This window comes from Micromonospora sp. NPDC053740, from assembly GCF_040677775.1.
Taxonomy (GTDB): domain Bacteria; phylum Actinomycetota; class Actinomycetes; order Mycobacteriales; family Micromonosporaceae; genus Micromonospora; species Micromonospora alfalfae.
The window spans coordinates 57,672-173,014 of sequence record NZ_JBFASO010000011.1 but is presented as its reverse complement, the minus strand read 5'-3'; the positions used below and the strand labels follow the sequence as shown (position 1 = coordinate 173,014).

Genomic DNA, 115,343 nt, shown 5'->3' with positions numbered 1-115,343 from the left:
GAGGCCGACCTGCTTCGCCACGTAGTACAGCGGGTAGATCAGCGCCTCCTGCGGCAGCATGTTGGCCAGCAGGAAGAGACCGACGATCCACAGCCGGCCCCGGACCCGGCCGATGCCCAGCGCGTACGCATTGAGCAGCGACACGGCGACGCCGAGCACTGCCACCGAGCCGGCGATGACCGCCGAGTTCCAGAACTTCAGCGGGAAGTTCACCTCGGTCCAGTACGTGCGCAGACCCTTGGTGTAGAACTCCGTCGGCCAGCTCAGCGGGCCGCCCGACGAGTAGTCGCCGGGCGACTTGAACGCGTTGAGCAGCATGAACGCGAACGGCACCAGCATGACGAGCGCGCCGAGGGTGACCAGGGCGAGCACCACCCAGCGGCTGACGCCACGGTGGTGTCGATCGCGTACGGGCCGGGCCGGCGTCACCGGCACCGTGCTCGGTGTGAGCGTGACGGCCATGTCAGAACCCCCGGTCCCGGCGCTCGCTGCGGGCCTGCATCCAGATGAAGACCCCGGCCACCACCACGATGATCAGTGTCAGCACCATGGAGATCGCGGAGCCGTAGCCGACCTGCAGCTTCTTGAAGAACGTGTAGTAGGCGAAGTACGACGGCACGTTCGTGGCATTGTCCGGGCCGCCCCGGGTCAGGGCGAAGATCGGCCCGAACACCTTCAACGCGGCGATGGTGCAGGTCAGGGCCACCACGAAAGTCTCCGGGCGGATCTGCGGAAGGGTGATCGCCCGGAACCGGTGCAGCCAGTTCGCGCCGTCGACCTCGGCCGCCTCGTACAGCTCGGGGTCGACCCGTTGCAACGCCGCCATGAAGACGACCACCGGGTAGCCGATCTGCACCCAGATCATCACGGCCATCACGGCCGGCAGGGCGGTGCCGGGGTCGCCGAGCCAGTCGTGGCGTAACGCACCGAGACCGACAGCGTCGAGGAGGCTGTTGAACGCGCCGTCGGGGCGCAGGATCCAGCCCCAGACGATGCCGGCCACCACGACGGGCAGCACCTGCGGGAGGTAGAACGCGGCCCGCAGCGCGGCGGCGGTGCGGGGCTTGAACCGGCGGCCGATGACGTCGAAGAGCACCGCGGCGAGCAGCAGCCCGAGCACTGTGGGCACCACCACCATCGCGACGAGCATCCAGACGGTGTTGCGGAACGACGCCCAGAACACGTCGTCCTGCAGCAACGCCTGGTAGTTGTCCAGGCCGACCCACCGGGGGTCGCCGATGCCGGACCACTTGGTCAGTGACAGGTAGAGGGTGCCGACCAGCGGCGCGCCGATGACCAGGAGAAAGAGCACCGCTCCGGGGAGCAGGTAGAGCCAGTACGCCGCGTTGCGGCCGCGGCGTCTGCGGCTGGGCGCGGGCGGGGTGGGGGTCGCGGCCGGCGGTGTGGCGGCGACCGTCTCGGAGACTGCCATGGAAGATCCTTCCCGGCGGGGCGGGCGGGCGCGCCGTCGTGCCGGTCGCGCCCGCCGCTCGCCGTGTCACTTGCCGGTGATCTCCTTGACGCCATCGGCGTACGGCTTGGCGATCGTGTCGAGAACCTGGTCGGGCGACTTCGAGCCGTTGATCAGACCCTGGAAGCCGGAGACCAGCACGTCGTAGTAGCCGGGGACCGGCCAGTCCGGGTAGAAGGCGAGCCCGTCGGACTTGCTGACCGTGTTGAAGTCCTCGATCAGCTTGCGGTCCTTCGGGTCGCTGATCTTCGACGCGTCAGCGGCGACCGGAACACCACCGTTGTTGCCGATCAGGTCCTGGATCTCCGGACGCAGGGTGATGTCGATGAAGTCGTACGCCAGGCTCTTGGCCTTGCTGTTCTCCGGGACGACCCAGAGGTTGCCGGAGGAGCCGGCCTGCAGGGTGTTGCCGGGGAAGAGGAAGGTGTCCCAGTTGGCCTTCATCTCGGTCTTGAACCGGCCGTACCACCAGCTACCCGAGACGATCATCGGAACCTTGCCGCCGATGAAGGCCGTGCCCATGTCCTCGGCCTTGAGGCTGGCCGAGTTCTTCGCGACGTAGCCCTTCTGCACCCACTGGGCGAAGGTGTCCGCGCCGTACTTGAGCGGGTCGGCCTTGAAGTCGACAGGGTTCTTGTAGAGCTGGTAGTTGTCGACGAACTGCCTGTCGCCCTTGGAGAGGGCGAGCTGGTAGAAGAGCTGCCCGGCCGGGTACTCGGCGCCGGCCATGCCCAGCGGGGTGATGCCCTTGCCGACGAAGGTGTCCATCGCGGCGGTCATCTCGGCCATCGTGGTCGGGACCTTGACGCCGTTGCTCTGGAACAGGTCCTTGTTGTAGTAGACGGTGACGTACTCGCCGTAGTTCGGCACGCCGAACCACTTGCCGGAGCCCATCACGCCCTTGTCGCTGTACCGGGCGGTGGTCTGCAGGCTGGGGCTGAGCTTGCCGGCCCAGCCGCGCTTGTCGGCCTCGCTGCTCAGGTCGGCCAGCAGGCCCTGGGAGGAGAGCAGCCCGGCGGTCGCGTTGCCCTTGTTGTACTCCATGATGTCCGGGCCTTCGGACGAGTTGATGATCATGCCCGCGTTCTGCTGGATCTGCTCGAACGCCTTGCGCTCGAAGCGCACCTCGACGCCCGGGTGCTCGGACTTGAAGATCTCGATCGCCCGGTTCCAGCCGACCCCCATGGCGCTGTTCTCGCTCTCGTAGTGCCAGAGCTTGAGGGTCTTGGCGTCGCTGTTGTCCCCGTTGTCACCACCGCCGCAGGCGGCCACTGTGGTTGTCGCGGTCGCTGCCAGGGCGATCGCGGCGACGAGCCGGCGGAATCGCTGCATTAGCATCCTCCTCGTTGAGTATCTAGCCGGTACTTCACGGGGCCCGTCGTCGCGTTGCAGCGCGGCGGCGGGCCATTTACTGATCGGCCCCTACCGGTTGGTGGCGTCGGGGCGCGGCGGTCGACCCCCGGATCTCCAACGTGCACGGCAGCAGTTGCTGGTGACGAAGGTCAGCGGGGCCATCAAGGTGGCGCGTGAGCGCCTCGATCGCGATCCGGCCGAGCGCCGAACCGGGTGACGTCATGGCGGTCAGCGCCGGGGTGGCCAGTTCGGCGACCTGCGGCGAGGTGACCATCGAGACGACGGAGACGTCGTCGGGCACTGACAACCCGCGGCCGGTCAGCTCGCCGAGGATGCCGAAGATCGCCGTCTCGTTCATGGCCAACACCGCGGTCAGTTCCGGGGCCTGCGCGAACGCGGCGGCCAGGGCGGCCCGCCCGCCGGCGGCGCTGTCCTCGGCCGCGATCATGACCGGCTCCAGGCCGTGCCCGGTCATCGCCGCGGTGAAGGCGTCACGGGTACGCAGCGCGGGCCCGTAACCGCTGGCCAACGTGGCGGCCGAGTGGTTGACGTAGACGATGCGCCGATGCCCGAGGCTGACCAGGTGCGCGACGGCCTCCCGGACGGTCTGGTCGAAGTCGATGTCGACGTAGGAGAGCGTGCTGGTGTCGCCGGTGCGGCCGATCAGCACCAGCGGCACCCCCGCCTCCTGGAGCACTGTGACCCGCTCGTCGGCCAGTTGGACCTCCATCAGCACGACCCCGTCGAGCATCCGCTGACTGGCCAGCCGACGCAGGTCGTCGAGGTTGCCTCCGCCGACCGGCGAGAGCACCAGGTGGTAGCCGGCGACGCTGGCCGCGGCAGCGGCACCTGTGACGAAGGCGGTCTCGGTGGCGCCGAGGCCGCGTTCGTCCATCGGCATCAGCAGGCCGAGGATCCGGCTACGGCGACTGGCCAGCCCACGGGCCATCGCGTTGGGTTGGTAGTCGAGCTGCGCCATCGCGGCGAGAACCTTGTTGCGGGTGGCCTGCGAGATCGGGCGGGTGCCGGTGAGCACGTACGAGACTGTGCTGACCGAGACCTGCGCGAGGCGGGCGACGTCATGCATGGTGGCCACCGCGCACCTCCTCCGGCCTGGGGTGGGACCGCTCCCGAACTTCGTCGAAGCGTTTCGACGAAGCGGTTCGACAGGACGCTAGGCCACCTGTTACGGCGACGTCAATAGCCGATGTCGAAAAGAATTCAGGAGGACGCTCGGCCCTCGTCCAGCCCGCGCTGCGCCTTTGTCGGTCGGTGAGGGGCGCGGCCAAGATCCGCGCAACGTCGGGGGTGGTGCCGCCTCCAACCCGCCAGGGGCGGCGCCATCCGGGACGTTGCGCGGATCTTGGCCGCCGGTGAGGGGGGCGACAGCAAGATCGTGCTCGATCCTGGATGTAGTCCCCTCGGGTCGACGCAGAGGCCACTACATCCAGGATCGAGCACGATCTTGGGCGTCGGGCGTCGGGCGTCGGGCGTCGGGCGTCGGGCGTCGGGCGTCGGGCGTCGGGCATGGGGACGGGGGGCGCAGGCGCGGGGCGCGGGGGCGTGGGGGCGTGGGGCGGAGGTGAGTGCGCGGGGCGCGGCGGTCGCGGGTCAGGGCAGGTCGAAGAGGGTGGCGGCGCTGTTCCAGCAGACCGCGCGTAGCCAGTCGTCGCCCAGGTCCAGTCGGGCCAGCCCGCTCACCTGGTCGGCGTACGGGTACGGGATGTTCGGAAAGTCGCTGCCCAGCAGCACCTTGCCGGCCAGCCCCAGGTCGCGCAACCGGGGCAGCTCCTCGGCGGGGAAGGCGACGAACTGGTCGAAGAAGGGCGTGAACGCCATTGTGGTATCCAGTCGGACCCGCTCGTACGTCTCGGCGAGGTCCAGGAAGGCCAGGTAGTCCGGGGCGCCCATGTGTGCCACCACGGCGGTCAGCCGAGGGTGGCGGGCGAGCAGGGCGGCGAACGGTTCCGGCCCGGTGTGGGAGGTCCCCACCGGTGCGTGCCCGGCGTGCACCACCACCGGCACACCCGCGTCGGACAGCATCCCCCACACCGGGTCCAGCGCCGGGTCGGTTGGCGCGAAGCCGCCGACCTGTAGATGCAGCTTGAACACCTGGGCACCTTCGGCGAGGGCCGCCTCGACGTACCCGGGGGCCTCCGGCTCCGGATAGAACGTGGCCGAGGCCAGGCATCCGGGGGTGTCGCGGGCGAAGTCCAGCGTCCAGCGGTTGAGTTCCGCCGCCATGCCCGGTCGGTGCGCGTACGCCAGGGCGCTGAACGCCCGCACCCCGATCCGCCGCAGGTGCGCGACCCGGTCGGCGTCGCTCCACCGGTAGCGGATCGGCCACTCGGTGCCGACCAGCGGCCCGGCGGCGTCGAAGTAGGCCCACACCCGACGCAGCAGGCGCGGCGGCAGAAAGTGCACGTGCACGTCGGCGAGGCCGGGCAACCCGAGGGCGCGGCAGAACTCCGGTACGCGTTCGTCCTCGACCGGCGGGATCGCCGACGCCGGATCGGTCATATGTCGATGTCGAAACGGCTCAGCACCGAGGGCGCGATCAGGCCGACGGTGGCGAGCGCGGAGACGACGGTCAGTGCGATGCGCATCCCGACCACTTCGGCCTTGCTGCCGACGCGCAGGGCGATGCTGTTCGGCAGGCCGATCATCATCCACATGCGCCGCTTGATCGGGATCGGCCAGAGGATCGGCACACCCGCTCTGGTGATCATGTCGCCGAGGATGTGCACGAAGCAGCCCACGCCCAGCGCGGTGCCGATCAGCGGATAGCCGCGCCCGCCCGGCAGGTTGGCGAAGGTGAACCAGGCCGCGCCGGCCGACGCGAGGGTGATGATCACCCACCCGGCCCGCTCGGCCCACTCGTCGAACAGCCCACGCAACGCCAGGCCGAACATGAAGAACAGGATGGTGATGACCGCCCACTTGCCGTACGCGGCGCAGAGCGCTGTGGTGCCCCAGCCGACCAGCACGGTGAACGGCAGCGTGTGGGTCAGCGTCCGGTGCCCGTTGTTGCGGCGTGGGTCCTTGCTGAGCTTGGTGGCGTAGTAGACCCCGAGGGAGATCTTCTCCATCACCTCGGCGGCGAAGAGCGAGAAGACTCCGAAGGTGCGGGCCACGGTGGCCCCACCCTGGTTCTTGGTCACCTTGCCCGACATGTCGAGGTCGGGAAAGAGCGCGCCACCGGCGCACACCGCGGTGCCCACCGCCAACGCGAGCGGCGACTGGTGGTAGTCGGCGAACTGCTCCAGTGCCCAGGAGCCAGCCAGCCACACCGCCGCGCCGGACAGCGCGTGTTGCGGTCCCATCATCTCGGCTCACCCTCCCCAGGGATCTTGAGCGCCCAAAACTACGCCACTGTAGTCAGCGTCGGCGCCGCAGGGGCATCACCCGGAAGGTCCACATCGGACCGCGTCACAGGGTGGGGGTGAAGCTCTGCCGGATCATCGGCAAGTATGCCGCGTTGACCTGCCAGTCGAACTCTTCTGTCAACCACGAGACGGTGTAGGAACGGTCGGTCGCGGTGTTGGCCAACAGCCTCAAGCTGTGCACCGGAACGCCGACGGCGTTCTGCCAGCCGCACTCCCACACCGCGCCGCCCTCGAAGATGTCCATCGCGGAGATGTCCACCTTGCGATAGCCCGGCAGCGCGGCACTCCCGGTCAGCCGGGCCTCCTCGGCCTTCCAGTACGCCACCGGATCCGGGCGGGCCGGCCCCGCTTCGACGCTGAGCACCCGGGACCCGCCGGATTTCCGGAAGCAGGTCACCGGGCCCTCGGCCCAGCGTTCCCACCCCACCGGCGCGGCGATCCGGAACCCGGTCGGGTCGTCGTACCAGGTCCAGCCTTCGCGCAGCCCGTACTTCACGTCGGGTGGTGGTGACACCGCCACCACCGGGGTCGCCGACGGGGGCGGGGACGACGTGCAGGCGAACGCCGCCGGCCGGGAGGTTGTCGCGCCACCGCCCGAGCCGGACGGTGGGGTTCGATCATCGTGCCGGTTGACCAGCGCCAGCGTGACGCCACCGGCGACGAGCACGGCGGTGGCCACACCACCCAGGGCGAGCAGCCGCCCTCGCCGGCCAGGTGGACGCCGCGGGCGCGGGGTCGGAGTCGGCGTGGCCGGCTCGTCCGACGGGGCCACCGGTTCGACAGGGTGCGGCGTGATGGCCCGCCCGGCGCTGCGGATCGCCGCGACCGCCGAGGAGCGGACCGACCCGGCGGGCTCGTCGACGCTCGCCGCGGCGCTGCGCAACAGCGGCTCCGCCTCGGCGGCGGTCAACCGCCGCCAGGGGTCGCGCTGCAACAGGCCGGTGAGGGCGGGACGCAACGGGCCGGCTCGACGCATCGGATCCGGTGGTTCGGTGGCCAGCGCGCTGAGTGTCGCCATCGCGCTCGACCGCGCGTACGGTGACTTGCCCTCGACCGTCGCGTAGAGCGTCGCGCCCAGCGACCACATGTCGGTGCGGGCGTCGGAAACCCCTTCGCGGGCCCGTTCGGGGGCGACGAACTGCGGCGAGCCGAGCACCGTTCCGGGCCCGGTCATCACACCCTCGCCGCCGTCGAAGGTGGCCAGCCCGAAGTCGGTGAGCACCACCCGCCCGTCGTCGGCCACCAGCACGTTGTGCGGCTTCACGTCGCGGTGCAGCACCCCGGCGGCGTGCGCGGCCCGCAACGCGGCGAGCACCGCCAGCCCGATCCGGGCGGTGCGCTGCGGGCTCAGCGGCCCCTCGGCGCTGATGATCTGCTGCACCGATCGCGACGGCACGTACTCCATCACGATCCAGGGGCTCTCCCGGTCGTGGACCACGTCGTAGAGGCGGACCACGTTGGGATGGTTGAGCCGGGCGGCGGCGCGTGCCTCACGCAGGGTTCGGAGCCGCAGCTCCTCGCGCTCGGTCTCGGCCAGCCAGGACGGCGGCACGATCTCCTTCACCGCCACGTCGCGATGCAACATCTCGTCGCGAGCAAGCCACACCCGGCCCATTCCGCCGGTGCCGACCAGGTCGAGCAGCCGGTACCGACCCGCGATCAGCAACTGATGCACGGTCGCTCCCCCTCGGTCACCCCGGGATCCACGATAGCCACCAATGCCGGCTTTCTCATCCACTGAGCGGCCTCGATCCACGACGGACGGTGGTCCGGATCATGGCCATACGGTGCAGGTCAGCGGGGTGGTCGGAAACTCTTTCGCACCAGTTGCCAGTCGGCGGCGGCCCCGGCCCAGTCCTCGTCCCGGGTGATCCAACCCAGCGTCCACCGGTCGCCGCCGAGGACCTGTTGTCGGGCGTGCAGCCACGTGCCGTGCGGCGTCTGCCAGCGGAGCTCCCACTCGGCGCCGTCGTCGCCCGTGGCGAGCCGGATCTCGTCGTACCCCGGCAGGGCGCCCTCCCCGGCCGCCGTCTCGCGGGCGGTCCGCAGACGCTTCAGGGGATCGGCGGCGCCGCCCTCCGTGACGCTGAAGGCCCGGCCGGTCGCCGGGTCCTGGAAGCACGCCACGGTGCCGTCGCGGGAGAACACCCACGTCGCCGGTACGGAGACCCGGAAGCCGGCGGTGTCGGCGTACCAGACCCAGCCGGGCGGCGGCCGGAGTTCGTCGCCCGCGTTCGGCGTGCCGGCCTCCACCGGCGTACCGATGATGTCCGGGCGGACACAGGCGAACGGGGGCGGCGGGACGTTCCGCCTGTCCGGTGGCGGGCCGGGGCCGAGTGGCCCGCCGTCGGGCGGGCGGTTCGGCCCCGGGGAGGACCAGCCGGTGGTGTCGCGGGGCTTGTCGTCGGCGACTGTCAGCGCTGTGGCGACGCCGGCCACGACGGCCACCAGCAGCGCCACCGCGACCACCGCCACCCGGCGCGCGGTACGCCCGACGGCCGCCGGGTCCGGGACCGGCCCGGGGGAGGCGTCACCGGGTGCGGCCGGGTCGGGCAGCGGAACCGTGGGGTCCAGGTCGTCGGGGTCGTCAGTGGCGGGCTGGCCAACCGGCAGTGGCACCGGCCCGTCGGCCGAGGGTCTGTCGCTCGCCGACGGCGGGTCGGCGCGGCCGGCCGCGGCGGTCCTGAGCAGCCGACGGGCCGTCTCGTGGTCGAGGCGCTCGCGCGGGTCGCGGCGCAGCAACCCGTCAAGCACCGGCGCGAGCGCCCCGGCGTGCGGGGCAGGGTCCGGCGGACCGGCGGCCAGCGCGCTCAGGGTGGCCATCGCGGTGCTGCGCGCGTACGGGGACTGCCCCTCCACAGCGGCGTGCAGGGTCGCCCCGAGCGACCACAGATCGGCGGCCACCGTTGACACCCCTTCGGCGGCCCGCTCCGGGGCTACGTACTGCGGGGAGCCGAAGACCATGCCGGGGCGGGTCATCGCGCCGTCGCCGCCGTCGAAGGTGGCCAGCCCGAAGTCGGTGAGCATCACCCGTCCGTCGTGCGCCACCAGCACGTTCTGCGGTTTGATGTCGCGGTGCAGCACCCCGGCGGTGTGCGCGGCCTCCAGCGCGTCGAGCACGGCCAGCCCGATCCGGGCCGCGCGGGACGGCTCCAGTGGCCCTTCGGCGTCCACGACATCCTGCAGGGTGCGGGACGGGACGTACTCCATGACGATCCATGGGCTGCCCTCGACCGCGACGACGTCGTAGAGCCGGACCACGGCGGGGTGGTTGAGTCGGGCCGCGGCGCGTGCCTCCCGCATGGTGCGCGAGCGCACCTCGGCCCGTTCCGGATCGGCCAGCCAACTCGGTGGAACGATCTCCTTGACCGCTACCTCGCGGTGCAGCATCTCGTCGCGGGCGCGCCACACCCGACCCATGCCCCCGCGACCCACCAGGTCGAGCAGCCGGTACCGACCGGCGATCAGCACCTGTGCACGCTCCTCCTCAGCCGCTGTCCGGGCTACACCCTAACCAGCGGATCGGAAGTCACCTATCGGTCGTCCGACTCGGCTCAGCAGGCGGCGTGGTGGGCGGCGGTGAGCAGGTTCCCTTCCGGGATGGCGATCCGGGCCCGCCCGCCGCTCAACCTGGCGGCCGCACGTCGGGCCTGCACGGGGCCGTGTTCGCGGCGAGCGGCGGCGTAGCTGGCGGCGGTGCGGGCCGCGATGGTGGCCCAGCCGTACCGCTCGCCGACCATCGTGCGGGCCCGGCGGGCCAGCCGCCTGGCGAAGACCTCGTCGCCGAGCAGTTGACCGACCGCGCCGGCGAGCGCGTCCGGGTCGCTGTGCGGGAACGTCACCCCGGTCACCCCGGGTTCGACGATCTCGGCGAGGCCGCCGGTACGGGCCACGGCGAGGGGCGCTCCGGCGGCCGCCGCCTCCAGCGCCACCATGCCGAACGGCTCGTAGAGGCTGGGAACCACAGTCGCGTCGGTGGCGCCGAGCATCGCCGGTAGTTGGGTGGAGTCGAGGAAACCGGTGAACCGGACGGTCGAGCTGAGCGCCAGTCGCCGGGCCTGCGCCTCCAACTCGGTGCGGTACGGGCCGTCGCCGGCGATCACCACGCGCAGCCCCGGGTGTCGTTCGCGGAGCCGGGGTACGGCGTGCACCAGGTGCTGGACGCCCTTCTCGTAGACCAGCCGTCCGGCGTACCCGACCAACGGGCCGTCTCCGGCGAAGCGTGCTCGGGCCGACGCGACCGCTCTGGGTCGGGCCCGCCAGGCCCTGTCGTCGACCCCGTTGGGCACCACGTCGACCTGGGCGGCCGGTACGTCGAACAGCGCGGTCACCTGGTCGCGCATGTACCCGGAGCAGGCAATCACCCGAATGGATGAGCCGCTGAGCCAGTGCTCGACGCCGTGGATGGTGCGGTTCATCTCCTCCGGCAGCCAGCCCTGGTGCCGGCCGGCCTCGGTGGCGTGCATGGTGGTGACCAGGGGCAGGTCCAGGTGCTCGGCGAGCGTGACGGCCGTGTGGGCGACGAGCCAGTCGTGGGCGTGAATGACGTCGTAGGAGCCGGCCTCGGTGGCGCGCAGGGCGGTGCGGGTGAGGGTGTGGTTGAAGGCCATCGTCCAGGCCAGCAGCGAGTTGGTGGCGAGGGGGAAGGTGACCGGGTCCTCGGGGGCGCGCAGGATGCGTACGCCGTCGGCGTACTCCTCCAGGGGTGCGCCGTCGCTGTGGCGGGTGACGACTGTGACCTCGTGGCCGGCGGCGGCGAGGGCGACGGAGAGGGCGTGCACGTGTCGACCGAGACCGCCGACGAGCACCGGCGGGTACTCCCAGGAGAGCATCAGCACCCGCAGCTGTCGGGCGGGGTTGATGTCGATCACGTGGGCATCGAGTGACATGCGGCCCCCTTTGAGTTGTCCCCGGGCGCGCGCCGACCGACACCGAATCGATGTCGCCGTCGCGTCTGGATCGAGGCCAATCCTGCCGGGATCGCGATAACCAGCGGCGACACCACCGTTGCGGTCGTGTAAAGCGCTACTGGCTCTTTCGCCGCACCCGCAGCAGCTCGGCCACCGACCATACCTGGAACGGGCACCCGGTAGCGGTGTGCGGCGCGAGGCCATCGGCCGTCTCGCTCACCGAGCCTAACCCAAATTCCATCAGATGGGACTCAATGCCAACGAATACGTCATCGACGGACATCTTCCCCCGGCGGGCGGCGTCCACGTACGGGCCGAGCAACCACGGCCAGACCGTGCCCTGGTGGTAGCCCCCGTCCCGGTCGGCCGGGCCGCCCCGGTGCCGGCCCACGAACTCCGTGGAATCCGGGGCCAGACTGCGCGGCCCGAGCGGGGTGAGCAGCCCGCCCCCGACCCGTCGCAGCGTCGCCTCGTCCGGCTCCATCGGCGCGTACGGCAGCGACCAGGCCAGCAGCTGGTTGGGGCGCAACGCGTCGTCGTCGTGCAGGGCGGCGCCACCCAACGGGTACGCCGGAGCGGGCGCGTCCAGCACGTCGTGCAGCCAGCCGGTCGGGGCCGGGAACCGCTCCCGGAACGAGACGACGGCCTGCCGGTGGAGTCGCCACAGCTCGTCGGCGTCCTGCCCGGCCAGCTCGGTCAGCTCCGCGAGCCCGGCCAGCCCGTTGATCCACAACGCGTTGACCTCGACCGGCTTGCCGGTCCGCGGGGTGACCGGCACCCCGTACACCCGGGCGTCCATCCAGGTCAGCGCGGTGCCGGCGGCGCCCTGGGTGAGCAGCCCGTCGGCCGGATCGACCCGGATCCCGTACCGGGTGCCGGCGGTGTGAGCGTCGATCACCGCGCGCAGCGCCGGCAGCAGCTCGTCGCCGAGGTCGGTGTCGCCGGTGACTGTGACGTGCCGGCTCACCGCGTGCAGGAACCAGAGCGTGCCGTCGACGGTGTTGTACTCCACCCGACCGGTGTCGGCCGTGTTGGCGAGCATCCCCTCGGACAGCGTCGCCGCGTACGCCCGCAGCAGCTCGCGGCCCTCGTCGGCGCGACCCGTGCAGAGGAACAACCCCTCATACGAGATCATCGTGTCCCGCGACCACGCCCCGAACCACGGGTAGCCGGCCACCACGTCCACCGCCGCCTGGTCGGTGCGCACCACGAACGCGTCGGCGGCCAGCGCCAGTGTGGCGTCCACGTCGTCGGCTGGCTTCGCCGTGGCCACCACCCGCCGGTTGCGCCGCCTCGCGGTCGCCACTATCTCAGTGGCCGGCGGCGGCTCCTCGTCGAGCCGACCGGCCCAGGCCCGCACCGACAGGGTGTCGCCGGGGCGTTCCAGCTCACCGGAGAAGCGGCCCGCGTACCAGAGGTCCTCGTCCGGGTGCAGCCCCCGGTTGGCCTCCTCGCGGTGGTGCACGCCCAGCCACCACTGCCCCTCGGGCGACCAGCCCGGTCCGGCGAGCCGGTACGCGCCCTCGACCACCGCGCCGTCGGCCACCGCCTCGACCTGCGGGGTCGGGCCGTCGGCCCGTCGTTCTCCGTGCGCGTCCCGCCAGGTGCAGGCGGCCGACAGCTCCAGCCGGACCGGACCTCCGGCGACCAGCCGGTGCACCACAGCGACGCAGGAGCGGCCGGGCAGCATGGCCAGCTCCCGTTCGATCACCACCGCGCCGATCCGCCACCGCCACCGGGGTAGCCCGTCGACCAGGTCGAAGCGCTCCAACAGCTCGAAGCCGCGCGGGTCCACGTCGCCGGAGGCCCACTCGTGCGCGCCGAGGCGCACCCGCGCGCCGGACGGCACTGTGACCGCCGGATCGAGGCTGACCAGTCCCACCTGGCGGGAGGCCGGCGTTTCGCCGGGAACCACCAACAGACCGTGGTAGCGACGTGTCCGGAGCCCGCCGACGGTGCCCATCGCATAGCCGCCGAGGCCGTCGGGGACCAGCCACTCCCGGCTGGCGGCGCTGGTCAGGTCGCCGCAGATCTGCGGGCCGAAGTGAATGTCGATCAACTTTCCTCCACCGGCGGCGGGGTGTAACACGCCACGACGAGAATGGCCGCTGTGGTCAAGTACCGCGGCGACGTCAAAGATGTGCACGTGATCACTGACCGATCGTCCTCCGACGCCTCGCCACCCGACGCTGAGCGGCTCCGGCTCGCCCAGGCTGACTCGGGGGAGCAGGACTGGCGTGCATGGGGTCCCTATCTGTCCGAACGGGCGTGGGGGACGGTACGGGAGGACTACAGCGAGCACGGTACGGCCTGGGACTACTTCCCGCACGACCACGCGCGGTCCAGAGCCTACCGGTGGAATGAAGACGGGATGGCCGGCGTCTGCGACGAACGACAGACCTTCGCGTTCGCCCTGGCCCTCTGGAACGGCAAGGACCCGATCCTCAAGGAGCGGATGTTCGGCCTCGGCGGCGACGGCGGGAACCACGGCGAGGACGCCAAGGAGTACTGGTGGTACGAGGACTCCACACCCACCCACTCCTGGATGCGCTGGCGCTACCACTACCCGCAGGCCGCCTTTCCGTACGACGAACTCGTCGCGGTGAACGCGTTGCGCGGCCGCGACGACACCGAGTACGAGCTGGTGGACACCGGGATCTTCGACGACGACCGGTACTGGGCGGTGACCGTCGACTACGCCAAGGCGTCCCCGACCGACCTCTGCATGGTGGTGACCGTCGCCAACCGGGGCGACCAGGCGGCGACCCTGCACGTCCTGCCCACCCTGTGGTTCCGTAACACCTGGTCCTGGGGCCTGCCCGGCGGCGACCGGATCCCCCGGCTGACCGGCCAGGGCACCCGGCTCGTCGGCGAGCACCGGGTGCTCGGCCAACTGCTGCTGGAAGGCGACGGCGGCCCGGTGCCGCTGCTCTGCGACAACGACACCAACGCCGAGCGGCTCTGGGGCCTGCCCGGCCGCTCCCCGTATCCGAAGGACGGCATCAACGACCACGTCGTCAACGGCGCGGCCACCGTCAACCCGGCCCGGGAGGGCACCAAGGGCGCGCTGCACTACGTGCTCGACGTGCCGGCCGGCGGGCAGCGCCAGATCCGGCTGCGGCTGACCCGTACCGCGTCGCCGCCGGCCGCCGCGCCGCCGCCCCCGGCCGACCTCAGCGACGGCTTCGAGGCAGTGGTGTGGGCGCGGCGGGCAGAGGCGAACCGGTTCTTCGCCGCAGTGATCCCGCCGGCTGCCACACCCGACGAGGCGCTGGTCGCCCGGCAGGCCATCGCCGGGCTGATGTGGGGCAAGCAGTTCTACCACTTCGACGTCAAACGCTGGCTCGAAGGCGACCCGGGCTCGACACCGCCGCCGGCCGGGCGTCGACACGGGCGCAACAGCGCCTGGTGGCACATGACCAGCTTCGACGTCATCTCCATGCCTGACCCGTGGGAATACCCCTGGTACGCGGCCTGGGACCTGGCCTTCCACTGCGTGAGCATCGCCCGGGTCGACCCGGGCTTCGCCAAGGAGCAGATCCTGCTCCTGCTCCGCGAGTGGTACCTGCACCCCAACGGGCAGATCCCGGCGTACGAGTGGGCGTTCGGTGACGTGAACCCGCCGGTGCACGCGTGGGCGGCGCTGAAGGTGTTCGAGATCGACGGCGGCCGGGACTACGAGTTCCTGGCCCGGGTGATGCACAAGCTGCTGCTCAACTTCACCTGGTGGGTCAACCGCAAGGACACCGGCGGCAACAACGTCTTCGAGGGCGGCTTCCTCGGGCTGGACAACGTCGGGCCGTTCGACCGCTCGGCGGCGCTGCCGGTCGCCGGTGTGCTGGAGCAGTCCGACGGCACCGGCTGGATGGGCATGTACGCGCTCAACCTGCTGGACATGGCGATCGTGCTCGCCGAACACGACCGGACCTGGGTGGACACCGCCACCAAGTTCTTCGAGCACTTCGCCTACATCGCCGCCGCCGCGTACGAGCAGGGATTGTGGGACGACGAGGACGCGTTCTTCTACGACGTGCTGCGCCTCGCCGACGGCACGAAGGTGCCGCTGAAGGTCCGCTCCGTCGTCGGGCTGCTGCCGTTGGCCGCCACCACCCGGCTCACCGCTCGGACCCTGCACCACCTACCGGAGCTGGGCGCCCGGCTGCGCTGGTTCCTCACCAACCGCCCGGAGTACGCCCAGGTGATCGGCACCCGTCGCCTCGGCCCCGATGGCCGGCAGCAGCGGCTGCTGTCCATGGTCGGCCCGGAACAGGTGGTCCGCCTGCTCGCCCGGATGCTCGACCCCGACGAGTTCCTCTCCGACTTCGGCCTCCGTACGCTGTCCCGCGCGCACCTGGACAAGCCGTTCTCGGTCACCCTGGGCGGGCAGGAGTTCTCCGTCGGCTACGAGCCGGCCGAGTCGACGAGCGGGCTGTTCGGGGGCAACTCGAACTGGCGTGGTCCGATCTGGATGCCGACGAACTTCCTGCTGATCAGCGCGCTGCGCGACTACGCGGCGTTCTTCGGCGACGACCTTCAGGTGGAGTACCCGACCCGCTCCGGGGTGAAGCACACCCTGGACGAGATCGCCGACGACCTCTCCGCCCGGCTGATCTCGCTCTTCACCCAGGACGACTGGGGTCGACGGCCGATCTACGGTGCCGCTCAGATGTTCCAGACCCACCCGGACTGGCGCGACCTGATCGCCTTCCCCGAGTACTTCCACGGCGACAACGGGGCCGGCCTGGGCGCCTGGCACCAGACCGGCTGGACGGCCCTCGTCGCTGACCTCATCCTCACCCTGCGCCGCTGACGTTCCTGGTCGACAACCCCGCGTTCTCGACAACTTGAGGGTCGCCGAGACCTGGGCTGCCGCGCGTTGCGGAACACGACGGCTGTGTGGCAGTACGAGGTCATGCCGTGACGACGTGTCGAGGGGTCGCCACTATTCGGTGAGTACCTTCACGGAGTCGGCGAGCCCGTCGTTGCGGTTGATGCCCACGAAGAATTCGCTGCCGACATGGGTGACGTCTTCGATCTCGTCGGTCAGGTTGTTTCCCGGAATGCCGATGTCGCTCTCCACGTCGCCGCCGGACCAGTTGTACTGGTACACCCAGTTCCACCCGGTGGTCGGCGTTGAGGTGTTGATCGACTTGGTGTTCCAGATGTAGTTCTCGGAGCAGTCGATGCCCTGGTCCGAACGATTGTCGTGACTGGTCAGGTTGCTCTTGACCAGCGTCCATCCACTGGTCAGGGCGCCAGCGCCGGGATGGGTCCACAGGCTGCCCAACCGGCGGGCCGCGTATTTGCCGGCTCCGCCGGCAGCCGTCGCGCTGTAGCAGAGGCCGCTGATGTTGCCGATCGGCAGCCGCACCTCCCCGGTCGTGCCGACAGATCCGTCGGCGTTCAGGCGCACGATCGTCACCTTGTCGCTGAGAAACGCGGACTGGCTTCCCTGGGTGGCAATCAGTGCCGGGCCCTGGCCCAGATAGTTCGCGTTGTAGGCGAGGTCGTTGCCGTGGCCGAGCGTCGGTATGGAGGTGGGGGCCCCGGCGCAGACCCAGCTGGCGCCGTCCCAGGTCGAGCCGTCGCGCAGCCACCGGGACAGGACCGGCTCCGCGCCGGCCGCCTTCGTGAAGATGATGTAGAGCTGGCCGCCCGGCCCCGCCACCATGCCCTGCATGACAGTGCGGCCGTCCTTGCACGCACTGCTGTTCGGGATGCTCAGCCGTTCCGCGCCGCTCCGATCGGTGGCGGCGGAGGCAGCGGCCGCCGGGGCGACGGCGATACCAACGGAGAGGGCGAGTACGGACGCGACGCTCGACAGTTTCTTCACGTGGCTGTTCTCCTCGATGGGTGAGGCGAGGCAGCGTATCAGTCAGTGTCGACGTGTCTATCTCGCAGCGGCGCGGCGGAAGACTGGCGCAAGCGCCCGGGGCTGGCGTCGGTTCGTCCCCAGGAACGTAAAGGAGTGGCTCTGTCGCCCACCGCCGGCACCGACCAGTGCGTGCGTCACCGGGGGTCGCTCGCCCACAACTGCGGCCCCTGCCGCTCCGCAGCTGTTCTTACCGCTAAGCGATTTCACCACCGCTGCGCCGAGTGGGGATTACCGCCGTTGAACTCACTTGTCGTCCACGTCGCGGGCATCCGCGAAGACTTTCCATGCATCGGCTACTTCCGGGTCAATCGAATGGCGACCCGCTCGCCGAGCGGACGAAGCCGGAGCAGCAGGTCGCGGCCATGAGCTTGTGGGAGTCGCAGCAGAAGGAGTGCCGGCAGTGGGGAGACCGTAGCCGGCGAGGGCATGTATGACACAACTGGAGTCCGTCGCGACGCCACCCTCGCTCCACCTCGACCGCCAAGGACCGGGCAACGGCCTGCGGCGGCATGGGTATCGACTGAAGGGAGTGCCCTCGACGCCCAGATCAGTGCGTCATGGGTCCGTGATTGGCATCTGCATCACCTCGGATGGCTGGTTGGGCTGCAGGCGAACCAACGTACCGCGGTTACGGTCGTCTTCATCCGGCTGAACGGTCCATCCAGGTGGCCATTCCCGGTCGACGTCGCGGCCGCTTTCGAGGTACTCGTCGCTCGGCGGCAGTACCCGCGCGTCGTTGAACATGGCATCCAGGAGGGCATCGGATTGGAATGAGACTCCACCGCTGAAGGTGGCCCCTTCGAATGTTGCGCTATCACTGAAGTGGGCCATATCAAACCAGGCACCGCCGTTGAAGGCGACCTCTCTGAACACGGCATAGCCGCCGTAGCAGCTGTAGGCAAGGTTGACGTCGACCTTGAAAACTGCTTTGTCGAACCAGACACCGTCATGGAAGTTTGCACTGACGAAGCCAGCTTCCACGAAGGTCGCTCCACGGAAGTCGGTGTGGCCGGCGAAGGTCGCCTTGTCGAACACGGCTTCCTCCTCGAAGCTTGCACCGCGGAACCCCGCGAAGCCGAAGAAGGTGGCGTCGTTGAAGATCGTGGATGCTGTAAATCTTGCCCGGTCGAAGACTGCCCCGAGGACCGACAACCCGGCGAAGTCACAGTCGACGAGAGATGCGCCGGTCAAGTCCAGACTGATGCCAGGCCAGAAGACGTCGTCCTCAGATGGAGCCCGATGCTGCGCGCGTCTGGCGTCCGCAGCAGATACATCCCGGGGGAGACAGAGGTGGTCCACGAGGAGGCGTTGCGCAGTCAGACGCACTTGAAGTTGCTGCGCGTGCTCCTCGGTGGCGGCCGGCGTAGCTGGACCCGCGACCGAGTAGGGCATGCGCAAGTAGGCGCACATCACGTCGACCACGGTCTGCCGCTGTCCCGGGTTGGCCTGAGCGAGCTGCGCCAAGGAGTAAAGGGCACCGAGCCGAACCGGCGCTTGGGCATGACCGAGCTGCTCGATCGCCTTCATGTAGAGGTCGTTGACATGCCTGGCGACGCTGAGCCCATGTGATCGGTCTTGCTCAATCCGCCGGTCCGCTTGATCACGCTGGTTCTGGCGATAGGTGCTGTATGTGACAACGAGACCGCCGGCCACGGCAAGTCCGGCTAAAGCCTGCACAAGCGTAGTCCGTACGTCATTCCTGGCCTTGAGCTTCTGCTCGGCGGTCAGTCCCTGATGAGGGTATCGGGTGAGTAGCCACGGACCCACCACAAGCGCGAACGCGAGCAGGAGCCCACCCACGAAGCCGCCAACTGCCCATACCCAGGGACGCACGCCGCGTATCCGTTGCTCTGCCATGGCCCTCCGCATCTGCCCGAGGGGCCACTTTCCCACGCAGTGTTCGGCGGCAATGACCTCGGCCCAACCACTGGGCAGCGTGAAGTGCTGCGGCTGTCGCGGGTGGACGGTCAGCTCGTGTGGCGTTGGCGATGCCGATAACGGTCGTCGGCCCGCCGCATGTTGACTGTCGTCAGGTCCGTAGCCGCGCACCGCCAGTTGACCGCGCAGTACGGCTACACCAACCGGGATCACTAATTGGTTGCCCGGTCGGCGCGGGACTGCCTAGCGTGTCACCGTGCAGATCACTGGTACTGGTGCATGTGGGCGCATCAGGTGAGTGGCAATCTTCGCGAGATTGCTCGACAGACGGTCGCGATCGCCGAGTCGGGAAGCTATCGCAACAGCGCCGGAGATGAGGTTGTCATCGGCGGAGTCGTCGGTGCCGCGGTCGCTGGCACGCGTCATCACCTGCCAGACGAGGTGCTTCCCGTGGGAGAACCGGGGTCTGGCGCGGGCAAGGTGAAGGTGACGGACGAGTCGACGTTGCAGGCGGCCCACCGGCTTGGGCCGGGTGCGGCATGCCTGGTGTTCGCGTCGGCGAAGAACCCGGGCGGCGGGTTCCTGAGTGGGGCGAAGGCGCAGGAGGAGAGCATCGCTCGCTCATCGGCGCTGTACCCGTGTCTACTTTCCGCACCGGAGTTCTACGCGTTCCATCGGCGACAGTTGGATCTGCGATACAGCGACCGGATCATCTACTCCCCGAGCGTGCCGGTGTTTCGCGACGATAGCGGCAACCTGCTTGACCAGCCGTACTCGACGTCCTTCCTGACGGCTGCGGCACCGAACCTGGGCGCGATCCTCCGCAACCAGCCCGAGCATGCCGCCGATGTGCCGACGATACTGGCCCGTCGCGCCCGGCGGGTGCTGGAGGTCGCCGCCGCGCACGGGCATCGGACTCTTGTGTTGGGCGCGTGGGGGTGCGGGGTGTTCCGCAACGATCCCGTCACCGTGGCGGGCGCATTCGCCGACGCACTGCAGATGATCGACCGATTCGACCACGTGGTGTTCGCCATCCACGATGGCCTGCCCGGCGCACCCGTCTATCGCACGTTCGCTGCACGTTTCCCAGGATCTGCAGGGGAATCGGCGGGAGACCACGTCTGATCGAACGGCCCCTGGACCGGCCGTACGCTCCGACCTGAGGATTGCGGGCAGGCAAGAGCGGCAGGCCACCGCCACCGAGTTCGGTGCGTCGCCGGCTGATCTCAGCCGACGAGTCGGTGTGAGGATCCGCGAGTTCGGCAAGCTTTCCGCGATCGCGGTCTTGGAGGGCGGTGACGTGGGCGGCCACGGCCGCCGCGCGAGTTGGCGCCACCCGGGAGCCGCGAACCGAAGAAATGCGACCGTCACGATCACCACACATGCGGCGAAGATGCCACCGACAATGATCCATCTATGCCGCCTCGTGTCCGGTGAGCATACGTCGGTAGTCGTGGTCGGAGCCTCCGCGATCCTTTCCACGGAGGCTCCGACCACTGCCGGGTGATGCGGTGTGGCTAGCTCACAGGCGCGGGTCCTGTTGGACCTTCAGGGCGTTGAGGATCGGGTCGCCCTCGCCCTTCTCCCGGAGCAGTTCGATCGTCAGGTCGCCACCGGTGTGCTCGACGGTGACAGTGTTGAGGTCCGCGGTCAGCGCACCCACCTTCGCCTGCACGTCGTGGTCGTGGAGCACGGGCTTGCCGTCGACCAGGACATCGAAGGCACGCTTGCCGGCCTTGACCTTCTCGATCTCGGCGAAGTCGAGACCGATCCGGTACTTTCCGGCGGGGGCGTTCTTGAACACGTAGCTGAACGTCTCGCCGGTCCGTTGGGTGCGCAACAGCGCGTCGTCCTCCGTGCCGGCGATGTCGGCCTTGGTGTTACGCGCCTTGCCGCCGACGTAGCCCCACGACCGCTTGCCGAGTTCCTGGTCGGGCGACCAGACGAAGCCGTCGGCACCGACGTGCCCGGACCCGCCCACGTCGACGCCCTGCCAGTAGGCCGAGGTCGCCAGGCGGACCGACTTGAGCTGGGTCTCACCCTTGCCGGCGTTCGACGCCACGAGCACGTCCCCGAGGAGCAGACCGGGCTCGACGCCGGCGTTGTCGGCCGTCGCCCTGACCGTGGTGGACTCCCCGGCCGCGAGCGTGACAGTGCCGGTTGCGGCCGCACCCGCGAGGGTCAGCCACGGAAGGTCCGCGGCCTCGTGCCCGCCGTCGCTGGTGCGCTTCTGCTCGCTGAGCCGCACCTCGAGCGGGGCGGAGCCGGTGTTGGCCACTGTCACGTCGGCCGTCGCCTTCTGGCCCTTGTCGAGGAGCCAGTCGAAGTCGGCTCCGGTGACGGTGGCGATGCCAGTGGTCAACGCCGTGTCGACCACCTCGGCCTGGTCCTTCCTGGTGATGGTCACGGGGCGGCTGGCGGTGACGTAGTTCGGCGACTCGACCTGCACGGTGTTCTCGCCGACCAGCGCCTGGGCCTTCCACCGGCCCTTCACGTCGGTCGTGATGACCCGGTCACCGGCCGGTCCCTTGAGCGTGACGATCGCGCCCTCGATCGGCTTGCCGTCGTTCTTGTCGGTGACCGTGCCCTCGATCGTGCCCGCGGCCGGAAGGGTGTACTCCAGCCCCAGACCGGCCTTCAGGACCGGTTGGTTGAAGGAGTGCTGGCCCGCGGGGTTGCGCGTCAGACTCTCCACACCGACCGTCGCCGACGACCCCCGGGTCAGGGGGTTGTCGCCGCCGACGCCGTCGCCGTACCCGATCTGGATTCGTCCGTCGGCGATCAGGGTGACCGAGAAGCTCACGCGAGCCGTCGCGTCGTTGTAGAAGGCGACGTTGCGCCACTCGATGACCTCGGCCGCCAGGCCGTCCACCTCGGTCCTGCCGAAGTAGATGCCGGCCTCGTCGTCGACGATGAGGTCGTCCCAGAACGGATAGATCGCGTCGATCGGACTGGACGTGGGCAGTGCCGTGTTGCCTCCCGACGTGTTGGCGCGGTCGAAGGTCAGCGTGCCGTTCGTCGTCACGCACACCCCGTCCCAGGCGGTGTCGTAGAACGGGAACAGGAAGCTGGTGTCGAACCACAGCACGCCGCAGAGGTCATCGCCGTGCCACCCGGACTCCTCCGTGCCCTGACGGTAGAGCCCGTCAGTCACCTTCATCGCGTACGAGCGACCGGCGGGGGCCACCGGCACGGGGCCCGGCTCCGGCTGCTCGGGCTGGGGCTCCGGCTCCGCCGCGTCTGCGCGCGGGTCGAGCGTCACGCGCAGCGCGGCGATGGTCGGGGCCTTCAGACCCTTCGAGCCCCGCAGCTCCACGGTCAGCGGTCCGCCCTCGTGCTGCACCGCGGCGGTGCGCCAGTCGGCGGTGTTCGGCCCCACGGCCGCTGCCGGGTCGTACGCGTACTCGGTCAGTGCTCCGTTCACGAGGACGTCGAACACCCGCTTGCCCTTGGCCACCTTGTCGATCTCGGCGAACCCGAAGTCGATCGCGTAGGTGCCCTTGGGCGCGTCGGGGAAGCGGTAGAACAACTGCCTGTCCGGCGTGGTGCGCTGCGACTGGAACAGGGCGTCGTCCGTCGTGCCGTCGATGCCGGCCTTCGTGGAGGCGACCTTCGTCTTCCCCTCGTAGCCCCACGCCGTCTTGCCGGCGGCCTGGTCGGCGGACCAGGTGTAGCCGGAGCCGTCGGTGAACTTCGAGCCGCCGGCGTTGACACCGACCTGGTACTTCGTGGTCGTGAGCGTCACCGGGACGTAGGTCTTGGACTGGCGTCCGGAGTCGGATCGCACCACGATGTTCGCGCCGAGGACTCCCGGTTTGGCGTCCTTCGAGGAGATGGAGACCTTGACGGTGGCCGACTCGCCCGGGGCGAGGGTGCCGCCGGTCGAGGAGAGCGCCAGCCACGGCAGGTCGGTGATCAGGTCGTCCTCGACGTCGACCAGCACGACGTCATCGGCGATCTGGTCCGCCGCCCACAGCGCTCCGGTCGCATCGGTTTCGAGGCCGCCGCCCTGGCCCACCTTCTGGCCGGGGAACCACCACGCGTTCACCAGCGAGCAGTCGTCGGGGTCGACCTGCAGCAGGCGGGTGGGCCGGTTCGACGTGAGGTCGGTGTACCAGATGGTGTCTGACGCCTGGTTGTAGGCCAGACCCATCACCTCGGGCAGCGGCGGGGTGCAGAAGGACAGCAGCGCACCCGCGTTGTCGTGCGACGTCCCGGCGACCGTCCCGATCATGCCGTTCGCCCGGCCGCCGACGTAGAACACGTCCTGGGTCGGGTTGTAGGCGAGGCCGGTCAGCTGCAGCGTGGACCAGTCACCCTTGATCTGCCGGGTCTCCTTCCCGGTCTGCCGGTCGAAGCAGTGGATGTAGCTGGCCGGGCTGTCCTCCATCTGGCACATGTCGCCGGTCTTGGTGTCCAACGCCATGTCGAACGCCCGGTACGCGGGGTTCCACGACGCGTCGAAGACCTTCCCGGTCGGCTTGCCCGTCACCGTGTAGGCGGTGTTGGTCCGCTCGATGTAGTCGTGGACCCAGACGTCGCCGTCGTACCCGATGCCGGAGGGCTCCTTCTCCGCGATCGTGCCGGGGATGGCGATCCGGGTGATGACGTCACCGCCGGCGGTCGGGCCGACCTTGGCGGCCGCCTGTGCCTCCGCCGTGCTCTTCGTCGCGGCCTTGCCGTCGACGTTCGACGGCTTCATGCCGCTCGCACCGGCCTTCCACGCGGCGAGGTCGATCGTGCTGTCCGCGCCCTTCCCAGTGCGTCCGGTGGCGCCGGTGGCGTCCAGGTCGGGGTGGCGCGCGGCCTCGCCCAGGTTGTACGTGAGGGGGGCGGACCCGTTGTTGGTCAGCGTCAGTGAGCCCGCACCGTTCTGGTCGGTGCCCAACAGCGCGTCGAGTCCGTCGGCCTTCAGGCCGGCGGCACCCGTGGTCAGACGCGCGTCGATCTTGGCGCTCGCGTAGAGCCTGTCGAGGGAGAAGGGGTACGCCGCGGTGGTGTAGTTCGGCGCGTCGACCGTCATGGTGTAGTCGCCGACCGGAAGCTGACGGTGCACGATGCCCGTCGCGGTGGTCGTGACGGTCTCGACGAGCCCCACCTTGTTCGTGAAGGAGACCTTGGCCCCGGCCACCGGCTGTCCGTCGTTCTGGTCGACGACGGTCGCGTCGAGGTACCCGAAGTCCGGCATGTCGTAGGTGACGGTCATCCCGTCGCGCAGCACCGGGGCGCTGTCGGAGAACCGGATGCCGTCGACGCCGGCCCAGCCCTGGATGCCGGTGACGGCGTGCGCGCCGGCGGTCACCGGGTCGTCGGCACCGACGCCGTCGCCGTACCCGAAGATCACCGTGCCGGAGCGGGTGAGCGTGGCCGAGAAGTTGACCGGCTCCGTGTACTCCGATCGGTCGGGATAGGCCCAGAGCTTGGCGTTGCGGTACTCGACGACGAACGCGTCCTCGCCGTTGACCTTGGTGGCTGCCGTGAAGACTCCGCCGCCGGGGGCGAACTCGACGGGGGTCTGGACGTAGAACGGGAAGATGCCCGCACCGCCGCTGCCCGGTCCGGTGCTGGTGTCCGGGGAGATCACGCCGCGCAGGCCGACGCCGAGGGTGTCGTGGCTGCCGTTGTAGAGCGCGATCGGGAACGGCAGCTTGACCGTCGCCCACACGCCGCTGGTGAAGGTGACCGGGTCGGTGCCGCGCAGGTACTCACCTTCGGAGACAGCGCAGCTGTAGCCGCCCTTGTCGACGACGAGCCCGACGGGGATCTCGGTCGACTCGTTCTGCGCGCCGACGGTCAGCGGCACGGTCTTCGGCGAGAAGCAGGCGTTGGGCTCGACGTTCAGCTTGTAGCCGCCCTCGGGCACAGCGGTGATCGTGAACGCGCCGTTGGCATCCGTGCGTACCGGCTTCAGTGGCGTGTTCATGACTGTGACGTCGGCGTTCCCGACGGGCTGCTTCTTGTCGTCGACGACCCGGCCGCTGATGTCGTGCCTCGTGGCGGCCGTGAGCGGCAGCTTGACGGAGGTGTCCTGGCCGAGGGTGACAGTGACGTTGGCGGTCGCGGTCAGGTAGCCGAAGACCTTGGTGCTGAGCTGGTAGTCACCGGCCGGAAGGTTCGTGGTGAACCGGCCGTCCTTGTCGGTTCCGATCGACCGGCTGAACGGTCCGCTGATCGTCACGTCGGCGGCGGGGACGGGGGCGCCGTTGGCGGTGACGACACCGGTCAGGGTGCCGCCCGTGCGGGGTGCCAGCTCAAGCAGGCGGACGAGGTCGAGCCGGCCTTCGCCGTACATGTTGTTGAAGGCAGCGGTGCCGCCACACTCGGTGTCGTCGACGTCGACGGCCGACGCGGCGAGCAGGCGGCGGGTCTCCTCGACCTGCCCGATCAGGGTCGGGTCGTAGCTCCACAGCGCCGCGGCGGCCCCGGCGACGTGGGGTGACGCCATCGAGGTGCCGGACATCTCGACGTAGCTGTCGTTCGGGTAGGACGACCGGACAGCGTCCCCCGGAGCGGAAATCTCGGGCTTGATCCGACCACCCTCACCCTCGCCCTTGCGGGAGAACGACGCGAGCGTGCCGTCCGACGAGTACGCGCCGACGGAGTAGGCGCTCTCGGCCGAGCCGGGCGAGGAGACGGTGTCGCAGGCCGCGTAGGGCACGGTGTTGCCCGATGACCAGACGCTGAAGATACCCGCGGCGGTCCAGGCCTCGTCGATGGCCTGGAAGAAGTCGTCGAAGCTGTGCTCGACGGTCTGGCCCCACGAGTTGTTGATGATGTGGGGGCGCTTGGACGGGTCGGGGTTGTTCCCCCGGACGTCGGTCGGGGCGAGCAGCCACCAGCCGGAGCGCAGCAGCGATTCGACGCCGCTGCTGTCGCAGCAGCCGTTCGTCGCGATCCACTGCGCGTCCGGGGCGACGCCGACGTGGTTGGTGCCGTCGTCGCCGACCATGGTGCCCATGGTGTGCGTGCCGTGTCCGTTGTCGTCGCACGGTGCGTCAGCGCACGTGCCCCGGGTGGCCATCCAGTTGTAGTTGTGGTCGACGGTGCCGTCGGGCTTCGTGCCGCGGTACTGCCGCATCAGGGCGGGGTGGTCGAATTGGACGCCCGAGTCGAGGTTGGACACGGTGATGCCCGCACCGGTGGCGCCCATGGCCCACGCCTGCGGGGCGTGGATGGCGTCCAGACCCCACGAGACGGTGCCTGCCTCGGCGGCGGCCTTCGGGGCGGCGGGGCGTGTGGCCTGGTCAGCTGGGATCTTCTCGTCCACGGGCTCGACCAGCGCGACCTGCGGCGTCGCGTGGATCTCCGCGACCTGCACCTTCGAGGCCACGTTCAGGGCGAGCTTTTCGGTGCCACCCTTGACGAGCACGGTGTTGGCGATCGGGTAGGAGGTGTATTTGACACCTGCCCGGTCGAGTTCGGTGGAGACGGATGCCAGGGAGTCCTTCGCCGCTGCGGTCAGCGCCTGGTGGACGAACTGACCGCGAGCGTTCCAGTCGGCGATCTTCTTCGCCGGCCCGAGGTCGGGTTTGGTGTCGAAGGTGATCCAGAAGTCGGAGGCCGGCTCCGAGCGGAACCGGTCCTTCAGGTTCGACGCGATCTTGTTGGCGGCCGCGCCGGAATCCGGCTCGGCGGCGGACGCCGGTGTTGGCTGGATCATGCTCAGGCCGACCGCTACGGCAAGCGTTGCCGCGAGGGCTTTGAGTCTCATGGGGGTCCTTTGTCCTACAGGGGTTGGTAGGGGTCGTGGCTCTCGTGCTCGTCGGCGTCGCGGACGTCACGGGCCTCGTGGACGTCGCGGGGGTGGGCACCATTGACGCGCGGCTCGCGCGACAGCTCGGGTGGTGGCTGGTGCTCGATGGCGGAGTCGTCCGGCGCGGCAGGTCGCTCAGGCATGAACTGCCCTACGTCTATGGATCATGAGCTCATGCTCTGGTGGCCGAGCGGCCTTCGCTATCCAGCGGATACGTCAATTTTCACGACGCGTCGTGGAGGGAGTCCTCTTCGGCGAACACTCCAGCCTCCACCGCCTTGACCGCGAGCGCGGTCCGGGAGGTCACCTTCAACTTGCGCATCGCCGCACGCAGCTGTTGGTCCACAGTGGCCGGCGACTTGGCCAGGATCCGGCTGATCTCCCGGTTCGTCTTGCCGGCGACAACAAGCTGAACCACGTCGAGTTCGCGCGGTGAGAGCTGGTCGCCGTACCCCCGTCGGCCGCCGCGCCACAATCGTGGAACCTCGGCGCCGTGTTCGCGAAGCCGTTGTGCGACACGGTCGGCATCGCCGCGGGCGCCGAGCCTGAACAGTTGCTCGTACTGTGCGCCCAGCAGCTCTCGACCCTGTTCGATCTGACCCTGCGCGATCAGCGCCTCGGCTTGACGCTCGCGGGCGAGCATGACGTCGTAGGGGCGCGGCAACGCGCTCCAGGCGCGCGCTGCCCGGTCGTACGCCGTCGCCGCCCGGGCGTGGTTTCCGGCAGCGGCGGCCAGCAGGGCACGGCAGACGGTGAGGGCGGCGCGAGGCGCAGGCGCCGTACGGCCACGCAGTCCTCTGGCGAACTGGTCGCCCAGGCGGCTCGCGGCCTTGAGGTCGCCCACGGCGAGGTGCGCCTCGATCCGGGCGGGGACGAGGTCGGTCGCCCAGACCCAGATGCCCTTTCTCCGAACGGTTTCCATCGGCTCGTTCGTGATCTGTAGCGCTCGGCCGCTGTTTCCGTCCGTCAGCCACAGTCTGGCCAGCGCGGCAGCGGCCTCCATCGTGTCGTCGGCCGCGCCGAGACGGGCAGACTCCTCAAGGACCAGCCGGAACTGCTCCTCCGCGGCGCGCCGCCGTCCGGCTGCGGCTGCCAGCCGGGCGGCGAGCCGAATGCTGCCGAGGTAGTGCGCCGGCCGGTCGCGGTCGGCATCGGCGAGTGCCGCGCCTCGCTCGGCCAGACCCTCCCACCGGCCGGTGAACCACGCCAGGTTGGCCTGTTCGAGGCGGACGTTGTGCAGCAACCGGGACGCCTGCTCGGCCTCGGCAAGGCGCATTGCCACGGCGAGGTGTGTGTCCGCGTCGGCGTACCGACCCCAGAGCAGCGCGCCGGTCCCGACATTCGCGTGGATGCGGGCCACGTCGAGACGCGCCGCCGAGGTCCCGCCGTCGGTGGGCAGGTCGGCAACGACGTCCCAGGCCTCCTCCTCGCCGAGCATCAGCAACGCCGCGGCTCGGTTACCGGCCAGGTTCAGCCGTTCGGCGGGAGAATCGGATTCGGCGGTGAGCTCGGCGGCGCGATCCAGCCAACGCCGATGGGTCGACGCCGGCCACGGTCCCGCGTACGCCCATCCCAGATAGGTCATTGCCCGAGCCGCCTCGACCGGGTCATGGTCGAGGTTGGCCACCGCCTGCTCCAGCTCGCTGAGTGCGGCCTGCGCCTCGCCTCCGGTGATCAGGAGCCGACCCAGGGGGTTGCGGATCTCGGCCTGCTGGCGGGCGGAGAGACCGGGGGTCTCCAGCACCGAGCGCAGGGTACGGATCACGCGGTGGTAGACCTCGTCGACCGGTTCACGGCGGCCCAGTGCGGCAACCCCGGCGATGCGCGCTACCCGGGCCCGATCCGCCGGCGGCAACACGGCCCACGACAACAGGTCGACCAGCAGGTTCACCGCCTTGGTGTGGTCACCCGAGGCGATGGAGAGTTCGGCGCTCTGCTCGGCGTACCGGGCCCAGGACTGCGTCTCGCCCGCCTCACGGAAGTGGTGGGCGAGGCGTGCCACGGGCGGCGGTTGGATGTCCTCCAACGCCCGGCCGGCCAGCAGGTGGAAGTGTCTTCGGTCGGTCAACGGGATCGCTTCGTAGACGGCGGTGGCGGCCAGCACATGGCGGAATCGCCACTGGCCGCGGTCGTCTCCGTCCAGAATGCCGGCCTCGGCCGCCTCCGCGATGGCGCCGCGACACGCAGCTGGGGTCAGGCCGGCGGTCACCGCGACCGTCGCCACCGATGACCGCTGAGCCAACGTGGCCGCGGCTCGCAGCACCTGCTGCGCCGTCGGCGACAGACGGCCCACCCGCTCCCGGGTGGAGTCGCGCACCGTCGGCGGTACCTGTAGCTCGCGCAGCTTCAGCCGGACCCACTGCCCGTCGCGGAAGACGAGGTCGCCCCGGTCGCACATGAGGCGAACCGATTCCTCCAGCGCCAGCGGAACGCCACCGGTCCGCTCGTGCATGAACGTCGTGAACTCCTGCGATATCGGGTTGCCGTCCAGCATCGACGACACCAGAGCTGCCGTGTCGTCGGGTCGCATCGGCGCCAGGGCGATCCTCAGCTGGGTCACGCCGGCGGGCAACCGGGAGGTCAGCCGCAGCAACAGCGATCCGACGTCCACCTCCTCCGGCCGGTAGGAGATGACGAGGCTGGGCCCGTCCGACTGCTGTCGGGAGGTGAGGAACAGCAGGAACTCCAGGGTCACCTCGTCGGCCCAGTGGGCGTCCTCCAGCACGAGAACGTCGACACGCTGAGCCCGGAGCAGCTCGTCCAGGGCCCGGAACAGGCGATGCCGTGCCGCCTTCGCGTCGCCCAGGGGTTGCAGTGCGGGCGGCAGGTCCGAGGACCATTCGGGAAACAGGGGTCGTAGCGCGCCCGCGAGTTCGGTCAGCCGCAATCGCGACACCGGGTGGTCGATCCCACGGAACGCGTCGACGATCGGCCCCAACGTCAGCGACTCGCGAAGCGGTGGGCACACCGAGACCAGGGCGGTGCGCTGGTCCGGTGCGGCCAACCACTCGCGCAGCAGTCGGCTCTTTCCGATCCCCGCCTCGCCCTCCACCAGCACGATCGCCGGTGGCCGGGCCAGGGCGCCCCGAAGCGCCGTCATCTCTCGATCACGACCCACGAAATGCGGCGTAGAGACCGTCGGTGAAGTCCCGTCGTCCTCGGGCGAGGGGTCGAGCATGCGTGATGATCTCGCTTTCCGGCGCTCGGGCACAAGTGCCATCCCGGCGACTCGGGTTGCGCGGTCCCCAGTCGGAGTGCCGAACGATACTCACCTCATCCCAAATGTCCGAAATAGCATAACTTGTACCTTTCTTCCTCGTTCAATCGTTGGCGGGTGCCAACACACCGAGCAGACCCGTCAATCGAACTGAACGGGGGAATCGGTGAGTTCTGTCCTGCAAAGAGTCACGACCGCATCCACAGCGATGCTGGTCGCCGGCTTGGCGACCCTGGGAGCGGGGACGCCGGCACGGGCCGCACCGGGCGACGCGAACGCGCGGGGTGTCGTCGTCGACCTGTCCGCGGAAGTGCTCGGCATCGCCGTGATCAGCGCCGACGCCACCATCGGCTCAGCCACCGCACCGGCGGCCGGCGGAACTGACACCGAGACGCTGCTGGCCATCGCGATTCCCGGTGCGCTCGGCGTGACCGCCGGCGGCACCGTCGAGGAGGTCACCGCCACCCGGGCGGCGGCCTCGTCCTCGGCGTCGTCAAGCGTGAACGGCCTGAGCTTGGCAGTCTTCGGCGTCGACGTGCTCGACGCGGCCGAGGTCACCGCCACGGCGACCTGCCCGCAGGTCGGCGCGACCAGCGCGGACACCACGCTCGTGGGCTTGGAGCTGTTCGGCTCGGCGGTGACGCTGACGGCCAACGCCCCCGCCGTGGTGGGCAGCGCAGCCGTGGTCGTACCGGGTCTGGTGGGCGCGAGCCTGAACGCCTCATTGACCCGGGTCGAGACGACAACCGCCACCGGTGCCACCGCGATCGCCGTGCGGGCAGTGCTCACCCTGTCGGGCACCATCCTCGGCGTGCCGACGACCATTCCGGTCGGGACCGTGATCGTGGCCGAGGCCGCCTGCGAGCGTCCGCCGGCTGCGCCCACCGCCGCCACGATCACGCCGGACGAAGGCCCGCAGTCGGGCGGCCAGACGGTGACCATCACCGGTACGGGCTTCATTCCAGGCGGCACCACCGTCACGTTCGACGGTGTGCCGGCGACCGGTGTCACTGTGGCGCCCGCGGGCACCTCGTTGACGGCGGTCACGCCGCCCGGCGCGATCGGCCCGGCGTCCGTCGTGGTCAGAACGGTGAACGGCGCCGCGCCGCCGCTGGGCTACACCTACCTGGCCGACGGTAGCGCGGCCGTGATCACCGACCTCACGCCGACCTCCGGGCCGACCGTCGGCGGTACGACGGTGACGATCACCGGCACCGGCTTCACCGGCGTGGCGGGCGTGGACTTCGACGGGCTGCCCGGCACCGGGTTCACCGTCAACCCGGCCGGCACCACGATCACCGTGGTCACCCCGCCGAATCCCGCAGGTCCGGCGGAGGTCGAACTCGTCTTCCCGGCCGGGCGGGTGACAGCGCCGAGCTTCACCTACATCGCGCCGACGATCACCTCGATCGTGCCGGACTCCGGCCCGAACACCGGTGGTACGACGGTGACGATCACCGGGACCGGCCTCACCGGGGCGACCGGAGTGACCTTTGGCGACACCCCGGGGACCAACCTCGTGGTGGACCCGAGCGGCACCTCCTTGACTGTGGTGACTCCGCCTGGGCCGGTCGGTCCGGTGGACGTGACAGTGCTGATCCCGGGCGCCAACGTGACCGCGCCGGACGGGTTCACCTATGTGGCGGCGGCTCCGATCGCCGCGTCGATCACACCGGACGAGGGCCCGCAGTCGGGCGGTCAGACGGTGACGGTCACCGGCGCTGGCTTCATCCCCGGTGGCACGACCGTCACCTTCGACGGGGCGCCCGCCACTGACGTCACGGTCAACGCGGACGGCACGTCGTTGACCGCTGTCACCCCGCCCGGGGCGATCGGCCCCGCTGCGGTGGTGGTGAGCACCGGGAGCGGTTCGGCGGCACCACTGGACTACACGTACCTTGCCGACGGCAGTGACGCCGACGTGACCGGCTTGACCCCGACGTCCGGGCCGACCTCCGGTGGCACCACTGTCACCATCACCGGGACCGGCCTCACCGGCGCGACCGGCGTGAACTTCGGCAACACGCCGGGAACGAACCTCGTCGTGGACCCGAGCGGCACCTCACTGACAGTGGTCACCCCGCCCGGCCTGCCTGGCCCGGTGGACGTGACGGTGCTCCTGCCCGGTGACGACGTCGTCGAGCCGGACGGGTTCACGTACCAGATCGCCCCGCCGGTCATCGACGAGCTGAACCCGGGTCAGGGGCCGGCCTCTGGCGGCACGACCGTGACCGTCGGTGGCTCCGGCTTCGTCCCAGGTCGGACCGTTGTCACCATCTGCGGCCAGACCATCGCGGCGAGCCTGGTCACCGTGGCACCGGACGGGCGTTCGTTGACCTTCCGTACGCCGGCCTGCGTGGCCGGGAACACCACTGTGGTGGTGAGCGTCGACGGGCGCGCCTCCAACGCGCTGACCTTCCGCTACGTGCCGCGGATCCTGCCGGTTACGGGTGACACCGTTGCCGCGCCGCTGAGCGTCGGCGCGTTGCTGGCGCTCCTCGGCATCGTTCTGGTGCTGCTAACCCGGCGCCGGCAGCGTGCCGGTCGCATCGGCTGACCAGCAGTCCCGGCCAGGGCCCAACCCGGGCCCTGGCCGGGGCGAACAACGCGGCGGGCACTCGTTCAGCCCGCCGGGAACACAGCAACCATCGGCCCACCTCGGCGCTCACCCATAGCCGACGTGGACGATCAGCTTGCCCTCCCTGGGGGTGGCCCCCACGTAGACAGACGCCGGGCCGAACAGGGTCCAGGTCAGCCGGTGAAGGGCTCGGGTCCGAGGCGGCCCCAGGCCACGAACGCGGCCATCACGAGGTAGATCAGATTCAGCACGATGAACCTCGCCTCGCCGTAGCGCAGGTGGGTGATCATCGCGCCGACCATCAGCAGGATCCAGCAGATGGCGGTGACCGTCACCAGCACCGGTGCGATGTCCAGCACCGCGGGCAGGACGAGACCGACCGCGGCCAGGAGCTCAAGGATGCCGAGGGCCTTGACGAAGCCCACGCTGGCGTCGCCGGTCCACCCGCCGCCGTTGGCCGCGGCCAACTTCTGCTTGGGTACGAATGTCTTGGTGATGCCGCCGGCCAGGGCGAGTGCGGCCAGCAGTCCGGCCGTGATCCACAGTGCCAGGTTCATGCGTTTCCCTCCGTATCGGGTCGCACAGGAGACACCACCGGCCGGTTCGCTGTGACAGCTCGTCGAGTGACGGAGAGCACGGGCGTCCGGCGTCACAGACGGCGGGTGGCCGGTGTCTGGTGGGCGACGCGGTCGAGTTCGACGAGACTGGAGGACGCATGGATGCCGGGGGCGGAATCATGGGAGCGGACAACCGGGGGGACCGGGCCGTCGACGCGTTCGTCACCCACCGGAACCTGCTCTTCACCGTCGCGTACGAGATGCTCGGCTCGGCCGCCGACGCGGAGGACGTACTCCAGGAGACCTGGCTGCGGTGGGCGGACGCGGATCTTCCGTCGGTGCGGGACCAGCGCGCCTACCTGGTCCGGATCACCACCCGACTGTCGCTCAACCGGCTGCGTGCGGTCGGCCGGCGCAGGGAGTCCTACGTCGGCTCCTGGTTACCCGAGCCGCTGTTGACCGCACCGGACGTCGCCGACGACGTCGAACTCGCCGAGAGTGTCTCGATGGCGATGCTGCTGGTGCTGGAGACGCTGGCGCCGACCGAGCGGGCGGTGTTCGTCCTCCGTGAGGTCTTCGACCTTGGATACGACGAGATCGCCGAGGCGGTCGGCAAGAGTTCGGCGGCGGTCCGTCAGATCGCCCACCGTGCGCGGGCGCACGTCGCCGCGCGCCGACCGCGCGGAATGGTCTCCTCGGCGGACACCCGGCGGGCGTTGGACGCGTTCCGGCGGGCGGTCGAGACCGGCGACGTGCAGGGCCTGCTCGACGTCCTCGCGCCGGATGTGGTGCTCCTCGGCGACGGCGGCGGGATCAAGCAGGCCGTGCTGCGGCCTGTCGCCGGAGCCGACAAGGTGGCCCGCCTGCTGTGCAGCACACACGCCAGGGTCGCCACCATGTCGCTGCACCCTGCCCAGGTCAACGGTCACCCGGCGTTGGTTCTGCGGCTCGACGGCGCGGTCGACACGGTCCTCGCGCTGCGTATCGACGACGGTTTCATCAGCGGTGTCTACGCTGTGCGCAACCCCGAGAAGTTGTCGCACATGCGGCGTGAGACCACCCTGCGGCGGTGACTGCGGGCTAGTACGGGGGCGTGGGCGTCTCCGGTGACCGGTGGCGGGAGCGTCGGGCGTCCGCCGCGGCGACGCCGAGCAGCACCACGGCGGCGACCGCGCCCGCGGTGAGCGGCTGGAGGTGCAGTGCTACCGGGATCAGCAGGCCGAAGGCCACCAGGCCGGCCAGCCGGGACCGGGACACCCGACCGAAGACCTGGTATTCGAGCGCCGATCGTCCGGCGAGGAAGAGCACCGGGCCGCCGAAGATGGCGATGAGCCAGGTCGCCGGGAGGTGCCCGAGCGGCTCGGCGATGAACAGTTCGAAGCCGACGCCGGTGAGCACGATCCCCGCGATCATGACCATGTGGGCGAACGCCATGTCGGTGGCGAGTCGGGCCGGGTTACGGGAACGGTCGACGGCGGTGCCCAGCATCCCTCCCGCCACGTGGAAGTAGATCCGCCAGAGCAGGACGGTGCTCGCCAGCGCCAGGACGAACCCACCCGTCTGGTCGGTGTGGAACTCGCTGCCGCTGAAGGCGAGACCGATGACGAAGATCGCCTCGCCGAGAGCGATGAGGAGGAACTGTTGGTACCGCTCGGCCAGGTGCTCGGCCGCGATCATCTGGACGCCGAGCCGTTGCGCGCCGAGTCGGGGGGTCGGCCAGCCGAGGAGCAGCCCGGTGTAGTCGGTCAGCACGGCGAGGGTCCAGAGTGCCCCGCGAACCGTGCCGTCGTTTACCAGCCCGCCGATGACCCAGAGCGGTGCGCTCAGGCCGAACCAGAACAGGACCCGGATCGACTGTTGGGGGTCCGGCCGGCCGTGCCCGGCGACGTGGAAGAACACCACGCGGCCGATCTGGAGGGTCACCAGCGTGATGGCGAAGAGTGCGGCGCGTGCGCCGAAGCCGTTGGGCACGGCGACGGCCATCGTCATGGCGCCGACCAACGTCATGATGATGACGGTCTGGACGATCGGGGCGTCCGGGTCCAGCCAACTCGTCGACCAGACCGTCAGCGACCAGACCGCCCACAGCGCCAGGAACAGCAGCAGAGCCTGGCCGAGACCCGCGTACGCGCCGCGTTGGCCGTCGGTGAAGTCGGCGATCAGCCGCGCGGAGATCCGGGTGAGGGCGAAGACGAAGACCAGGTCGAGGAAGAGCTCCAGAAAGGTGGCCCGCTGGCGGGTGGCTTCGCTGCGCAACAGTCCGTCGGGGGTGTTCCTCATCGGCTCGCCACGCGCCGGTTCCGCCGAACGATCACGGGCCCTCCCGTCGCGGTGATCTCCATGCCTAACGAGCCAGCGTGCGGCTGTGGCACGTGGAGCGAAGGGGCCGGCGACAGACAACAGTCACCAATCCGTCACCCGACCGCTACGGCAGGTGTACGCCTCTACGCTCGTGGACGTGCCCGGACCTGCCGAGAAGGCCACTGAACAGGACCGGCGTGACCTCATCGTCACTGTCGCGCGAGAGTTGGCCGAGACGAAGGGCTGGGCGGGTGTGACCACCCGACGGCTCGCCGAACGAACCGAGATCGACATGGGTGACATCTATCGGCACTTCGCCGATCTGGAGGCGCTGATCGCCGCGGTCGCGGTGTGCGCCTTCGCCGATCTGGCCGCCGACCTCGCCGAGGCGCACGCGGAGACCGCCGGGAGCCCGGAGGGGGTCTGGCCGGCGGTCGCGACCGCGTACCTCGACTTCGCGTACACGAATCCTGAGGTCTATGACGCGATGCTCGCGCTGACCCCCGACCTGGCCCTCGGCGTGGATGGCGTGCCGGCCGCGCCGCGGGCGGTCTTCGCCGAGCTGCGGGCGGCCCTGACCCCGCTGGCCGAGGGGCGGGACCCGGACACCCTCGCCGAGGTGGGTTGGAGCCTGCTGCACGGCGTGGTGATGCTCACCCGCGGTGGCCGGCTGCGACCCGAGGGGCAGGAGGACCGCGAGGCGTTGATCGCGCAACGGTTGCTGCGGTGGCCCTGACCAGCCACCGCCGAACTCCCCGGATCCTGGTCAGTTGATGGGCTGGCGGTCGGCCGGGCCCTTGTCGGTGAACCGGAACGTGGTGTTCAGCTTGGCGTTGCCCAACTCCTTGAGGACGAGGCCGTTGCCGGGGAGGTGCTGGAGGACACGGGTCTCGCTGCCGATCGTGTACGTGCCGTCGCCCTTGGCGATGATGGTGAACCGCTGGATCGGGTCGTCCTGGTCGCAGACGACGGCCCCGATTGTCAGTTCGGGCTCGATGTCCAGGCCGTTCACCTGCCAGCAGGACGGGTCGTCGTTGGCGGGGTGGCCGTCCTTCGTGCCGAACGCCCTGATCACGTACCGGTCGCCGCCGATCGGTGTCGGCACGAACAGGATGCGACCGCCGGCGTCGCCGCCCTCCTCAAGCCGCCCGCTGATCTCCAACGGCTTCCCCGAACCCTGCACCCGGGTGATGGTGACCTCGCGCGTGCCGGACAGCAGTGGGTCGCTCGCCGCTGCCGATGGCGTGGTCGGCGCCGCTGCCGTCGGCGCGCCTGTCAGGGCGCCCGACGGAGTCGGCGTGCCCGCCGCCTTGTCCGCACCGCCCTGGCACGCCACCAGCACACTGGCGCAGGCCAGCATCGCCGCGCCGGTGACCCACTTCATGGTGGCCATGCCGCACTCCTCAACAGCCGTCCCGAACCTGGGCGGAAATCATCATGGATGTCGCCTCCGCATGACGACGGCCGCGCCGGAACGGTTCACGAAAATCCGGAAGATCTCACGTCGATCTCCCGCCTATCCTGTCTCTCGGTCTTGGCGGCGGTGGCACGGGGAGGGCATGGCATGACGGTCGGCGTGGCGGCGCGACGACAGGCGCAGGTGCTGATCTTCGATGCGGACGACACGTTGTGGGAGAACAACGTCGTCTTCGAGCGGGTGATCGACGACTTCCTGGGCTGGCTGGACCACCCGACCCTGGACCGGGCCGCGTTGCGGTCCGTCCTCGACGACATCGAACGGGCCAACGCGGTGGCGCACGGGTACGGCAGCAAGGTCTTCCTGCGCAGCCTGGCGGAGTGCCTGGAGCGGCTGCGCGAGCGGCCGGCCACCGACTCCGAACGTCAGGAGATCGACCGGCTGGCGGTGGCCCTCGTCGAGCACCAGGTGGAGCTGATGCCCGGGGTGGCCGACGCGCTCGACGAGCTGGCCGGTCGACACGAGTTGCTGCTGCTCACCAAGGGCGATCGGGAGGAGCAGCAGCGCAAGCTGGACGCCTGCGGTCTGCTGCACCACTTCGGCGCCGCGCACATCGTCGCCGAGAAGAACGTCGACACGTACCGGTGGCTCATTCGGGAGCACGGCTTCGCGCCGGACGACGCGTGGATGATCGGCAACTCCCCGAAGTCCGACATCCTGCCGGCGCGGGCCGCCGGGTTGAACGCGGTGTTCATTCCGAACGCGAACACCTGGGTGCTGGAGGATGACGAGCTGGACCCGACCGACGGCGGGGTGCTGCGGCTCGCCGCGTTCCGGGACCTGCTGCGCCACTTCTGACCGTACCGAAGCCAAACAGCGTCGGCGATCATGGTCGCGTTACGCCAACCTGCCCGATTTTCATCGTGGGATCAGTCCTGCCGCCGGTCGTCCGACGCGGCTTGTCCGGCCGGTCGGGGCGCGCCTAACCTGGTTCGGCGCTCACGGCCCTCCGGGGTGTGTCGGGAGCGCGTCGGCGTTCGGCGGGTGAGCACCGTGGAGCTGAGTGCGAAGTGGCTGGCTCACCCCGTTCTGGCGTGTGGCGTCGTGCCACGCCCGCGCGGCGGGGTGCCGGAGCTGTCCGCTTCCCTGCCGGACGGCCGAGGGTCAGGGCCGGGTAGTTGCGGACCCGGTCCTGACCCGGCCCGCGAATCGTTCGACAGCTCCGAGCGGGGCAGACCGCGCGCCGGTTCGACTGTCAGGATGGCGGCATGAAGCGCAGATCTCTCCTACTCGGCGCGGCGGCGGGCCTGGTCGCCCCGGCCGTGCTCACCCCGCCCGCGCCCGCACTCGCGGCGGTGGGGCCGAGCGTCGGCACGGCCCCGGCGCCGCGACCCCTGCCGAGGTGGCAGCCCCAGAACCGGGCCAGCGCATTGACAACGCTGCCGGCGGAGACGAAGCAGGTGATCATCGTCGGCGCCAGCAGCTACACCACCACCTACGCCACGCTGGAGGCGTTCGTGCGGGTGCGGAGCACCTGGCAGCCGGCCTCGGCGTCGTTGCCCGCCCGGATCGGCTCGAAGGGCTTCAGCGACAACCACGTGGAGGGTGTGCCGACCACGCCGACCGGCGTCTACTCGATCGGCCCCACCATGTACGGCATCGACGCCAACCCGGGCGTGCGCTTCCCCTACCACCGGCTGGTCAGCGGTGACTGGTGGAACGAGAACCCGTCGTCGGCGTTCTACAACACCTTCCAGCACAGTGCGACAAACCCGGGCGGGGCCAGCGAGGCACTGTGGAAGGAGGTCCCCGCGTACACGCACTTCGCGGTGATCACCTACAACATGCCGCCGAACGTGCCGAAGCCGGTGCCGAACGCGGGCAGCGGGATCTTCCTGCACCAGTTCAGCACCAGCGCCGGCAACGCCACCGCTGGTTGTGTCTCCCTCGCCCACGATCACCTTGTCGACGTGCTCAACTGGCTGGACCCGGCGCTGTCACCACGCATCGTGCTCAGCCCGTACGCCCAGCTCAGCCGATACTGAGAGCCGCCGCGGCTCAGCCGTCCTCGCGCCGGACGATCGCCACCGCCACCCGGCAGAACTCGTCCATGTCCGGGTTGAACCCGGCAGCGATGTCGGGATGCAACCCGGAGCGGGTCTCCTCCAACAGCCGCTGGCAGACCTGCTCGACCGGTTCGCCGGCGTAGCCGGAGCGGACCCGCTCGGTGGCCGCCTGAAGCGCCGAGGTCAGCTGCTCCTCCAGCGGGCCGCGCAGCTTCTGCTGCACAGGATCGAGCCCGCGGGGGTCGAGCGTGACATGTGGCTCCGACATCGGTGCTCCCTTCGTCGGCGTCCGCGATACCCCACCGCGGACGTCGGTCAAACCCCGGTCGGTGCGGCGGCGACCCGCACCTGGTACGAGAACTCCTCCGCCGGCTCCTCGTGGTACGACAGCCGACGGATCTGCCGGTCGTCGTCGTAGAGGGCGACGTCCACCAGCACGCCGAGGTGGGCGAGGCCGATGCTCGACACCCGCTTCTTGTCCTGCAACACCGCGCAGACGCCGCCGAGCAGGGTGCTGGCGTCGGACGTACGGTGCCCGGGCGGGCAGCGCAACACCAGGTCCACCTCGATCGGCCCGGGCAACGGCGTCCAGCCGGTGCGTTGGGCCGCGGCGAGGGCGGCCTGGAGCAGGGTGCGGACCCTCGTCGCCTGCCGGTGCCCGGCGGCGAAGATGGACAACGCTTCGGTCTTGACCGGTGGCAGGCCGCTCACCTCGAACGTCAGGGCGAGAGCGCGGGTGTCCTGCACGACGGCACCTCCTCGTTGGGACGATCCTGCCGAACCGGGGGAGCGGCGGTGGGACGTTCCCGCGATTACCAACCGATCGGGCAGGCATGGGTCGGCCGGAGGCGTGTCGACGGCGGCGGCGAACGCGCCGGCTACGGCGCTAGGAAAACGCTAGCCGACGACGCCCGCGCTCGGTAGTCGGTCGTTCACCCGGTAGGGCGTGGTGCGAAGGCGCAGAACTCGTTGCCCTCGGGGTCGGCCAGCACCCACCACCAGTGCGTCTCGTCGAGAGGCTCCCGCAGCAGGGTCGCGCCCGCAGCGATCAGCGCCATCGGCTCCGGGTCGACCAGGTCGACGTCCCAGTGCAGCCGATTCTTGACCGTCTTGGGCTCGGGCACCCCGACGAACACCCAGTAGTCCCAGGGGAACCCGGACGCGCCAACCACACCCGCGTGGGTCCCCTCGTGCTCGACGGTGCCGCCGACCACCCCGGCCCACCAGGTCGCCTGCGCAACCGGGTCGGTCGAGTCGACGACCAACTCGAACGGGCCCGGCAGGGCACCGTCGCGAGCCGGGAACGCGCAGAACTCGTTGCCCTCCGGGTCGCTCAACACCCACCAGCTCGCCTCACCGCCTGGGTCGCGTACCAGTTGGGCGCCGTCCGCGAGCAGCGCCGCCGGGTCCGCGTCGGCCAACCGCAGATCCAGGTGTACGCGGGTCTTGCCGACCCGAGGCTCGGGCACCTTGTTCACCCAGATCGACTCGGCGTTGGAGCGCGCGGAGCGCGGGTCCACCCGGGTGTCGTCGTCACCGGCATCGGCCACGTCACCGTCGAGCATGCGGGCCCAGAAGCCGCCGAGTGCGAGCGGGTCGTTGGCGTCCAGACAGAGATCCTTGAAGCGCGCGATCATGCTTCCAGCATGACTGGTGGGAGCGGATGTGTCCGGGCAGACGGTGCTGGGTTGACGCCCTCCTGGATAGGATCTTTGACGTTATATAACGCCGCACGTATTATCCACGCATGCATGAATCTACCTTTCTCATCCTCACCGCTCTGGCCGCCCAGCCGTTGCACGGCTACGGGGTAGTGCAGGCGGTGGAAGATTTGTCGGCGGGCGACGTGAAGCTGCGGCCGGGCACCCTCTACGGCGCACTCGACCGTTTGGTCGAGCAACGCCTGATCGAGGTTGACCGGGAGGAGGCCGTCGACGGGCGACTTCGTCGCTACTACCGGCTCAACGAGGCGGGAGCAGCGGCCCTGCAAGCCCAGGCCGAGCGACTGCGTCGGCATGCGACGGCGGCCGATGACCAGCTGAGCAAGCGCCTCGGTGGTGCCCTGGGCTTCGGGGCGGTGTCCGCATGACCGCCGCCACGTGGTCGGCCGGCGACCGCAGTCTCGAACGCCACTACCGCAAGCTGCTGCTTGCGTACCCGGGCCGGCATCGGCGCCGGTACGGCACCGAGATGATCACCACGCTCCTTGAGATGGCAGCACCCGGGCAGCGCCGCCCTCGGCCCGGGGAAGCCCTGCACCTGCTCGCCAGCGGCCTGCGCCAGCGGCTCCGGCTCCCCACCCGCCGGCCGCTCGCGGTGATCGCGGCGGTCCTCCTCGCCCTGACGATGGGCGCGTTCGGTGGGGCCGTCGGGTCGTGGACAGGTTCCCAGACGTTCGCGGACCTGCCCGACGACGCCACGACCGCCAGCCTGGCCCAGCGGGCCAGCGGTGCCGCCAACGATTCCGTCCAGCTGCGCGTCGCGTCACCATGGCAGGAGGAGTCGATCTCGACGACTTCCGAAGTCGATGCCAACTGGGACGCTGAGCAGGCCCGGCAGCGTTTCTCAGCTGATGGCTGGTCAGTCTCCGACGTCACGCCACTCGGCGGCCAAGCGTTCGCGTTCAACCCTGACACCAAATCCTTCGTCGACCTCCCGATGCGCAACTCGACGTTCAGCGCCAGGTCGAACGGGCTGACACTCCAGGTGCGGAGCTACGTCAGCGCCGAGCACGGCTCTGTCCACCTCGACGGCTGGGTGCAGAGCACGTCCTTGTTCCTACCTCTGATCGTGGCGGGCATCCTGATCGGACTTGTCGTGGGGTGGCTGATCGCAGCGGCCCTCGCGTACCGGATCGTGGAGGCGTCGGCCGAACGGCGGCGCGCCTCCGCCGGGCTCTGGGCCGTAGCGCTGATCGCGCTCGCTCTGCCGGCAGTAGCCCTGTACGGCAACGTGCTGCGGGCATTCAGAGATCACGGCGACGTCGGCCCGGTCTTCACCGTGCACAGCGCGTTCAACCCCGGCCGCTATTACCCGGTCGGGCCAACTTGGCAGGTTCTCGCCCTGACCATCGCCGGGGTCATGCTCGCGGGTGCCGCGATTCTGCTCGCCCGCCCCGGCGCCCAGCAGGGAACGCAGACAGCGGTGATAGCGAGCTGAAACTCCGCCGCTGTTGTCCGACTCCCGGGCCCGTAGGGCGTGATCGAGCCCGGGAATGCGAGTAGAAGGCCCTCGGGTGGGGGCCTTCTACTCGGTTTTGGTCAGTGCTGTTTGGCGTACTCGACGAAGGTCTTCCAGGCCGTCGGGTCGACGTGCAGGGTGCCGCCGTCGCGGTCCTTGGTGTCACGCACCAGCACCACGCTCGGCAGGTTGTCGGCGACCTCGACGCAGGATCCGCCGTTGCCGCCGGACCGGGTCGACTTGCGCCACTGTGGGGTCAGCATGCCCATGACTTCGCCACTTCCTTGATCAGCTCGGTTGACTGCCGGCGGGGGAGCGCCTCGTTCCGCACGATCTCCCACGTCTTCGCCAGCTTAGCGACGTCGGCCGAGGCATCGACGAACTGCGCGGTGAGCTGGTTGTCGGCGTGAGCCACCCGCTCGCCGTCCGGCATCTCGGCGATGATGAACTGACCGGCCAGCCCGAGGTACATCCCAGCATCCACCGGCACGATGTGCACCTGGATATGCTCCGCCGTCGCCAACTGGGCCAGGTGCTCGCACTGCTCGACCATGAGGCCCGGCTGGTCGAGCACCGGCCGGCGCAGCACCGCCTCGTCCAGCACGGCGATGAGCTGCGGCGGGCGCGGGCGGTGCAGGATCGCCTGGCGCTCCAACCGGGAGGCGACGATCCGGTCCACATCCTCGGCGTCGAACCGGCCACCGGCCAGCGTCGCGCGGGCGTACCGCTCGGTCTGGAGCAGGCCCGGCACGTACGCCAACTCGAACCAGCGCAGCGTGGTCGCCTCCCGCTCGAACTCGATCCACTCGCGCAGCCAGGCCGGCTCGGCGTCGAGCCGGGCCAACCCGTCCAGCATGCGCAGGAAACGTCCGCCGGTCCGGTGCTGGGTGTCGACCGCCCTCATGTACTCCTTCGTGGGCGGTCGCCCACCGGTCTCCACGGAGCTGACGTGTGAACCCGAATAACCGATGCCCCTGCCGAAGTCGTCCTGACTGAGCCCGAGCCCCGTCCGGAACAGGCGCAACTCCTCCAGCACGTAGTCGGTGACGGTCCCCATCGAATCCCCAACCTTCGCTCAGTCTGGCTCGGCGTGTCCCTCATGGGTGCTCACCTGGACCGCTGAGCTGCACAGATGGCGCGAGCACGTATCGACGGTAGTCGGCTCATCACCACACTGTCACCAGTGGCGGGTCCGCTGGTGGCCGGAATGGCGGCGGTGGGCCCTGCCCCCGGGGTCGCTCCCGTCTCCCCCTTGCGGGAGCGGCCCCTTCCCCGTCCCCGAGGAGGTCGATGTGCTCACCCCGACAGCCCAGCAGCCCTCGGCGCGGTGGCGGTGATGGTGGTGGTCCGGCCGCCCGTCCCGCACGTCGCAATGCGCCCGCTGTGGCGGTGCCGGAACTGTGGCACCGAGTGGCCCTGCCAACCGGCCAAGCTCGCCCTGCTGACGGAGTACCGGACCAGCCGGACCGCACTGCTGATCTACCTCGGCACTCTGATGCACGAGGCGACGATCCAGCTCACCCAGCTCCATCCGGATCATCCACCGACCAGGATGACCGAGCGCTTCCTCTCCTGGGCGAGGGCCCGGGGCTGACGTTGCTCGGCCCGCCGTAGCTCATCCCGGGAAGTGGATCAGCGGCACCCCGTCGGTGTGTCCGGGTCCCTCGCCGGTGAGCACCGCGGCCAGGCGCAACCTGCCCTGCCAGTGAGAAGGTGGCGAGTGCCCGGGCGTCGTGAGACGCCCGGGCAACCGATCGTTAGATCCGGGCGAGGATCTTGTTCATGGTGGCGATCTCGGCCTGCTGGTCGTCGATGATCTGCTGGGCGAGGGCCTTGGCGTCGGCGTTGGCGCCGTTTGTGGTCTCGTCCTTGGCCATGGTGATAGCGCCCTGGTGGTGGGCGATCATCATGGTGAGGAACTGCTTGTCGAACTCGGTGCCGGTGGCGGCGGCGAGTTTGGCCATGTCGGCGTCGGTCATCATGCCGGGCATGCTGTGGTCCATGCCGGGCATGGCGCTGGGGCTCGTGCCGTGGTGCATGCCGGTGTTGCTGGCCGTCGGTGTGGGCGTGCCCCAGGCGGCCAGCCACCGGGTCATGGTGTCGATCTCTGGCCCTTGGGCGGCCTTGATCTGGGCGGCGAGTTGCTTGACCTCGGGGCCGGTGGCGCGGGTGGCTGCGAGGTCGGCCATCTGCACGGCCTGCTGGTGGTGCGGGATCATCATCTGGGCGAACATGACGTCAGCCGGGTTGCCGGCCCCAGGGCTGGTGTTCTGGCCGCTGGTGGCGGTCGGGCTGGCCATGGTGGAGCTGTGCCCGCCCGCGGCGGAGCTGTGGTCGCCGGCGCCGCATCCGGTGAGGTTGACGGCGGCGGTGAAGCTGAGCGCGGCCATGACGGCGCGGCGCAGGTGAGTGCGAGTCATCGCGGGTTGTGCCTTTCGGTGTCAAGGAAAACTACGTGCATGGGACAGGCGCGCGACGCAGCCGACGGAGGTGCCCGCCGGGCAGCGCGGGTGCCCCTATGTGCGCAGCACCGACACCGAGGCCAGGTGTAGTCCGAGCCTGCGCGCGGGCGGTGCCCGGCAACTTGTGGCACAGCAGGCAGAGCGGATGCGGGTATGGGCGCGGCTGGTGTGCGTGAACAGCAGGAGACCGAGGACAACCGCGAGGCTGAGAGCGGTGACCACGGCCAGGCACACCTGCCAGCCGGGCATGTGCCCGTTGCCGTGGCCGGCCGGTGTAACCGTTTGCTGGTCGCAGGTGTCGCTGGTGCATCCGTCTTGAGCGGCGGGCGGGGCCAGTACGGCGGTGGTGGGGCTGCTGTGCCCGCTGTCGGATCGCATCGACAAAGGGTCGTGGCCGAGGCTGTGCATGGCGGCCAGCCCGATGAGGGTGCAGGCCAGCAGCACGAACCGGACCAGGTGTCCGGTTCGTGCTGCTGGCTGGGTCATGCGCTCCACGCTAGTGTGCCGCCGTCGGCTCATCCCGGCCGATCCCGCGATCGCCGCTCCTCACTCGCTCGCGGGGCGCAGGTGCACGCGGCGCAGGAGTTGGGCGTTGAGGGCGACCACGATGGTGGAAGCGGACATCAGCACGGCCCCGATCGCGGGGCTGAGGGTCACCCCGGCCCAGGCGAGGACGCCGGCGGCCAACGGCAGGGCGATCACGTTGTAACCGGCGGCCCAGGCCAGGTTCTGGATCATCTTTCGGTAGGAGGCGCGGGACAGGCGGATCACCCCTGCGACTGCGCGCGGGTCGGAGGAGGCGAGGACCACCCCGGCGGACTCGATGGCGACGTCGGTGCCGGCGCCGATCGCGATCCCGACGTCGGCGCGGGCCAGCGCGGGGGCGTCGTTGACGCCGTCGCCGACCATCGCCACTCGTAGTCCGCGTTTCTGTAGTTCGGCCACGGCGTCGTCCTTGTCCGCTGGCAGCACCTCGGCGAACACCTCATCCTCGCCCGGGCGAAAGCCCAGGTCCGCGGCGACCGCCTCGGCGACCGAGCGGGCGTCACCGGTGATCATGGCGATCTTGCGGATGCCCTGCTGGCGTAGTTCGGCGATGGCTTGCCGCGCTTCGGGACGGACCTGGTCTTCGAGGGCGAGGGCGCCGATCACCCTGGCCTGGTCGTCGTCGAGGCGCAGCAGGTGCAGCACCGCGGCTCCCCGGCCCGACCACTCGTCGTGCTGGCGGCGCAGGTCATCCGGCGCTGCGGCCCGCAGTTCGCGCAGCAGCGCGGGCCCGCCGACGGCGTAGCTGACGCCGTCGACCTCGGCGCGTACCCCGCGCCCGGTCAGTGACCGGAACCCCGTCGCGGTGCGCCGGGCCCCCTGCTGGGCGGCGGCAGTGACGATGGCCCGGGCGAGGGGATGCTCGCTGTCGGCTTCCACCGCCGCCGCGATCGCCAGGACGTCGGCGTCGCTGCTTCCGGTGGCGGCGGTGACGCCGGTGACGACGTGCTTCCCGCGGGTCAGGGTGCCGGTCTTGTCGAACAACACCGCGTCGACCGTGCGCATCCGTTCCAGGGCGAGGCGGTCCTTGATCAGGATGCCGCCCTTGGCGGCGACGGCGGTGGACAGAGCGATCACCAGAGGGATGGCCAGGCCGAGCGCATGCGGGCAGGCGATCACCAGCACCGTCACCGTGCGCACGACCGCCTCGTCGAGGTTGCCGAACACCGTCCAGACAAGCAGCGTCACCACGGCCGTGGCGCTGGCGATGTAGAACAGCCAGGCGGCGAACCGGTCGGCCAGCACCTGCGCCCGGCCACTGGACTGCTGCGCCTGGGCGACCAGGCGCTGGATCCCGGCCAGGGCGGTGTCCTCACCGACGGCCTCGACCCGGACCCGGATCGCCGCGTCGGTGGCCACCGTGCCGGCCACCACCCGATCCCCCGCCTCGCGCGGCACCGGACGAGACTCACCGGTAATCATCGACTCGTCAAGCTCCGCCCGGCCGTCGGAGATCCGCCCGTCGGCCGGCACCCGGCCGCCTGGGCGCACGAGCACCACGTCGCCGACGTCCAGGTCACTGACGCGCACCTGCTCGGGCTGACCGTCGCCACCGAGACGTTCGGTGTCGTCGGGCAGCAGCGCCGCCAAAGCGGACAGCGCGCCCTGGGCTTGGCCGATGGCCTTCATCTCCTGCCAGTGCCCGAGCAGCATGATCGTGACCAGGGCGGCCAGCTCCCACCAGAAGTCCAGGTCGAACGCGCCCAACGCCGTCGCCAGGGAGGCGACGTAGGCGACGGTGATCGCCATCGCGATCAGCAGCATCATCCCCGGCGCCCGGTCGCGGACCTCCCGCACTGCGCCCTGTAGGAACGGCCACCCGCCGTAGGCGAACACCACCGTGCCCAGCACCGGACCCACCCACCCGATGCCCGGGAAGTCCAACTGATAGCCGAACCAGTCCATCACCATGTGACTGGTCACCACGATCGGCACCGTCAACGCCAGACTCAGCCAAAACTTGCGCCGAAACGCCTCTGGGTCGTGCCCGGCGTGCTTGTCATGCCCGGCGTGCGCGTCGTGCTTCCCTGCGGGGGCGTCACGCCCGCCGGGTTCCTTCGAGCGACCGGGGTGGTCACCGTGTCCGTTCATCCGGTCTGTCGCCTGGGTGGAAGTGTTCATCTTGTGGTGCTGGTGGTCGTGCGACATCGTGATCGCCTCCTCGCCCTCAACATACCCCCGGGGGGTATCGGCGTCTAGGGTCGCCGATGTCTTGCACGTCACCTGAGCGGGCCTGTGCGGCGCGGCGCGGCGAGTCGGGGTGCCACCGGCAATGCTCGTGCCTATCGGCCTGATCCCCGCCCGGCCGAGGTTGACCGACTTCGCGTAGGTCTCGAACCTCGACACAGCGGTGTTCGCATGGGCGCCTTCCAGACTTGGCGAGGAGTCGGTGCGCTGCCGCTACCCGCCCGCGCGCCGATCATGCTCACACCGCCCGTCGGTTACTGCCGAACCCTCCGCTGCCAGCGCGAACACGCGCGGTCGGGGCGCACGGCACCGAGGGTCGATCGCTGTGTGCACTCTCGGTGTGACAGCCAGGTTTCGCGACTTCGCGGGTGGGGCAGAGTAGCCGCTACAGAGCATCCGGGCCGGAGTTTCCGCAGCTTGCCGACTCGGAATCGGCTCGCCGTGCGCCGGGGCACGGATGCCCTCCCCGGTCTTTCGCCGAGGAGAGGGGGAGGGCGATGACGGACCCCGAAACGGCTCGACACCGACGCCGGCCAGTTGTTCGGCTGGGCGCGGCGGCTGCCGCGCTGGCACTCGTGGCGCCGCTGGCCGCGTGTGGCGCGGACGACGCTGGTGGCCCACCGACGATCAACCTGTACTACCCGCCAGAGCAGAACCTGCAGAAGGTCGTCGACGACTGCAACGCGCAGGCCCAGGGACGGTACGAGATCGCCTACCGGGTGCTGCCCCGGCAGGCCGACGACCAGCGGGTGCAGATGGTGCGCCGGCTGGCCGCCGAGGACAACGGGATGGATCTGCTCGGGCTGGACGTCACCTGGACCCAGGAGTTCGCCAGCGCCGACTGGATCCGCGAGTGGACCGGCCAGGACAAGGCCGAGGTCGAGCAGGGCACCCTCGCCGGGCCGTTGGACACCGCCCGGTACGAGGACAAGTTGTACGCGGCGCCGAAGAACACCAACGTCCAGTTGCTCTGGTACCGCAAGGACCTGGTGCCGCAGCCGCCGACCACCTGGGACCAGATGATCAGCGCGGCCCAGCAGCTCAAGGACCAGGGCAAGCCGTACCAGGTGCTCACCATGGGCGCGCAGTACGAGGGTCTTGTCGTCCTCTACAACACCCTGGCCGAAAGCGCCGGCGGGAAGATCCTCAACGACGACGGTACGAAGGCCGTGATGGACGAGGGCACCGTCCGGGCGTTGGAGCAGCTGAAGAAGTTCGCCACGTCGGGCGTGACCTCGCCGTCGTTCAGCAACGCCACCGAGGACCCGGTTCGGCTGGAGTTCCAGTCCGGCGCGGGCGCGTTCCAGGTGAACTGGCCGTTCGTCTACCCGGCTCTCCAGGAGGCGAACCCGGAACTGGCCAAGCAGGTCGGCTGGGCTCGGATCCCGGGCATCGACGAGGGCACCCCCAGCAAGGTCACCATCGGTGGGGTCAACCTGGCGGTCAGCTCCTACTCCAAGCACCCGGAGCAGTCCTTCGAGGCGGCCCGGTGCATCCGCAGCGCCGAGCACCAGAAGTTCTCCGCCATCAACGACGGTGTGCCGCCGACCATCGAGGCGGTCTTCGACGACCCGGAGATGACCGAGGCGTACCCGATGAAGGACACCATCCTTGAAGAGCTGAAGGAGCCGGCGACGCGTCCGCTGACCCCCGCCTACCAGAGCATCTCCACAGTGATGTCGGCGATCCTGTCGCCGCCGTCCGGGATCCGCCCGCAGCAGACCGCCGACGAGCTGCGCGGCGCCATCGCCGACGCCCTCCAGTCCAAGGGGGTCCTGCCGTGAGTATCAACGCCACGCCGACCGGCGCCGATGTCGCCGCCGACGAGACCAGCGAAGCCACCGGCCAGCGCGCCACAGTGCCCACCCAGCGTGGTGGCCGTCGCAAGCCCCCGTTGAGCGAGAACAAGAAGGCCGAACGCCGGCTCGGTCTGTTACTCTGCGCGCCGGCCGCGCTGGTCATGATCGCGGTGACCGCGTACCCGATCATCTACTCGGTCTGGCTGTCGTTGCAGCGCTTCGACCTGCGCTTTCCCGACCAGCGTGAGTTCATCGGGCTGGAGAACTACGTCACCGTGCTCACCAACGAGTTCTGGTGGACCGCGTTCGGGGTGACCATGCTGATCACGGTGGTCACCGTCGCCGTCGAGCTGGTGCTCGGCATGGGCCTGGCGATCATCATGCACCGCACCATCATCGGGCGCGGCCTGGTCCGGACCTCGGCGCTCATCCCGTACGGGATCGTCACGGTGGTCGCCGCGTTCTCCTGGCGGTACGCCTGGACGCCCGGCACCGGTTACCTGGCCGATTTGTTCAGCGACGGCGCGCCGCTCACCGAACGGGCCAGCTCCCTGGCGATCATCATGCTGGCGGAGATCTGGAAGACCACCCCGTTCATGGCGCTGCTGCTGATGGCCGGCCTGGCGCTGGTCCCGGAGGACCTGCTCAAGGCGGCCTCCACCGACGGCGCAACCGCCTGGCAGAAGTTCACCAAGGTGATGCTGCCGGTGATGAAGCCGGCGATCCTTGTCGCGTTGCTGTTCCGCACCCTGGACGCGTTCCGGGTCTTCGACAACATTTTCGTGTTGACCGCCGGAGGCAACGAGACGTCGTCGGTGTCGATGCTCGCCTACAACAACCTGATCCGGGGCCTCAACCTCGGCATCGGTTCGACGATGTCGGTGCTGATCTTCATCACCGTGGCGATCATCGCCTTCGTCTTCGTGAAGCTGTTCGGCACCGCTGCTCCGGGCAGCGACGACGGAGAGAGGCGCTGACATGGCTGTCGAAACCACTACCAGGGCAAAGCTGCGCTGGGGTCTGCTCGACGTCCTCGTGGTCGTCTTCGCGCTGGTCCCGGTGCTGTGGATCGCGTCGCTGTCGTTCAAGACGCCGGCCACCCTCACCGACGGGAACTTCATCCCCCGAGAGTGGACGCTGGACAACTACCGGACCATCTTCGACACCGACCAGTTCGTCCGGGCACTGGTCAACTCGATCGGCATCGCACTGATCGCCACGCTGGTCGCTGTGGTGCTCGGCGCGATGGCCGCGTACGCGATCAGCCGGCTGGACTTCCCCGGTAAGAAGCTGCTGGTCGGCGTCTCCCTGCTGATCGCGATGTTCCCGCAGGTGTCACTGGTGTCGCCGCTGTTCGAGATCGAACGTCAGCTCAAGATCTTCGACACCTGGCTCGGGCTGATCCTGCCGTACATCACCTTCGCGCTGCCGCTGGCGATCTACACGCTGTCGGCGTTCTTCAAGCAGATCCCGTGGGATCTGGAGAAGGCCGCGAAGATGGACGGCGCCACCCAGGGGCAGGCGTTCCGCCGGGTGATCGCGCCACTGGCCGCGCCCGGCCTGTTCACCACGGCGATCCTGGTCTTCATCTTCTGCTGGAACGACTTCCTGTTCGCGATCTCGCTGACCTCGACCGAGCGGTCCCGCACGGTGCCGGCCGCGTTGTCGTTCTTCACCGGCGCGTCGCAGTTCGAGGATCCCACCGGGGCGATCTGCGCCGCCGCCGTGGTGATCACCGTTCCGATCATCCTGTTCGTTCTCTTCTTCCAGCGTCGCATCGTGTCCGGTCTGACCTCCGGCGCGGTCAAGGGATAGGTGGGTAGTCATGGCTGACATCGTGCTGGACAAGGTGAGCAAGAGCTTCCCGGACGGGACCGTCGCCGTGCAGGACGTCGACCTGGAGATCGCCGACGGCGAGTTCGTGATCCTGGTCGGGCCCTCGGGCTGCGGCAAGTCCACCACCCTCAACATGATCGCCGGGCTGGAGGACATCAGCTCCGGTGAGCTGCGCATCGCCGGGCAGCGGGTCAACGACAAGGCCCCCCGGGACCGGGACATCGCCATGGTGTTCCAGTCGTACGCGCTGTACCCGAACATGACAGTGCGGGAGAACATGGCGTTCCCGCTGCGGCTGGCGAAGCTCGACAAGGAGACCATCGACCGCAAGGTCGACGAGGCGGCGAAGGTGCTGGAGCTGACCTCGCTGCTGGACCGCAAGCCGGCCAACCTCTCCGGTGGCCAGCGTCAGCGGGTGGCGATGGGCCGGGCGATCGTCCGCCAGCCGAAGGCGTTCCTGATGGACGAGCCGTTGTCCAACCTCGACGCCAAGCTGCGGGTGCAGATGCGCACAGTGGTGTCCCGCCTGCAGAAGCAGCTCGGCACCACCACCGTCTACGTCACCCACGACCAGACCGAGGCGATGACCCTCGGCGACCGCGTGGTGATCATGCGCGGGGGCGCGGTGCAGCAGGTCGGGCCGCCACAGGAGCTGTACGACCACCCGAAGAACCTCTTCGTGGCCGGCTTCATCGGCTCCCCGTCGATGAACTTCCTGCACGCCGCCGTGCAGGACGGCGAGCTGCACACCGCCCTGGGCAAAGTGCCGATCGGTGACCGGGTCCGCCGGGAGTTGGAGGCGGCCGACGCGCCCCGCGAGCTGATCCTCGGCATCCGGCCCGAGCACTTCGAGGACGCCGAACTGGTCGACGACGACACCCGTCGGCGGGGCATGGAGTTCGAGGCGCCGGTGGACATCGTCGAGTCGATGGGCTCGGACAAGTACGTCTACTTCACCGTCGAGGGTGAGAAGGCCAGCGCCGCCGAGTTGGAGGAGCTGGCCGCCGACGCGGGCGCCGCCGATTTCGCCGGTGCCGGCGGCAACCTGGTGACCCGGTTGTCCGCCGAGTCCCCGGTCGCCGAGGGGCAGACGCGACGGGTCTGGTTCAACCTGGAGAAGATCCACCTGTTCGACCCGGCCAACGGCCGCAACCTGACCCTGCACGAGGGTCGAGCGGCCGGCGCGCTCGCCGACTGACGCCCAGCACGCGCCGATCTTGCACTTTCGGTTGTCGATACAGGTGGAATGCCGCTTGTGTCGGGACAGTAAGTGCAAGATCGGCGGGGCGGGGCGGGGCGGGGCGGGGCGGGGCACGGGGTGGCGTGTTCTGCGGGGTTTGGGTGGGCGTGGCAGGGTGGTTGCAGGTCGCGTCGTGAAGCGGGGGACGGGATGAACCGACGATTGGCCGCGCTGGCCAACGCGCACGGTGTTTCCACCTGGTACGAGGATTGGCGGCACCGCCGCGTCGCTGTCGCACCGGAGACCGTGGTGGGTGTGCTGGGGCTGCTCGGCGTGGACGCCACCAGCCCGTCGGCGATCGCTGACGCGCTCGCCGCCGCCCGTGCGGTCGACCGGAGCGCCCTGCCGGAGACGATAGTGCTCACCCACGGTCGCGGCCGTGCGCTGCCCGGCCCGGGTGTGGTGACCCTGGAGGACGGTGGCCGTCGCGCTGTCGACGGTGAGCTGCCGGCGGACCTGCCGTTGGGTTGGCACCGGCTGGCCTGCGCCGACCGCGAGGTGACACTGGTGGTGGTGCCGCGCCGGCTGCCGGTGCCGCCGTCGAGCTGGGGGTGGATGCTCCAGCTCTACGCGCTCACCTCGGAGCGTTCCTGGGGCATGGGTGACCTCGGTGACCTCGCCGACTTCACCGGGTGGGCCGGTGCCACCGGGGCGGGGCTGGTGCTGCTCAACCCGCTGCACGCGGTCGGGCCGGCGCACCCGGTGGCCACCTCGCCGTACTCGCCGGCCAGTCGACGCTTCGTCAATCCGCTCTACCTGCGGGTCGGTGACACCGCCGCGTACCGGGCGGCGGACCCGGCGACCCGGGCGGTGGTCGACGCGTTGCGTCCGGACCGGGGGCCTCTGATCGACTACGACGAGGTGTGGGCCGCCAAGCGGCGCGCCCTGGAGTTGCTGCACGCGTACGCCCAGCCGGTGGACCTTGCCGCGGACCCGGCGCTGACCAGCTTCGCCACCTGGTGTGCGCTCGCCGAGCGGCACGGCAACGACTGGCGGGCCTGGCCGGCGGAACTGCACCACCCGGACGCCCCGGCGGTCGCCGAGCAGCGTCGGCGCCTCGCCGACCGGGTCACCTTCCACGCCTGGCTGCAACATCTCTGCGACGAGCAGCTCGACGCCGTCACTGCGGCGGCCCGCTCGGCGGGGATGCCGGTCGGTGTCGTGCACGACCTGGCTGTCGGCATCGACCCGGGCGGCGCGGACGGGTGGCAGCTCGCCGACGTGCTGGCCCAGGGCGTGCGGGTCGGCGCGCCACCGGACGACTTCAACCAGCTCGGCCAGGACTGGGGGCTCGCCGCGTGGCGCCCGGACCGGCTCGCCGCCACCGGTTACGCCGCGTACCGGGACATGCTGCGCCGCGTCCTGCGGCACGCGGGTGGCCTGCGGGTTGACCACGTCGCCGGCCTGTGGCGACTGTGGTGGGTGCCGCCGGGCGGCGGTGCGGCCGAGGGCACCTACGTGCGCTACGACGGCGAGGCGATGCTGGGCATCCTCGCGTTGGAGGCGCACCGGGCCGGCGCGGTGGTGGTCGGTGAGGATCTCGGCACGGTCCAACCGGCGGTGACCCGAGGGTTGCGGGGGCGCAACATGCTCGGCTCGACAGTGCTGTGGTTCGCACGCGACGAGGCCGGTGATTTCGTCCCACCGGCCCGGTGGCCGCGCAACGCCCTCGCCACCATCTCCACCCACGACCTGCCGACCGCGCCGGGCTTCCTGACCGGTGAGCACGTGCGGGTGCGCGACGAGCTGAAGCTGCTCGGCACCGACGTGGCTGTGGAACGGGCCCGCGCCGCCGCCGATCGGGACCGGCTGCTCACGATGTTGGCCGCCGAGAACCTGCTGCCCGAGCCGACGCCGGGCTCCGGGTCGGCTGAACCGGCGACGGCGCCGGGCTCCGGGTCGGCTGAACCGGCGACGACGCCCGACGACGGTGAGGTGGTGGTGGCGATGCACGCCGCGCTGGCGGCCAGCCCGACCCGGCTGCTCGGCGTCTCCCTGTACGACGTGCTGGGCGAGGTGCGCCAACCCAACATGCCGGGCACTGTGGACGAGTATCCGAACTGGCGACTGCCGCTGCCGGCCAGCGTGGCGCAGATCCGCGCGGATTCCCGGGTGGCCCGGATCGTCGACCTGCTCAGCGCCGCCCGCCCACGACCGGCCGACCCGGCACCGCCGAAGCAGTGACGCCGCCGGGTCAGGTCAGCCAGTCGAAGCGGGCCGGCAGCCCGAGGAAGTCGGCGTAACGCCCGAGCGCCTGCTCCACCTGGGCCCGCGCGGCGACGTCGAGCGTCGTGAGCGGCTGGATCGTCACGGTGACCGCGGTGCGGCCGACCTTGCGCTTCCACACGCCCACCACACGACCGGCGCGGACCACCGTGGCCTGGAAGATGCCGTTGTTGCCCGGCACCACGGCCGCCTGGTGGGCGGGGTCGAGCATCAACGTGCGGTCCCGGAAACCGAGCAGATACTCGTCGAAGCCGGGCAGCGCGAACACGTCGTCCGGCGTGGTGCGTGGCACGTCGGCCAGGCTTGCGTCGACGTACATCGGAGTGCCGTCGACGCGTACCGTGCTCAGCGCGTCGCCAGCGGCGACCAGGCCGCGCCGTGCGTCGGTCAGCGTGAGGCCGCTCCACCCGGCGAACTCGCGGTCGGTGACCGGCCCGTGCCCGCGTACGTAGCGGTGGGCGAGCAGGGCCAGCGCCTCGTCCCGCTCCAGCCGGTGGGACGTGGGCGCCCACTCGTCGAGCAGGGCGAAGGTCTGGTCGGTGCCGACGTTCGGCGCCACGCAGGTCACGCCGCGAACGCTCGCATACCACAGCAGGTGGTAGCCACGTTGCCCGTCGGTGCCCAGGCCGGCCTCCCGCAGGGTGGCAAGGCACTGCGCGCGGGTGAGTCGACCGCCGCCGGCCAGTGCGGCGCCGAGCACCTCCACCGCCCGGTCCGCGTCGGCCTCGGTGAGGCCGAGCTGCGCCCGCCGGGTCGCCACGCCGGCCAGGGATCGTACGCCGGTCAGCTCCAGCATCCAGCGGGCGTCGGCGGACGGGACGAGGTGCACGGTGCCCCGCATCGGCCAGGTGCGCAGCGCCTCACGCCGCTCCAACGCGGCCTGCACGTCGGCCATGCCGCGACCGGGTAGCCGGGCGCCCAGCGACCACAGCCCGCTGGCCAGATCCTGTGCCTGCATCGCGCCGAACCACTCGACCACCTCGGCGACGGTGCCGGGCCGGACGCTCGGGTGTGGGCGCAGCAGCAGGCTGGTCATCCGCAGCGCCAGCGCGTCGGCCGCGCTGAGGTCGACAGGCATCGGGCGCTCCTTTTCCTGGCCGGGCGGCCAGCCTAGGGCCGACCACCGACACTCCTGCTGGTGGGAGGCGTAACGGCGGTCCTCGGGGGAATGCGGCTCGCCGGAAGTGCGCGCGCCGCGCGTACGGAAGGGAATCTCATGACTGCCGCAAGCGAGCCGGCGCGGGGCGCCGGCGTAACGGCCGGGTCCCGCGGCCATCGGGGGGACGCGCGCGCGAAGACGAGCGCCGCGGCGACCTTCGCTCTGGTGTTCGGAGTGGCCGGCCTGTTCAGCGTGTTGACGGCGATCCTCGCCTGGCTGGGGTTGGTGCTCGGCATCATCGGGATCATCCTCGGCATCGTCGGGCTCAAGATGGCGCGCCGACCCGGGGTCACCGGTCGTGGCGTGTCGATCGGCGGCCTCGTGCTCAGCATCCTGGCCGTGCTGATCGGGCTCGGTCTGGCCGCGGGCATCACCACGTTCGTCAACAACGAGAACGCGGTGGACCGCCTGCAGACCCAGGTCGACAAGCTGCGCGACAAGCTCGACTGAGCCGCGCGTGCCGGTCTGGGCCGGCCTGCCACCCGTCCCGGGCGGCCACAGTAGGGTGGGCGGCGTGCTCCGCCAGGTCACCGCGATCCGTTACGTCACCCCGCTGCGCGAGGGTGGGTCGCTGCCGGGCGTGGTGGAGGCCGCCGATCTCGGCACCTACGTGGCGAAGTTCCGTGGCGCCGGGCAGGGGCCCAAGGCGCTGATCGCCGAGGTGGTCTGCGGTGAGCTGGCGCGCCGGTTGGGGTTGCGGGTGCCGCCGCTGGTGGTCCTCGACATCGACCCGGTGATCGGGCGGGCCGAGCCCGACCAGGAGGTGCAGGAGCTGCTGCGCAGCAGCGGCGGCGCCAACCTCGGGATGGACTTCCTGCCCGGGGCGCTGGGCTTCGACCCGGTGGCGCACCCCGTCGACCCGGCGCTGGCCTCCCGGGTGCTCTGGTTCGACGCGTACGTGGAGAACGTCGACCGGAGCTGGCGCAATCCGAACCTGCTCGTCTGGCACCGGGAGCTGTGGCTGATCGACCACGGCGCCTCCCTGTACTTCCACCACAACTGGCCGCGCGCCGAGGCAGCTGTGCATCGGGCCTACCGCGCGGAGGATCACGTGCTGGCGCCGTTCGCGTCGCGGCTGGCCGAGGCCGACGCCGAGCTGGCCCCCCAGGTCACCCCGGAGCTGCTCACCGAGGTGCTGGCCCTGGTGCCGGGGGAGTGGTTGACCGCCGCCGACTTCGAGACGGCCGACGCGGCGCGCGGCGCGTACCTGGATCACCTGACCCGCCGGGTCGCCCGCACGGCCGACTGGCTGCCATCGGGGAGCGGGGCATGAGGCAACCCTTCGAGTACGCGCTGATCCGGCTCGTGCCCCGCATCGAGCGCGGTGAGCAGATCAACGTCGGGGTGTTGCTCTACTGCCAGCAGCGCGACTTCCTGGCCGCGCGGACGCACCTGGACGCCGACCGGGTTCGGGCGCTGGCGCCCGACGTGGACCTGCCCGCGGTGGCAGCGGTGCTCGACTCCTGGGACCGGACCTGCTCCGGTGACGGGCCGGCGACCCGGATGCGCCTCGGTGAGCGGTTCCACTGGCTGGCCGCGCCGCGCAGCACGATGATCCAGACGGGGCCGGTGCACACCGGTCTCACCGTCGACCCGGCGGCCGAGCTGGACCGGCTGATGGCGACCCTGGTCCGCTGAGCCGAGGCGCGGGAGCGGTGATCGTCCCCTGATCGCGCTACGCCAGCGCCGTTGCCGGCGGAGCGCGATCCCCCGTTCAGGTGCCCGGTGCGGGGCGGCGGCTCGATCCCGCCGGCACCGATGGCATCAGGATCGTCGTCCGCGCGTGACGTCGGGCCGGAACGACCGGGAAGTTGCGGAAAACTTGAGCCGGCGGACCGGTAGGCGGGGCGCCGGGGCTGTCGTTAGAGCGCGCCCACAGCGGGTAGTCGCGGGAGCTGATCCGAGACGAGAAGGGGACACTCTGATGGCTGCCCAGACCAAGGTAGCGGTGATCTACTACAGCGCCACCGGCATCACGTACCAGATGGCGCAGGCCGTGTGTGAGGCTGCTGGGGACGCCGGTGCCGACGTGCGCCTGCGCAAGGTGCGCGAGCTGGCGCCGGACGAGGCGATCCGTTCCAACTCCGGCTGGCAGGCGCACCGCCTGGAGACTCAGGACGTGCCCGAGGCGATGGTCGACGACCTGGCCTGGGCCGACGTGGTGATCCTCGGCGCGCCGACCCGGTACGGCATGGTCGCGGCGCAGCTGAAGCAGTTCATCGACACCACCGGCCCGCTCTGGGCGCAGGGTGCGCTGGCCAACAAGGTCTACTCCGCCTTCACCTCGACGGCGACGTCGCACGGCGGTCAGGAGACCACGCTGACCTCGCTCTTCAACGTCTTCTACCACTGGGGCGGTGTGGTGGTCACCCCCGGTTACACCGACACCAGCCAGTTCATCGCCGGCAACCCGTACGGCCCCTCGCACACCAGCAACAACGGGGAGATCGCCCCGGACGCCGTGGCGCTCGGGGCCTGCGCGCTCACCGCCCGGCGGGCCGTGCAGATGGGTGCCGCGCTGAAGGCGGGCCTGGCCGCCTGACCGACTGACAACCGAGGGCGACCGGTGGCGCGGGCGGGGGCTCTCGGCCCGTCCACGCCACCGGTCCATCCAGCCCTACCCCCGGGCGGCGGCGACTATGCGCCTCCGCGCGTAGCGGACAACTCATCCGGACGGGACGCGGGCAGCAACTCGGTCAGCAACTCGCCGAGCACGGCGAGACCGTCCGGGCTGAGCACCGACTCCGCGTGGAACTGCACCCCGGCGAAGCCGCGCCCCCGCAGGGCGTGCACGGCGCCGTCGCCCGGGTCCCGGGCCAGCTCCACCTGCCCGTACGCGGTGGCCAGCCGGTCGGCGTCCGCGCGGGCGGTGAACGTCGAGTAGAACCCGACCCTGCGGGTGCGGCCGAACACCGGCACCTCCCGCTGCAACCCCTGGTAGGGGGCGTCCCGGCGGTGCAGCGTCAGCCCCAGCAGCCCGGCCAGCACCTGATGGCCGAGACAGACGGCGAGGGTGGGACGGCCGGTGGTCAGCAGCCCGGTCAACAGCTTCCGCAGCGCCAGCATCTTCGGCTCGTCCGGGCTGCCCGGGTCACCCGGCCCGGGACCGGCGACCACCAGGTCGTAGTCGTCGACCGGGCCGCTCGCGTGCCAGGCGCGGGTGGTCACCGCGAGACCCAACGCGCTCAGTTGGTGGGCCAGCATTCCGGTGAAGGTGTCCTCGGCGTCCACGATCAACACCCGGCGGCCGACCAGCCCGGGCAGTCCGGGCGCGTCCGGTGACCGCTGGTCCAGCCAGAACCGGGCCAGCGGTGCGTTGCGGGCGGCCAGCGCGTCGCGTACCGCCGGGTCGTCGGCCAGCCGCGCGACCGGCCCGCGGTCGCCGACGGACGCCGCCGGCCCGAGGCCGAGCGCGGCCAGCACCCCGGCGGCCTTGGCGTGCGTCTCGGCCACCTCGCCGGTCGCCGTCGAATGCCGGACCAGGGTCGCGCCGACCGGCACCCGCAGTCGGCCGGCGGGGGAGATCTCGGCGGTCCGGATCAGGATCGGGGCGTCGAGCGTCTGCCGGCCGGCCTCGTCGTGGCCGAGCAGCGCCAGCACGCCCCCGTAGTAGCCCCGGCCCCGGCGTTCGTGCCGGGCGATCACCCGGCAGGCGTTCTCGATCGGGCTGCCGGTGACGGTGGGGGCGAACATCGTCTCGCGCAGCACCTCCCGCACGTCGCGGGTGCCCCGCCCGGCGAGCAGGTACTCGGTGTGCGCGAGGTGGGACATCTCCTTCAGGTACGGTCCGATCACCTGCCCGCCGTGCTCGGCGACGGTGGCCATCATCTTCAGCTCCTCGTCGAGCACCATGTACAGCTCCTCGGTCTCCTTCGGGTCGGCGAGGAAACGCAGCAGGGCCGCCCGGTCCGCGACGCCACCGGGGCAGCGGAAGGTGCCGCTGATCGGGTTCATCATCACCAGTCCGTCGTCGACGCTGACGTGCCGCTCCGGGCTGGCGCCGACCAGCGTCCGGGTGCCGGTGTGCACCACGAACGTCCAGTACGCGCCTCGTTCGGCGATCAGCAGCCGGCGCAGTGCGGCCAGCGCGGCCCCCAGCGGTGGGCCCTGCACCGTGGCGTGCAGGGCGCGGTGGATGACGAAGTTCGCGCCCTCACCGCGGCCGATCTCCTCCGACAGCACCCGCTGCACGGTCCGCGCGTACTCCTCGTCGCTGACGTCGAAGCCGGCGTCGGTGGTGCGCACCGGTTCGTCGGGCAGCGCGGCGAGGGCGTCGGTCAGCGTGATCCGTTGGTGCTCGCGGACCTGGAGGAACTCCAACGGGGCGGCGTCGTCGACGCAGGCGAAGCCGCGTTCGGTGATCTGCCGGTACGGCACCAGGGCCAGCGTCCGCGCCCCGGGCGGGCCCGCCGGCAGCGGGAGGTCGGCGAGCACTTCGACTGTGTCGACCGGGCCGGTGAACAGGTCCAGTTCGTCAGCGCCCTCGCGGCGCAGCAGCGCGAAGGGGCCGGGGTCGACGCCGCGCGCGACGGCGGCGAGCAGGTCGGTCAGGTGGGTCATCGGAGTCTCCGTCGGGCTGGGTGCCGCCGTCGGGCGGTCCCTCGGCCGGGAGATCCGGCGACCGCCTCGATGGCGGCCGCGTGGATGGAGCTACGCGCGGGAGATGGCCGCCGGGTCGGCGGGCCACCAACTGGTCAACTGCGCGAGCATGTGATCCACCCTACGCGCCCGTCGGCCGGCTGGCACGGGGTAACTTGACCGGCGATGAACATTCTCGCGCTCGACCTGGGCACCTCCTCGGTACGCGGGCTGGTGCTGGACGCGGACACCCAGCCGCTGCCCGGCGCACTGGCCCGCCGCAAGGTCGACCTCGCCATCGGCGACGACGGCACCGGCACGCTGTCCGGTCCTGACTATCTGGCGAGCCTGGTCGAGTGCCTGGACGAGCTGGCCGACTCGGGGCACCTGCACGACGTCGGCCTGGTGGCGGTCTCCGCCCAGTGGCACTCGGTGCTCCCGCTGGACCGCGACGGCGCCCCCTTGGGCCCGGTGGTCACCTGGCTGGACACCCGGCCCGCCCCGGTCGGGCGCACCGCCGGACCGACCGACCCGGACGGCTTCCACCAGCGCACCGGCTGCTGGTGGCACCGTTCGTACTGGTCGATGCGGTTGCCCTGGTTGCGGGAGCAGTCCGGCACCCCGATCGCCCGGTTCGTGGGTCTGCCGGAGTACGTGCTGGGCAAGCTGCTCGACACGGCGCCGATGTCGATCTCCCAGGCCTCCGGGACCGGTCTGCTGGACCTACGCACCCTGCGTTGGGACGAGGAGGCGCTGACCCTGGCCGAGGCGCGGCCGGCGGAGCTGCCGCCGCTGGGCGAGCTGGACTGGCACGGCCGGCTCCGGGCCGACCTGGCCCGTCGGTGGCCGCAGTTGGCGCAGGCCCGGTGGTCGCCGCCGGTGGGCGACGGCGGGGCGTCGAACGTCGGCTCGGGCTGCGTCGACCCGAGCCGGGCCGCCGTCACAGTGGGCACCTCCGCGGCCGTACGGCTGATGCAGCGGATCCCGGCGGGCGAGCCGTTGCCGCGCCTGCCCGAACGGTTGTGGCGGTACCGGGTCGACCACGACCACGTGGTGACCGGGGCCGCGTACGCCAACGGGGGCAATCTCTTCGCCTGGGCGGACCGGGAGCTGCGGTTGCCTCGGGGTGCCGAGCTGGACGCGGCGCTGGCGTTGGTGCCGACGGGCGGTGGCCGGCCGGCGGATCCCCGTTTCGGTGGCGATCGGGCGCCCGGGCTGGCGCCGGCGGGCAGCGGTGAGCTGCGCGGTCTGAGCTTCAGCACCACCTCGGTCGACATCCTGGCCGGGCTGATGCAGGGGTTGTGTGAGCTGGTCGCCGAGGATCTCGGGGTGCTGGAGTCCACCATCGACAAACCGGTCGGCGTGGTGCTGGGCGGCGGTGCGGTGGCGGCCTCGGTGTGGTGGCGGCAGGCCTTCGCGACCGCGCTCGCACCGCGACCGGTGTCGCATCAACGCAACCCGGAGATCGGCGCCACCGGTGCCGCGTTGGTGGCGCTGGGGCGCTTCGGTGAGGCGATCGAGCTCGCCGACATCGGCCGGACGGACGAGCTGGTTTTACCGACCACGGCAGGAGGTTCCCACCCGCAGTATCCTTCCTGAACCTTGGCCTCGCCCGGGCCGTTGACAGCGGTACCGAGCCTGGTTGGATGGACTGCGCTCCCCCGACCGCGGTGGACGCGGTAGGACGGAGGAGGCAGGGTGGCGGCAGGTCCCGACCCGGCGAACGGCGCGGTGTCGAACCATCGCCGACGACGCTTCGATGTCCGAGTCGTTCCGCATCGACGGCGGTCACCGTTCCGGCTGCGCGACTGGCGGATGAGCACGAAGCTCGCCACAGTGCTGTTGGTGCCGTCGATGGCGTTCCTTCTGCTCGCCGGGGTGCAGACCAGCACCCTGGTGGGGCGGACGACGGCGTTGAACGACTTCTCCAGTCAGGTTGGCATCGGCCGGCAGATCACCGCGGCGGTGCACCAGCTCCAGCAGGAGCGTGACCGCTCGGCGGGGGAGCTGGGCGAGCTGCGTAAGGGTGGTGACCGGCAGGCCGCCGCGAACGACCTGAAGCCGTTGCAGGCGGCCACCGACAAGGCCATCGTGGACCTCAGCCGGGCCGCCGAGCCGTTGACTGACGCTGACGCGTCCTGGCGGGTGGCCTTCTCCGAGGCGCTGGAGGCGTACGACCAGGTGGTCGACATCCGCTCGGCGATCCCGCCGGCGGTGCTCAGCACCGAGACCATCCTGGGCAACTACCACCGGGCCGTCGGGGCGTTGCTCGACCTGCTCGCCGAACCGACGCCGGGGCAGAACCAGCCGGCGTTGAACGACGCGGTGCTGCGCTACGTCCAGTTGGCCCGGGTCAAGGAGCTCTCCTCCCGGGTGCGGGCCCAGCTCTACGCCGCAGCCCGCGCCGGTGCGTACGGCACCGAGGACCGTGTGGTCCTCGCCGACCTGCGCGGTCAGCAGCTCACCGCGCTCGGCGCGTTCCGGGTGGCCGCGACCAGTGAGCAGATCCGCCGCTACGACGAGACCTCGGTGTCGCCGATGTTCCTGGTCGCCACCGGGTTGGAGGAGCGCAGCCTGTCCTCCGGCGGCGCGTCGCCGCAGGTGCTGCCGTCGGAGCAGTGGTGGTCGGCCAGCCAGCAGCGTCAGGAGCTGCTGCGTCAGCTTGAGGCGGGTGTGCTCGACGACGCTGTCCGGCAGGCCGAGGAGGCCAGCGACGATCAGCTGCGGACGACCCTGCTGGTCGTCGGCGGGGTGGTCACGGTCCTGCTGGCCGCACTGCTGATCTCGTTGCTCATCGGGCGGTCGGTCGCCCGGTCGATGCGGATGCTGCGCAGCCAGGCGCTGCGGATCGCCCAGGTCGAGTTGCCGGACGCCCTGGACCGACTGAAGACCGTCACCGGTGGGGTGCCGCGCATCGATGTCGCGCCGGCGGTGGTCCGCTCACTCGACGAGATCGGCGAGCTGGCCGAGGCGTTCGTGGCGGTGCACCGCAGCGCGGTCACCGTCGCCGTCGAGCAGGCGCTGATGCGGCGCAACGTCAACGCGATGTTCGTCAACCTGGCCCGCCGTAGCCAGGTGCTGGTGGAGCGTCAGCTGGAGCTGCTGGACGACCTGGAGCGCGAGGAGAGCGACCCGGACCAGCTGGAGAACCTGTTCAAGCTCGATCACCTGGCCGCCCGGATGCGCCGTAACGACGAGAGCCTGCTGGTGCTCGCCGGCACCGACTCCACCCGCCGGTGGAACCGGCCGGTCGGGCTCGGTGCGGTGCTGCTGGCCGCCGCCGCGGAGATCGAGCAGTACCAGCGGGTCCGGATCGAGTCGGTGGCCGATGTGCACCTGGTCGGGCACGCTGTCGGCGAGTTGGTGCACCTGCTGGCCGAGCTGCTGGAGAACGCCACCGCCTTCTCCCGCCCGGACACCGTCGTGGTGGTGACCGCCCGAGTCGAGGCGGGGGGTGCGCTGATCGAGATCGTCGACCGGGGTCTGGGTATGAGCCCGACCGCGTTGGTGCAGGCGAACGAGGTGCTGGCCAGCCCTCCGGCCGCGGACGTCGCGGCGGTGGAGCGGATGGGGCTCTTCGTGGTCAGTCACCTCGCGGCCCGGTTGGGCGTCCGCGTGCGACTGGAGGGCGGCGAGGACGGCCTGGTCGCCCGGCTCGCCCTGCCCGCCGTGTTGCTGGCGCCGCCGGGCAGTGTGGAGCTGGATGCGCCCCCGTCGGCGCGGATGTTGGCGGCGAGCGCGGCGCGAGGGATGGTTCCGCAGTCCGGGGCAGCCCGGCCGGTCCCTGCCCCGATGCTGAACGGCGCGGTGCGGGACCTGCCGGTGGCCGGCCGTCCGCCGGGCGTCGGCGTGCCGCGTCAGGGCCGCCCGGTGCCGGTACGCGCCGAGGACGTGTTGACCCCCGCCGCTGCTCGCGGTGCCGGCGGGGGCTGGTATTCGCGGCAGGGCCCGACCGCGCCGGTGGTGCCCGCCGCGGCGGCGCCACCGACGATCCCGGTGACCGCCGGCACCAATGAGCGGGGATTGCCGGTGCGGGTGCCGATGGCGCAGTTGAGCGCTGTCACCCGTTCGGCACAACCGATGACGGCACCGACCCGCACCGACCCGGACCCGGAGGCGGTCGGCGGCATGCTCTCGCGGCTCTACAGCGGAGTACGGCGCGCCGAGGCTGAGGACACCACCGAGATACCCGTGCCACCGTCCGGGGGGCACGACGAAGGGGGACGACGACAGTGACGACGTTGAGCCAGGAGGCGCGTGACCTGAGCTGGCTGGTGAGCGCGTTCGCGGAGCGGGTGCCGGGTGTGGCGCACGCGGTGGTGGTCTCCTCTGACGGGCTGCTGGTGGCGATCTCCGATCACCTGCCGCGTGACAACGCGGACAAGCTCGCCGCGGTGACCTCGGGGCTGATGAGCATCACCGCGGGCGCGGCCTCGATGTTCGACGGCGATGTCGTCAAGCAGACGGTGGTCGAGATGGGCCGTGGCTACTTCCTGGTGATGCAGATCCGCGACGGTTCGATTCTGGCCACGCTGGCCGCCGGTGACGCGGACATCGGCGTGGTGGGCTACGAGATGGCCCGGCTGGCCAAGCAGGCGGGGGAGATGCTCACCCCGGCCCTGCGGGCGGAGTTGCAGCAGGCGCTGCCCCGCTGAGTGAGCCGGCCGGTGCCCGGACGGTCACGGCTCACCCGAGCCGAGCCGTCCGGGCCCGGCCATCCGGGTGGCGGCGCGGTCAGAAGCCGCCGTCGGCGATGACGGAGCGGTACCAGGTGGCGGAGTTCTTGAGCACTCGACGCTGGGTGGCGTAGTCCACGTAGACCAGGCCCCAGCGCTGGTCGTAGCCCTGGTCCCACTCGAAGTTGTCAAGCAGCGACCAGACGTGGAAGCTCTCCAGCGGCACTCCGTCGGCGATGGCCCGGTGCGCCGCGGTGAGGTGGTCGCGCAGGAACCTGATCCGCCCGGTGTCCTGGACGGTGTCGTCCGCGCCCAGGGTGTCCGGTGTGGGCAGCCCGTTCTCGGTGATGGTGAGCGGGATGGGCCCGTATTCGCGGGTGATCCGGGTCAGCAGGTCGTACATCCCCTCGGGGTAGATCTGCTGCCATTCGGCCTCGGAGGTCGCCCAGCGGTGCGCGGTGCCGCCGTCGCCGGTGACGTAGATCGGGGTGTAGTACTGCACGGCCAGCAGGTCGACCGGCGCGGAGATGGTCTCCAGGTCGCCGTCGCGGATGCCCTGGACCATCCGGCTCTGCGGGCCCAGGTCGGCCAGCAGGTCTTCGGGGTAGCTGCCCTTGAGCAGCGAGTCGAGGTAGAGCCGGTTCTCGTAGGCGTCGTAGAGGTGGGCGGCCGCGGCGGCCTGCGGGGAGTCGTCGGCGGGGTAGCAGGGGTGCAGGTTGAGCGCGGGGCCGATGCGGCTGTCGCTGCCGGTGGCCCGCAGCGCGGCGACGGCGTACCCGTGGGCGAGTTGCAGGTGGTGGGCGACCAGGTAGGCGGCGTCCGGGTCCTGCCGCCCGGGGGCGTGGTGGCCGGTGAGGTAGCCGTTCTGCACAACGGTCTTGGGTTCGTTGATGGTGAGCCAGACCGGCACCCGGTCGCCGAGGGCGCGGAAGACCACGTCGGCGTAGTCGGCGAAGCGGTGGGCGGTGTCGCGTGACTCCCAGCCGCCGGCGTCCTGGAGCGCCTGCGGGAGGTCCCAGTGGAACAGGGTGGCCATCGGGGTGATTCCGCGCTCGTGCAGGCCGTCGAGGAGGCGGCGGTAGAAGTCGAGGCCGCGTTGGTTGGGCGTGCCGGTGCCGTCGGGCTGGATCCGGGGCCAGGAGATGGAGAAGCGGTAGCTGCGCAACCCGAGGTCGCGCATGAGGTCGAGGTCCTCGGCGTAGCGGTGGTAGTGGTCGATGGCCACGTCTCCGGTGTCGCCGTTGCGGGTGCGACCTGGGACGCGGCTGAAGGTGTCCCAGACCGATTCGCCGCGCCCGTCCTCCTTGGCGGCGCCCTCGATCTGGTAGGCGGAGGTGGCCGCGCCCCAGCCGAAGTTGTCCGGGAAGCGCAGCGGGCCGGCGGGCCCGGTAGGTATCGACATGGATTCTCCTCATGGATACGGGGCCACCGCCGAAAGATTCGGGAGCGCTCCCATGATAGGGCAGACGCTGCCTGCCGGTCAGCCGGCCGTCAGAACGGCCGGCGCTGGCGGGTGGGAGGCGGGTGGTTGGCCCCGAGCAGCGAACGAGGCCGTCCGGGCGGCGCGGCGCGCCTGTCCCGTCGGCCTCTTTTCCTATCGTGTACGGGGGTTTAATGTGGGGACGGGGGAGGGCAACCCCCGTCCCCACCGTAACTGCACACACACGGGCGAGATTTGGGTCCTGCCGTGCGTGTCGCGCGGGAGCCGGGCCACGCGAGTGGCTCTGGTTCCACCTCCCTCCCTGTGGTGGGACGATGGCTGACGACGGCGTCCGGGCTGGCCCGTCGTCGGCCCTCGGTCTGGTTCCCTGGGCCCGTCAGAAACGACCCCAGCGATCTTCTTGTTGGAACCTTGTCGATGGAAGCGCTCCCATCGACCGATGTTGCGACTGTAACGCCCGTCACGCCTTTGTGAAAGACCCAAAACGAGATCGAAACAAGGAGCTGATCCGGCGCTCCGTGCGCTTGTTGTGGGAGCGCTTCCATGGCACACTGTCGATTCGACGCGACAGGAGCCAGATCGCGTGAGTGCGGGTCCACCGAGGGCAACCGGCAGCACCAGCTCCGGTCACGGTCACCCGAGCGCAGCCGGCGGGACCCCCTCCCGTGCGGGCCGCACGCCCTACCCCGGCCGGGCCCGGGCACGACCACCTTCCCGGCGCCTCGACATCCCCGCGGACCACCACCACCCTCGCGGGCAGGCGCCTCGCCGGGGACCATCCCGGCCTGGTCCGAGGAGACACCGCGCACATGAGACAACTGGCAATACGCCGGCGCGTGGCGCTCGCCGCCGCCGCGCTGCTCGCCATCGGCGGGGTGACCCTGCCTGCCGGCGCCGCACAGGCCGCACCCGCCTGTGACGTGGTCTACGCGACCAACGACTGGAACACCGGCTTCACCGCGAACGTCACCATCAAGAACCTGGGTGACCCGGTGAGCAACTGGACGCTCAAGTGGACCTTCCCGACCAGCGGTCAGCGGGTCACCCAGGGCTGGTCGGCCAGATTCAGCCAGACCGGCAGCGAGGTCACCGCGACCAACGAGTCGTACAACGGCAACCTTGCCACCGGGGCCTCCACCACCATCGGCTTCAACGGCGCCCACTCGGGCAGCAACCCGAAGCCCACCTCGTTCACCCTCAACGGCACCCCCTGCAACGGCACCCCGGCCAACCGGCCGCCGACGGTCTCCCTCGGTCTGCCGACCGGGCCGTTCACCGCGCCGGCCGACGTGCCGCTGACGGCCACCGCCAGCGACCCGGACGGGACGATCAGCAAGGTCGAGTTCTACCGCAACGGCCTGCTGATCAACACCGACACCTCCGCTCCGTACGCGTACACCCAGGAGGACCTGCCGGCCGGCAGCTACACCGTCCAGGCCAAGGCGTACGACAACGCCAACGGCATCGGGGTCGACGAGAAGGCGTTCACCGTCGGGGCCGCCAGCGGTCCGACACTTGTCGCCACCCCGTCCGCTGTGAGCGTCGCCGAGGGTGGCAGCGCCACCTTCAACCTGAAGCTCAGCGCCGCCCCGACGGCCAACGTGCCGGTCACCCTCACCCGCAGCGGTGACACCGACGTCACGGTCTCGCCGGCCACCGCCACGCTGACCCCGAGCAACTGGAACACCGGGGTCACCGTCACCGTCGCCGCGGCGGAGGACGCCGACACCGTCGGTGGCGCCGCCACCATCACCGCCTCCGCCACCGGTCTCGCTTCCCTGGCGGTCAGCGCCACCGAGATCGACAACGACACCCCCGGCGGCGACAACGCCTACACCGCCAAGTTCCTCGAGCAGTACGGCAAGATCAAGAACTCGGGCTACTTCAGCCCGGAGGGCGTGCCGTACCACTCGGTGGAGACGCTGATCGTCGAGGCGCCCGACCACGGCCACGAGACCACCTCGGAGGCGTTCAGCTTCTGGCTCTGGCTGGAGGCCTACTACGGCAAGGTCACCCAGAACTGGGCCCCGTTCAACAACGCCTGGACGGTGATGGAGAAGTACATCATCCCCACGCACGCCGACCAGCCGACCGCCGGCTCCGCGGGCACCCCGCAGTACGCCGCGGAGTACAACCTGCCCAGCCAGTACCCGTCGGCGCTGAACCCGAACATCTCGGTCGGCCAGGACCCGCTCCGCTCGGAGTTGCAGTCCACCTACGGCACCGGCGACATCTACGGCATGCACTGGCTGATGGACGTCGACAACACCTACGGCTTCGGCCACTGCGGTGACGGCACCACCAAGCCGGCCTACATCAACACCTTCCAGCGGGGCACCCAGGAGTCGGTGTGGGAGACCGTCCCGCAGCCCTCCTGCGACACCTTCAAGCACGGCGGTCAGTACGGCTACCTCGACCTGTTCGTCAAGGACACCGGCGCCCCCGCCAAGCAGTGGAAGTACACGAACGCCCCGGACGCCGACGCCCGCGCCGTGCAGGCCGCGTACTGGGCGCTGACCTGGTCCAAGGCGCAGAACAAGCAGGCCGACGTCGCCGCCACCATCACCAAGGCCGCCAAGATGGGCGACTACCTGCGGTACGCGATGTTCGACAAGTACTTCAAGAAGATCGGCAACTGCGTCGGGGCCAGCACCTGCCCCGCCGGCAGCGGCAAGGACTCGGCGCACTACCTGCTGTCCTGGTACTACGCCTGGGGCGGCGCGTACGACGCCAGCCAGAACTGGTCCTGGCGGATCGGCTCCAGCCACAACCACTTCGGCTACCAGAACCCGTTCGCGGCCTGGGCGCTGACCAACACCCCGGAGCTCAAGCCACAGTCGTCGACAGCTGTCGCCGACTGGACCAAGAGCTTCGAGCGGCAGCTGGAGTTCTACACCTGGTTGCAGTCCGCCGAGGGCGGCATCGCCGGTGGCGCCACCAACAGCTGGGACGGTAGCTACGCCCAGCCGCCGGCCGGCACCAGCACCTTCTACGGCATGTTCTACGACGTCGACCCGGTCTACAACGACCCGCCGTCGAACCAGTGGTTCGGCATGCAGGCCTGGTCGATGCAGCGCATCGCCGAGCTGTACCAGCAGACCGGCAACGCGAAGGCCAAGGCGCTGCTGGACAAGTGGGTTCCCTGGGCGATCGCCAACACCACCCTCGGCACCAACTGGTCGATCCCGTCGGACATGGCGTGGACCGGTCAGCCGACCACCTGGAACCCGTCCAACCCGCAGCCCAACACCGGCCTGCACGTCGAGGTCATCAGCAAGGGTCAGGACGTCGGCGTCACCGCCGCCTACGCCCGGATCCTGATCGCGTACGCGGCCAAGTCGGGCAACGTGGCGGCGAAGGACACCGCCAAGGGGCTGCTCGACGCGCTGTCGGCCGCCAGCGACGCCAAGGGTGTCTCCACCACCGAGAAGCGTGGCGACTACCGGCGCTTCGACGACGTCTACAACGCGTCCACCGGGCAGGGCCTCTACGTCCCGTCGGGTTGGACCGGGAAGATGCCGAACGGTGACACCATCGCCGCCGGCAAGAGCTTCCTCGACATCCGGTCCTTCTACAAGAACGACCCGGACTGGCCCAAGGTGCAGGCGTACCTCAACGGTGGTGCGGAGCCCGAGTTCAACTACCACCGGTTCTGGGCGCAGGCTGACGTCGCCATGGCGTACGCCGACTACGGCAGCATGTTCCCGAACGGCTGAGACGACCCGGGGTGGGTGGCGTGGACCGCCCACCCCGGGATCCGGCCCGGGTCCGGGGAACGACGGACCCGGGCTGGCGGGACGGCCTGACACCCACGGTCAGGCCGGGGTGGGCCGGCCATCTGGCCGACGCAGCGGATCGGCTGGCCCACCCCACCGCCCGGACTGGAGCCAGCCGCGAAAAAGCCCAGAAATTCGGGCCGTCGCGGGATCACACCGAGGTCCGTGACGGAGTAACGTACGTCACCGGAGAGGCCGCTCCCCCCGTGGCGGCCTCTCCACTTTTTTGCCCCGAGTCCGGCCGCCTCCCCGCCCCGAGTCGGGCCGCGCGGGGCCGGTTTCAGCGAGGCGGCGCGACCGGGTGACGCAGCCCCGGGTGCCCGGCCGGCAGCGAGCGCCGCAGCACCACCCAGCTCAGCGCCAGCGCCGCGGCGACCAGCGGCCAGGTCAGCGCCACCCGGGCCACCACCAGCGCGAGCACCTGCCCACCCAGGTAGAGCGGCACGAACACGGCCAGCCGCAGCAGGTAGGTAGCCGTCCACACCCAACTGGCCCGGCCGTAGCCGCGCAGCAGCACCGGGTCGCGCCGCCAACCGGCCCGCTGGCCCAGCACCGCGCCAACCAGCACACCGAGCAGTGGCCACCGCACCACGATGCTGACCGTCCACGCCAGAGCGCTCGCGGCGTTCGACAGCACCTGGATCAGGAAGAAGTTCTCGGCCCGGCCGGTGCGTACCGCGATCAACGCCGCGACGCAGACGGCCAGCAGTCCGATCAGCACCGAGCGCGGCCGGTCACCCCGGCGCAGCCGTACGCCGGTCACCACCGCCCCCGCGGCCAGCGCCGCACCAACGCCGCCCCACAGCGACTCGCCACCCAGCAGCCAGCCCGCCGCGAACGCCAGCGGCGGCACTGTCGCATCGATGGCGCCGCGTCGCCCGCCCAGCAGATCCGTCAGCGACTCGGCCCGCGCCGGCCCACCCGGACCGGTGTCGACGCCGGCCCGCACCGGCCCTCCCGACCCCGGGTTGTCGCCTTCACGCTGCTCCGCGCCGGGTTCGGCCGGGCCGCTGTCGCGCTCCGGTGTTCCGCTCACGACCGCCTCCTCGCCTCCGGCACAACCTAACCGGCGATTGGCGGCGGGCCACCGGTCGGAGCGCCGACACCTGCCGCTACGGTGTGCGGATGCGCGCGACGGCACGGGGTTGGACCGCGGTCTGGTTGGTCGTACTGGCCCTCGTCCAGGCGGCCGCCTTCCTCGCCGTGTGGCGGGTGGCCGTGCACCTTGAGATCGGTCAGTGGGTGGACACAGTCGCCCTCACCGGCAACCGGATCGGGCAGGACACCATTGAGGGTCCGGTCGACCGGATCCTCAACGCGATGTCGGTGGTCTCGCTGCTGGCCGCCACCGCGACGATCGGGTTCATCGCGCTGATCCGGGGGCGGATCGCCCTGGCGATCACCGCGACCCTGCTGATCGCCGGAGCGAACGTCACGACCCAGCTGCTCAAGTACGGGCTGAGCCGGCCCGACTTCGGTGTCGACCCGGAACGCGCCGCGGTGGGCAACAGCCTTCCGAGCGGGCACGCCACGGTGGCCGCCTCGGTGGCGGTCGCGCTGATGCTCGTGCTGCCGCGCAAGGTGCGGGCCGCCGGTGCCTTCATCGGCGCCGCCTACGCCGCCGTCGCCGGGGTCGCCACCCTCTCCGCCGGCTGGCACCGACCCAGCGACGCCGTCGCCGCGTACCTCGTGGTCGGCGTGTGGGCGGCGTTGGCCGGGTTGCTGCTGCTGGTCACCCAGCGGGAGCAGGCCGAGATCGCCCCCGGCGACGCGCACCGGATCGCGGCGCTGGTGCTCGGGCTCGGCGGTGTACTCGCCCTGGTGGCCTGCGGGATCTCCCTGTCCTGGCTGCTCGACCTGCGCGACACCGGGCCGGAGGAGCTGGCCCGCCGTCCCCTGTTCGTCGGGTACGCGGGCAGCGCCGCCGGGATCGCCGGCACGATGGCGGTGGTGATGGCGTTGGCGCTCACCGTCGTGCACCGGCTGGTGCCCCGGGTCAAGGGCTGAGCCAGCCCGGCTCAGCCGCCTCGCGTGGGGACGGCCGGGGTCAGCTCGCGGCGCGGGGTGCGGGGACGTGCGGGGCGACACCGCGCAGGTGTGTCAGCACCACCGGGTCGATCCGCCCCGGCACCAGCCGCTCCTCCAGGTTCTCCAAACCGGCCCAGGAGATCAACGCCGCTTCGGTGCCGTCCTCGTGCACCGGATGGCCCAGCGCGCCGAGCAACGCCGCCACCTCGGCGGCGACCGCGCCGCTCAGGTCGAGCAGGGTGGCCGGGTCGGGCCGGCCGAACAGCATGGTGTGCACAGCGAGCAGGCGACCCAGCTCGGCGACCGGGTCGGGGTGGTCGTCCACGCGCAGGTCCACCACCACGTCGCTGGTGCCGCCGTACCCGCCGCCGCGCTCGACCACGAGCAGGCCGGCGCTCTGCCGGCCACGCCGGTCGCCACCGGCCTCGTCGCCGGCCCGCAGCGCGGCGACCAGCCGCTCGGCGAAGGGCAGCGCCGTTCCCGCCAGCCAGGCCTCGCCGAGGGCGTCGACGACCTCCGGGCCGGTGAGCACGTTGCCCTGCGCGGCCCAGCCGTCGCCGGTCCGCCCGCCGGCCCACTGGTGGCAGGCCGGCCCGGTCCAGGTGGCGCCCGCGCCGGTTGCCCCCACCACGCCGAGCTGACGGTGCTCCCGCTCGGGGTCGGCGGCGACCAGCCCGGCCACCACGTCGGCGGCGGCCACCCCGGTGCGCAACAGGGTGAGGCCCTGCGGTCGGTAGGCGATATTGACGTGCGCCTGGGTGGCCAGCGCGCCCACCTCGGCGGCGGCGGCCGGCACCAGCGCCCCGGCGGCGAGGAACTTGCTGGCGACGGCCACGCCGTGCAGGCGGCCGTCGGCGGAGCGGGCAACGAGCGAGAAGGTCACCGGCCGAGAGTAACCGTCCACGCCGACGCGACATCGACGTGCGAGGCTCAGAACGGCGGCGTGGCGGCCTCCGGCGGGGCGCCGTGGGCCCGCCGGGCGTCGGCCACCGCGACCCCGCCCAGCACCAGCACCGCGGCCGCTGTCGCGATCACGCCGGGCAGGTGCAGCAGCGGCACCGACGACGCCAACAGCACCGTGAGGGCGACCCACCGGGACGGGGAGACCCGCCCGAACACCTCGTACTCCAGGCGGGCCCGGCCGGCCAGGAACAGGGCCGGCCCACCGAGCACCATGGCCAGCCACGGTCCCGCGATCCGCTCCAACGGATGATCGATGATCAGCTCGTACCCGATCGCCGTGGCAGCGAGACCGATCACCATCACCAGGTGGGTGTCGGCCGCCGACCGGCCGATGGTGGCGGGGTGGCGGGCCTTCATCACCGCCTCGCCCAGGATCCTCCCGGCCCGCTGCACGTAGATGCGCCACAGCATGATCGAGGTGGCCAACGCCAGCGCGAACGCCCAGGCGTGACCCTTCTCGTACGGCCCCCGGCTGTACGAGAAACCCGCCACCAGGATCGTCTCGCCCAGCGCGACGAGGAAGAACTGCTGGTACCGCTCGGCCAGATGTTCCCCGGCGATCTCCCACTTGGAGATCGTCGAACGACCCAGGCCGGGCACCGGCCAGCCACAGCGGGCAGCCAGGTACTCGGTGAGCAGCGCCGCCGACCAGAGCAGCACCTGAGCGTTGGTGGACATCATCGCGCCGCTGATCCAGAGCACGCCGCTGACGGCGAAGATCACCGCCATGCGCACCTTCAACCGGCGGTACGGGTGCGGCCCGAGCACGATCGACAGGATCACCGGCCGGGTCACCTGCGCGACGACGTACGCCACAGCGAACATCAGCGCGGTCTCGCTGAACGCCCGGGGGATGGCCACCCCCATCACCATGCTGCACACCAGCGCGGTGAGCACCACGGTCTGCAACGGCACCCGGTACGGGTCGTACCGGCTGGTCGTCCACGCGGTGCCCTGCCAGACAGCCCAGAGCGCCAGCAGCAACAGCAGTGTCTTGCCGCCGCCGGTGATCGTCGCCCAGCCGTGCTCCCGGCCCGGGTCCTGGGTCAGGTCCTCGAACGCGCGCGCCGAGATCCGGGTCAGCGCGAAGACGAACACCAGATCGAAGAAGAGTTCCAGGAACGTCGCCCGGCCGGGCGCGGCCGCCGCCGGGACCGGTTCCAGGTGTCCCGCTGCCCTGGAACCCATGGTCAGCGGCCTGCGCCGTCGGTCCGGTCCACCACGAAGTCGTAGCACCCGGTGCTCGGGCGCACTGGCGGAAACCGGCGATTCTGCCCAACCCAGGGATCTTGCTCGGGCCCGCGTCAACGGGCACGATCGACCGGTGACGAATCGATGGGGCATGACGGTGCCGCTGAGCGGGATCGCGCTGGCGCAGCACGACGCGGCCTACGCGGCCCTCGACCGAGCCGGGTTCACCGACGTCTGGTCGTCAGAGGTCGCCGGGACCGACGCGTTCACCCCACTGGCGCTGGCCGCGGCCTGGCAGCCCGGCCTGCGGCTCGGCACCGCGATCACACCGGTCTTCACCCGGGGCCCCGGGTTGCTGGCGATGAGCGCGGCGACGCTGGCCGAAGCCGCGCCGGGTCGGTTCTCGCTCGGCATCGGCGCGTCCTCACCCGTGCTGGTACGGGACTGGAACGCGGTGCCGTTCGACGAGCCGTTCCGCCGCACCCGCGACGTGCTGCGTTTCCTGCGCGCCGCGCTGGCCGGCGAGACAGTCGACGAGGTCTACGACACGTTCGCCGTCCGCCGGTTCACGCTGGAACGACCGCCGGCGGTGCCGCCGGCGATCCTGCTCGCCGCGCTGCGCCCGGGGATGCTCCGGCTGGCCGGTGCGGAAGCCGACGGGGTCATCCTCAACTGGCTCAGCGCCGACGACGTGCCGCGCGCCCTCGCCGAGCTGGGCGAGCGCCGGGCCGGCTTCGAGGTCGCCGCCCGGATCTTCGTCTGCCCCACCGAGGACGCCGCGTACGCCCGGGCGCTGGGCCGTCGGCTCATCACCAGCTACCTCACCGTCGGAGCGTACGCCGAGTTCCACCGCTGGCTCGGCCGTGACGAGGCGCTCGCGCCCATGTGGGCGGCCTGGGCCGCCGGTGACCGGCGTGGCGCCAACGCGGCGGTGCCCGACGACGTGGTCGACGCGTTGGTGCTGCACGGCTCCGCGGAGCGGTGCCGCGCCGAGGTGCGCCGCTACGCCGACAATGGGGTGGACGTGCCGATCGTCGCGCTGCTGCCCACCCCCGAGGTCACCGCCGGCGGCGCGACAGCGCTGCTCAGCCTCATCGCCCGGTTGGGCACCAACGTCGTGGAGGCGTCCGCGTGAACCTCACCGACCGGATCGTGGTGGTCACCGGCGGGGCCGGCGGCATCGGCGCGGCGCTGTCGCGCCGGTTCGCCGCCGAGGGGGCCGCCGCCGTGGTGGTCGCCGACCTGGACGCTGACGCGGCCCGCGCGGTGGCCGAGGGCATCGGCCCGGTCGCGCACGCCCGCGCCCTCGACGTCACCGACGAGGAGCAGGTCCGCGCGCTGGTCGCCGACACCGAGCAGCGGTACGGCCGGATCGACCTGTTCTGCGCCAACGCGGGGCTGACCACCGGCGGGGGCGTGGAGGTCGACGACGCCGGCTGGGACCGCTCCTGGCGGGTCAACGTGCTGGCCCACGTCTACTCCGCGCGCGCGGTGCTGCCCGGAATGCTCGCCCGGGGCGGCGGGCACCTGCTGCACACCTGCTCCGCGGCCGGTGTGCTGACAGCGGTCGGCGACGCCGCGTACACGACGACGAAACACGCTTCGGTGGGGTTCGCGGAGTGGCTGGCCATCACCTACCGGGACCGGGGCATCCGGGTCAGCGCGCTGTGCCCGCAGGGGGTGGACACCCCGATGCTCGCCGACGGGCTCGCCGAGGGTCACCTCGGCGCCCGGGTGGTCGCCGCGTCCGGTGCGGTGCTCACCCCGGACCAGGTCGCCGAAGCGACCATCGCCGGGCTGGCCGAGGAGAGGTTCCTGATCCTGCCGCACCCCGAGGTAGCCGACTACGCGCGCCGTCGGGCCGAGGACCCGGACGGGTGGCAGGCCGGCATGCGCAAACTCATCCGCCGGCTGACCGCCTGACCCGCTACCGCATCGGAACGCGCCCCACGGCCAGGAGATGAGCGCTGGAACCGATCAGCGCCGGCTCGCTGCTGTAGAGCCTGGCCAGGTCCAACGCCGCGGCGAAGACAGCGTCCCGCGCCGGCCCGTCCGCCGCCGCCTCCGCCGCCGTCCATGCCGGACCCTCCACCCCGTGTACGACGACATCGGTCAGCCCCGCCGCCGCGCACTCGTCGGTGATCTCCTCGATCCGGTGGAAGTAGGCGTGGGTGAACCCGATCCGCGGATCGTTGACACCGTCGCTCAGCAGCGCCCTGGCCTCGTCGAGCAGCCGTTCGTCGAGTCGTCCGGTGGCCGCGAAGTCCAACGGGCCGGCGAAGCGGGAGATGACGGCGGCCACGACGAGACCGCCGGGGCGGGTCACCCGGACCGCCTCGCGGAGCGCCTGGAGCCGATCGGCGCTGCGTACCAGGTGATAGAGCGGGCCCAGCAGCAGCGCGGCGTCGTATACGTCGTCGGCGTCGGGAAGCGCACGCGCGTCGGCCACCTGTGCCTCGACCGGAGGGTGCCCACCGCGGGCCTGCGCGACGTGGCTGGGCACCAGATCGACGAGGCGGACCTGGTAGCCGGCGGAGACGAGGGCCCGTGCGTACTCGCCCGTGCCCCCACCGATGTCCAGCACCCGGGCACCAGGGCCGGGTAGGAGATCCCGCAGGAGCTGCGTCGTGCGGATCCACTCCAGTCGCGCCTGTGGGCGGGCGGTGAGCCGCTGGTCTTCGCGGTAGCGCTGCGTGTAGTAGTCGACGATGTCGCTCGAATGCTGATCCACGCTCTGATGGTCAACGGTGTGCGGCGCACGGGCCACCTGATTTCACGCGCCGAGCTGGCCGGTCACTACCGCTGGCGGGTGGCGGTCATAGTGCGGGCTCATCAACGCTCCACAGTGGTCGGCAGTTGGTCTTCGAGTAGTTCACAGGATGAAGGACGCGGGGATCCCCCAGCGGCGGACCGCACTCCCCTGCGCGGGGGAGGAGCCGACCGTCGGTGTTTCCGCCGTGCGCCTGCTCATCGAGGGGAGCGGCGGGCGCGGCGCAGCGGAGTGGGGTGCACCGACCAGAGCAGACGGCGCCACCAGGGGCGGGCCGAGCGCAGGGTGGCCACGTAGGCGGTGGCCACCTCGGCGGCCCTAGCCGCCTGCTCGGGAGTAGCGGCGGCGGGGGCGAAGCCCACCTGATTGAGCAGGGCCGCCAACTCGTCGACCGCCGGGCCGGATGCGTCTGCCCCCGCTGTGCCGACGGTGGGTGCGACGGTGACCGGCTCGGCGGGCTCATCGGGCGCGCTGCCTCCGGTTCGGCCGAGGCGGGCGTCGGCGAGGGTCCGGCGGGCGTGCCCGGCGATCTCGGTGGCGGCCAGGTCGTCACCGACCGGTCTGCCGGCCAGCCGGAGCGCGTCGGTGACCTCCCGCCAGGCGCCGGCGATGCGCTGACCGGGGTCGCCCCGCACGAGCCGGCTGCGGGTGAGGGAACGGCGCATCGCCAACAGGGTGAGCAGGAGTGCCCCCACCACCAGCAGCAGACCGCCGCTGCCGCCGGCGACCAGCACCGGCGTGGAGACCCCGTCCGGGCCGGGCGGGGCGTCGGCGGCGTCCGCCGGCTCCGGTGAGGCGCTCGGCTCCGCTGTCGGCGCTGGCGCCTCCGACGGCGGAGGGTCCTCCGGCGTCGGGCGGAAATCCTCCTCCACCGGTCTCGGCTCGTCATCGGGGCGGGGCAGCGGGTCGAACGCCACCCACCCCAGCCCGTCGAAGAGCACCTCCGGCCAGGCGTACGCGTCACCGGCCAGCACCGGCCCCTGCCCGCTGGTCCGAAAGCCCACCACCACCCGCGTGGGCAGCCCGGAGAGCCGACCGAGGACCGCGAAGGACGCCGCGAACTGCTCCGAGGTGCCCTCCTGGCCGCCGCCGTTGCGGGGCCCGAACAGGAAGAACCCCAGATTCGGGTACGCGTGCCCGCTCGGGGCGTCCGCCACCACCCGGTAGTGCTCGGCCAGGAACTGCTCGATCGCCAATGCCCGCGCGAACGGCGCGCCGTTCTCCTCAGCGAGTTGGGTGGCCAGCCGGCGCATCGGGTCGGGCACCCCGTCGGCGACCCGCAGCACCCGGGCCACCTCGTCGCCGGCGGGCACGTTCGCGCTGGCCAACAGGTTCGCGTCCGGCCGTTCCTCGGCGGAGGTGACCGAGTACCGCAGCCCCGGCGTCAGCCCCTCCGGCCGGATCAGCGTTCCGCTCGCCGGGTCGTACGCCACCCGCGCCCCACTGACCTCCCGGGGCGTCGCCACCGCTGGCAGCAGCCGACCGCTCAACTCGGCCACGCTGATCTGCTGCCGGACCGTCTGCACAGTGCTGTCGCGGGCCGCGGTCGCGGCCGGCAGGATCCGTCCGGCGTTGCGGTACGTCGCGCCGACCCGCCAGGTCACCCCGTCGTAGTCGCTGAGCACCGCCAACCGGATCCGCACACTGCGCGCGGTGTCCGCCGTCGGGTCGGCCTCCGGCGGGGCGTCGGCGGGCGGCGCGTCGGGGCGTTCGGTGCTCACGTCGAGGAGCTTCTGCTCCGGGTGCAGCGCCCAGCCGGAGATCCGGATCAACGGGTTCTCGTCAAGCGTCTGCACCTGCGGCGGCTCCACGTACCGGCGCGGGTCCACCGGCCGCCCGTCGACCTGCTCCGCGACGACCGGGCCGAGCAAGGCCACCAGCCCGACCACCACCGCCACCCCGAGCGCCGCGCTGGTGGCCAGGCGCAGTCGCACCGCCGCCCGTACCCGGGGGGCCAGTTCGGCGCTCGGATCCCCACCGTCGGGCGCGGTCCGGGTGGGAGTCGCCAGGCCGAGGGCCGCGACAGCGACGAACACCACCGTCGACCCCAGCGCCGGTTCGGCGTTCGGGCCGACCACATAGAGGGCGGCGGCGTAGAGCCCCGCCGCCGGCAGGTAACCCAGCAGCACCCGACCGGTGCGCAGCGCCACCTCCGCGCCGGTCAGCCCGGCCAGCCAGGCCGCGACGACAGGCACCAGCACGGTGTCCGGGGTGGGTTCCACCGGGATCATCGCGGTGAGCAACCGGGGGATGCCGTTGCGGGCGGCGTCCGCGGTGACCTCCAACAGGCCACCTGGCAACTGCGCGCGGGTCGCGGCCAGCCGCAGCGACCACAGTGTCCAGCCAGCCATCGCGGCCACCGACACCGGCGCCACCAGCCAGGACGGCAGCCGCCGGGCCGCCACGCTGACCAGCACCGAACCCGCCGCCGCGCCGACGACCAGCCAGGTCAGCAGGCCACCGGCGTACACCCGGCCGAGCACGACCCCGGCGAGCGCCGTCAGCCCGATCAACGCCAGCGGCAGGACCGCCGCCCGCAGCACCCGCACGGCGACCGTCACCACCGGCGTACCCCGTCCCACTCGGCGGCGAACTGCGCGCCGTCGGCCGCGTCGACGATCACCAGGCCGGCGGTGCCCGGCGGCGTCGGCTCCGCCGCGCCGAACACCCCGACCACCACCGACGGGTACGCCCCGCGCAGCGCCCCCACGTGCCCCAGCTCGGCCCGGCCACCCGGCCCGGTCAGGAAGATCAGGGTGTCGCCGAGCCGGTCCTGCCGCAGCCGGGTGGTGGCCGCCCGCACCGCGTCGCCGTCGGCGGACAGGTCGGCGGCGGCGAGCCGGTCCAGCGGCCCGAGCGCGCCGTCGGCGTCACCGTCGGGCGTCGTCACCTCCGCCGGTTCCGCGGCGGCCAACAGCAACAGCACCGGCAGGTCGGCGCGGTGCGCCGCGGTGACGACCGACGCCGCCGCCTCGCAGGCCGACTCGAACGACTCCGCCACCCCGCCGACCCGCTGCGGGTGCGCGGCGGCACGGTTGTCCAACAGCACCACCAGGCGCGGCAGGCTGGTGTCCACGTTCTCCCGCACCATCAGCTCACCCACCCTGGCGCTGGTGCGCCAGTGCACCCGGCGCAGCTCGTCGCCAACCACGTACTCCCGTAGCGAGTCGAACGTGATCGACCCGTGCGGAACCCCGTCCACCCGGCCGTCGAGGCTGCGCCCCGAGCCTCGGGGCACCGCCGTCAGCGGATGGATCCGGGGGTGCACCCAGACCGGCACCGCCGCACCGTACGGGCGGGCCAACGCCACCAACCCCAGCGGGTCGCGTCGGGTCACCCGCAGCGGACCGACCGGCACCACCCCACGACGGTCGGTCGGCACGTCGTAGCGGACCTCGGTGTCCCGGCCGGGGCGCAGGCGCAGCACCGGCACCGGCACCGTCCGCCCTCCGCACCGGTCCTCGGCCAGCAAATTCGCCGAGCGCAGCCGCCCGGTGTTGCGCACTGTCAACGTCATGCTCGCCGGCTCGCCGCGCGCCACCCGGTCCGGGTCCGCGCGTCGGGTCACCGTCAGCCGGGGCCGCCAGGCCGCGACCAACGCCGCGTAGCCGACGGCCGCGCCGGCCGCCGCGCCGAGCAGCGTCAACTCGGGGTACGCGAACCGGAAACCCACCCCCAGCAGCGCCACGGCGGCGACGAGCAGCCCGACCCCGCGGGCGGTGATCCCCATCGCGCTGCTGCCGGTCAGCCCTGCACCGGAGCGGGTTGCCCCGACGGCAGCGGCACCGGCACCGAGGCGACGGCCTGGCGCAGCACCTCCGCGGGGGTCATCCCGCGCACCTGGGCGTCCGGGGTGAGCAGCAACCGGTGCGCGAACACCGCCTCGACGAGCGCCTTCAGATCCTCCGGCATGATCCAACCCCGCCCGTCGATCAGCGCGTACGCGCACGCCGCCCGGGTCAACGCGATCACTCCCCGGGGGCTGACCCCGACGCGCACCTGCGGGTGGGTGCGGGTGGCCGCCGCCAACCGGACCGCGTACGCGTAGAGCGGCTCGGCGATGTGCACCCGGCGGGCCATCCGGACCATCTCCCCGACGGTGGCGGTGTCGGTGACCGGGGCGAGCGCCTCGGGGGAGCGCACTGTCGCGCCGCGCAGCACCTCCACCTCGACCGCCTCGTCCGGGTACCCGACGGAGAGCTTCACCAGGAACCGGTCCAACTGCGCCTCGGGCAGCCGGTAGGTGCCGTCCATCTCCACCGGGTTCTGCGTGGCCACCACCAGGAACGGCGACGGCACCGGGTGCCGGACCCCGTCCACAGTGACGGTCCGTTCCTCCATCACCTCCAGCAGCGCCGACTGGGTCTTCGGCGACGCCCGGTTGATCTCGTCGGCGATGACGATGTTGGCGAAGACCGGCCCCGGGTGGAACTCGAAGTCCCGGGTCGCCTGGTTGAAGATCGTCACACCGGACACGTCCGAGGGGAGCAGGTCGGGCGTGAACTGGATGCGCCGCCACTCGCCCTTCACAGTGGCGGCGATGGCCCGCGCCAGGGTCGTCTTACCGACCCCTGGCACGTCCTCCAGCAGCACGTGACCCTGGGCGAAGAGCGCGGTCAGCGCCAACCGCACCACCTGCGGCTTGCCGAGCACCACCGCGTTGACGTTCTCGGCCAGCCGGGCGGCCAGGGCGGCGAAACCCTGCACCTCCGGTTGGGTGAGCGGCTCGTGGGTGTTCACTGTCGGTGGTGCTCCTCGCCTGGTGGTTCAGCAGGTGGGCAGGACGTTGATGTTGTCGCCGCCCTCCAGGTTGAGCCAGGCCCAGGGGATGTAGTTCTTCCCCTCGTAGTTCACCTGCACCCACCAGGTGCTGCGCTTGTGACTGTTGTAGATGTAGGCGTACACCTCTTCGCCCGACTTTTTGCAGTACGCCTGCAACCGGCGGCCCGGCTTCGCCCAGCCCACCTGCTTGTCGTTGTCCTGCCGGGCTACCGAGAAGATCTCATTACCGTTGCGGCCGCTCACGTCCCTGTCGCAGTAGGTCGACTCGGGCCCGGACGCTCCGTTGCGGCAGGTCGCGATCCCGAACAGCGGCTGGGTGGCCTGCGCCTTCTTCGCGGTGCCCTTACCGGCGGCGTTGCTCGCTGTCACAGTGAACGTGTAATTCGTGCCCGGCGTCAGGCCCGTCATCGTGATGCTGGAGCACGCCCCGGCCTTCGCCGCTTCGCCCGTCGTGGTCAGCGTGCAGGTGGCCTGCCCGCCACCGGCGTCCACTGTGAACGTGACAGTCGCCCCGGTCGCCGTCGACGACGAGCCGGTCACAGTGACGCGTGGCTCCGCCACCGTGCGGGCGGTGGCGGTGGCCTCCGGGCCCGGCCCCGCCTCGTTCACCGCCTTCACCTTCACCGTGACGTTCTGGCCGTTGCCCAGCCCGGTGACGGTCGTACGGGTGTCCGTCACCTCGCTGACCCGCCCACCGACGTCCACCAGGTACTTCGTCACCGGCCGACCGTTGGCCTCGGCCGGCGCCCACTGCACCGTCACCGCGCCCGGCTGGTTGGCGACGGTGCCGGCGCGCAGGTTGAGCGGTCGACCGGGCGCCGCGAAGGGCACCACGGTGTTGCTGACCGGGGACGCCGCCGACCCGGCGCCCTTGCTGTTGACAGCCACCACCGTGAACGCGTACTGGGTGCCGAACTCCAACTCACCGGCGGGCACCACCAGTTCCGTCTTCGTCGACTCGCCCGCCGGGGCGTTCGTCCCCGCCGAACTGGCAGTCACCGCGTACCTCGCGATGGTGTTGCCCTGCCCGTTCGCCGCCGGCCACTTGACCAGCACCGTGCCGTCCGGCCGTTCCTGCGCGGTGACGCTCGCGGGTGGATCGGGCACCGCGGCGGTCGGCGTCACCGGGTTGCTGTTGCGCGGCGGGCCGTCGCCCTTGGCGTTGACGGCGTGCACCGCGAAGCGGTACGTCTCGCCGTTGGTCAGACCCTTCACCTCCACAGCACGCTGGTTGGCGCCCACCTCCAGGCGCTGCCCGGCGCCCTGCACCACGTACTTGATGATCTCGGCGCCGTTGGCGGCGGCCGGCCGCCAACTCACCCGCGCCTGGGCGTTGCCGGCGGCTGCGGTGACGCTGCGCGGCGCGCTCGGCTTGCCCACCCGCGGCTTCTTCGGCGGAGGCGGCGGCGGGGGAACCGGCGGCGAGTCACCGCCGAGCACGTCGTTGGCGTACTTGTTGACCTCACGCACCTGGTGCTTGTCGTCCACGACCCGGGCGGTCGCCGCGTCGGGGGAGTTGATGAACAGGTGGTTCTCCCGGACCTCCAGCTCCAGCGGCCCGTTGGCCCGCCCGCGGATGGTCTCGACCAGCTGACCCGCCGCGTCGAAGGAGTAGATGGTGCCAGTGGCCTCGTCGGCGCAGTAGAAGCGGTTCGCCCAGGCCACCGCCGCGCTGAGCCGATCCCCCTCACCCGGCACCGTGAACGCGCTCTCCTGCCCACCGTCACCCACCAGCAGCACCCGCCGGTCGGCGGTCACCGTGACCGGCACCCGTGGGCCGCTGGTGCGCGCGGGCAGCGCCGCCGGGCCGGACAGCGTCAGCGCCGTCGGGTGCACCTCACCGCGCTGCACCCGCACCAGCTTCCCGGCCGTGCGGTCGAGCACCGCCACCCCGTCGTCCAGGGTGGAGACCACCAGCTCGTGGCTGGCGTCGGCGACGTCGTACGACTCGACCCGCTGCGGGCTGAGCCCGGCGCCCGCAGGCGCGGCCGAAGCCGGCGCGGACGGCAGCTTGGCGGCGGTGATCGCCGAGACGGTGCCCTGGCTGGGCACCGCGATCCAGAGTCGACCCTTTCCGTCGAAGGTGCCGCCGGCGATGCCCGGCGGATAGCGCACCGGCTCGCCGACCGGGGTCAACGATCGCGGGTCGAGCTGGCGCACGATGCCCTGCACGGCGTCGACGACGAACGCCGAGTCCTCGTGCAGGGCCACACTGACGCCCAGGCCAGGGGTGGTCCGGGTGGTCGCGCTGAGCTGGAGGGTGGCCAGATCCAGTGAGCTGATCTGCCCGGTTTGAAGGTCCCGCAGGATCAGCAGCCGGTCGGTCTGGGTGATCTGCATCGGGTGCTGCCGGGCACCGGGGATCTCGGTGCGGGTGTCCACCCGGGCGGTGACCCCGTTGACCCGGGCCAGCTCGCTGCGCGCCGCGCTCCACAGCCAGGAACTCGCGTCGTAGTTGGCCACCGCGTTGTCCGCCGCACCCAACCCGAGGACTGTCAACCCCATGGCGGCCAGCAGCGCGGCCACCGTGCCGACGGTCACCAGCCCGCCGCGCAGCCGTGACCGGGAGCGGGGGGCCTCGGTCGGTACGGCGTCGTCGATGCTGGCCACAGCCGGCTGCCTCCCCTGAGTCGTGGCAGGTGGCGCGCCTTCCGGTGACCCCTGCCCTGAGCCGGGTGCCATCATATGGCGCTGGTGGTGGCGGGGGAACCCGCACCGTCACCCCTGTGGATACCGAGAGTGTGCGTTGTGGACCTCCAGCTCAGCCCGGTTTCCGCTCGCCTCGGCGCGGTTCCGGCTCGGCTCAGCGCGGCGACGGTCGGCCGGAGGGCTCCCCACTTGGTGTGGCTTGGCGCTCCCGCGCGGTGCAGACCTGCGCGGAAGTCGCAAAGCTGTCAGTGGAGTAGACCGCCAACACGGTGAAACAGTGATCCACTCGGGAGTTCAATCCGTTGACCGTGTAGCTGGTCCGGCCCGGGTCCACCGTGGCGATCACGCCCAGGGCCTGCCCGGTCCGCCCGGCGGCGACCATGAACGGCACCGCGCCACCGGTCGGGTCCGTCCAGGTCAACGTGATCGTGGCCGAATCGTCGCGCAGCTTCAGGTCGCCCGGCGGAAGCCCGGCAGCCGTCGGCGCCGCCGCCGTCGGCGCGGTCCCGGCCGGCGGCGGATCGTCGCGGGTCAGCATCACCGCACCCAGGCCCGCCACCGCCACGACGGCCACCCCGGCCGCCACGACCGCGCCGATCACCGCCGCCCGGTTGCGGCCCGTCGACCCACCATCATCGGCGTACGCCGCCCGGTACGCGTCCGGGACCGGGTGGTACTGCTGACCCGGGTACGGCGCCTGGTGCTGGTCGTGGGTCGGGTACGGGGCCTGGTGTTGGTCCTGGGTCGGGTACGGGGCCGGGGGTGGCTGGTGGTGGTAATGCTGGGCCGGCGGCGGTGCGGCCGGCGGCACCAGCGTCGGGTCCGCGCCGACGCCCGGTGACCAGACCGGCTGCGCGACGGGGCTCGACTGCCCGGCCATCGGGATCGCCTGAGCGATGCTCGGGTGTGCCTGGGCGGCCGTGAGGTGCGTTTGCGCGACGACGGTGCCTGCCGGGGTGACCGTTGGAGCGGGCTGGGCCGCGGCTCGCCAGCCCAGACTGGCCTCGCTCGCAGCCGGGCTGCCATCCGCCGGAACGGACGGCAGCACCACGGTCTGGTCGGACATCGTGCTCGGGGCCCGCTGGGGCGGCACCACCGGGGCGTCGAGGATGCCCAGCCCGGAATCACCGTCCGCACCGGTGCCGCCCGCGTCCATCATGGTCTGCGCGCTGGGCGTGTGCTGCCCGACGGGCTTGGTCTGCCCAGGGGGCGTGTGCTGCCCGACGGGCTTGGTCTGCCCAGGGGGCGTGTGCTGCCCAGCGGGCGTGTGCTGCCCAGCGGTGCCGGCCTCCGCAGCCGCCGTGGTCGGCGTAGGCGTCGTGGTCGGCGTAGGCGTCGTGGTCGGCGTAGGCGTGGTGGTCTGTGCGGGGGAGTCGGTGCCTGGAGTGGGCAGGGGCTGTGATGGGGCGCTGCTGCTCCAGGGCGGCGCGGTCAACCCCCAGGGCGGCACGGGTGGCGCGCTCACCGGAGGCGCGGAGACTGGTGGTCCGTACGGCGGCCCCGAGGCGGGCGGCCCGAAACCCGGCGGCGCGGACACCGGGTAGGTGTGCCCGGGTGGTCCGGACACGGGTTGGGCGTAGCCGGGGGGCGCGGACACGGGGTAGGTGTGCCCGGGTGGTCCGGACACCGGCTGGGCGTAGCCGGGGGGCCCGGACACCGGGTAGGTGTGCCCGGGCGGTGCGGACACGGGCTGGCCGTAGCCGGGGGGCCCGGACACGGGGTAGGTGTGCCCGGGTGGTCCGGACACGGGTTGAGCATGGCCGGGCGATGCGGGGCCGGGTGGTGCGGAGACCGGGTACGGCTGCGCCGGTGGTCCCGAGACCGGATACGGCTGGCTGGGGGGCGCGGAAATCGGAGGCGGGGTCACCGGCGGGGCGCCGATGGGCTGGGTCGGTGGTCCGCTCACCGGGTACGCCGGCCCCGGCTGGCCAACGGTAGGAGAGGGCCTGCCCGATGATGACGCCTCGGCGCCGGACACATTGTGCGATTCGCTCGGCGCGGTTGGCCGGTCGACGGCTCGGGCGGCTTCCTCGGCGAGCAGTGGCTCGATCTGCCGTACCTGGATCGTGGGGTTGTCCCAGCGAGGTGCCGGCACCGCCGGTGTCGCGTGGTCACCCACCCGTTGACGTGGTGCCACGGCCGGCCCGGACGGCGGTCGGTCTGGTGACCCCTGCGCGGCCGGCGTCGTCGGCGGGCCTTCAGCCCTCGGCCGGGGCACCGGACCCACCGCTGGCCGGGCCGGTCCGGACGGTTGCTCGTCGGGACGTTGACGGGGTGGCATCGCATTCGCCGGCCGTGGCGCGTCGGCGCGTGGGCGGGGCGGAGTCGCGGGTCTGGGTGGGGCTGTCGGCGGGCCGGGCTGCACTGGCGCGATCGAGACTGGCGCGATCGAGGAAGCTGCCGGCTGAACGGGCGTCGCCCGAGGGGCTGGGACCGGTGCCGGGGTGGCGTGGCCGGGCGACGTGGGTATGGCTGGTGCGCGTACCGCTGGAGGGGTTTGTCGGGGTGCGGCCGGCGGTTGCGGCGCCCAGGGTGAGACGGCGGGCGGCGGGCCACCGGCGGAGGGCCGCATCGCGGCGAGGGTCGCCAGCGACAGGGTGGGGCCGGAGAGCGCCGACCGGGCACCGGGCTCGGTCACCGGGACCGGACCGGGTGTCGGCGTGGGGTGCTGCTCGCCCGACGTCGACGGGAGTGGGCCGAGGTAGTCGCGGGCTGCGCGTACCGCCGGGTGGTTCTCCCCCAGCGCGGCGGGACCGGCGGTGGCGACGCGGGTGTAGTTGCGGCGGGCCTCGTGCCGGTTGCCGAGTTCCTCCGCCACCTCTGCGAGCTCGAAGGCCAGCGCGAGCATCAGCGGGTCAGAGTGCTCCCAGCGCCGCTCGCCCGCCGCGAACGCCTCCTCCAACACCCGGCGGGCGGCGAGCGGATCGTCCCCCTCCCGGTGCAGCCGCGCCAGCAGATGCGCGGTGTGCAGCACCTCGGGATGGTCGGCACCGTACGGCGGGGGAGCGGATTCGACGGCCTCCGCGAGCAGTTGCCGGGCGGCGCTGAGATCGCCCGCAGCGCGCAGGGCGAGGGCTCGGTGCTGGGCGGCTGCCAGGGGGGAGGGATGGGACACGTGGCAATGCTGCCGTCACAGGGCCGCCGGACGCTACCCGGACACGCTCCGACGGTGTGCCGGAGTGGCCGTTTTGATGCGGCTTGCGCAGCGGCGGAAGCGGCCCGGGGGAGGCGCCGGAAGGCAATGTGCATGATCCACGAGCGGCGTGTACAGTAACTCCCCGTGCGGCCCACAGTGCCAACCACCGGATGGAAAGATCATCTGGTCGGCAAGGTAGGCTGAACGTGCAGGTCCGGGTGGCGGAATGGCAGACGCGCTAGCTTGAGGTGCTAGTACCCGTATAGGGTGTGGGGGTTCAAGTCCCCCCTCGGACACATTATTTCCCCACGAAGCGTGATTTCTCTTCGCGTTTCGAGCGATCCCCGTCCCGCTGGGCGGGGATCTTTGCTGTGCGGGACAGGACGCTCATCGGGGCGGTGAGCGGGAAGACCGCCGTATCGGTTTCGATGGTCCAGGTGTCGTGGTCGCAGACGATGACCATGTTGTTGAGCCGTAGGTAGCCGGCGACGCTGTCTGGATCCTGGTCGCGCATCGCCGGGTGGTGCCAACGCAGGCAGCTATCGTGTCGAATCCTGTCCAGGAGATGGTCCTCTCGGACGTAGAGGGTCTTCTGTCGTCTCGATGAGGTGGGTCGGGTGCTGGTGTTGCCGTGTCGGCATCGGTAGCCGGCGCGGTCGTGGACCCAGTGGGAGTCCATGACGCGGCCGCACACGCCGCAGCAGATCACTCCGGCCAACACATAGCGGCGGGGGATGCCGTCGGCTGGGGTCGGTGCGCTGTGGATTGCCTGGACGGCGACGAAGTGTTCTTCGCTGACCAGCGGAGTATGTGCGATCTCGCGGGAGATGACCCAGTCAGTGGAGGCGCTCCACCGTTGGATCTCATGGTGTCTGGTGATGGTGCCGTCCGGTTCGATGTCGTCGTGGTCGGTGCGTTGACGGTTCCAGACCTGCCGCCCGGTGTAACGGGGGTTGGCCAGGATCGCCGCGACAGTGGTCAGCATCCACTGGCGGCCGCTGCGGTGGGGGTTACGCGCTGGGTCGGCGCCGGACGGGCACAGGACGCCGTTGTCGTTGAGGGCGCGAGCGATGCTGGCCACGCTCCGGCCGGCAAGCCGCTGCTCGAAGATCCACCGGACGTGGGGTGCGGTGGCAGGGTCGGGCTCCAAGCGGTGCAGGCGCCGTCCCCAGGCGGCGTGGGCGCGGTTCGGATGAGGGCCGGCGTCGGCGAGCCGGTAGCCGTAGGGTGGCCGGCCGCCAAGGTGTCGGCCCTGCAACTCTGCCTGAGCGCGCATGGCCGCAGTGGTGCGATGCCGGGCCCGGGACACCTCCCGCTGGGAGTGCACACCCAGCAGGTCCAGCAACGCCAGCTGTCGGGGGTTGTCGAAGTCCACCGGCCCATAGGTTTCCGGCAGCCACAACTGCACGCCATGCCTGAGCAAGGTGGGAGTCAACTGTTCAAGCTGCTGGCCGTGGAAGGCGCGCTCGTACTCCCCGACGACGACCGCGTCGAACCCGCGTGTCGAATCAGTCATGGCGTCGAGCAGCCGTGACGCCTGCGGCCGGTCCGGCCAGGGCACACGGCGGGAGACGCCCTCGTCGAAGAACTCCACCACGATCCGGCCATGATCGGCGATCAGGTCGCCGGCGTAGTTACGCTGCCACCGGCACGACGATGCCCGATCCTGAAAGGCGACGGTGGACATCCGACCATAGAACGCGAAGCGCAGTCCATCCGCAGCCGGGGTGAACCGTTGTGGCCGTAGCCTCCGCTGCCCGGCGGCCCAGGACGAAAGAGTGCTCCGTCCCGGGTCTGCCGTCGCCCTCGTCGCCATAGGACCTCCACGAGCGGTGGGTCTACCCCGTCCTGGTTCCCACGTCCAGAGTATGAGGAGCGGTTGGCCCATGCAGCTCTGTCACTCTTTCGGGTGGTATCGGCGGCCTCCGGCCGGCCGGGTGACGGACATTGATCGAGACGCGATCCGACGGCCAGCCCAGCTACTCAATGAGGGGTGCGCCGGGACGGCGTAGCGTGACAACCGAGCCGACCGTCGGTACGTTACGTGCTGCTTCAGCAACGACTTCGAGGTGCAGGGCGTGCCGTGCCGGGTGACCCAGTCGAGACCTTCGTGCGGGTGGGCCCGGACGGGCCGGAAGGGCCGCGCCCCTCGGACCGGGACTCGTATCCGCCCGCCCGGCAGGTTCACCAACTCCGCGCCCAAGGGCTGATGCCCGACCCAGACTGATCTGACTGGTGTACTCCGTGCCGTGCATCATCCACAGTCGGGCTGGCAGCCATTCGGCTGACGTCGGTGTGGAATCGCTGCACGTCGACTCATGTCGTGATCGGGAGCTCACAGTTTTTGCTCGCAGCCGGGTCGAGTGCACTCGTCGACCCGGGCGAGAGTGCGCCTGCGCGGGAACCAACGTCGCCGTCACTCAACGCATCCCCGCTACCTGATTCGGCGACTGACTGCTCAGCCGGCCGGGGTGCTTCGCAGCCGTTGGTCCTGCGGATGGGTATGATTTTCGGCAAGTGCCACCCCTCGGGTGGCGTCTGACCCTCTGGTCAATGCTTGCGGCGAAGTCCGGTGCCGACGACCGGACGAGCCATTTATACAGAAGACCAGACGGAACACGAGCGAATACGCAGCGGCACCTACACAGCGCGTGGTCAGAGCAAAATAAGGCGTCTGCTAAGTCGGAGCAGGACCTCAGCCAACAGGCCAAATTGGTGGCCGAGCTGAGTCCTGTGTGGCTCCAGCTCGGCGAGAGCTAGGAGAACCTTATGGATTTCGGATTCATTCAAAACCTGTCGCCGCGGACTGTCCTCATCATCGTCGGCACGCCCGTGGCCGGAGTTGTGGCCGGAATGATCATCTTTGCCGTCGTGCTTCTAAGCTCTGAGTCGGAGCATCGGGCGGACATGATCAGGGCGGCAGGTGGGGCCTTCCGCCCCCGTCGGTAACAGCCGGCGTGCACTACATGTAGCGGGGTGTGGTCAGTCTCAGTCACCCGCTGGCTGCTCCGTGATCTCCGTGAAGTCCGCCGGCTCCTGGCACCGCTTCCGCCGTCACTGTCGTGGGCTCGGCCGATCATCCGGTGTCATGGGCGTGTGCTGTCGGGCATTCTGTGCCACATGCTCCTGGTTCTGGCCCAGCCGCCCGCGTCTTCGGATACCGGCTGGACGCAGTGGCTTCCCGTGGCGTCGGCAGCCGTGGCACTGCTGGCGATGCTGGTCGCACTGTCCAACCGCAACACCTCGCGGCGAGCCCTGGCGTTATCGATGCAGCAAGAGGAGCGCCGGGCGGCCCGACTGGATGTCACTCTTGCCGACTCGGCATCGTGGCGCCGTTCAGGAGCCTCACGCTGGGTCGGTATCAAGATCCTGGCAGTCAACCCCACCGACCGGGATGCGGCTATCGTCGGCGCTGAGCTGCACATCGCCTATACGTTGCCGACCGGGCACGCGATGACGGTCAAGGTCGGTCACCGGACTACCGGAGATGATTTTCCGGGCGACGTGACGGCGCTGGACCTGCCTGTGCGTCTGGAGTCCAACGGCGCGGTCGCCGGGTGGCTGACCTTCGAACTACCCGCCGGCCTGTTCCCACACGGTGCCGGCATCCAGCGTTACGACGCGGTCTTGCAGGACAGCCGCGGTATAGCCGTGACAGTCAGCGCATCCGTCCTGCGGGAGGTGGAGCATGATCAAACGTCGGACGACCAAGCGGCCGACGAGACGAGCGGTAAATCCCGCTGACATCGTGCCCGTCGTCGCGGACGGGTCGATTGCGGGTCCGGCCGCTGACGGCCGGATGGTGCCGTTGGTCATTATCGACACCACCAGCCGGCCTGACCTCGACGAACTGGTCCGCCTGCATAGTCATCTCTCACCCGGCGACGTCACGTATCGGTGGGGGCAGGCTGAGCGAAATAAGGACCTGGTCTCTCTGTCGCTGTGGTTCGTTCGCCCGATCGAGGCCCGGGCGGTACTGATGTTCAGCATCGAGGGTGAGGGCATCGTCGTCGACGGTGCCCTCAACAGCCGCGCTATCTACTTGCAGCCCGGCCGCCCGGGTGACCGCCTGAAGCACGACCCGCACCGGCCGAAGATCCTAATCGAAATTCCTGACGACGACTTCCGGGAACAGTGGGAGGACGTCGCGGTGCGGCGCCTGGCCAAGGTGATCCGCCGTAGGCCACCAATACCCCGGGAAGAGGCGCGCCGGCTGGCCGTACAGTGGCTGGCTCAGTCGCGTGAGATCAGCGGCTTTCGGGTGCCAACGTGAGTCCCGCGTGGGGCTTGGTTCGACTTGCCCCAGCGGCGCGCCTGTACGAGGCTGGTCCAGGTATCTTCGCTCCGTTGCAAGGGCGGGTAAGCCGCGCGCACCTGTCAGGTCACTTGCTCGTAGAGCACCCCGTGCTTGCTCCGCATGAGGGCTTCGATCGACGCGGCGAGGTTGGTGTCGTGCACCAGCAGCCCCAGTTCGATGTTGGTGTTCTCGGCGCTGTAAGAGAAGTTCGCGCTGGTCAGCAGCGTGATCACGCGGTCGACGACGATGAACTTGGCGTGGCTGACCACCGGATTGTGGTCTCCGGGCGGGGTCAGCGTCCGGAGTACGGTTGCCTTTGGTAGATGGGCCGCGACGGCTGCCGGGGAGCCAGCGTGGGCGTCGAGGTACACCGTGACGCTCAGGCCGGGGCGCCGTGCGGCGTTCTTGAGGGCAGTCCACATGCCCGAGTGCGGCGTGAAGTTGAAGCTGGAGCAGACGATCGACATGCGTGCGTCGTCGATGATGCGCTGAGCTTCGCTGGTGAGACGGCCGGTCGTGGCTTCGACGCCGGGCATGGTCCAGACGGGGGAGATGGCGGTCCGGACGGATCGTGCGCCGGCGATGGCCCGGAGTACGGCGACTGAGTTGTCCCGGTGCTCCGGACCGAGTTCGGCCGCGAGGAGTAGGCGCTTCGCCTCGCCGCGGCGGGCGGCGTGTACTTCTTTCAGTGCCTGGCCAGAGGTGCCGCCGGCTTGTAGGACGGTGGCGAGTCGTTGTGCCTCGTAGGCGGTCAGGAAGGCGCCGAGCGCCGTGTAGGGGTCAGAAGACATCGATGGTGCCGAAGAAGCCGGGGACCCGTTCGTCGTCGATGGTTGGCAGAGTGAGCAGGAATCTGCGGTCGAGGAATCGGTTGGCCCGTTCGCAGGAGGTTTCCGAGGCGAAGCTGCAGCAGTGGCAGGCCGCGCCGTGCAGGAAGTCCTCGCCGTGTCGTGGTGTGCGTTGCCCGCAGACGGGGTCGGAGGAGCAGCGGGCTGCTCTGCGCAGCGCGTCGAGCAGGAGCCCGTGCAGCCGTTCCGGTTGACTGAGCGCGACCAGTCCACCGAGGGTGCCCTCGCTGTCGGAGGCCGTGGTGCAGATAAGTAGCCCAGCGGCGGCGGGCCGGTCGGGGGTGGCAGGCCAGGCGTAAAGGCGTTCACTGAGACTGGCAGCGCCGTAACCGCAGGACATCGCCATCTCGCGGATGAGGATGTGCGCCAGGCTGTGTATCAGCCAGTAGCGCGGGGCGGGAAACCGGCTGTCGGGGTCGATCTGGGCGGCGGTAGCGGAGAAGCGCCGGGAGAAGTTGTGCCGGTGGGCTTCGCGGTGCGCCCGCCACAGGCTGGTGGGCAAGATCTGTGCTTCCCAGGCGGCGATGGCGGCCTCGTCGAATTGCAGGAAGATGCCCTCGCCGCGGTCCTCGGTGGCCGGTACCCAGGTGGGGCGGCCGTCCCGGGTGAGCTTGACGAGCCGGCTTGCGAGGTCGTTGACCCGGTCCATTTCGTCGATCCGGGTGAAGCCGATCACCGCGTTGACCTTCTTCATCCGGTTCACGGCGATGACCCGGTGCACTTGCTTCGGGAGGTTGGCGGCCGTGGGCATCTCGGTGACCATCAGCCCGCTGGAGTCCTGCTGCTGCGCGAACAGGCTCGGCTTCTGCAGGTAGTCCCACTCCGGCACAAGCAGCTCGACCGGGTCCCAATCGCGTAGCCTCTCCCGGCGCTCCTCCTCTGACGGTGGTGGGGCAAGTGCCTCGGCCGCCGCTGCGGTCAGCTGTTCGTCGGTGACTCCGGCGAGGTCGCACTTGTGCGCGACGAGCAGCGAACGAAGCACCTTCGGCAGGGCTTTGTAGTCGGCCAGTTCCTCCGGCGTCAGGTGCGTACGCAGTTTCGTGGCGAGCGCGGTCTGCTTCTGCTCCTCGCTGCGGGGCATGACGATGATCGACTGGGTGGAGGCGAACCAGAGGTTGGACGCGCCCATCATCATCAGCGAGGTGTCCACTCCGCATTTGGGATCGAAGGCGTTCAGGTGCGGATGCCGGCCCCGGCAGGTCGGTAGCTTCCGTTTGCCGGCCTCGCCCTGAGCCTCGCCCATGCCGCGCCGCTGTTGGCAGCGTTCGCAGGTGATGACCGCGCCGGCTCCCTGTCCGATGTTGCTGTCGCGCAGTTTCAGGTCCGGGTGCGGGGCGGCGGGGCAGGTTCTGCCGCGGTGCACCCACAGCGCGTACGGGAACTCGTCGAGGTGGCCGTTGGCGCAGGCGAGCAGGTAACGGGCGGGCACCGCCGGGCTGCGCCTGGCCTTACCCTTCGCGGGAGCCTTGGCCTTTCCCTTCGCCGCACCCGCAAACGTACGGCCGGGACAACTTGCGTGTTCGAAGGTCGCCAGGTCGGGCCGGAACGGGTGGATGTTGGTGTAGCTGAACCGCGACAGCGGCCCGAGGTAGTCGCAGCCGGTGCAGCGCAGCCACTGCGGGAACACCCGCGCGGGGATGCCGAGGTCGGAGCCCTCCTGCGACATTGCGCGGGCCTTCGGCTGCCACGGGTACGGCCGCAGCTGCTGCACGCGCGACCCAAGGTGAAGCTGGACCACCTTGAGCAGCCGTGGCTCTTCGATCGTCTGCACGGTGGGACGCCGCCGCCAGATGGGCTCCCAATCGTCGAGGCCGGCCGGCATGATCGAGAACTGCGGCAGGTCCATGATCGAGCCGACACCGTAGGTGTAGAGCAGCGACGACGGGCGGGCCGAGCCAACCTTGGCCCGGTTCTTGACGTTCGCCTGCTCACTGTCGGCCAACGGGTCCAACAGCTGCGCAGACTCGAAGATCATCTGCCCCTCGTCGTCCGTCACTCGTCTTCTCCTTCGGGCAGCTCCCACGACGGCGCGTCATCGGGCTCGACGACGAACAGCCGCTCGGCTATGGGGCTGACCAGCAGGTTGATCTCCGGCTGGACCTCCCGCATCGAGTGCGCGACGACGAACGGCGCGCGGTCCGACTGACCCTGGTGGGCCTTTGCGTTCTCCGGGCTGATCAGCAACGGCAGGTAGCTGTCGTTGTCACCGGTGCGCTCATACACCAGGGTCTTGCTCAGTTTCCCGGCGTACTTTCCCCGAGCGTTCCACTGGTCCAGCCTGTTGATCAGCCGCTGGTGCGCCTGCGCCATCAGGTCGTCCAGCTGGGCCGCCGGCCTGATTCGGGCATAGAGCCGATCGACCAGGGTGGTGAGAGCGTCCTGTTCGTCACGGACCCGCCATGCGGCCCGCTCCGGCGACAGCCCGTCGTCGCGGTGCGCCTGCAGCACCCGAGCCGCGCTGACCAGCACCCCGTCAATGCCCCGGTCCAGAGCCGTCGGCGAGAACGGGGTAACCGACAGCGCCTCCACCTGCGCGTAGAACGTCTCGTGGTAGTGCCGGAACTGCTCGTAGTGTGCCAGGTCGCGGGGCCGCGCCCAGTTTCCGAGCGCCACGACCAGACCGGGCCGGCCGCAGTCCTGGCCTGGACGGCCGACGTCGCGGCCCACCCGTGAGGACGCCTGGATGTACTCGGCGGTGTTCTTTGGCTGCCCCACCACCAGCATCAGCCCGAGCCGCTGCACGTCGACCCCGACCTGCAGCATCGAGGTGGCCAGCACCACGTCGAACGGGTCGGCCTTCGGCCGCTCCATCCGCCCGCCGGCATCCTGCCTTTCGAGCCGCTTCCGCATCGCTGCGGTCGTGGCGTAGTTGGGGTCGAACTCCAGGGCCAGGTTGTCCAGGGTGCGGCCAATATCGGCTGAAGCGATGCGGGAGGTCAGCTCGCCGGTGACCAGGCGCCCGTACGAGCCGAGCCGCCGTGGGAAACCCGATCCGGGGCGGGGCTGCCGGACCCGGTTCTGCACGTCGTCGGCCATGTAGCGGGCCATACCGGCTAGTTCACGGGTCGCGTTGAAGTAGCCCACCAACGTCATGTACGGATCGGCGGCTGACCCACTGCGGTCGAACAGCAACTGCCCGGCGAGCAGCAGCACCTCGGCGACTCGGATCTCCGCGCTCGACAGCCGCACGCCCTGCGCACTCACCCCGATGTAGCGCCGGCCCGGGGTGGTCGGCCCGATCGGCAGCTCCTGCGAGAAGTACGTGTCCGCTACGTCCAACACCTGCGGAGGGAAGATCTGGACGCCGCGCCCGTACAGCCCTCGTACCTGCTCGTCGGCGCGGCGTACGGTGGCCGTCGACGCCACGACCATCGGCCGGACCGGCTTGCCGTCGGCGGTCTCCCACGACGCGAGGGTCTCGACGGCCACCTCGAACAGCCCCACGGCGGTGCCCAGCGCCCCGGTGATCAGGTGCAGCTCATCCTGAATGATCAGATCCGGCGGCCGGAGCCGTCCCACCGGGCGTACGGTCGCGGCGGGTAGGCCAGGCTCAGCCTGATGACCGGTGGTCACACTGCAACTGGCGTAGTCCGGGTGCACGTAACCGTGCCGACCGCAGTACCGGCCGACGTAGCCGAACAGGGACGCCGCCTCACCCTCGCGCGCCAGCCGGGCGAACTTGTCGACCGTCGCGATCACGAACGCCGGCGGCATCCGGTAGATCTCCTCGTCCACCGTCAGCATCGGCAGGCCCTCATCCACCTGACCGCCCTTAGCAAACGGACACTGCCCCATGTCGTCGCCGCAGAAGACCAGCACCCGCCGATTCGTCTTGACCGGCTTCACGTTCGCGGCGCCGATCGAGCTGCCGCACCACGGGCACCGCTGCACCTGCAACACCGTCAACCGGTGCCCGCCGTACGCGTTGGCCTTGCGCAGCTGCTCGTCCGCCTCGTCCCACCGCTTCGGGCTCACGTCGGTGCCGACCCACAACCCGATCCGAAACGGGTTGCTGCCCCAGGTTGTCTCGTCCCGGCGGCGAACCAACTCCGCCGCACACACCAGCGTGGTAGCCCGCTGGAACTGCTGCGCGGTGAGCAACCGCAACGTGTACCGCATCAACACGGCCACCCCGTCACGCCCGTTCAACGGCCCATCAAAGGACGCCACCACCTGCTGCCGGCGCCGGATCGCGAACGTGTACGCCGCCAGACCCAGGTACGCCTCGGTCTTGCCACCACCGGTCGGGAAGAACAACAACTCCACCCGCGACAGCTCACCGCTGCGCGCCGCCGCGGTGGGGTCGGTCAGCGCCGGCAGCTGCATGACGATGAACGCCAGCTGGAACGGCCGCCACGACGACGGCTTCTCCCGCTCGTCGGCCTCGATTTGACCCCGGGCGTCGTCGAACGACAGGCTCGGGTCGGAGCTACGCAACGCCCCGATCCGGGAGTGGACCCGCTGGTCCCGCATGACCTCGTTCATGAACCGGAAGCACGCGAACGCCTCCGGATCAGCCACCACGTGCGCCAGACCGTCCGCCAGCCGCTGCTCTGCCGCGCGTGCCTCGTCCACGACCTCCTCGGCCAGGTCCCGCAGATGCTCGGGGAGCTGCGCCGCCTTCGCGGCCTCACCGTCGAGCCAGGTCCGGTACCCGTCCACCAGCGGGGCGAGCCCATCACGAACCTGTTCAGGGCTGGCCTTGGCCAGCGCATCCATGCCCAGCATCGCGTCCGTCACCGACCGCGCCTGCGTCTGCGGTGTCTCGGCGACTGGCAGCCACGTCGTCCACACCGCCGTCGCCCGCCGTGCCCCCGGCTCCGCCAGCCAGTCCACCGAGCAGGTCCGCCCGACCGCGAACTCCAGCCGGTTGCGGTACTGCAAGTGCAACCGGCGCATTTCGTCGTCGTGCTCCGGCCACTCCTGCTCCATGACGTCGCGCACCGGCAGGAACACCGCCGCACCGCCCGCGTCGACGTGCAGCTTCGTCTGGAACAGCCACTCGTGCACCGGGATCGTCGGCGGTGTCTCCCGGTCATTGACCAGCGCAATCTCGATTAACCGCCGACCGAAACGCGCGTCGTCGTAGGCATCGATCCGCAAACAGATCTGCCCGGTCAGCACCCGCGTGTACGTCCGCCCCGGCGTCAGCTCGGCCGCCGCGATCTTCTCGACGACCCCCACCGGCGTCCGCTGATACCGACGCAGCGCCCGGCCCCGCTTGTCGACCTCACCGGTCTTCACACTCTCGTAGGTGCCCCACGACGCGGTGACCGTGAACTCCGTCAGATCGTTTGGCACCTGGAACCGCAACCCCATCGACGACGGAATCATCAGCCCGTGCCGCGGAGCCTTGTCGTCGGCGTCATCCTCCTCACCCTCGACGTCGGTGCCGTCGGCAGACTCGGCCGGAATCCCACGCTGCGCATGAAAACCCGCCGCATCAGATCGGATGCCTACCAGGCCATACCCGTCCTCAGAGCCGGCCGGATCAGCATCGGGCTCGGTCAGCTTCACCGGCGCGATATGCCCCACCAGGTACAGCTGACGCGGGCTCACCGCCAATAGCTCCTCCGGACCACCCGATGGCCCGAGCAGCTCACGCTCCAGGATGTCGACCAGGTTCTCCCGAACTGCGTATGACGTGCCGTCCGGCTCGTGCGCGAGCCGGAAACCCGGCGCCGAGTCAGTCACAACAGGGCCTCCTGGCCCTCGTGGACCACCGGCTTCCGCTGGCGGGCAGTCGCCTTCTTCGCCGCCTTCGGCCGCTGCGCCGCCGCGCGGCGCAAATTCTCCGCGAGCAATCGGTCCAAAATCTCCACCCGCGCCGCCGGACTCACCGTCCACCGCGTCATCTGACGGTACGTGTGGAAGCCATGCTCCAGCGGCACATCCGACCAGCCGTACGCCGCCATCACCGCCTCGTCCAACTCGACATGGATCCGCCGCAAACGGGCCACGTCTGGGTCATCGCCGTCAGCGATCCCCGGGTCGTTGACCAGGTTGTACAGCTTGGTCAGCCCGAGCCGGCGCCGCAGCATGATCTCGCGCCGTTCGAGGTCCAGCATCCGGCCTACTTCGTCCAGCCGAGCCGTCGGTTCCGGCCGCGGGAAAGTCTCGAATACATCTGACGGCGAGTAGTTCACACGACTCTCGAGAGTTGAGGTGTACTTCACGGCCCAGCTCCAGTGAACGCTGGATGAGAGCACGGCTTGAGCGGCGAATGAGTCGGTTGCGAACACGCCGAGCTTGTGGCTGAAGACCTGCCCGGTCGGCACCCGCGCCGGCATCACCGACTTGCTGACCAGCGCGATCACCAGCACCTCGTCCAGCCTGGCGATCGCCCTGCGCAGAGCAGGACGCTTGTCGGCATATTGCCACCACCGATCACGAAGAACCTTACGGTTTACCTTTAAGCGCTCAGGCTTCACCACTTGTTCAATGCGAGAGAACGCAGTGCCGTATTGCCGCGAAGCCTCCAAGGTGCGGTCGTTGAAGTCGACTGCCCAGCGCGAGGCAGAGCAGTCCGGTCGGGAATTGAGGTCCTCGCCGTTGAGGTAGGGGAAGAGCACTTCGCCATTGCGTTCGTTCTCGGTGATCCACGCTTGGGCTTCCTCGGGCTTCAGAACGAAACCCATGCCGAGCACGATGCAGCCTTGGAATGCGATGTTCTCGTTCTCGGTTAGCTTGGCGGGAATGCCGTCGACCTGCCCAGCGGGTTCGAGCAGCGTGGAGATGCGCGGCACGACCACCCCGTCCGCGACCCGGTCGGCGGCATCGACGACCGGGCCGAGGCTGCCCCAGACCGCCGCGTACTCCAGGTTGGCGTTGCGGGACGGCCACTCAGCGCTCTGCACCGCGCGGGTGATGGTGAGCCCGCCCGCGACGACCCGGTCGAGGCCGACCTCGCGAGTGTCGCCTTGGGCGATGGTGTTGGTGGCGATTAGGCCGAGCATCCCGGACGGCCGCAGCAACTCGACCACGCGCAGCAGGAAGTAGGCGACCAGGTCGGCGCTGCCTCGCGCACCGTCGGCGAGCTGGTGGATGAGCCAATCCCGGACGTTGGTGCCCATCGCGCCGGTGAGTTTCTTGCCGCCGAGGAACGGTGGGTTGCCGATGATGGCGTCGAAACCACCGTGATTTACCACTACGTCGGGGACTTCGAGCACCCAGTGCAGCGGCTCCCAGCGTTCGTAGTCCGTCGTGACGGTCGGGGTCAGCCCCTCTTTCAGGATCAGGTCCAGGGACTCGGGATCGGCGGGGGTGCCGTCGGCCGGCATCGCCGCGCTCACCGCCTCGGCTAGGTTCTCGTACACTTCGTCCAGGGCTTTGCCGGGTTTGCCGCCGAGGCGGAGCCCGGCGGCGATCACCCCGTCGGCCACCTGGCGTAGCTGGGCGGTCAGCTCGCGCGAGCGGTTGAGTTGGCGGCGCTTGGCGGTGGCGCTGCGCATGGGGTCGTGTTCGCGTACCTCGCTGGCGAGGCTGCGGCGGATGTCGACGGCCCGGCGGATGGTGGTGTCCACGTCCTGGGCCGTCAGTCTGGCCTGCTGGTGGGTGGGCGCCTCGATGTGCAGGGTGCGGAGCTGGCGTAGGGCGGTGAGGCCGAGCAGGGAGTTGCCGTGCAGGATCTTGTCATCGACGAAGGAGAACGGTAGGTCGCGGTCGAGGGAGACCAGCCATAGCGAAAGCTTGCACATCTCGACGGCCATTGCGTTGATGTCGGCGCCGTACAGGCAGCGGGCGACGACTTCACGGATCGCGTGCTGTCCGAGGTCGTGCCGGCCGGCGTTGGCCGGGTCCTCGTCGATCCATGCCTCCACAAGGCGGGCGGCAAGATAGCGGGCGGCGGCGACGAGGAATGCGCCAGAGCCGGCGGCGATGTCGGCCACCTTGAGGTTGAGGATCTCGTCCGACCCGCGCAGTCTCCACGCGCCGCTGCTCTCGGGGACCTGGTGCGGGCCGGGGGAGTAGCAGAGCGGTTCGAGGGCGTGCTTGACGACGTCCTCGGCAAGGTCTTTCGGGGTGTAGTGGGCGCCGGCGTTGCGCCGCGACGGCGTCTCGGTGACCACCAGACCGCCGTCCAGGACGACGGTAGGGTGGTCGCGCAGGTCGGGCCGGGTGATGGTGGCCCAGGGCAGCAGGCGTGCGCGCAGGCCGTCGTCATCGGTTACCGCGCGCAGCATGCGGTCGGCGTCGTCGCCGGGCGTGGCTGCGAGCCGCTTCGCCAAGGCGTTTGCGCTCGGCGGGGTGGCAGCGGGCTGGTTCTCCTTGAGCCAGGCGATGATCGCGGTGGCCAGTTTCGCCGGAGTCGGATGGGCGTTGGCGAGCTGCTCCAGCACGGTCAGCGGGATCTCCGGCTCGGCTCCGGTGGCACCGACGATGCCGACGTGGGTGTCACCGGTGACCCGAGTGCAGGAGTAGCCGAGCAATCCTTCGTAGATGTAGCCGATCTGTTCCACGTCGACGTCTCGGAACGAGATCCGGCGGGCGTCGCCGCCCTTGAGCTGGGCGACCTGCACCGAGCGCAGGACGTGCAGCATGACCCGGTCGGAGACGGGCAGGGCGAGGGTGCCGTTGTCGTTCGTGGCGGTCAGGAACGGGTACCGCTCCGGGTCGAACAGCGATCCGCCGTACGCGGGCATGCGCATGTTCTCGAACGACGCGCCCCGGTAGAGGGCCTGGCTGGTGGCGAGCAGCCGGTGCCAGGTCAGGTAGGCGCTGTCCAGCGATTCCTCGCCGTCGCGCAGCCGGCGCTGTTCCAGGTGGTCGAGTTCACCGCTGATGCCGTACCCCTGCAGGAAGAGCTCGCTCTGCGGTAGCAGGCCGCGCTCCTCGGCGAAGAGCAGGAAGACGGCGCGCATCATGACCGTGACGGCCGCGGAGTAGGTGTCGTGCGGGTCGTCCGGGAGCGGATCGCGCAGGCCGCGCCTGTGGTGGTCGGCGGCGGTCTCGGCGAACGCCTGGATCAGCAGCTCGACGGCGCGGCGGACCTGGGCGCCGAGAGCCTCGGTGATCTCCTCGGCGGCGGCTACGGACTCCTCGAAGAGCTTGGGGAGCCGCTCGTTGGGGTCGCCGCCGATGATGTACTGCCGGGCGACGACGGTGAGGAAGGCGTTGCGGGTCAGCGGTTCCTCGACCCAGGTCTGGGCGTCGACGACGCCGGACGCGACCATCGCGTCCGGCCGGGCGCAGACCAACGCCCACCAGCGGCCGTCGGTGACGATGCCGATCGCGATGCCGGCGCCGCGCAGCATCGCTTCCATCCGGTCGATGGCGGTGGCGGCCCAGCCATCGGTGCCGGTGGCGTGCAGGCTGTCGCACTTGTCGACCACGCCGACAAGCGCGCCGATACCGTCCGGCCCGTGCAGCGCGGCCTGCGGGGTGACGGTGATCCGCCTGTCGGGTGAGAACGCGGTCACCCCGGGCGCACAGTCGGGACCCCAGGCCAGCGAGGTACGCCAACCGACGACGTCCCGCAGGACGGTCTGCACCCAGACGTCGCGGACCTCGGCGTACTTGGCCTGAACGGTTTCGTCCTCGGGGTCGATGTCGAGGGCCTCCCAGGCGTGGTCGAACGCCGGCTTGGCCTCGCGGAGGACGTCGAGGCGTTCGGGGTCGAGGGCCGGCATGCCCTGCGGCCACACCCGCTTCAGCGGCGGGATGGCCAGGAACGGGCCGTCTGTCTCGACCAGTTCCAGCCACGCCCGGTGCAGCTCGGTGGCCGTCTTCGGGCGGAAGGTACGGGCGGTCCGCATCAGCGTGAACCTCCTCGCTGGGCGTCGGCCGGGGTGAGCGCGAACACCACCGCCGCCGCGGTGGTGTGTGGCTTGACGTCGCGGTACCGCTCGATGATCGCCGCGATCTCCCGCTGCTCGTCGTCGCCGAGTTCGTCTAGGCGACGGCGCATGGTGTCGATGTCGCGGCGGCGCTGCCGCTGCTGGTCATCGGGAAACAGGGCGAGCTGGTCCTGCATCTCGGCGCTGGTTAGCTGGTCCAGCGACTCGTTCAGGTTGCGGCGGAACGCGGCGAAGATCTCCCGCGCCCGGGTGACGTCGGCCTCCTCGCGTTTGGCGAGCTGGTCGCTGACCCGCTGATGGCGGGACTCGGCGCGGCGGGTCATCGAGTCGAGCAGCCGGGACCGCAGCGGGGACTCCGGCTCGTTCCACTCCCCGGCCAAGTCGGCGCGGACGTCCGCAGCGGCCAGCGTCAGCCTGCCGGCGTCGAGGGCCTGGTCGAGCAGTTGCTCGGCGCGTTCCTCGGCGATAGTCCGGCGGCCCCGCAGGCGTACGCCGGCGAGGAATATCTCCTCGTGCAGGCGTAGCCCGCCCCGGCCGACCAGCACCATCCGGGTGACGGCCGCGACGAAGGACTCCTCCAGCCCATCCACCACGACCGCCGTGACCCGGTGCAACGGCGCGTCCGCGCTCCACAGCGACCGCCGCAGCAACCGCTGAGCCTTCTTCACCAGCGGATGACCCAGGTGGACGTAGACCAAGTCCTTCCGCCCTGCCGCGGCCTTGTCGTCGAACGTGATCGGCCGCAATACACCCGGCTCGGAGCGGGTGTCCAGGCCCTTCAAGGTCGACTGCCAGGCTGGGCCGAGCGGCGGCACGGCGAACACGGCTGCGTCGGTCCGGTCGTCGCCGGCCACCACCAGGGGCGGCTGGTGGCTGATCCGCAGCGCGGTGTCGACCACCCGCCGCAGATTCTCCGGCTCCAGGTGCAGCTCCGCCCGACTGTCGGCGTAGCCCTTCTCCAACTGAGTCAACCTGCTGTTCAGGTCCAACCCGCCAGCCAACGCCTTGTTGATCACAGCGTTGCCGTCGAGCGCGCCCTTCTTGCGCCGCCCCGTTGAGGAGCGGGTGAAGTGGTCCTGGATCTCCTCGGCGATGACCTGGTTGACCGACCCGAGGTCACGCGCGACCGTCACGACCTTGCGGGCGATCCGGCCCATGAACTCCATGTCAGCGGCGTACAGCGTCGCCGAGCGGTCCGGGGAGAACTGGAACACCATCGGAGTCTGCTGCTGCCCGTACCGGTCGATCCGGCCGATGCGCTGCTCCAACCGTGACGGGTTGAACGGGATGTCCAGGTTGATCAGCCGGTGGCAGTGGTCCTGGAGGTCGATGCCTTCACCGGCTGCGTCGGTGGCCAGCAGCACCCGCACGAGGTTCTTTGCCGACGGCTCGGTGGTGAAGTGCTCGCGGATCAGCTCGCGCTCGTCGGTCGGCGTCTGCCCCTGGATGACCTCCAGCACGTCGCCGTAGCCCTGCTGCACCAGCACCCGGTGTACCCACTCCAGGGTGTGGGCGTACTCGGTGAACACCACGGTGCGCTCGTTTGACCAGAACCCGCCCGGTCGGCAGATCGCATCCAGGGCGGTAATCAGCTCGTCAAGGCGAGAGTCGGGTCGACTTTCGAAGCTCAGCCCCCACTCGGCCAGTCGCTCTAACTCGCCTGGCGCGGCGGCGACCAGCGGGTCGGTGGCCTTGCTATGCCGCAGGGCCGTCGCCTCGTCCTGTTCCCAGAGGCCTTCCTCCTCGTCAGCCTGCCCCTCGCCGAGGATGTCGTCGTAGTCCCAGTCCGTCGGCGCCTGGCCCACCGACCGCGCGGCTAGGTACGACTGCAAGGTCATGCCGAACGCCCACGGGCTCGACAAGAACCGCTTCTTGAACAGCATCGCGGTGATGTCACCGGACTCACCGGTCCCGTTCGCCTTCGCGCTCTCGGTGAGAATCCGATCCAGCAGAGCGAACATCTCCTGCTCGTCGGCGCGCGGTGTGAACGGGATGACCCGTAGCTCCCGAGGCCGGAAACCCTTCTCCGGCAGGTCCGACTTCAACCGCCGAACCGTCACCTCCCGCAACGCCCGCTCGTCCAGCAGCGCACCACGGCTGAACCGGCGCGAATCGATCATCTCCAACAGCGCCGTGAACGACTCCGGATGCCCGTTGTGTGGAGTGGCGCTGAGAAACAGACGGTGCTCACACTTGTCCGCCAGATCCCGGACCGCGAGCGTGCGCTGCGTGTCAACGGCGTAGCCGCGCCCACCACCGATCGTCGACGGGCTGGCCGGCGCCACGTGGTGCGCCTCGTCCACGATCAGGATGTCAAACGCGTACCGCCGAGCGCTCTTCGTGCTCGCCGCCTGCGCGTACACGTCACGCAGCATCCGCTGGGCGCGCACCTGCGGCAGCCACGCCATGCTCACGATCACCCGGGGATAGAGCTGAAACGGGTTCGCGTGCAGGCCGTAGCGGCGCCGTACCTCACGCATCATGTCGCTGTTGATGATCGTGAAGTCGAGACCGAACTTGTCCCGCATCTCGTCTTGCCACTTCAGGGACAAGCTTGGCGGGCACACCACGATCGCGGTCCGCGCCCGGTGCCGTAGCAGCAGTTCCTGCACTACCAAGCCGGCCTCAATGGTCTTGCCCAGGCCGACATCGTCGGCCAGCAGCAGGTTCGTACGGGGCGAGGACAGCGCCCGTCGCAGCGGCTCCAGTTGGTAAGCCTCCACCGCCACTCCGCTGTGGAACGGCGCCTGCACGCTATGGTCGTCGGCCGAAGTCACCGCGCCCCAGCGCATCGCGTCGACGAACCCGGCGAGGGTGTTCGGGTCATCGAAGGCTTCCGGGTTGATCTGCGTCGGCAGTCCCTGAGCGGGCGTGACCGTGTGTCCGACCTCCAGCTCCCAGACGACCGTCAGCCCCTCGCCCAGCCGGTCCTCGTCGAGCGCCTGAAGCGTCACCGCGTGGTTCAGCGAGGCCACAGCTTCGTCCGCCGGACTCCGCGGCAGGCCCTGCTGATGTACACGGGCAACCGCCCAAGTCGAGCCGCGCACCTCGACCACTTGTCCCGGCTCAGGGGCCAGACGGATTTCAGCTGCTGGCGAGAAAGCCGCATTGGCGATCGAGGAAGCCATGCGGAGACCTTAGTGGACACGAATGTGGCACACATTCTTGTGCCTGTCAGATAGTGGACTGATCCGGGGGCGAGTCCTATATGTACCGATAAGAACTTTATTGCCTTACTTCGATGGAAGTTTCGTTCCTGCGACTCTTGTCAGCCAGGCTCTGGCGTACCCGACTTCGCACCGGGCGCCTGCCCAGTGCGAACGCGGCTGGCATCAGCGAGGCTGGGGCTGCTGGGCGGATGGATGCACTTCATCTCCGGCGGCTGGTGGCCCCCCGGCATATCAGTGCGCCGTGGCGGGCAAGCGGGGGCGCTACCTACTGGGCTGGTCGTCCATGAATGCCGCGCCCCTCGCAACGCGCATCTACCACCATCCAGGCGTCGTAGGAGCCGTGGGTGCGACGCCACGCCATGAACTTGGGCCGCCCTGCCGAGTCGATGGTCGCCAGGCGTGACGTTGATGTGACAGTGTGAAACGCATGCGTCGTGTGCATCTTGAAGCGGCCGAGGATCACGTTGAGCGGCTCGCGCGCGAGAACGACCCAGTCGGGGCGGTCAAGGAGTTGGTGTGGAACGCTCTGGACGCCGACGCCACCCGGGTTGAGGTGCTGCTAGACCTTTCTGACCTTGGCGGGGTGGAGAAGATCACCGTCATCGACAATGGCAGTGGCATCACCCCGGAAGGCTGCGACTCGGCGTTCGAACGCATCGGTGGGTCCTGGAAGAAGATGACCCGCCGGACACCGCAGCTCAACCGGTTCCTGCACGGCAGCGCCGGCCAGGGTCGCCTGCGGGGTTACGCCCTTGGTGATCACATCCGGTGGGCCACGGTTGCGGACGGCATCGACGGTCGACGGCGTGTAGTGATTCGCGCCAGCGCCACGGCACGCAACGACTTCGAGATCTCCACGCCGCAGCCGACGGACGAGCCAACCGGCACCACCTTCGAGGCATGGGGGCGACAGTCCAAGCGTCTTGAACAGCTAAAGACCCACAAGGCGGTCGCGCAGTTGACGACCGAGTTGGCGACATATCTCGCGGTCTACCAGGGTATAGAAGTGATCTACGACGGGCAGAGGATCGACCCGGAGAAGTCCATCCAACGCCGGGACGAGTACGAACTATCCTTCACCGTCAACGGCGAGCCGGCGCAAGCCGCCCGGTTGCGGGTGGTGGAGTGGTCGATGAAGACGGACCGCGAGCTGCACCTGTGCGACGCCGACGGGATCACCATCGACATCACTGACGTCGGCATCCGCGCTCCCGGCTTTACCTTCACCGCTTACGTGCTGTGGGAAGCCATGCCTGAGCACCAGGGCGACTTCCTACTCGGCGAAGGTCGGCTGGACTCCCACGTTGGCGCCTTGATCACCGCAGCCCGAGACAAGCTGCGCGAGCACTTCAAACTGCGGGCTGTGCAACAACGCCGCGAGGTGGTGCAGCAGTGGAAGGAGGACGGCGTCTACCCCTACGCCGGTGACGCGGCCACAGAAACAGACGCGTTGGAGCGCGAGACCTTCGACCTCGTGGCGACCACCGTCCATCGCCAAATTCCGCGCACGGTACGCGCGCAACGCACCACCCTGGCCCTGCTGCGCGAGGCCGTGCGCCACCAGCCCGACAACATGCACGACCTGCTCGACGAGGTGTTCAAGCTCTCCACCGACGACAAGAACAACCTCAAGACATTGTTAGATCGCACCAGCCTGGCCACGGTCATCAAGGCATCTACCAGCGTGTCAGACCGCCTGACGTTCCTCACCGCGCTGCAGCACATGGTCTTCGACCCGGAGGTTCGACGCGTCCTCAAAGAGCGCAGCCAACTCCACAAGATCCTCGAGAACGAGGTGTGGGTCTTCGGCGAGCGCTTCAACCTCCTCGTCAGCGACAGGTCCCTCGACGCCGTCCTCGACCGGCATCTGCACGCTATTGGCCGAGAGATCCGCAACCAGGTACCGGTGCGCCGCCCCGACGGACGGGTCGGCATCGTGGACCTGATGCTCTCCCGCGCACGCAGAGAGCACGACCGCCATCAGCACCTCGTAGTCGAGCTGAAGGCGCCGCACGTCACCGTCGGGCACAAGGAAATCAACCAGATCGAGGACTACGCCCTCGCCGTCGTCACCGACCCGCAGTTCGCCGACGTGCGCGTCGAATGGGACTTCTGGCTGGTCACCACCGACATGACCGAGGTTGCCAAGGCCAAGGCCCAATCAAGCGACCGCCCACCTGGCTGCATAGGGCAGTACCAGCAGGGCGCGGCATCCGTGCGGGTCTGGCTGCGGTCCTGGGCGCAGATCATCGACAACTGTCGGGATCGGCTTAAGTACTTCCAGGAGCAGTTCGCCCACGACCCCACCGTCGAGCAGGCCATGGAGTACCTGCACGCTCACCACAACGGGCAGATCCCACAAATGCTTGTTCCCGGACAGTCCGCCGGGCCGGTGTCCGGAGACACCGCGCGCGCAGCTACTGCAACGGCTCCCGCCGTGGCATCGGAGTTCGCGCCGAGGTCGTGATGTGTCGCCGTTCGGATGGTGCTGCTCGAGTCGCACTCGATGGCCGGCCGGCATGCGCAGACGAGCATCGCCTGGACGAGCGAGCGGGGCTGGGTTGCACCTGAGACTTCGCCAGCGGCCGAAGCTCAGGCGGCGTAGTACATCAAGAAGTCCCTGGTCAAGACGCTCCAGGAGGTCGAAGAGCCCTGGATGCAGGGCAAGGTCGAGGCGTGGGCAGCGCCGAATTCACTGGCACTTTGCCGATGCAGTCGAGGCATTGCGTCCGACGTGGACGTCCGTAAGACTGGCGGGGGATGATCGTCATTCCGTGGTCGATGAATGACCGACCGTGATGGTGGCGTGCGAGTGAGGTCTGTTCTGTGGGTGGCTTCACCTCCGGCGTGAACGAGTGGCTCGGCCTGATCTCCGGGCTGCTGGCGGTGGTCGCCGCTGTCCTGGGGTTGCCGCCCTTGATCGTGCGTCTCCGCGAAGCTGGCAGGCACCGGTCAGGGAAGCCGAAGATGCTGCTGCCGTCTCGTACCCAACTCGTCGACCGCGGCAATGAGGTTGCCCAGGCTCTGCAGCATCTCGACCGCGGCGAGTACCTGATTTCCATCGAGGGCAGCATTGGTGTCGGCAAGAGCGCGCTGGCAACGGAGGTGGCGCATCGGCTTGCCGAGCGCCGGCCGGCGAGGAAGCCGGGCCACGGGTTCACGTCCCTGGTGTGGTTCGACGCTCATAACAGCGTGCTGAGTCTCGCGGACCTCGCGCGCACGCTCGGGCTCGCCACCGGCAGTCCGGCTTTGTCAGCTGCTTCCGCCGAGCACAAGGCCGAGGCGCTTCGTGCCCACCTGGCTGACCATCCGGCTGTCTTGGTTGTCGACAACCTGCGGCTGACCGCCGCTGATGCGCAGCATCTGATCGACTTCCTCAGGACCTTGCCGAGCGGCTCGCTGGCCATCGTCAGCGCCAACACTCCCGGTCGACTGCCGGCGCCGCGAGTGTTGCTGCAGGAGCTTCAATTGCAGTACATGCAGGAGTTGCTACTTCGGGAGGCCCGGCGCCGCAGCGTTCCGGAGATCGTCGGCGCTGACGCAGCCACGTTCGAGCGTATCCATCGGTTGCTGGGCGGCAATCCGAGGGCGATTGAGCTGTTCGTGCTGGCCTGTTCGCGAGACGGCCGGAGTCTTTCGGACCGGCTTGGTCAGCTTGAGAGCGGGTCGACGCAGTTGGCTGACGCGCTATTCAGCGTGGTGTGGCAGGAAGTGAACGACATGGGGCGCAGCCTGCTGCGTGTGTGCGCTTACCTGGGCGGCAGCGCCGACGCTGAGCAGCTGCGAGTGGCGCTCGCGGTCCCGGCGGCCGACGTGGGCGCCCTCGTCGAGCGGCTGTGGTCCGATGGGCTGCTCTCGTCGCGCCAGCAGCACGGCGTGACGGTGTACACATGCTCGGCTGCGCTGCGGCTATTCGTGCTCAACCACACAGCGTCCGGCGAGACTGTGTCATTCGCGGGAAGGCTGGCGGAGCACTTCATCGCCCGCTTCAGCCAGGACTGGGAGGACGCCGCCGGCGCCGGCGCGCACATCGAGGCGATTCGGCTGCTCGTCCGCGACCTTCACCGGCGTGAGGCGTACGAGCAGTGCGTGAAGCTGTTCGAGGTCACGCTCGACATCTTCTTCACGTTGGGTCTGTTCGACGACCGTATCGAACTCGGCTGGGTCGCGTACGAGGCAGCGACGGCGTTGGGGAACGATGAGCAGCGTTCGCTGGCTTTGTCAGTGATCTCATCTACGCACGCGGTGCGCGGTGAGGCTGAGGAGGCGGCTCGCACGGCCCAGCTGGGGCTCGGTATCGCGCGGGACGCCGGCTCGGCACGGGAGATCGCCCGACAGCTCCGGTGCGTCGGCTTCGCACTGTTCCGAGCCGGCCAAGCGGCCGAAGCCCTCGCCGTGGTCAAGAACCCTCAGGAAGATGCCGAGAAGATCGCCCGGGCAGCTGGCGACCCGAACAACATGATCGACATACAGTCGCTGGTCGGAGCCGCCTACTGGCATCTGGGCGAGCTGGATTCGTGTGAGCAGACGGTGCGCCGGTTCCTGGAAGCCTGTGAGCAGTTGCCCTGGGAGCGGGGCAAGGCATACGCGATCAGGGATCTGGCGGAGGTGAGTCTGATGCGGCGGGCGTTCGCGGACTCGGGTCTGCTGCTTCGTCAGGCGCGGCAGATCGCTGAGGAATACCGCGACGTCCGTCAGCTGGTCCGCATCGACCTGACCGATGCTCGGCTGAACCTCTTCCGGGGGCGCCTGCTCAGAGCGCACCGGAACGCGCGTAGGGCCGCTCTAGACGCACGGCAGCTGTCGTTGTCTGGCGAGCAGTCCGAAGCGGAGGCCACTTCGCGCTATGCGACCCGAGCGCTGTTCATGCCGTGGTTGTGGCTGGCCGCGTACCGGCGTCCGAGAATCAGGTTCACCAGCCAGACGGTCGGCGGCGACTGATTGCGCGCCACCGAGAGATGAGGAGCAGGTTTTCATGATCCAGCAGACACGTCACCGGATCGGTGTGGGCAATGACGAGCTCGCTGCCGTCGTCGCGACACCGACCACCGGGTCGCCGCATCGCATGGTCATGATGCTGCACGGCGGACCGGGTGGGCAGAAGGACGGGCCGGCCGACCTCTACGCCGACCTTGCCGCGCATCTCGGCGCTGCCGGGATCGCTTCCGTGCGCTTCGACTTCCGCGGCTGCGGCGAAAGCACCGGCAGCTACCGGGACATGACCATCGTCCGACAGGTTGAGGACCTGCGAGCGGTCCGCAGCTTCGTCGATGGCAGGTATCAGCCGACTGCCTGGGCGCTGATAGGGGAGAGCTTCGGCGCCACCGTCGGCCTGGCCGGCTACGACCCGGCATACCGAGCGGTCGTGCTGCTGTGGCCGGCCATCTGGCTGCTCGACGGCGCGTTCGAATCCTACGTGAGTGAGGAGAACCTCAGCGCGGCGCGGCGCGACGGTTATGTGGATCTCGACGGCGAGCAGATCGGCGTGGCGTTCCTCGACGAGCTGCAGGACGTGCAGGACGTCAGCGCACCGCTGCGTGGCTTGTCCACGCCGGTGCTCTTCGTTCACGGGGAGGCCGACCACGAGGTGCCATTCGGGCAGAGCGTGCGCGCAGCCGATCTGGTCTCAGGACCGCACAAGGTGGTCGGGGTACCCGACGGCGATCACTGCCTCGAAGAACCGCAGGAACGCGACATCGTGTACCGCGAGACGGTGACATGGCTCCGCGAATACCTGTAAGTATCGGCGCACTATTTCTCGCGCCGACCACCTACCGGCACCTGCCGGCGATCGGCTGGGCGGCGCACGGCGAGATACAGGCCGAGCTGCGCTGGCAGCTCGACCACCACTTCGAAAGCAAGATCATCGTGATTCCCGACCGGCGACTCGGCAACCCCGCCGCCGCCCGCCGCGCCATCGACGATGCCAGGAAGGCTCTCGCCGGCCAGGATGTGCTGCTGGTCTGCCTGGCGGGCCACGCTGTCACTTTCACCCGTCGCGACGGCGATATCACCGCGTTGGCGCTGCCCGGCTCCGTTCCGGGACGCCCCAACAGCATGCTCCGAATCGATGAGCTGTCGGCGGTCGTTCTTCCAGAAGCGGGAAAGCCGGTCATCGTCTGCGCAGACCTCGTCTCCACTCGTGACACGGTGGGGGCCGTCGCCCCCGCGTTTGCGGGCGCCTTCGTGCTCGCATCGCCATCCGCCGCGGATACGAGGCCCGAGAGCACCTGCCATGATGCCCTCGCTGCGGTCCTAGGCGACCTCGCAGCCTCCGGAACCCAGCAGGCAGTGCCGCAACTGCTGGACCTCGCCCGGCAACGCGTCGTCGCCGCAGGCGGGAGCCCACACCTCGCCGTCGGCGCGAGCCAGGCTGCGATCACGTCTCGTTACGTCAGCGAGCAACTGCCCGATTACGTCCGCGAGGATCTCACATCGCCCGACCCGGGTTCCCGCCTCGACGCGGTCACCGAACTCGCCGCGCTGGCCGCATCTACCCCGTTCGCGCGCGCCAGCCTCCTGCGGCTGGCGGCCAGCGACCGCGCCGAGGCCGTCCGCAGCTATGCGGACACGATGTCACGGCAGGACCGGCAGCCGTCGCTGCGTCAGTTGCTGGCCGACGGCGTCATCCCACGCGAGGTCCACGAAGCAGCGCTGAAGGGACCGGCGGTACCCGACCTGCTGCCGCACACCGGCGGCGAGGTGATCCTCGGCGTCGACGCACCGGACGGACAGGACGACTGCCGCCCGCGACACACAGTTCGCCTACAGCCGTACCGGCTGGCCTGCACCGTAGTGACCAACCGCCAGTACCTTGCCTTCCTCGCAGCCGAGGGCGGCCCCTGCCCCGACCACTGGCAGGCCGACGACTCGCTGTGGTGGCGGGACGACCTTCCCGTGGTCATGGTGTCCTGGCTCGACGCCTCGCGCTACTGCGCCTGGCTGACCCGCCACCTGCATCACACCAGGGCGCTGGCTCCGGACCAGCGCATCGTCCTGCCCAGCGAAGCGCAGTGGGAGGCATCCGCAGGCAACGACCGAGGCGGGCGACACCCCTGGGGAGACGTACCCGATCCACGTCGGGCCAACATCCGCGCCACCGGGATCGGCGCGGTCGTCGCCCCCGGCCGGTTCTCCCCTGACGGCGACAACGAGGCCGGCTGCCAGGATCTGATCGGCAACGTCTGGGAATGGACCCGCAGCCTCTGGGGGCACAGCGGACACCAACCGACATTCGGCTATCCCTATCGCCACGACGACGGACGCGAGATGGCCAGCACCCGACCGGGGGAGCGATACGTCATCCGCGGCGGAGCCTTCTACTACGCCACCGAGTGCGCGAACTCGTTCACCCGCAATCGCATGCTCGCCACCGATCGCCACCCCGCGGGCGGGTTCAGGGTGGCGTCCACCAACGCCAGGGAGACGACGTCGTGAGCGGCCAGGCGCATTGGGATGAGGAGCTGACCGTCCTCGGACCGGGCATCTCCGAGGCGGTCCGGTGGGCAGGTCTCTCCGTCACCGAAGCGGCAGGCATGCACCTCACAGACACCAGCGGGCGCAGGATCGCCGACCTCATGGGCGCCGCCGGCGTCAACCTCCTCGGCCACTCGCATCCGGCGTATGTCGAAGCCCTGACCCGACAGATGGGCAGCTGGATGATCGGAGCGCACGCCAGCGACGCCCGCCTGGAGATGACGCGCCTGCTGCGGCACCTGCTGCCGGCTCACCTTGACCGCGTACAGCTCTACAGCAGCGGCAGCGAGGCCGTCGAATCGGCCATCCGGCTGGCGAAGTCCGCGACCGGCCGCTTCGAGATCCTCTCCTTCTGGCAGTCCTTCCACGGCCGCACATTGGGCAGCCTTGCGCACACCAGCGGGGCACGCACGGGCCTCGGACCCACCGCACCCGGCAGCATTAGCGCACCATACGCGAACTGCTCACGTTGCCCCCTGCGCCTCACCTCGCCAGCCTGCGGGTTCGCCTGCGTCGACCTCGCCCGCGACATCCTGCGTGAGCAATCCACCGGATCCCTCGCAGCGATCCTGGTCGAACCCGTCCAAGGCCGCGCAGGCAACGTGGTGCCGCCTACGGGCTACCTCCGTGCCCTGCGCCGCCTCGCCGACGAACACGGGGCACTGCTCATCGCCGACGAGTCCATGACCGGCATGGGCCGCACCGGCACCATCCTCGCCAGCGACCAACCAGACGTACGCCCCGACGTCGTCGTACTCGGCAAGGGCCTCGGCAACGGTTACCCTGTCTCCGCCATCTGCGCCCCGACCGACCTCATGCAGCGCGGCCCATTCGGAGCCCCCAGCGCCAGCTCCTCCAGCTACGGCGGCTTTCCGCTCGCATGCCGTGCCGTCGCCGTCGTGGCCCAGACCGTACACAAGCAGCAGCTGGCAGACAGAGCGGGCGAGGTGGGGACTCGGACGCTCACCCGGCTGCGCCAGGACCTCGCCGGGCTTGCGCTGGTCAGCAGCGTCCACGGTATCGGCATGGCGATCGGGATCAGCTTGAACGTCACCGGCAAGGAGCAGCTGCGCGAGGTGTTCCAGCAGCTCGTAGCCGCCGGAGTATTGGTCATGACCGGAGGGCACACCCTGCGGCTCTACCCGCCGCTCACCGCCGACGAGACCGAACTCACCGCAGCCGTGGACACCCTCGTGTCAGTGCTACAGCGCTACAAGGCCCCGACATGATCAACGTTGGTGTCATCGGATACGGGCGGGCAGGCGAAGCCCACGCCCGGTGCTACGACACCATGCCTCAGACCCGGATCGTAGCCATCCTCGACCCCACGCCAACACGGCGCGACGCCGCACGAGCCCGCTTCCCGCACGCCGCCGTGGCAGCCACTCTCGACGACATCGACATGGATATCGACCTGGCGCTGATCTGCACGCCGCCGACCAGCCACGAGGCATACACCGAGCAGGCGCTCATGCGCGACGCCCACGTGTTCTGTGAGAAGCCCACCTTCCTCGACCCCGACAACGGAGCGAAGCTGATCGCGCTTGCCCGGCAACGTAACAGGATCATCTACCCCGGCCACAACTACGTACACTCGCCGCTGCTACAGCGTCTCCGCGAACTCGGCGCCCCCGAACGAATCGGACCCCTTCAGCGCCTCGACATGAGAATCGAACGCCCCACGTCGGCAAGCGGATCTCCGGACTGGAACCCGTCGTGGCGCCGCAACCCCGCAGTCTCCGGGGGAGGTGTCCTTGTCGATCACGGCACGCACTGCGTATACCTTGCCGAATGGCTGACCGGGATGCATGTCCACCTGGTCGGCTGCACGATGGGATACAGCACCCCGGGGGTAGAAGATCACGTCGAGTTGGTGCTCGCCATGAGCGGCAAGATCGAAGCCCACATCCTGCTTTCATGGCGAGCCCCGCAGCGGCGGAACACCTACAGCCTCACCGGCACACACGGCAGGGTCGTCCTGAACGACGACATCCTCGTCGATGACGGCCCCACCGGGCGGCGAACCTGGCGACGGACCGAGACACCAGAGAGTCGCCACGCCCACGACGACTGGCTACCCGCACTCGCCGATGATGTACTCCGCCAGGTGACCTCCGCTGCTATGGAAGCAGAGCCGGCGCGATCCGCACTCGTCGTCGCACACGCGATCACAGCCGCCTATGCATCAGCCGCTCACGGTGGCCTGCCGTACCGCCTGCCGGGCGCAATCAGCTGATTCGTTCCATCCAGACGGGTGAGGTTCCAGCGAAGTGGGCGGCTGTCTCAAGCGCCGCCCTCGAAGCATCCCGCTTCCCGCAACAGAACAGGCCCAGGCCCAGCTTGCCCTATCCCCAGTGCTCCGCCTGGT

General features: G+C 70.3%; 78 protein-coding genes, 1 tRNA gene and 2 pseudogenes (2 of these 81 cut by a window edge). 36 read left to right on the top strand and 45 right to left on the bottom strand.

Annotation, left to right across the window (positions count from 1 at the left end):
- From AB0K35_RS26640 to AB0K35_RS26595, 10 genes are all read right to left on the bottom strand, one after another.
- Positions 1-462 carry the 5' portion of a carbohydrate ABC transporter permease gene (locus AB0K35_RS26640; protein ID WP_112603369.1) on the bottom strand. It extends 426 nt beyond the left edge of the window, so the window shows 462 of its 888 coding nt (coding positions 1-462); its start codon is at positions 460-462; its stop codon lies beyond the left edge, outside the window.
- A gap of 1 nt (position 463) precedes the next feature.
- Positions 464-1,432 (bottom strand): sugar ABC transporter permease, encoded by a 969-nt coding sequence (locus AB0K35_RS26635; protein WP_238672620.1) that lies wholly within the window; start codon positions 1,430-1,432, stop codon positions 464-466.
- Positions 1,433-1,498: 66 nt separating this feature from the next.
- On the bottom strand, positions 1,499-2,803 hold the full coding sequence (locus AB0K35_RS26630) for an extracellular solute-binding protein (protein ID WP_238672619.1): 1,305 nt from the start codon (positions 2,801-2,803) through the stop codon (positions 1,499-1,501).
- A 76-nt stretch (positions 2,804-2,879) separates the two neighbouring features.
- A complete protein-coding gene (locus tag AB0K35_RS26625) occupies positions 2,880-3,911 on the bottom strand; it encodes a LacI family DNA-binding transcriptional regulator (RefSeq protein WP_238672711.1) in 1,032 nt (343 codons plus the stop codon).
- A 524-nt stretch (positions 3,912-4,435) separates the two neighbouring features.
- Positions 4,436-5,344, bottom strand: a complete 909-nt coding sequence (locus tag AB0K35_RS26620) for an amidohydrolase family protein (protein ID WP_363888519.1) — start codon at positions 5,342-5,344, stop codon at positions 4,436-4,438.
- Positions 5,341-6,150 carry a metal-dependent hydrolase gene (locus AB0K35_RS26615; protein WP_238672615.1) on the bottom strand — a complete coding sequence of 270 codons (810 nt, stop codon included), beginning with the start codon at positions 6,148-6,150 and terminating at the stop codon, positions 5,341-5,343. The genes AB0K35_RS26620 and AB0K35_RS26615 overlap by 4 nt, the downstream gene beginning before the upstream one ends.
- A gap of 103 nt (positions 6,151-6,253) precedes the next feature.
- Positions 6,254-7,885, bottom strand: coding sequence for a serine/threonine-protein kinase (locus tag AB0K35_RS26610; RefSeq protein WP_238672613.1), 1,632 nt, complete (start codon positions 7,883-7,885; stop codon positions 6,254-6,256).
- Between the two features lie 119 nt (positions 7,886-8,004).
- A complete protein-coding gene (locus tag AB0K35_RS26605; RefSeq protein ID WP_363888514.1) occupies positions 8,005-9,681 on the bottom strand; it encodes a protein kinase in 1,677 nt (558 codons plus the stop codon).
- A gap of 83 nt (positions 9,682-9,764) precedes the next feature.
- Positions 9,765-11,099, bottom strand: coding sequence for a glycosyltransferase family 4 protein (locus tag AB0K35_RS26600; protein WP_238672612.1), 1,335 nt, complete (start codon positions 11,097-11,099; stop codon positions 9,765-9,767).
- Between the two features lie 136 nt (positions 11,100-11,235).
- Complete coding sequence (locus tag AB0K35_RS26595; protein ID WP_363888510.1) at positions 11,236-13,179, bottom strand: amylo-alpha-1,6-glucosidase; 1,944 nt, start codon at positions 13,177-13,179, stop codon at positions 11,236-11,238.
- 42 nt (positions 13,180-13,221) lie between these two features.
- On the opposite strand from AB0K35_RS26595, the gene AB0K35_RS26590 reads away from it, so the two are divergent.
- Positions 13,222-15,930, top strand: a complete 2,709-nt coding sequence (locus AB0K35_RS26590; RefSeq protein ID WP_238672610.1) for a glucosidase — start codon at positions 13,222-13,224, stop codon at positions 15,928-15,930.
- A gap of 132 nt (positions 15,931-16,062) precedes the next feature.
- Here the strand turns inward: AB0K35_RS26590 and AB0K35_RS26585 are convergent, their stop codons facing one another.
- Positions 16,063-16,953 carry a hypothetical protein gene (locus tag AB0K35_RS26585; RefSeq protein ID WP_363888508.1) on the bottom strand — a complete coding sequence of 297 codons (891 nt, stop codon included), beginning with the start codon at positions 16,951-16,953 and terminating at the stop codon, positions 16,063-16,065.
- Positions 16,954-17,550: 597 nt separating this feature from the next.
- On the bottom strand, positions 17,551-18,852 hold the full coding sequence (locus tag AB0K35_RS26580) for a pentapeptide repeat-containing protein (protein WP_238672607.1): 1,302 nt from the start codon (positions 18,850-18,852) through the stop codon (positions 17,551-17,553).
- A 315-nt stretch (positions 18,853-19,167) separates the two neighbouring features.
- Between AB0K35_RS26580 and AB0K35_RS26575 the strand changes: the two genes are divergently transcribed.
- A complete protein-coding gene (locus AB0K35_RS26575) occupies positions 19,168-19,998 on the top strand; it encodes a TIGR02452 family protein (RefSeq protein ID WP_238672605.1) in 831 nt (276 codons plus the stop codon).
- Positions 19,999-20,395: 397 nt separating this feature from the next.
- Here the strand turns inward: AB0K35_RS26575 and AB0K35_RS26570 are convergent, their stop codons facing one another.
- From AB0K35_RS26570 to AB0K35_RS26560, 3 genes are all read right to left on the bottom strand, one after another.
- Complete coding sequence (locus tag AB0K35_RS26570; RefSeq protein ID WP_363888506.1) at positions 20,396-26,584, bottom strand: S8 family serine peptidase; 6,189 nt, start codon at positions 26,582-26,584, stop codon at positions 20,396-20,398.
- A 14-nt stretch (positions 26,585-26,598) separates the two neighbouring features.
- Entirely contained in the window at positions 26,599-26,769 is a 171-nt protein-coding gene (locus AB0K35_RS26565) for a hypothetical protein (RefSeq protein ID WP_363888503.1), read from the bottom strand.
- Positions 26,770-26,849: 80 nt separating this feature from the next.
- A complete protein-coding gene (locus AB0K35_RS26560; protein ID WP_363888500.1) occupies positions 26,850-29,744 on the bottom strand; it encodes an AAA family ATPase in 2,895 nt (964 codons plus the stop codon).
- A gap of 307 nt (positions 29,745-30,051) precedes the next feature.
- On the opposite strand from AB0K35_RS26560, the gene AB0K35_RS26555 reads away from it, so the two are divergent.
- Positions 30,052-32,400, top strand: coding sequence for an IPT/TIG domain-containing protein (locus tag AB0K35_RS26555; RefSeq protein ID WP_363888498.1), 2,349 nt, complete (start codon positions 30,052-30,054; stop codon positions 32,398-32,400).
- Positions 32,401-32,594: 194 nt separating this feature from the next.
- Here the strand turns inward: AB0K35_RS26555 and AB0K35_RS26550 are convergent, their stop codons facing one another.
- Positions 32,595-32,978, bottom strand: a complete 384-nt coding sequence (locus tag AB0K35_RS26550; protein WP_238672596.1) for a DoxX family protein — start codon at positions 32,976-32,978, stop codon at positions 32,595-32,597.
- A 179-nt stretch (positions 32,979-33,157) separates the two neighbouring features.
- Between AB0K35_RS26550 and AB0K35_RS26545 the strand changes: the two genes are divergently transcribed.
- A complete protein-coding gene (locus tag AB0K35_RS26545) occupies positions 33,158-34,051 on the top strand; it encodes an RNA polymerase sigma-70 factor (RefSeq protein ID WP_357361486.1) in 894 nt (297 codons plus the stop codon).
- Positions 34,052-34,058: 7 nt separating this feature from the next.
- On the opposite strand, the gene AB0K35_RS26540 is transcribed toward AB0K35_RS26545, so the two are convergent.
- Positions 34,059-35,258: a low temperature requirement protein A gene (locus AB0K35_RS26540; RefSeq protein WP_363888496.1), complete on the bottom strand. Its 1,200-nt coding sequence runs from the start codon at positions 35,256-35,258 to the stop codon at positions 34,059-34,061.
- Between the two features lie 178 nt (positions 35,259-35,436).
- Between AB0K35_RS26540 and AB0K35_RS26535 the strand changes: the two genes are divergently transcribed.
- On the top strand, positions 35,437-36,015 hold the full coding sequence (locus AB0K35_RS26535; RefSeq protein ID WP_363888493.1) for a TetR/AcrR family transcriptional regulator: 579 nt from the start codon (positions 35,437-35,439) through the stop codon (positions 36,013-36,015).
- Between the two features lie 30 nt (positions 36,016-36,045).
- On the opposite strand, the gene AB0K35_RS26530 is transcribed toward AB0K35_RS26535, so the two are convergent.
- A complete protein-coding gene (locus tag AB0K35_RS26530) occupies positions 36,046-36,672 on the bottom strand; it encodes a hypothetical protein (RefSeq protein ID WP_238672591.1) in 627 nt (208 codons plus the stop codon).
- A 171-nt stretch (positions 36,673-36,843) separates the two neighbouring features.
- Between AB0K35_RS26530 and AB0K35_RS26525 the strand changes: the two genes are divergently transcribed.
- Entirely contained in the window at positions 36,844-37,554 is a 711-nt protein-coding gene (locus tag AB0K35_RS26525; protein WP_363888490.1) for an HAD family hydrolase, read from the top strand.
- A 410-nt stretch (positions 37,555-37,964) separates the two neighbouring features.
- Positions 37,965-38,741, top strand: coding sequence for a L,D-transpeptidase family protein (locus tag AB0K35_RS26520; RefSeq protein WP_363888487.1), 777 nt, complete (start codon positions 37,965-37,967; stop codon positions 38,739-38,741).
- 13 nt (positions 38,742-38,754) lie between these two features.
- Here AB0K35_RS26520 and AB0K35_RS26515 read toward each other — a convergent pair whose 3' ends face one another.
- The 3 genes from AB0K35_RS26515 to AB0K35_RS26505 form a co-directional block, all read right to left on the bottom strand.
- Positions 38,755-39,030: a hypothetical protein gene (locus tag AB0K35_RS26515; RefSeq protein WP_238672586.1), complete on the bottom strand. Its 276-nt coding sequence runs from the start codon at positions 39,028-39,030 to the stop codon at positions 38,755-38,757.
- A 47-nt stretch (positions 39,031-39,077) separates the two neighbouring features.
- Positions 39,078-39,509, bottom strand: coding sequence for a hypothetical protein (locus tag AB0K35_RS26510; protein ID WP_238672585.1), 432 nt, complete (start codon positions 39,507-39,509; stop codon positions 39,078-39,080).
- Between the two features lie 185 nt (positions 39,510-39,694).
- Positions 39,695-40,399: a VOC family protein gene (locus tag AB0K35_RS26505; protein WP_363888484.1), complete on the bottom strand. Its 705-nt coding sequence runs from the start codon at positions 40,397-40,399 to the stop codon at positions 39,695-39,697.
- Between the two features lie 110 nt (positions 40,400-40,509).
- Here AB0K35_RS26505 and AB0K35_RS26500 point away from each other — a divergent pair, with 110 nt between their 5' ends.
- Both AB0K35_RS26500 and AB0K35_RS26495 read left to right on the top strand, forming a co-directional pair.
- A complete protein-coding gene (locus AB0K35_RS26500; protein ID WP_238672583.1) occupies positions 40,510-40,851 on the top strand; it encodes a PadR family transcriptional regulator in 342 nt (113 codons plus the stop codon).
- The gene (locus AB0K35_RS26495) at positions 40,848-41,921 is read left to right on the top strand and encodes a hypothetical protein (protein WP_238672581.1); all 1,074 of its coding nucleotides are present in this window, start codon (positions 40,848-40,850) and stop codon (positions 41,919-41,921) included. Before AB0K35_RS26500 ends, AB0K35_RS26495 begins: the two co-directional genes overlap by 4 nt.
- Before the next feature lie 101 nt (positions 41,922-42,022).
- Here the strand turns inward: AB0K35_RS26495 and AB0K35_RS26490 are convergent, their stop codons facing one another.
- Positions 42,023-42,205, bottom strand: coding sequence for a DUF397 domain-containing protein (locus tag AB0K35_RS26490; RefSeq protein WP_238672709.1), 183 nt, complete (start codon positions 42,203-42,205; stop codon positions 42,023-42,025).
- A complete protein-coding gene (locus AB0K35_RS26485) occupies positions 42,199-42,999 on the bottom strand; it encodes a helix-turn-helix transcriptional regulator (RefSeq protein WP_363888481.1) in 801 nt (266 codons plus the stop codon). Before AB0K35_RS26485 ends, AB0K35_RS26490 begins: the two co-directional genes overlap by 7 nt.
- 279 nt (positions 43,000-43,278) lie before the next feature.
- Here AB0K35_RS26485 and AB0K35_RS26480 point away from each other — a divergent pair, with 279 nt between their 5' ends.
- Positions 43,279-43,536 (top strand): flavin reductase, encoded by a 258-nt coding sequence (locus tag AB0K35_RS26480; RefSeq protein ID WP_238672708.1) that lies wholly within the window; start codon positions 43,279-43,281, stop codon positions 43,534-43,536.
- A gap of 163 nt (positions 43,537-43,699) precedes the next feature.
- Here AB0K35_RS26480 and AB0K35_RS26475 read toward each other — a convergent pair whose 3' ends face one another.
- From AB0K35_RS26475 to AB0K35_RS26465, 3 genes are all read right to left on the bottom strand, one after another.
- Positions 43,700-44,362, bottom strand: coding sequence for a DUF305 domain-containing protein (locus tag AB0K35_RS26475; protein ID WP_238672578.1), 663 nt, complete (start codon positions 44,360-44,362; stop codon positions 43,700-43,702).
- A 96-nt stretch (positions 44,363-44,458) separates the two neighbouring features.
- Positions 44,459-44,890 carry a DUF6153 family protein gene (locus AB0K35_RS26470; protein WP_238672577.1) on the bottom strand — a complete coding sequence of 144 codons (432 nt, stop codon included), beginning with the start codon at positions 44,888-44,890 and terminating at the stop codon, positions 44,459-44,461.
- A gap of 60 nt (positions 44,891-44,950) precedes the next feature.
- Complete coding sequence (locus AB0K35_RS26465) at positions 44,951-47,071, bottom strand: heavy metal translocating P-type ATPase (RefSeq protein ID WP_238672576.1); 2,121 nt, start codon at positions 47,069-47,071, stop codon at positions 44,951-44,953.
- Positions 47,072-47,634: 563 nt separating this feature from the next.
- On the opposite strand from AB0K35_RS26465, the gene AB0K35_RS26460 reads away from it, so the two are divergent.
- The 5 genes from AB0K35_RS26460 to malQ all read left to right on the top strand — a co-directional run bounded on the left by AB0K35_RS26460 (position 47,635) and on the right by malQ (position 54,196).
- Positions 47,635-48,921, top strand: a complete 1,287-nt coding sequence (locus AB0K35_RS26460; RefSeq protein WP_363888478.1) for an ABC transporter substrate-binding protein — start codon at positions 47,635-47,637, stop codon at positions 48,919-48,921.
- Positions 48,918-49,913, top strand: a complete 996-nt coding sequence (locus AB0K35_RS26455) for a sugar ABC transporter permease (RefSeq protein ID WP_363888476.1) — start codon at positions 48,918-48,920, stop codon at positions 49,911-49,913. Before AB0K35_RS26460 ends, AB0K35_RS26455 begins: the two co-directional genes overlap by 4 nt.
- Position 49,914: 1 nt before the next feature.
- A complete protein-coding gene (locus tag AB0K35_RS26450; RefSeq protein ID WP_363888474.1) occupies positions 49,915-50,751 on the top strand; it encodes a carbohydrate ABC transporter permease in 837 nt (278 codons plus the stop codon).
- A gap of 10 nt (positions 50,752-50,761) precedes the next feature.
- On the top strand, positions 50,762-51,970 hold the full coding sequence (ugpC, locus tag AB0K35_RS26445) for a sn-glycerol-3-phosphate ABC transporter ATP-binding protein UgpC (RefSeq protein WP_238672574.1): 1,209 nt from the start codon (positions 50,762-50,764) through the stop codon (positions 51,968-51,970).
- 192 nt (positions 51,971-52,162) lie between these two features.
- Positions 52,163-54,196 carry a 4-alpha-glucanotransferase gene (gene malQ, locus AB0K35_RS26440; protein ID WP_363888471.1) on the top strand — a complete coding sequence of 678 codons (2,034 nt, stop codon included), beginning with the start codon at positions 52,163-52,165 and terminating at the stop codon, positions 54,194-54,196.
- Between the two features lie 10 nt (positions 54,197-54,206).
- Here malQ and AB0K35_RS26435 read toward each other — a convergent pair whose 3' ends face one another.
- Positions 54,207-55,316 carry a winged helix DNA-binding domain-containing protein gene (locus AB0K35_RS26435; RefSeq protein WP_363888468.1) on the bottom strand — a complete coding sequence of 370 codons (1,110 nt, stop codon included), beginning with the start codon at positions 55,314-55,316 and terminating at the stop codon, positions 54,207-54,209.
- Positions 55,317-55,406: 90 nt separating this feature from the next.
- On the opposite strand from AB0K35_RS26435, the gene AB0K35_RS26430 reads away from it, so the two are divergent.
- From AB0K35_RS26430 to wrbA, 4 genes are all read left to right on the top strand, one after another.
- Positions 55,407-55,847 (top strand): hypothetical protein, encoded by a 441-nt coding sequence (locus AB0K35_RS26430; RefSeq protein ID WP_274526699.1) that lies wholly within the window; start codon positions 55,407-55,409, stop codon positions 55,845-55,847.
- 64 nt (positions 55,848-55,911) lie between these two features.
- Positions 55,912-56,670 (top strand): HipA family kinase, encoded by a 759-nt coding sequence (locus tag AB0K35_RS26425; RefSeq protein WP_238672570.1) that lies wholly within the window; start codon positions 55,912-55,914, stop codon positions 56,668-56,670.
- On the top strand, positions 56,667-57,035 hold the full coding sequence (locus AB0K35_RS26420; RefSeq protein ID WP_091404117.1) for a DUF3037 domain-containing protein: 369 nt from the start codon (positions 56,667-56,669) through the stop codon (positions 57,033-57,035). The genes AB0K35_RS26425 and AB0K35_RS26420 overlap by 4 nt, the downstream gene beginning before the upstream one ends.
- Positions 57,036-57,321: 286 nt before the next feature.
- Entirely contained in the window at positions 57,322-57,939 is a 618-nt protein-coding gene (gene wrbA, locus AB0K35_RS26415; RefSeq protein WP_091404121.1) for an NAD(P)H:quinone oxidoreductase, read from the top strand.
- 95 nt (positions 57,940-58,034) lie between these two features.
- Here wrbA and AB0K35_RS26410 read toward each other — a convergent pair whose 3' ends face one another.
- Positions 58,035-59,957: an anthranilate synthase family protein gene (locus AB0K35_RS26410; protein WP_363888464.1), complete on the bottom strand. Its 1,923-nt coding sequence runs from the start codon at positions 59,955-59,957 to the stop codon at positions 58,035-58,037.
- Positions 59,958-60,161: 204 nt separating this feature from the next.
- Here AB0K35_RS26410 and AB0K35_RS26405 point away from each other — a divergent pair, with 204 nt between their 5' ends.
- The 3 genes from AB0K35_RS26405 (at position 60,162) to AB0K35_RS26395 (ending at position 64,630) form a co-directional block, all read left to right on the top strand.
- Positions 60,162-61,574 carry an FGGY family carbohydrate kinase gene (locus tag AB0K35_RS26405; protein ID WP_238672568.1) on the top strand — a complete coding sequence of 471 codons (1,413 nt, stop codon included), beginning with the start codon at positions 60,162-60,164 and terminating at the stop codon, positions 61,572-61,574.
- 99 nt (positions 61,575-61,673) lie between these two features.
- The gene (locus tag AB0K35_RS26400; RefSeq protein ID WP_363888461.1) at positions 61,674-64,211 is read left to right on the top strand and encodes a nitrate- and nitrite sensing domain-containing protein; all 2,538 of its coding nucleotides are present in this window, start codon (positions 61,674-61,676) and stop codon (positions 64,209-64,211) included.
- A gap of 5 nt (positions 64,212-64,216) precedes the next feature.
- Positions 64,217-64,630 (top strand): roadblock/LC7 domain-containing protein, encoded by a 414-nt coding sequence (locus AB0K35_RS26395; RefSeq protein ID WP_196925059.1) that lies wholly within the window; start codon positions 64,217-64,219, stop codon positions 64,628-64,630.
- 79 nt (positions 64,631-64,709) lie between these two features.
- Here the strand turns inward: AB0K35_RS26395 and AB0K35_RS26390 are convergent, their stop codons facing one another.
- Positions 64,710-66,053 carry a GH1 family beta-glucosidase gene (locus AB0K35_RS26390; protein WP_238672566.1) on the bottom strand — a complete coding sequence of 448 codons (1,344 nt, stop codon included), beginning with the start codon at positions 66,051-66,053 and terminating at the stop codon, positions 64,710-64,712.
- Between the two features lie 848 nt (positions 66,054-66,901).
- Here AB0K35_RS26390 and AB0K35_RS26385 point away from each other — a divergent pair.
- Positions 66,902-69,808 (top strand): glycoside hydrolase family 48 protein, encoded by a 2,907-nt coding sequence (locus AB0K35_RS26385; RefSeq protein WP_363888458.1) that lies wholly within the window; start codon positions 66,902-66,904, stop codon positions 69,806-69,808.
- A 340-nt stretch (positions 69,809-70,148) separates the two neighbouring features.
- Here AB0K35_RS26385 and AB0K35_RS26380 read toward each other — a convergent pair whose 3' ends face one another.
- Positions 70,149-70,817 carry a DUF3159 domain-containing protein gene (locus AB0K35_RS26380; RefSeq protein WP_363888634.1) on the bottom strand — a complete coding sequence of 223 codons (669 nt, stop codon included), beginning with the start codon at positions 70,815-70,817 and terminating at the stop codon, positions 70,149-70,151.
- A 170-nt stretch (positions 70,818-70,987) separates the two neighbouring features.
- Here AB0K35_RS26380 and AB0K35_RS26375 point away from each other — a divergent pair, with 170 nt between their 5' ends.
- A complete protein-coding gene (locus AB0K35_RS26375) occupies positions 70,988-71,875 on the top strand; it encodes a phosphatase PAP2 family protein (RefSeq protein ID WP_363888455.1) in 888 nt (295 codons plus the stop codon).
- Between the two features lie 40 nt (positions 71,876-71,915).
- Here the strand turns inward: AB0K35_RS26375 and AB0K35_RS26370 are convergent, their stop codons facing one another.
- Positions 71,916-72,779 carry a DUF1028 domain-containing protein gene (locus tag AB0K35_RS26370; RefSeq protein WP_363888452.1) on the bottom strand — a complete coding sequence of 288 codons (864 nt, stop codon included), beginning with the start codon at positions 72,777-72,779 and terminating at the stop codon, positions 71,916-71,918.
- Between the two features lie 47 nt (positions 72,780-72,826).
- Positions 72,827-74,047 (bottom strand): low temperature requirement protein A, encoded by a 1,221-nt coding sequence (locus AB0K35_RS26365; RefSeq protein ID WP_363888449.1) that lies wholly within the window; start codon positions 74,045-74,047, stop codon positions 72,827-72,829.
- 154 nt (positions 74,048-74,201) lie between these two features.
- Between AB0K35_RS26365 and AB0K35_RS26360 the strand changes: the two genes are divergently transcribed.
- Entirely contained in the window at positions 74,202-75,185 is a 984-nt protein-coding gene (locus AB0K35_RS26360) for an LLM class F420-dependent oxidoreductase (protein ID WP_363888631.1), read from the top strand.
- Positions 75,182-75,973 carry an SDR family oxidoreductase gene (locus tag AB0K35_RS26355; protein WP_363888446.1) on the top strand — a complete coding sequence of 264 codons (792 nt, stop codon included), beginning with the start codon at positions 75,182-75,184 and terminating at the stop codon, positions 75,971-75,973. The genes AB0K35_RS26360 and AB0K35_RS26355 overlap by 4 nt, the downstream gene beginning before the upstream one ends.
- Positions 75,974-75,977: 4 nt before the next feature.
- Here AB0K35_RS26355 and AB0K35_RS26350 read toward each other — a convergent pair whose 3' ends face one another.
- From AB0K35_RS26350 to AB0K35_RS26325, 6 genes and pseudogenes are all read right to left on the bottom strand, one after another.
- Positions 75,978-76,781, bottom strand: coding sequence for a class I SAM-dependent methyltransferase (locus AB0K35_RS26350; RefSeq protein ID WP_363888443.1), 804 nt, complete (start codon positions 76,779-76,781; stop codon positions 75,978-75,980).
- Between the two features lie 236 nt (positions 76,782-77,017).
- A complete protein-coding gene (locus tag AB0K35_RS26345; protein WP_238672559.1) occupies positions 77,018-79,384 on the bottom strand; it encodes a transglutaminaseTgpA domain-containing protein in 2,367 nt (788 codons plus the stop codon).
- Complete coding sequence (locus AB0K35_RS26340) at positions 79,378-80,550, bottom strand: DUF58 domain-containing protein (protein WP_363888439.1); 1,173 nt, start codon at positions 80,548-80,550, stop codon at positions 79,378-79,380. Before AB0K35_RS26340 ends, AB0K35_RS26345 begins: the two co-directional genes overlap by 7 nt.
- 14 nt (positions 80,551-80,564) lie before the next feature.
- Entirely contained in the window at positions 80,565-81,560 is a 996-nt protein-coding gene (locus tag AB0K35_RS26335) for a MoxR family ATPase (protein ID WP_112583044.1), read from the bottom strand.
- A 27-nt stretch (positions 81,561-81,587) separates the two neighbouring features.
- Positions 81,588-84,212, bottom strand: a complete 2,625-nt coding sequence (locus AB0K35_RS26330; protein WP_363888436.1) for a fibronectin type III domain-containing protein — start codon at positions 84,210-84,212, stop codon at positions 81,588-81,590.
- 2,737 nt (positions 84,213-86,949) lie between these two features.
- Positions 86,950-87,348, bottom strand: a pseudogene (locus tag AB0K35_RS26325) (tetratricopeptide repeat protein); the annotation flags it as partial.
- A gap of 251 nt (positions 87,349-87,599) precedes the next feature.
- Here AB0K35_RS26325 and AB0K35_RS26320 point away from each other — a divergent pair.
- Positions 87,600-87,683, top strand: a tRNA-Leu gene (locus tag AB0K35_RS26320).
- 2 nt (positions 87,684-87,685) lie between these two features.
- Here the strand turns inward: AB0K35_RS26320 and AB0K35_RS26315 are convergent.
- A complete protein-coding gene (locus AB0K35_RS26315; RefSeq protein WP_363888434.1) occupies positions 87,686-89,203 on the bottom strand; it encodes a recombinase family protein in 1,518 nt (505 codons plus the stop codon).
- A 238-nt stretch (positions 89,204-89,441) separates the two neighbouring features.
- Between AB0K35_RS26315 and AB0K35_RS26310 the strand changes: the two are divergent.
- From AB0K35_RS26310 to AB0K35_RS26300, 3 genes and pseudogenes are all read left to right on the top strand, one after another.
- Positions 89,442-89,614 (top strand): annotated as a pseudogene (locus AB0K35_RS26310) (DUF5954 family protein); the annotation flags it as partial.
- Between the two features lie 893 nt (positions 89,615-90,507).
- Positions 90,508-91,131 carry a hypothetical protein gene (locus AB0K35_RS26305; RefSeq protein ID WP_363888431.1) on the top strand — a complete coding sequence of 208 codons (624 nt, stop codon included), beginning with the start codon at positions 90,508-90,510 and terminating at the stop codon, positions 91,129-91,131.
- 4 nt (positions 91,132-91,135) lie between these two features.
- Positions 91,136-91,660, top strand: a complete 525-nt coding sequence (locus AB0K35_RS26300; RefSeq protein WP_363888429.1) for a hypothetical protein — start codon at positions 91,136-91,138, stop codon at positions 91,658-91,660.
- A gap of 104 nt (positions 91,661-91,764) precedes the next feature.
- Here the strand turns inward: AB0K35_RS26300 and drmC are convergent, their stop codons facing one another.
- Genes drmC through drmD form a run of 5 tightly spaced genes read right to left on the bottom strand, consistent with a single transcriptional unit; the run spans position 91,765 to position 105,457 of the window.
- The gene (gene drmC / locus AB0K35_RS26295; RefSeq protein WP_363888426.1) at positions 91,765-92,475 is read right to left on the bottom strand and encodes a DISARM system phospholipase D-like protein DrmC; all 711 of its coding nucleotides are present in this window, start codon (positions 92,473-92,475) and stop codon (positions 91,765-91,767) included.
- Positions 92,465-94,528 carry a DUF1998 domain-containing protein gene (locus AB0K35_RS26290; protein ID WP_363888423.1) on the bottom strand — a complete coding sequence of 688 codons (2,064 nt, stop codon included), beginning with the start codon at positions 94,526-94,528 and terminating at the stop codon, positions 92,465-92,467. The genes drmC and AB0K35_RS26290 overlap by 11 nt, the downstream gene beginning before the upstream one ends.
- Positions 94,525-98,226 carry a DISARM system helicase DrmA gene (drmA, locus tag AB0K35_RS26285; RefSeq protein ID WP_363888420.1) on the bottom strand — a complete coding sequence of 1,234 codons (3,702 nt, stop codon included), beginning with the start codon at positions 98,224-98,226 and terminating at the stop codon, positions 94,525-94,527. Before drmA ends, AB0K35_RS26290 begins: the two co-directional genes overlap by 4 nt.
- Complete coding sequence (locus tag AB0K35_RS26280; protein WP_363888418.1) at positions 98,223-102,287, bottom strand: DNA methyltransferase; 4,065 nt, start codon at positions 102,285-102,287, stop codon at positions 98,223-98,225. Before AB0K35_RS26280 ends, drmA begins: the two co-directional genes overlap by 4 nt.
- Entirely contained in the window at positions 102,287-105,457 is a 3,171-nt protein-coding gene (gene drmD / locus AB0K35_RS26275) for a DISARM system SNF2-like helicase DrmD (protein ID WP_363888416.1), read from the bottom strand. The genes AB0K35_RS26280 and drmD overlap by 1 nt, the downstream gene beginning before the upstream one ends.
- 469 nt (positions 105,458-105,926) lie before the next feature.
- On the opposite strand from drmD, the gene AB0K35_RS26270 reads away from it, so the two are divergent.
- The 6 genes from AB0K35_RS26270 to AB0K35_RS26245 all read left to right on the top strand — a co-directional run bounded on the left by AB0K35_RS26270 (position 105,927) and on the right by AB0K35_RS26245 (position 115,211).
- The gene (locus AB0K35_RS26270) at positions 105,927-107,966 is read left to right on the top strand and encodes an ATP-binding protein (RefSeq protein WP_363888413.1); all 2,040 of its coding nucleotides are present in this window, start codon (positions 105,927-105,929) and stop codon (positions 107,964-107,966) included.
- Positions 107,967-108,325: 359 nt separating this feature from the next.
- Positions 108,326-110,440, top strand: a complete 2,115-nt coding sequence (locus AB0K35_RS26265) for an ATP-binding protein (RefSeq protein ID WP_363888410.1) — start codon at positions 108,326-108,328, stop codon at positions 110,438-110,440.
- Positions 110,441-110,474: 34 nt separating this feature from the next.
- Positions 110,475-111,239 (top strand): alpha/beta fold hydrolase, encoded by a 765-nt coding sequence (locus tag AB0K35_RS26260; RefSeq protein ID WP_363888408.1) that lies wholly within the window; start codon positions 110,475-110,477, stop codon positions 111,237-111,239.
- Complete coding sequence (locus AB0K35_RS26255; protein ID WP_363888405.1) at positions 111,218-112,936, top strand: SUMF1/EgtB/PvdO family nonheme iron enzyme; 1,719 nt, start codon at positions 111,218-111,220, stop codon at positions 112,934-112,936. Before AB0K35_RS26260 ends, AB0K35_RS26255 begins: the two co-directional genes overlap by 22 nt.
- On the top strand, positions 112,933-114,204 hold the full coding sequence (locus tag AB0K35_RS26250) for an aspartate aminotransferase family protein (RefSeq protein WP_363888403.1): 1,272 nt from the start codon (positions 112,933-112,935) through the stop codon (positions 114,202-114,204). Before AB0K35_RS26255 ends, AB0K35_RS26250 begins: the two co-directional genes overlap by 4 nt.
- On the top strand, positions 114,201-115,211 hold the full coding sequence (locus AB0K35_RS26245; protein WP_363888401.1) for a Gfo/Idh/MocA family oxidoreductase: 1,011 nt from the start codon (positions 114,201-114,203) through the stop codon (positions 115,209-115,211). Before AB0K35_RS26250 ends, AB0K35_RS26245 begins: the two co-directional genes overlap by 4 nt.
- Before the next feature lie 109 nt (positions 115,212-115,320).
- Here the strand turns inward: AB0K35_RS26245 and AB0K35_RS26240 are convergent, their stop codons facing one another.
- Positions 115,321-115,343, bottom strand: the end of a protein-coding gene (locus AB0K35_RS26240; RefSeq protein ID WP_363888399.1) for a DUF262 domain-containing protein. Its footprint extends 2,251 nt past the window's final position; only the last 23 of its 2,274 coding nucleotides appear in the window; its start codon lies off the right edge, out of view; the stop codon is at positions 115,321-115,323.

What these genes read in the sequence shown, in the direction of transcription:
- AB0K35_RS26635 (WP_238672620.1), bottom strand. Translation starts at nt 1,432, where the DNA reads ATGGCAGTCTCCGAGACGGTCGCCGCCACACCGCCGGCCGCGACCCCC.
- AB0K35_RS26630 (WP_238672619.1), bottom strand. Translation starts at nt 2,803, where the DNA reads ATGCAGCGATTCCGCCGGCTCGTCGCCGCGATCGCCCTGGCAGCGACC.
- AB0K35_RS26625 (WP_238672711.1), bottom strand. Translation starts at nt 3,911, where the DNA reads ATGCATGACGTCGCCCGCCTCGCGCAGGTCTCGGTCAGCACAGTCTCG.
- AB0K35_RS26620 (WP_363888519.1), bottom strand. Translation starts at nt 5,344, where the DNA reads ATGACCGATCCGGCGTCGGCGATCCCGCCGGTCGAGGACGAACGCGTA.
- AB0K35_RS26615 (WP_238672615.1), bottom strand. Translation starts at nt 6,150, where the DNA reads ATGATGGGACCGCAACACGCGCTGTCCGGCGCGGCGGTGTGGCTGGCT.
- AB0K35_RS26600 (WP_238672612.1), bottom strand. Translation starts at nt 11,099, where the DNA reads ATGTCACTCGATGCCCACGTGATCGACATCAACCCCGCCCGACAGCTG.
- AB0K35_RS26590 (WP_238672610.1), top strand. Translation starts at nt 13,222, where the DNA reads ATGGCCGCTGTGGTCAAGTACCGCGGCGACGTCAAAGATGTGCACGTG.
- AB0K35_RS26580 (WP_238672607.1), bottom strand. Translation starts at nt 18,852, where the DNA reads ATGGCAGAGCAACGGATACGCGGCGTGCGTCCCTGGGTATGGGCAGTT.
- AB0K35_RS26570 (WP_363888506.1), bottom strand. Translation starts at nt 26,584, where the DNA reads ATGAGACTCAAAGCCCTCGCGGCAACGCTTGCCGTAGCGGTCGGCCTG.
- AB0K35_RS26565 (WP_363888503.1), bottom strand. Translation starts at nt 26,769, where the DNA reads ATGCCTGAGCGACCTGCCGCGCCGGACGACTCCGCCATCGAGCACCAG.
- AB0K35_RS26555 (WP_363888498.1), top strand. Translation starts at nt 30,052, where the DNA reads ATGCTGGTCGCCGGCTTGGCGACCCTGGGAGCGGGGACGCCGGCACGG.
- AB0K35_RS26550 (WP_238672596.1), bottom strand. Translation starts at nt 32,978, where the DNA reads ATGAACCTGGCACTGTGGATCACGGCCGGACTGCTGGCCGCACTCGCC.
- AB0K35_RS26545 (WP_357361486.1), top strand. Translation starts at nt 33,158, where the DNA reads ATGGGAGCGGACAACCGGGGGGACCGGGCCGTCGACGCGTTCGTCACC.
- AB0K35_RS26540 (WP_363888496.1), bottom strand. Translation starts at nt 35,258, where the DNA reads ATGAGGAACACCCCCGACGGACTGTTGCGCAGCGAAGCCACCCGCCAG.
- AB0K35_RS26530 (WP_238672591.1), bottom strand. Translation starts at nt 36,672, where the DNA reads ATGGCCACCATGAAGTGGGTCACCGGCGCGGCGATGCTGGCCTGCGCC.
- AB0K35_RS26525 (WP_363888490.1), top strand. Translation starts at nt 36,844, where the DNA reads ATGACGGTCGGCGTGGCGGCGCGACGACAGGCGCAGGTGCTGATCTTC.
- AB0K35_RS26520 (WP_363888487.1), top strand. Translation starts at nt 37,965, where the DNA reads ATGAAGCGCAGATCTCTCCTACTCGGCGCGGCGGCGGGCCTGGTCGCC.
- AB0K35_RS26515 (WP_238672586.1), bottom strand. Translation starts at nt 39,030, where the DNA reads ATGTCGGAGCCACATGTCACGCTCGACCCCCGCGGGCTCGATCCTGTG.
- AB0K35_RS26505 (WP_363888484.1), bottom strand. Translation starts at nt 40,399, where the DNA reads ATGATCGCGCGCTTCAAGGATCTCTGTCTGGACGCCAACGACCCGCTC.
- AB0K35_RS26500 (WP_238672583.1), top strand. Translation starts at nt 40,510, where the DNA reads ATGCATGAATCTACCTTTCTCATCCTCACCGCTCTGGCCGCCCAGCCG.
- AB0K35_RS26495 (WP_238672581.1), top strand. Translation starts at nt 40,848, where the DNA reads ATGACCGCCGCCACGTGGTCGGCCGGCGACCGCAGTCTCGAACGCCAC.
- AB0K35_RS26490 (WP_238672709.1), bottom strand. Translation starts at nt 42,205, where the DNA reads ATGCTGACCCCACAGTGGCGCAAGTCGACCCGGTCCGGCGGCAACGGC.
- AB0K35_RS26485 (WP_363888481.1), bottom strand. Translation starts at nt 42,999, where the DNA reads ATGGGGACCGTCACCGACTACGTGCTGGAGGAGTTGCGCCTGTTCCGG.
- AB0K35_RS26480 (WP_238672708.1), top strand. Translation starts at nt 43,279, where the DNA reads ATGGTGGTGGTCCGGCCGCCCGTCCCGCACGTCGCAATGCGCCCGCTG.
- AB0K35_RS26475 (WP_238672578.1), bottom strand. Translation starts at nt 44,362, where the DNA reads ATGACTCGCACTCACCTGCGCCGCGCCGTCATGGCCGCGCTCAGCTTC.
- AB0K35_RS26470 (WP_238672577.1), bottom strand. Translation starts at nt 44,890, where the DNA reads ATGACCCAGCCAGCAGCACGAACCGGACACCTGGTCCGGTTCGTGCTG.
- AB0K35_RS26465 (WP_238672576.1), bottom strand. Translation starts at nt 47,071, where the DNA reads ATGAACACTTCCACCCAGGCGACAGACCGGATGAACGGACACGGTGAC.
- AB0K35_RS26460 (WP_363888478.1), top strand. Translation starts at nt 47,635, where the DNA reads ATGACGGACCCCGAAACGGCTCGACACCGACGCCGGCCAGTTGTTCGG.
- AB0K35_RS26450 (WP_363888474.1), top strand. Translation starts at nt 49,915, where the DNA reads ATGGCTGTCGAAACCACTACCAGGGCAAAGCTGCGCTGGGGTCTGCTC.
- ugpC (WP_238672574.1), top strand. Translation starts at nt 50,762, where the DNA reads ATGGCTGACATCGTGCTGGACAAGGTGAGCAAGAGCTTCCCGGACGGG.
- malQ (WP_363888471.1), top strand. Translation starts at nt 52,163, where the DNA reads ATGAACCGACGATTGGCCGCGCTGGCCAACGCGCACGGTGTTTCCACC.
- AB0K35_RS26435 (WP_363888468.1), bottom strand. Translation starts at nt 55,316, where the DNA reads ATGCCTGTCGACCTCAGCGCGGCCGACGCGCTGGCGCTGCGGATGACC.
- AB0K35_RS26430 (WP_274526699.1), top strand. Translation starts at nt 55,407, where the DNA reads ATGCGGCTCGCCGGAAGTGCGCGCGCCGCGCGTACGGAAGGGAATCTC.
- AB0K35_RS26420 (WP_091404117.1), top strand. Translation starts at nt 56,667, where the DNA reads ATGAGGCAACCCTTCGAGTACGCGCTGATCCGGCTCGTGCCCCGCATC.
- wrbA (WP_091404121.1), top strand. Translation starts at nt 57,322, where the DNA reads ATGGCTGCCCAGACCAAGGTAGCGGTGATCTACTACAGCGCCACCGGC.
- AB0K35_RS26410 (WP_363888464.1), bottom strand. Translation starts at nt 59,957, where the DNA reads ATGACCCACCTGACCGACCTGCTCGCCGCCGTCGCGCGCGGCGTCGAC.
- AB0K35_RS26405 (WP_238672568.1), top strand. Translation starts at nt 60,162, where the DNA reads ATGAACATTCTCGCGCTCGACCTGGGCACCTCCTCGGTACGCGGGCTG.
- AB0K35_RS26390 (WP_238672566.1), bottom strand. Translation starts at nt 66,053, where the DNA reads ATGTCGATACCTACCGGGCCCGCCGGCCCGCTGCGCTTCCCGGACAAC.
- AB0K35_RS26385 (WP_363888458.1), top strand. Translation starts at nt 66,902, where the DNA reads ATGAGACAACTGGCAATACGCCGGCGCGTGGCGCTCGCCGCCGCCGCG.
- AB0K35_RS26365 (WP_363888449.1), bottom strand. Translation starts at nt 74,047, where the DNA reads ATGGGTTCCAGGGCAGCGGGACACCTGGAACCGGTCCCGGCGGCGGCC.
- AB0K35_RS26360 (WP_363888631.1), top strand. Translation starts at nt 74,202, where the DNA reads ATGACGGTGCCGCTGAGCGGGATCGCGCTGGCGCAGCACGACGCGGCC.
- AB0K35_RS26340 (WP_363888439.1), bottom strand. Translation starts at nt 80,550, where the DNA reads ATGGGGATCACCGCCCGCGGGGTCGGGCTGCTCGTCGCCGCCGTGGCG.
- AB0K35_RS26315 (WP_363888434.1), bottom strand. Translation starts at nt 89,203, where the DNA reads ATGGCGACGAGGGCGACGGCAGACCCGGGACGGAGCACTCTTTCGTCC.
- AB0K35_RS26305 (WP_363888431.1), top strand. Translation starts at nt 90,508, where the DNA reads ATGCTCCTGGTTCTGGCCCAGCCGCCCGCGTCTTCGGATACCGGCTGG.
- drmC (WP_363888426.1), bottom strand. Translation starts at nt 92,475, where the DNA reads ATGTCTTCTGACCCCTACACGGCGCTCGGCGCCTTCCTGACCGCCTAC.
- AB0K35_RS26280 (WP_363888418.1), bottom strand. Translation starts at nt 102,287, where the DNA reads ATGCGGACCGCCCGTACCTTCCGCCCGAAGACGGCCACCGAGCTGCAC.
- drmD (WP_363888416.1), bottom strand. Translation starts at nt 105,457, where the DNA reads ATGGCTTCCTCGATCGCCAATGCGGCTTTCTCGCCAGCAGCTGAAATC.
- AB0K35_RS26270 (WP_363888413.1), top strand. Translation starts at nt 105,927, where the DNA reads ATGCGTCGTGTGCATCTTGAAGCGGCCGAGGATCACGTTGAGCGGCTC.
- AB0K35_RS26260 (WP_363888408.1), top strand. Translation starts at nt 110,475, where the DNA reads ATGATCCAGCAGACACGTCACCGGATCGGTGTGGGCAATGACGAGCTC.
- AB0K35_RS26255 (WP_363888405.1), top strand. Translation starts at nt 111,218, where the DNA reads ATGGCTCCGCGAATACCTGTAAGTATCGGCGCACTATTTCTCGCGCCG.
- AB0K35_RS26245 (WP_363888401.1), top strand. Translation starts at nt 114,201, where the DNA reads ATGATCAACGTTGGTGTCATCGGATACGGGCGGGCAGGCGAAGCCCAC.